The organism is Megasphaera sp. SC8-1 (genome assembly GCF_024436295.1).
Taxonomy (GTDB): Bacteria; Bacillota; Negativicutes; order Veillonellales; family Megasphaeraceae; genus Megasphaera; species Megasphaera elsdenii.
Window position 1 is genome coordinate 288,358 of the sequence record NZ_JANFQH010000006.1, and the last position, 109,172, is coordinate 397,529.

At 51.5% G+C, this 109,172-nt stretch carries 95 protein-coding genes, 1 tRNA gene and 2 other annotated features (1 of these 98 running past the window's edge); of the genes, 44 read left to right on the top strand and 52 right to left on the bottom strand.

Annotated features, from left to right (window positions below):
* The 3 genes in view from yqeC to NOS26_RS02770 are tightly spaced (at most 21 nt apart) and all read right to left on the bottom strand, a layout consistent with a single transcriptional unit that may run on beyond the window.
* On the bottom strand, positions 1-236 hold the 5' end (the start) of the coding sequence (gene yqeC / locus NOS26_RS02760; RefSeq protein ID WP_014015255.1) for a selenium cofactor biosynthesis protein YqeC. Its footprint begins 553 nt before the window's first position; 236 of the gene's 789 nt are visible here — the first part of the coding sequence; the start codon lies at positions 234-236; its stop codon lies off the left edge, out of view.
* Between the two features lie 21 nt (positions 237-257).
* Complete coding sequence (locus NOS26_RS02765; protein ID WP_027894964.1) at positions 258-1,070, bottom strand: FAD binding domain-containing protein; 813 nt, start codon at positions 1,068-1,070, stop codon at positions 258-260.
* 21 nt (positions 1,071-1,091) lie between these two features.
* Positions 1,092-1,835, bottom strand: a complete 744-nt coding sequence (locus NOS26_RS02770; RefSeq protein WP_022497933.1) for a suppressor of fused domain protein — start codon at positions 1,833-1,835, stop codon at positions 1,092-1,094.
* 321 nt (positions 1,836-2,156) lie between these two features.
* On the opposite strand from NOS26_RS02770, the gene NOS26_RS02775 reads away from it, so the two are divergent.
* Positions 2,157-2,330: a hypothetical protein gene (locus NOS26_RS02775; RefSeq protein ID WP_155266560.1), complete on the top strand. Its 174-nt coding sequence runs from the start codon at positions 2,157-2,159 to the stop codon at positions 2,328-2,330.
* A 33-nt stretch (positions 2,331-2,363) separates the two neighbouring features.
* Here NOS26_RS02775 and sdaAA read toward each other — a convergent pair whose 3' ends face one another.
* The 9 genes from sdaAA to NOS26_RS02820 form a co-directional block, all read right to left on the bottom strand.
* Complete coding sequence (sdaAA, locus tag NOS26_RS02780; protein WP_036202522.1) at positions 2,364-3,248, bottom strand: L-serine ammonia-lyase, iron-sulfur-dependent, subunit alpha; 885 nt, start codon at positions 3,246-3,248, stop codon at positions 2,364-2,366.
* 9 nt (positions 3,249-3,257) lie between these two features.
* Complete coding sequence (gene sdaAB, locus NOS26_RS02785) at positions 3,258-3,917, bottom strand: L-serine ammonia-lyase, iron-sulfur-dependent subunit beta (protein WP_095340546.1); 660 nt, start codon at positions 3,915-3,917, stop codon at positions 3,258-3,260.
* Between the two features lie 12 nt (positions 3,918-3,929).
* Positions 3,930-7,565 carry a helicase-exonuclease AddAB subunit AddA gene (addA, locus tag NOS26_RS02790; protein ID WP_255917230.1) on the bottom strand — a complete coding sequence of 1,212 codons (3,636 nt, stop codon included), beginning with the start codon at positions 7,563-7,565 and terminating at the stop codon, positions 3,930-3,932.
* Positions 7,549-10,959: a PD-(D/E)XK nuclease family protein gene (locus tag NOS26_RS02795; protein WP_255917231.1), complete on the bottom strand. Its 3,411-nt coding sequence runs from the start codon at positions 10,957-10,959 to the stop codon at positions 7,549-7,551. Before NOS26_RS02795 ends, addA begins: the two co-directional genes overlap by 17 nt.
* A 152-nt stretch (positions 10,960-11,111) precedes the next feature.
* A complete protein-coding gene (locus tag NOS26_RS02800; protein WP_255917232.1) occupies positions 11,112-12,095 on the bottom strand; it encodes a 4Fe-4S cluster-binding domain-containing protein in 984 nt (327 codons plus the stop codon).
* A gap of 248 nt (positions 12,096-12,343) precedes the next feature.
* Positions 12,344-13,093 (bottom strand): IclR family transcriptional regulator, encoded by a 750-nt coding sequence (locus tag NOS26_RS02805; RefSeq protein WP_014015263.1) that lies wholly within the window; start codon positions 13,091-13,093, stop codon positions 12,344-12,346.
* A gap of 109 nt (positions 13,094-13,202) precedes the next feature.
* Positions 13,203-14,255, bottom strand: coding sequence for an ADP-ribosylglycohydrolase family protein (locus NOS26_RS02810; RefSeq protein WP_014015264.1), 1,053 nt, complete (start codon positions 14,253-14,255; stop codon positions 13,203-13,205).
* Positions 14,256-14,430: 175 nt separating this feature from the next.
* The gene (locus NOS26_RS02815; RefSeq protein ID WP_255917233.1) at positions 14,431-15,699 is read right to left on the bottom strand and encodes a pyridoxal phosphate-dependent aminotransferase; all 1,269 of its coding nucleotides are present in this window, start codon (positions 15,697-15,699) and stop codon (positions 14,431-14,433) included.
* 155 nt (positions 15,700-15,854) lie between these two features.
* Positions 15,855-16,577 carry an MgtC/SapB family protein gene (locus NOS26_RS02820; protein ID WP_014015266.1) on the bottom strand — a complete coding sequence of 241 codons (723 nt, stop codon included), beginning with the start codon at positions 16,575-16,577 and terminating at the stop codon, positions 15,855-15,857.
* A 130-nt stretch (positions 16,578-16,707) separates the two neighbouring features.
* Here NOS26_RS02820 and NOS26_RS02825 point away from each other — a divergent pair, with 130 nt between their 5' ends.
* The 10 genes from NOS26_RS02825 to NOS26_RS02870 all read left to right on the top strand — a co-directional run bounded on the left by NOS26_RS02825 (position 16,708) and on the right by NOS26_RS02870 (position 30,788).
* On the top strand, positions 16,708-17,658 hold the full coding sequence (locus tag NOS26_RS02825) for a hypothetical protein (RefSeq protein ID WP_022497941.1): 951 nt from the start codon (positions 16,708-16,710) through the stop codon (positions 17,656-17,658).
* An 89-nt stretch (positions 17,659-17,747) separates the two neighbouring features.
* Entirely contained in the window at positions 17,748-18,341 is a 594-nt protein-coding gene (locus NOS26_RS02830; RefSeq protein ID WP_014015268.1) for a DedA family protein, read from the top strand.
* Positions 18,338-19,897, top strand: a complete 1,560-nt coding sequence (locus tag NOS26_RS02835; protein WP_255917234.1) for a glycosyltransferase family 39 protein — start codon at positions 18,338-18,340, stop codon at positions 19,895-19,897. The genes NOS26_RS02830 and NOS26_RS02835 overlap by 4 nt, the downstream gene beginning before the upstream one ends.
* Before the next feature lie 10 nt (positions 19,898-19,907).
* Positions 19,908-21,518, top strand: a complete 1,611-nt coding sequence (locus NOS26_RS02840) for a glycosyltransferase family 39 protein (RefSeq protein ID WP_022497943.1) — start codon at positions 19,908-19,910, stop codon at positions 21,516-21,518.
* Positions 21,519-21,534: 16 nt separating this feature from the next.
* Positions 21,535-22,215, top strand: a complete 681-nt coding sequence (locus NOS26_RS02845; protein ID WP_014015271.1) for a uracil-DNA glycosylase — start codon at positions 21,535-21,537, stop codon at positions 22,213-22,215.
* A gap of 187 nt (positions 22,216-22,402) precedes the next feature.
* Entirely contained in the window at positions 22,403-26,965 is a 4,563-nt protein-coding gene (gene gltB / locus NOS26_RS02850) for a glutamate synthase large subunit (RefSeq protein WP_255917235.1), read from the top strand.
* Positions 26,966-27,503: 538 nt separating this feature from the next.
* Positions 27,504-28,190 (top strand): MmcQ/YjbR family DNA-binding protein, encoded by a 687-nt coding sequence (locus tag NOS26_RS02855; RefSeq protein WP_014015273.1) that lies wholly within the window; start codon positions 27,504-27,506, stop codon positions 28,188-28,190.
* A gap of 87 nt (positions 28,191-28,277) precedes the next feature.
* Positions 28,278-29,177 (top strand): DMT family transporter, encoded by a 900-nt coding sequence (locus NOS26_RS02860; RefSeq protein ID WP_014015274.1) that lies wholly within the window; start codon positions 28,278-28,280, stop codon positions 29,175-29,177.
* 73 nt (positions 29,178-29,250) lie between these two features.
* Complete coding sequence (locus NOS26_RS02865) at positions 29,251-30,138, top strand: radical SAM protein (RefSeq protein ID WP_014015275.1); 888 nt, start codon at positions 29,251-29,253, stop codon at positions 30,136-30,138.
* 23 nt (positions 30,139-30,161) lie between these two features.
* Positions 30,162-30,788 (top strand): hypothetical protein, encoded by a 627-nt coding sequence (locus NOS26_RS02870; protein WP_014015276.1) that lies wholly within the window; start codon positions 30,162-30,164, stop codon positions 30,786-30,788.
* Between the two features lie 66 nt (positions 30,789-30,854).
* Here the strand turns inward: NOS26_RS02870 and NOS26_RS11640 are convergent, their stop codons facing one another.
* The 11 genes from NOS26_RS11640 to folP form a co-directional block, all read right to left on the bottom strand.
* Positions 30,855-32,072 carry a GGDEF domain-containing protein gene (locus NOS26_RS11640; protein WP_014015277.1) on the bottom strand — a complete coding sequence of 406 codons (1,218 nt, stop codon included), beginning with the start codon at positions 32,070-32,072 and terminating at the stop codon, positions 30,855-30,857.
* 72 nt (positions 32,073-32,144) lie between these two features.
* Positions 32,145-33,143, bottom strand: a complete 999-nt coding sequence (locus NOS26_RS02880) for a bile acid:sodium symporter family protein (RefSeq protein WP_022497949.1) — start codon at positions 33,141-33,143, stop codon at positions 32,145-32,147.
* A gap of 86 nt (positions 33,144-33,229) precedes the next feature.
* Positions 33,230-33,479 (bottom strand) — a binding site (T-box leader).
* 104 nt (positions 33,480-33,583) lie between these two features.
* Positions 33,584-34,156, bottom strand: a complete 573-nt coding sequence (locus tag NOS26_RS02885; RefSeq protein ID WP_014015279.1) for a uracil-DNA glycosylase family protein — start codon at positions 34,154-34,156, stop codon at positions 33,584-33,586.
* Positions 34,157-34,944: 788 nt separating this feature from the next.
* Positions 34,945-35,622, bottom strand: coding sequence for a DUF554 domain-containing protein (locus NOS26_RS02890; RefSeq protein WP_014015280.1), 678 nt, complete (start codon positions 35,620-35,622; stop codon positions 34,945-34,947).
* Between the two features lie 124 nt (positions 35,623-35,746).
* Positions 35,747-36,754 carry a bile acid:sodium symporter family protein gene (locus NOS26_RS02895; RefSeq protein ID WP_255917236.1) on the bottom strand — a complete coding sequence of 336 codons (1,008 nt, stop codon included), beginning with the start codon at positions 36,752-36,754 and terminating at the stop codon, positions 35,747-35,749.
* Between the two features lie 124 nt (positions 36,755-36,878).
* On the bottom strand, positions 36,879-38,531 hold the full coding sequence (ilvD, locus tag NOS26_RS02900) for a dihydroxy-acid dehydratase (RefSeq protein ID WP_014015282.1): 1,653 nt from the start codon (positions 38,529-38,531) through the stop codon (positions 36,879-36,881).
* 17 nt (positions 38,532-38,548) lie between these two features.
* A complete protein-coding gene (ilvN, locus tag NOS26_RS02905) occupies positions 38,549-39,052 on the bottom strand; it encodes an acetolactate synthase small subunit (protein WP_014015283.1) in 504 nt (167 codons plus the stop codon).
* Positions 39,049-40,746: a biosynthetic-type acetolactate synthase large subunit gene (gene ilvB / locus NOS26_RS02910; protein ID WP_255917237.1), complete on the bottom strand. Its 1,698-nt coding sequence runs from the start codon at positions 40,744-40,746 to the stop codon at positions 39,049-39,051. Before ilvB ends, ilvN begins: the two co-directional genes overlap by 4 nt.
* Positions 40,747-40,891: 145 nt before the next feature.
* Complete coding sequence (gene ilvC / locus NOS26_RS02915; protein ID WP_014015285.1) at positions 40,892-41,902, bottom strand: ketol-acid reductoisomerase; 1,011 nt, start codon at positions 41,900-41,902, stop codon at positions 40,892-40,894.
* 90 nt (positions 41,903-41,992) lie between these two features.
* Positions 41,993-42,234 (bottom strand) — a binding site (T-box leader).
* 141 nt (positions 42,235-42,375) lie between these two features.
* On the bottom strand, positions 42,376-43,611 hold the full coding sequence (locus NOS26_RS02920; RefSeq protein ID WP_255917238.1) for an ATP-binding protein: 1,236 nt from the start codon (positions 43,609-43,611) through the stop codon (positions 42,376-42,378).
* Between the two features lie 108 nt (positions 43,612-43,719).
* Positions 43,720-44,556, bottom strand: coding sequence for a dihydropteroate synthase (gene folP / locus NOS26_RS02925; protein ID WP_036202567.1), 837 nt, complete (start codon positions 44,554-44,556; stop codon positions 43,720-43,722).
* Positions 44,557-45,061: 505 nt separating this feature from the next.
* On the opposite strand from folP, the gene ygiD reads away from it, so the two are divergent.
* Positions 45,062-45,835 carry a 4,5-DOPA dioxygenase extradiol gene (ygiD, locus tag NOS26_RS02930; protein ID WP_255917239.1) on the top strand — a complete coding sequence of 258 codons (774 nt, stop codon included), beginning with the start codon at positions 45,062-45,064 and terminating at the stop codon, positions 45,833-45,835.
* Positions 45,836-46,258: 423 nt separating this feature from the next.
* On the opposite strand, the gene NOS26_RS02935 is transcribed toward ygiD, so the two are convergent.
* From NOS26_RS02935 to NOS26_RS02950, 4 genes are all read right to left on the bottom strand, one after another.
* Entirely contained in the window at positions 46,259-49,255 is a 2,997-nt protein-coding gene (locus NOS26_RS02935; protein ID WP_255917240.1) for an AAA family ATPase, read from the bottom strand.
* 5 nt (positions 49,256-49,260) lie between these two features.
* A complete protein-coding gene (locus NOS26_RS02940; RefSeq protein WP_022497649.1) occupies positions 49,261-50,526 on the bottom strand; it encodes a DNA repair exonuclease in 1,266 nt (421 codons plus the stop codon).
* On the bottom strand, positions 50,526-51,926 hold the full coding sequence (locus tag NOS26_RS02945) for a PLP-dependent aminotransferase family protein (protein ID WP_014015291.1): 1,401 nt from the start codon (positions 51,924-51,926) through the stop codon (positions 50,526-50,528). The genes NOS26_RS02940 and NOS26_RS02945 overlap by 1 nt, the downstream gene beginning before the upstream one ends.
* 105 nt (positions 51,927-52,031) lie before the next feature.
* Complete coding sequence (locus NOS26_RS02950) at positions 52,032-53,300, bottom strand: hexokinase family protein (protein ID WP_255917241.1); 1,269 nt, start codon at positions 53,298-53,300, stop codon at positions 52,032-52,034.
* Between the two features lie 243 nt (positions 53,301-53,543).
* On the opposite strand from NOS26_RS02950, the gene thiS reads away from it, so the two are divergent.
* The 5 genes from thiS to NOS26_RS02975 all read left to right on the top strand — a co-directional run bounded on the left by thiS (position 53,544) and on the right by NOS26_RS02975 (position 57,127).
* Positions 53,544-53,738 (top strand): sulfur carrier protein ThiS, encoded by a 195-nt coding sequence (gene thiS, locus NOS26_RS02955; RefSeq protein ID WP_014015293.1) that lies wholly within the window; start codon positions 53,544-53,546, stop codon positions 53,736-53,738.
* 61 nt (positions 53,739-53,799) lie between these two features.
* On the top strand, positions 53,800-54,570 hold the full coding sequence (locus NOS26_RS02960) for a thiazole synthase (protein ID WP_014015294.1): 771 nt from the start codon (positions 53,800-53,802) through the stop codon (positions 54,568-54,570).
* Positions 54,571-54,582: 12 nt separating this feature from the next.
* Positions 54,583-55,770 carry a 2-iminoacetate synthase ThiH gene (gene thiH, locus NOS26_RS02965; protein ID WP_014015295.1) on the top strand — a complete coding sequence of 396 codons (1,188 nt, stop codon included), beginning with the start codon at positions 54,583-54,585 and terminating at the stop codon, positions 55,768-55,770.
* 226 nt (positions 55,771-55,996) lie between these two features.
* Entirely contained in the window at positions 55,997-56,587 is a 591-nt protein-coding gene (locus NOS26_RS02970) for a thiamine phosphate synthase (RefSeq protein WP_014015296.1), read from the top strand.
* Between the two features lie 18 nt (positions 56,588-56,605).
* Positions 56,606-57,127: a cysteine hydrolase family protein gene (locus tag NOS26_RS02975; RefSeq protein ID WP_036202593.1), complete on the top strand. Its 522-nt coding sequence runs from the start codon at positions 56,606-56,608 to the stop codon at positions 57,125-57,127.
* 40 nt (positions 57,128-57,167) lie between these two features.
* Here the strand turns inward: NOS26_RS02975 and NOS26_RS02980 are convergent, their stop codons facing one another.
* Genes NOS26_RS02980 through NOS26_RS02990 form a run of 3 tightly spaced genes read right to left on the bottom strand, consistent with a single transcriptional unit; the run spans position 57,168 to position 58,667 of the window.
* Complete coding sequence (locus NOS26_RS02980; protein WP_014015298.1) at positions 57,168-57,584, bottom strand: SoxR reducing system RseC family protein; 417 nt, start codon at positions 57,582-57,584, stop codon at positions 57,168-57,170.
* Positions 57,585-57,610: 26 nt separating this feature from the next.
* Positions 57,611-58,255 (bottom strand): lactate utilization protein, encoded by a 645-nt coding sequence (locus NOS26_RS02985; RefSeq protein ID WP_014015299.1) that lies wholly within the window; start codon positions 58,253-58,255, stop codon positions 57,611-57,613.
* 13 nt (positions 58,256-58,268) lie between these two features.
* On the bottom strand, positions 58,269-58,667 hold the full coding sequence (locus NOS26_RS02990; protein WP_095341010.1) for a PaaI family thioesterase: 399 nt from the start codon (positions 58,665-58,667) through the stop codon (positions 58,269-58,271).
* A 155-nt stretch (positions 58,668-58,822) separates the two neighbouring features.
* Between NOS26_RS02990 and NOS26_RS02995 the strand changes: the two genes are divergently transcribed.
* The 4 genes from NOS26_RS02995 (at position 58,823) to NOS26_RS03010 (ending at position 63,770) form a co-directional block, all read left to right on the top strand.
* Positions 58,823-59,380, top strand: a complete 558-nt coding sequence (locus NOS26_RS02995; RefSeq protein ID WP_054335970.1) for a DUF3793 family protein — start codon at positions 58,823-58,825, stop codon at positions 59,378-59,380.
* A 12-nt stretch (positions 59,381-59,392) separates the two neighbouring features.
* Positions 59,393-59,806 (top strand): flavodoxin, encoded by a 414-nt coding sequence (locus NOS26_RS03000; protein ID WP_014015302.1) that lies wholly within the window; start codon positions 59,393-59,395, stop codon positions 59,804-59,806.
* A gap of 249 nt (positions 59,807-60,055) precedes the next feature.
* The gene (locus NOS26_RS03005) at positions 60,056-62,227 is read left to right on the top strand and encodes a PTS transporter subunit IIABC (RefSeq protein ID WP_255917242.1); all 2,172 of its coding nucleotides are present in this window, start codon (positions 60,056-60,058) and stop codon (positions 62,225-62,227) included.
* 337 nt (positions 62,228-62,564) lie between these two features.
* A complete protein-coding gene (locus NOS26_RS03010; RefSeq protein WP_054336098.1) occupies positions 62,565-63,770 on the top strand; it encodes an integrase core domain-containing protein in 1,206 nt (401 codons plus the stop codon).
* A gap of 119 nt (positions 63,771-63,889) precedes the next feature.
* Here NOS26_RS03010 and NOS26_RS03015 read toward each other — a convergent pair whose 3' ends face one another.
* Positions 63,890-65,002, bottom strand: coding sequence for a 4-hydroxybutyrate dehydrogenase (locus NOS26_RS03015; protein ID WP_014015304.1), 1,113 nt, complete (start codon positions 65,000-65,002; stop codon positions 63,890-63,892).
* A 106-nt stretch (positions 65,003-65,108) separates the two neighbouring features.
* Between NOS26_RS03015 and NOS26_RS03020 the strand changes: the two genes are divergently transcribed.
* A tRNA-Sec gene (locus NOS26_RS03020) sits at positions 65,109-65,205 on the top strand.
* A gap of 111 nt (positions 65,206-65,316) precedes the next feature.
* Here NOS26_RS03020 and tatA read toward each other — a convergent pair.
* The 7 genes from tatA to NOS26_RS03055 all read right to left on the bottom strand — a co-directional run bounded on the left by tatA (position 65,317) and on the right by NOS26_RS03055 (position 72,408).
* Positions 65,317-65,508: a twin-arginine translocase TatA/TatE family subunit gene (gene tatA, locus NOS26_RS03025; protein WP_022497367.1), complete on the bottom strand. Its 192-nt coding sequence runs from the start codon at positions 65,506-65,508 to the stop codon at positions 65,317-65,319.
* A gap of 214 nt (positions 65,509-65,722) precedes the next feature.
* Positions 65,723-65,899: a hypothetical protein gene (locus tag NOS26_RS03030; RefSeq protein WP_170066467.1), complete on the bottom strand. Its 177-nt coding sequence runs from the start codon at positions 65,897-65,899 to the stop codon at positions 65,723-65,725.
* A 177-nt stretch (positions 65,900-66,076) separates the two neighbouring features.
* Positions 66,077-67,162: a glycerol dehydrogenase gene (locus tag NOS26_RS03035; protein ID WP_255917243.1), complete on the bottom strand. Its 1,086-nt coding sequence runs from the start codon at positions 67,160-67,162 to the stop codon at positions 66,077-66,079.
* Positions 67,163-67,250: 88 nt separating this feature from the next.
* A complete protein-coding gene (locus NOS26_RS03040) occupies positions 67,251-67,865 on the bottom strand; it encodes a hypothetical protein (RefSeq protein WP_014015307.1) in 615 nt (204 codons plus the stop codon).
* 34 nt (positions 67,866-67,899) lie between these two features.
* On the bottom strand, positions 67,900-69,348 hold the full coding sequence (locus NOS26_RS03045; RefSeq protein WP_014015308.1) for a hypothetical protein: 1,449 nt from the start codon (positions 69,346-69,348) through the stop codon (positions 67,900-67,902).
* Positions 69,349-69,492: 144 nt separating this feature from the next.
* Positions 69,493-70,797 (bottom strand): acetyl-CoA hydrolase/transferase family protein, encoded by a 1,305-nt coding sequence (locus NOS26_RS03050; RefSeq protein ID WP_255917244.1) that lies wholly within the window; start codon positions 70,795-70,797, stop codon positions 69,493-69,495.
* A 159-nt stretch (positions 70,798-70,956) separates the two neighbouring features.
* Positions 70,957-72,408 carry a 4-hydroxyphenylacetate 3-hydroxylase family protein gene (locus NOS26_RS03055; protein ID WP_014015310.1) on the bottom strand — a complete coding sequence of 484 codons (1,452 nt, stop codon included), beginning with the start codon at positions 72,406-72,408 and terminating at the stop codon, positions 70,957-70,959.
* A gap of 581 nt (positions 72,409-72,989) precedes the next feature.
* Between NOS26_RS03055 and NOS26_RS03060 the strand changes: the two genes are divergently transcribed.
* The 13 genes from NOS26_RS03060 to NOS26_RS03120 all read left to right on the top strand — a co-directional run bounded on the left by NOS26_RS03060 (position 72,990) and on the right by NOS26_RS03120 (position 85,173).
* Positions 72,990-73,289: a NifU family protein gene (locus NOS26_RS03060; RefSeq protein ID WP_014015311.1), complete on the top strand. Its 300-nt coding sequence runs from the start codon at positions 72,990-72,992 to the stop codon at positions 73,287-73,289.
* 4 nt (positions 73,290-73,293) lie between these two features.
* Positions 73,294-74,025, top strand: coding sequence for a MaoC family dehydratase (locus NOS26_RS03065; RefSeq protein WP_014015312.1), 732 nt, complete (start codon positions 73,294-73,296; stop codon positions 74,023-74,025).
* 10 nt (positions 74,026-74,035) lie between these two features.
* Positions 74,036-74,272, top strand: coding sequence for a hypothetical protein (locus NOS26_RS03070; protein WP_014015313.1), 237 nt, complete (start codon positions 74,036-74,038; stop codon positions 74,270-74,272).
* Positions 74,226-74,942: an MBL fold metallo-hydrolase gene (locus NOS26_RS03075; RefSeq protein ID WP_230579085.1), complete on the top strand. Its 717-nt coding sequence runs from the start codon at positions 74,226-74,228 to the stop codon at positions 74,940-74,942. The genes NOS26_RS03070 and NOS26_RS03075 overlap by 47 nt, the downstream gene beginning before the upstream one ends.
* Entirely contained in the window at positions 74,932-75,999 is a 1,068-nt protein-coding gene (locus tag NOS26_RS03080; RefSeq protein WP_255917245.1) for an acyl-protein synthetase, read from the top strand. Before NOS26_RS03075 ends, NOS26_RS03080 begins: the two co-directional genes overlap by 11 nt.
* The gene (locus tag NOS26_RS03085) at positions 75,986-77,176 is read left to right on the top strand and encodes an acyl-CoA reductase (protein WP_014015316.1); all 1,191 of its coding nucleotides are present in this window, start codon (positions 75,986-75,988) and stop codon (positions 77,174-77,176) included. The genes NOS26_RS03080 and NOS26_RS03085 overlap by 14 nt, the downstream gene beginning before the upstream one ends.
* An 11-nt stretch (positions 77,177-77,187) precedes the next feature.
* On the top strand, positions 77,188-78,606 hold the full coding sequence (locus tag NOS26_RS03090) for an AMP-binding protein (RefSeq protein ID WP_014015317.1): 1,419 nt from the start codon (positions 77,188-77,190) through the stop codon (positions 78,604-78,606).
* Positions 78,607-78,611: 5 nt separating this feature from the next.
* Positions 78,612-79,889, top strand: coding sequence for an RNA polymerase factor sigma-54 (rpoN, locus tag NOS26_RS03095; RefSeq protein ID WP_014015318.1), 1,278 nt, complete (start codon positions 78,612-78,614; stop codon positions 79,887-79,889).
* A 159-nt stretch (positions 79,890-80,048) separates the two neighbouring features.
* A complete protein-coding gene (locus NOS26_RS03100; protein WP_014015319.1) occupies positions 80,049-81,512 on the top strand; it encodes a sigma-54-dependent Fis family transcriptional regulator in 1,464 nt (487 codons plus the stop codon).
* Positions 81,513-81,517: 5 nt separating this feature from the next.
* The gene (locus tag NOS26_RS03105) at positions 81,518-82,552 is read left to right on the top strand and encodes an alpha-hydroxy-acid oxidizing protein (RefSeq protein WP_014015320.1); all 1,035 of its coding nucleotides are present in this window, start codon (positions 81,518-81,520) and stop codon (positions 82,550-82,552) included.
* 145 nt (positions 82,553-82,697) lie between these two features.
* Positions 82,698-83,501, top strand: coding sequence for a gluconate 5-dehydrogenase (locus NOS26_RS03110; RefSeq protein ID WP_014015321.1), 804 nt, complete (start codon positions 82,698-82,700; stop codon positions 83,499-83,501).
* Positions 83,502-83,625: 124 nt separating this feature from the next.
* On the top strand, positions 83,626-84,909 hold the full coding sequence (locus tag NOS26_RS03115; protein ID WP_255917246.1) for an AAA family ATPase: 1,284 nt from the start codon (positions 83,626-83,628) through the stop codon (positions 84,907-84,909).
* A gap of 96 nt (positions 84,910-85,005) precedes the next feature.
* Positions 85,006-85,173, top strand: a complete 168-nt coding sequence (locus NOS26_RS03120) for a hypothetical protein (protein WP_014015323.1) — start codon at positions 85,006-85,008, stop codon at positions 85,171-85,173.
* Positions 85,174-85,237: 64 nt separating this feature from the next.
* Here NOS26_RS03120 and NOS26_RS03125 read toward each other — a convergent pair whose 3' ends face one another.
* From NOS26_RS03125 to NOS26_RS03145, 5 genes are all read right to left on the bottom strand, one after another.
* Complete coding sequence (locus NOS26_RS03125) at positions 85,238-86,557, bottom strand: serine dehydratase subunit alpha family protein (RefSeq protein WP_014015324.1); 1,320 nt, start codon at positions 86,555-86,557, stop codon at positions 85,238-85,240.
* A gap of 48 nt (positions 86,558-86,605) precedes the next feature.
* Positions 86,606-87,865, bottom strand: a complete 1,260-nt coding sequence (locus tag NOS26_RS03130; RefSeq protein WP_051014209.1) for an amino acid permease — start codon at positions 87,863-87,865, stop codon at positions 86,606-86,608.
* Between the two features lie 428 nt (positions 87,866-88,293).
* The gene (locus tag NOS26_RS03135) at positions 88,294-88,518 is read right to left on the bottom strand and encodes a hypothetical protein (protein WP_255917247.1); all 225 of its coding nucleotides are present in this window, start codon (positions 88,516-88,518) and stop codon (positions 88,294-88,296) included.
* A 5-nt stretch (positions 88,519-88,523) separates the two neighbouring features.
* Entirely contained in the window at positions 88,524-89,231 is a 708-nt protein-coding gene (locus tag NOS26_RS03140; protein ID WP_255917248.1) for a helix-turn-helix transcriptional regulator, read from the bottom strand.
* A gap of 191 nt (positions 89,232-89,422) precedes the next feature.
* Positions 89,423-89,791 carry a Rid family detoxifying hydrolase gene (locus NOS26_RS03145; RefSeq protein WP_014015327.1) on the bottom strand — a complete coding sequence of 123 codons (369 nt, stop codon included), beginning with the start codon at positions 89,789-89,791 and terminating at the stop codon, positions 89,423-89,425.
* A gap of 175 nt (positions 89,792-89,966) precedes the next feature.
* Here NOS26_RS03145 and NOS26_RS03150 point away from each other — a divergent pair, with 175 nt between their 5' ends.
* The gene (locus tag NOS26_RS03150) at positions 89,967-90,332 is read left to right on the top strand and encodes a DUF134 domain-containing protein (RefSeq protein ID WP_170101600.1); all 366 of its coding nucleotides are present in this window, start codon (positions 89,967-89,969) and stop codon (positions 90,330-90,332) included.
* On the top strand, positions 90,325-91,161 hold the full coding sequence (locus tag NOS26_RS03155; protein WP_014015330.1) for an Mrp/NBP35 family ATP-binding protein: 837 nt from the start codon (positions 90,325-90,327) through the stop codon (positions 91,159-91,161). Before NOS26_RS03150 ends, NOS26_RS03155 begins: the two co-directional genes overlap by 8 nt.
* Before the next feature lie 266 nt (positions 91,162-91,427).
* Here NOS26_RS03155 and NOS26_RS03160 read toward each other — a convergent pair whose 3' ends face one another.
* Positions 91,428-93,272 (bottom strand): alkaline phosphatase, encoded by a 1,845-nt coding sequence (locus NOS26_RS03160; RefSeq protein WP_255917250.1) that lies wholly within the window; start codon positions 93,270-93,272, stop codon positions 91,428-91,430.
* A gap of 118 nt (positions 93,273-93,390) precedes the next feature.
* Here NOS26_RS03160 and NOS26_RS03165 point away from each other — a divergent pair, with 118 nt between their 5' ends.
* Positions 93,391-94,278, top strand: coding sequence for an ROK family protein (locus NOS26_RS03165; RefSeq protein WP_255917251.1), 888 nt, complete (start codon positions 93,391-93,393; stop codon positions 94,276-94,278).
* Here NOS26_RS03165 and NOS26_RS03170 read toward each other — a convergent pair.
* From NOS26_RS03170 to NOS26_RS03185, 4 genes are all read right to left on the bottom strand, one after another.
* Positions 94,272-95,423 (bottom strand): glycoside hydrolase family 3 N-terminal domain-containing protein, encoded by a 1,152-nt coding sequence (locus tag NOS26_RS03170; RefSeq protein WP_255917252.1) that lies wholly within the window; start codon positions 95,421-95,423, stop codon positions 94,272-94,274. The genes NOS26_RS03165 and NOS26_RS03170 overlap by 7 nt on opposite strands.
* Complete coding sequence (gene nagA, locus NOS26_RS03175) at positions 95,410-96,564, bottom strand: N-acetylglucosamine-6-phosphate deacetylase (protein ID WP_255917253.1); 1,155 nt, start codon at positions 96,562-96,564, stop codon at positions 95,410-95,412. Before nagA ends, NOS26_RS03170 begins: the two co-directional genes overlap by 14 nt.
* Positions 96,565-97,024: 460 nt before the next feature.
* Positions 97,025-97,312 carry a hypothetical protein gene (locus tag NOS26_RS03180; RefSeq protein WP_255917254.1) on the bottom strand — a complete coding sequence of 96 codons (288 nt, stop codon included), beginning with the start codon at positions 97,310-97,312 and terminating at the stop codon, positions 97,025-97,027.
* 16 nt (positions 97,313-97,328) lie between these two features.
* Positions 97,329-98,504 carry a DNA polymerase IV gene (locus NOS26_RS03185; RefSeq protein ID WP_255917255.1) on the bottom strand — a complete coding sequence of 392 codons (1,176 nt, stop codon included), beginning with the start codon at positions 98,502-98,504 and terminating at the stop codon, positions 97,329-97,331.
* A gap of 230 nt (positions 98,505-98,734) precedes the next feature.
* Here NOS26_RS03185 and NOS26_RS03190 point away from each other — a divergent pair, with 230 nt between their 5' ends.
* Positions 98,735-99,676 carry a LysR substrate-binding domain-containing protein gene (locus NOS26_RS03190; RefSeq protein WP_255917256.1) on the top strand — a complete coding sequence of 314 codons (942 nt, stop codon included), beginning with the start codon at positions 98,735-98,737 and terminating at the stop codon, positions 99,674-99,676.
* Positions 99,677-99,682: 6 nt separating this feature from the next.
* Positions 99,683-100,456: a hypothetical protein gene (locus NOS26_RS03195; RefSeq protein WP_255917257.1), complete on the top strand. Its 774-nt coding sequence runs from the start codon at positions 99,683-99,685 to the stop codon at positions 100,454-100,456.
* A gap of 58 nt (positions 100,457-100,514) precedes the next feature.
* Here the strand turns inward: NOS26_RS03195 and NOS26_RS03200 are convergent, their stop codons facing one another.
* The 4 genes from NOS26_RS03200 to NOS26_RS03215 all read right to left on the bottom strand — a co-directional run bounded on the left by NOS26_RS03200 (position 100,515) and on the right by NOS26_RS03215 (position 104,293).
* Positions 100,515-101,450 (bottom strand): peptidoglycan-binding protein, encoded by a 936-nt coding sequence (locus tag NOS26_RS03200; RefSeq protein ID WP_248289350.1) that lies wholly within the window; start codon positions 101,448-101,450, stop codon positions 100,515-100,517.
* Positions 101,451-101,623: 173 nt separating this feature from the next.
* Positions 101,624-102,634 carry a GGGtGRT protein gene (locus tag NOS26_RS03205; protein WP_014015340.1) on the bottom strand — a complete coding sequence of 337 codons (1,011 nt, stop codon included), beginning with the start codon at positions 102,632-102,634 and terminating at the stop codon, positions 101,624-101,626.
* Positions 102,635-102,646: 12 nt separating this feature from the next.
* Positions 102,647-103,339, bottom strand: coding sequence for an iron-sulfur cluster assembly scaffold protein (locus tag NOS26_RS03210; protein ID WP_014015341.1), 693 nt, complete (start codon positions 103,337-103,339; stop codon positions 102,647-102,649).
* Positions 103,340-103,393: 54 nt separating this feature from the next.
* On the bottom strand, positions 103,394-104,293 hold the full coding sequence (locus tag NOS26_RS03215) for a LysR family transcriptional regulator (protein WP_370687615.1): 900 nt from the start codon (positions 104,291-104,293) through the stop codon (positions 103,394-103,396).
* Between the two features lie 161 nt (positions 104,294-104,454).
* Between NOS26_RS03215 and NOS26_RS03220 the strand changes: the two genes are divergently transcribed.
* The 4 genes from NOS26_RS03220 (at position 104,455) to NOS26_RS03235 (ending at position 108,432) form a co-directional block, all read left to right on the top strand.
* Positions 104,455-104,931: a hypothetical protein gene (locus tag NOS26_RS03220; protein ID WP_014015343.1), complete on the top strand. Its 477-nt coding sequence runs from the start codon at positions 104,455-104,457 to the stop codon at positions 104,929-104,931.
* Positions 104,932-105,134: 203 nt separating this feature from the next.
* Positions 105,135-105,932, top strand: a complete 798-nt coding sequence (locus NOS26_RS03225) for a hypothetical protein (RefSeq protein WP_014015344.1) — start codon at positions 105,135-105,137, stop codon at positions 105,930-105,932.
* Positions 105,933-105,942: 10 nt separating this feature from the next.
* The gene (locus tag NOS26_RS03230; protein WP_255917258.1) at positions 105,943-107,019 is read left to right on the top strand and encodes an ATP-binding protein; all 1,077 of its coding nucleotides are present in this window, start codon (positions 105,943-105,945) and stop codon (positions 107,017-107,019) included.
* Between the two features lie 6 nt (positions 107,020-107,025).
* Positions 107,026-108,432, top strand: coding sequence for a VWA-like domain-containing protein (locus NOS26_RS03235; protein ID WP_014015346.1), 1,407 nt, complete (start codon positions 107,026-107,028; stop codon positions 108,430-108,432).
* Positions 108,433-109,172: the final 740 nt, after the last annotated feature.

Sequence of the window (109,172 nt, forward strand, 5' to 3'; positions counted from 1 at the left end):
CGTTCAGCGCAGAATGATTCGCCTTTTTCCATGTCTTCCGTGCAGATGACGTCAAAGGGTTCGACATTGTCGACACGAGTGCTGTCCATCGGTACGATGCTGCTGACCATGATCGGCAGGTGACCGCCGTGGCCATAGGTTCCAAGGCGTTCCAATACAGTCGTCTTGCCGCCGGCCCCTACAATAGCCGTAATACCCGGTTTCAGCATACGCCGCCAACGATTATCTTCAAACATGAAAGTACCTCCTTTGGAAATTCACTTCTTCACAACATAACGATTATAGCCTTTCCAGGCCGATTTGATGAGGCTGCGGACCATTTCGATGGTCAGCGCCCGCCGTTCACTTTCAGAACAGGTCCCGAAGTTGCCGAAATCCAGCTCTTCACTGGCCAGATGGGCGACATTTTCTTTCACAGCCATGCCCTTTTCTGTCAGCTCTTCACTGGCCGAACGGGCAATCGCTGCCAGGCCGGGACGGCCGCCGACGACGATGCGCCACGAATCGTCCCGCATAGCTACGGCACCGACCAGGTACGGTTCATCGACAGGCAGCTTGCGATAAGCCTTATAGGCCGTATAGACCGCTTCCTTGGCAATGGAAATCCCCGTCACCAGCTCGCCCATAGGCGGACAGTGCAAGTAGTCATCGAGGCTCATGCAGCCCTTGTCCTGGAGCTGTACATCGACGTGGAGGGACAAGAGGATCGGCAGCAGGACGGAAAAGGGCGCCTTGCTGGAAATGACACCGCCCAGGGTCCCATAGCGCTGGATATTCTTATCGGCAACGTCGCTGATAGCCTTGCTGATGGCTCCGCCAGCAAAATTCTGGATGGCCTGGGAAATCTTGATCTGCCACAGAGGCGTCATGGCCCCGATGACAATTTCATCGGCCCTTTCGTCGATATAAGTCAGGCCGGCTTTCGACAAATCGACAGCCAGGTCATAATGGTCTTTTTTATATTTCAATCCCTGTGTCCCAGCTAAAAAGACGGCCGATGCAGCCTGCCGATAGGCAGCATAGGCCGCTGCCGGATTATCTGGGACAAGGGTCGTCGTACTGGTAATCACTGGCACTTACCCCTTTCCTTTTCATAGCGGGATTCCCGTACACGGATAATCGCCAAGGCCGACGTTCGGCCGGTCCTTATCCAGTAAAAAAGAACCGCCACACTCATCTACGACGGCATCGACAAGGGCATCGACGCCGATGTCGCTGCACAAATCCATTTCTTCTTTATACAACAAAATAGGCATGAGCAATTCGACAGCCGTACCATCGGGCATCTTCACGCCGCCCAGCTGCCCCTCGAATTGGACGATGACCAGGCCGGATAGAGCCGTATCTGCAGCAAAGGGCTCATTGGCCTCCGTATTGGGCAGGAGAAAGCCATAAGCCATCCACATATCATGGACGTGAGGGAACCGTCCTAACTCCATGAGCAGCCAAATAGGCCAGGCCTGTTCATCAGCCAGGGAAAGGTCCCGGTCCTTGCGGAAAGGCCAGTCGGCCGGCAAGATGAGGCAGAGTTCGCTGTACCCTTCTTTCCCGGTCACAAATTCACCGGACGGATAGTGCATAGGCGCAGCACTCATGCCCATGGTATGAAGCAAATAAAAAGGTTCTTCAACGGTCGGGTACAGGAGTTCGACATCGACAGCCAGCGGCGTCCCATCCGGATCGTGAAAGACTTTCCACTGCCGGTGCGGAAAGAGACTGTGGAAGTACTGCTGGACACAGCGCCCATAGCCTGGATGGACAGGCGTCATCTTTTCCGTGTCCATCAAGGAAAAGAACCGCGGCCATGCCGGGGCTGTCCGGGTCAAAGAGCTCATAGAATCCCCTCCCTTTTTGTTCGATTCAGCTTCATTATATCATACTATAAGCGAAAAATGGACCTGCGCAACCAAAAAGAGGCACCGCGAACGCGACGCCCCTCTCCACTATCATGACGATAGACTTTTTTGCCCTCAGCGTCCGTGCCGGAGGGATTCACAGAATCTCATCGCCTGTTCAATTGACGGGATATATCATAACAATAAATGAGAAAAATGTCAAATCCCACCGGCCCGGCGCTCCTTGTAAAAGCCAGGTCGGTATAGTAAAATAAAGAGTACATAGAACGACTTATATTAACATCAAAGGGATGAATCACATTGAAGGTACGCTGGGTAGAATTGAACCGTTTTGAAGCCGAACTGATCCTCGAATTCGCCTGCCAGCCAAAAGATGCGCCCGTATCTGCCAGCCTATGCCGCATGATATACCGCCGGCTCGAAGGCCAGCCGGTACTGGCACAGAGCCAGCCGGGAGCAGAGGGAGAGTCGTAAAAGGCGCTGTCGCATGAAGACAGCGCCTTTTCCTCACTCTTCCATTGCTTTTTCCAGTCTGGCTGCGATGGTCTTTCCTGTTTCGGTCCGGGCCAGGCCGCCGTCGGACGTTTCTTTCAAGGCGACCGGCATGAGGCGGCCGATTTCAGCCATGGCCGCGATGACTTCGTCCGGCGGGATGACGCTCCGGATGCCGGCCAAAGCCATTTCAGCAGCCGTAATGGCTTCGACGGCAAAGATGGCGTTGCGCTTGACACAGGGCACTTCGACGAGGCCGGCGACAGGGTCGCAGGCCAGGCCCAGGGTATTTTTCATACACAAAGCGAAGGCCTGCAATATCGTATCGTTATCGCCGCCAGCCATTTCAGCGACCGCTGCGGCAGCCATGGCAGCGGCGGTCCCACATTCGGCCTGGCAGCCGCCGACGGCACCGGCGACGGAAGCATTGCGGGCCACGACGGCACCGATACCGGCTGCCGTGAACAAGGCGTCAACCAAGGCTTTGCGGGGAACTTTCAAGATTTCGGCTGCCGCCATCATGACGGCCGGCACGATACCGCAGGAACCGGCCGTCGGGCAGGCGACGATTTTGAACATCTTGGCATTGGCTTCGCTGACGGCCAGCGCGTAAACGGCGGCTTTATGGGTCAGCGATCCCAGTAATTGCGGCGCCTTTTCGGCCAATTTATGGGCATCGCCGCCGACGAGGCCGCTGACCGATTTTCCCGGATCCTTCATGCCGGCATCGATGGATTCCTGGAAAACATCGAGACGGCTGGCCATGACGGCCCGTACTCTTTCTTCTATTTCTTCGGACGACTCTACTTCATGACGCACGACAATGTCTGACAGAGTCGTCTTTTCTTTTTCTGCCAGGGCCAGTAAATCATGAAGGGTCTTATATTCATATTTATACATGTGTTCCTCCTAGAGCGGCAGCAGCGTGACGACGCTCTCAATGGCCGTAATATTCTGTATCATGTGGACGATTTCGTTGGGAACGGGACTGTCCGTGCAGACGATCATGACAGCCGTTTCATTCTTAGCGCTGCGGAAGACGCGCATATTCGACACGTTGATATGGCCGATAGCCAGGACCGTCGTCGCCTGGGCGATGATGCCCGGCTGGTCTTTATGGACCGTAATCAGCGTGTGTTCTTCCCCATTCAAGGCGACTTCAGAGCCATTGATCTCGCGGATCTCGATCTTGCCGCCGCCCAAAGAGACGCCGAGGACTTCCATCTGTCGTCCCGAGGCGCCGGTCATGGCGATGCGTACCGTATTGGGATGGTCCACTTCTTCATCAGACCGATGAAATTCAATAGCCAGGCCCTGTTCTTTGGCAAGGGCAAAAGACGTGCGCAGCCGGACATCATCGGCCGAAAACCCCAGCAGGCCGGCCACGAGGGCCCGGTCCGTGCCATGGCCCTTATAGGTCTTGGCAAACGAACCGTAGACCGTGATGACGGCTTTCTTCGGTTCTTCCTTTAAAATCTCCCTGGCCATGAGGCCGATGCGGGCCGCTCCGGCCGTGTGGGAACTGGAAGGCCCGATCATGACGGGACCGACCACATCAAAAACACCCATGAGAAAACCTCCTTATATTCTGATTTCTTTTTGTAAATGCAAGCTGTAAATGTAAGTTTCGCTGACGGGCCTGCCCGTAATCTGTTCGACAGCCCGTTTGTATAAGGCCAGCTGGACGGCATAGCGCTTGCGGAAAGCGTCCTCCCTTTCCAGCCGGTCCGATTTGTAGTCGACGAGGATCCAGCCATCGTCTTCGCGGAAGAGGCAGTCGATGACCCCTTGGATCAAGATGCGTTCTCCCCCTTCCACAGCAGGCAGGGGATCGCTGCCGGCCAAAAGCACGGTAAACGGATATTCACGATGCAGCTCCGGCGACATGGCCATGCGCCGGCCCAGGTCAGACTGACAGAAGGCGGCTAAGACCGGCACGTAGACCAGCTTTGCTTCGTCACGGCTCAACACCCCCTGTCGGACAAAGGTTTCGATTTCACGGCGCAATGTATCCACGGTCTGGTCCGCAGCCGGCGTGATATACTGCAGGGCTTTGTGCAGGGCCGTCCCGCGCTGGGCACCGCTGACTTTCTCTTCTTCTTCGGCCAGCCAGGGCGGCAGTTCGGAAAAGGCATCGTCTTCGCCCGGTGCGGCAGCGATGACGGCACCGGCCGGGATGGACAGGCCCTCTTCTTCGGCCAGTTCATCACTATGCAGTTCCTGGTATTTTCGTTTGACTTCGGATACGGAAAACTTAGCCGCTGTCCGGACGGCCTGGGGATAGGCATACTGCCAGGACAGCTGTGCGTCAAGCCAGTCCGGGATGGGCGTCCCCGTCGCATCGCCGCGCCGCAAAGCTTCCAGCCGCGGTTCCTGTTCACAGGCCTCGTCATCGGCTGCAGCCGCCGTCCCAGCCGGCGTAATGTGTACGTCCCAGATATCGCCCTGCCAAGCTGCCCCGGGCCGGGCATATTCCGTATCGGCCCGGGCACCGAAAGTGTCGAGCGCCGCCGGCATGACCCAGTCGAAATACGATTTGGCCTGGGCCGGGTTGAGGCGGCTCGTCCAGCGCTGCCAGTCATCGGCAACATGTGTACTGTGGCCTGTCAGGATGAGCTGATCCCTGGCGCGGGTCATGGCGACATAGAGGATACGTTCTTCTTCGGCCGTCCCTTCCCAGCGCAGCTGGGCCGCGATGCCGCTCCAGATGAGCGTCGGGTAAGACATGCGCCATTCCGGGTCATACTGCTTGAGGCCGATGCCCAGGCGGTTGTGGAAGAGTATCTGGTCCTGCATGTCGCGCCGGTTGAAGGCTTTACCCAGATCGGCGACGAAGACGACCGGAAATTCCAGGCCTTTGCTCTTGTGGATACTCATGATGCGCACGACGTCTTCATTTTCGCTGACGACTTTAGCCGGTGCCAGGTCGAGGCCGTCTTCTTTCATCTTGTCCATGAGCTGCAAATAGCGGAACAGGCCGCGGAAGCCGGCATCCTCATACTGCTGGGCCCGGTCGTACAGGGCCTTCAGGTTGGCCTGGCGCACATCACCGCCCGGCATGGACCCGACGAAATCGACATAGGCCGTATCATCGTACAGGCGCTGCAAGAGCTCTGCTACACCATGGCGGCGGCTGTACGTGCGCCACGAATCAAAGGTCTCCATGAACTGCAGCAGGTCTTCCTTCTTATCGTCCCCTTCGGGCAGGGCTGCCGCATAGGCCGGCAGGTTTTGCCACAGCGTCCCGTCCCCCGCCAGGCGGACATCGGCCAGGGCCGTTTCATCCAATCCGACCAGGGGCGACCGCAGGACCGCCGCCATGGCCAGGTCTTGTTCCGGATTATCGATACAGCGCAGGAGAGACAACATGACCTGGACTTCGACGGCGGCAAAATAACCGCCGCTCTGTTCAGCATAGGCCGGAATGCCCCCTTCCTGCAAGGCCTGGATGAGGACGTCGGCCTTGCCGGCCATGGAGCGCAGTAGGATGACGATATGGCGATAGGACAAGGGCTCCAGCGTACCGTCCTTGCGGGCTGCCATACGGCCGCTGGCCAGGAGCTCGCCGATGCGGCGGGCAATGAAGCGGCTTTCCTTTTCAAAGGCCGTACTGCCGTCATCGTCTTCGTCGTCCTTTGCCGTCGGCACGATATCGACCTCGACAGGACCACCGATCCAGCGGTCATCATCGGGAGCCTGCCGGCCGGCATAGAGTTTTTCTCGTTCTCCATAGTCCATGCCAGCAGCATCCCTCGTCATGGCCCGCAAAAAGACGTCATTTACCGCATCGAGGATGACCGGGACGCTGCGGAAGTTCCGCCCCAGGTCGATACAGCGCTGCACGGCCTTTTCATCGCGGCTGAAGGACTGGTATTTATCGAGGAACAACGTCGGGTCGGCCAGGCGGAAGCGGTAGATGCTCTGCTTGATATCGCCGACCATGAAGCGGTTATCGTCGCCCGAGACGAGACGGGTAATGAGTTCCTGGACACCGTTCGTATCCTGGTACTCATCGATGAAGACTTCTTCATACTGGCTGCGCAGTTCTTCCGCCGCTGCTGACGGCACGGGATGCTCCGGCGATGCGTCAGGTGCCAGGAGGATCTGCAGACAAAAGTGTTCCAAGTCGCTGAAGTCGATCCAGCCCTTTTCTTTCTTCGCTGCCCCATAGGCTTTGGCAAAATCCAGGGTCAGCGTCACCAGACCCGCCATGACCGGTTTCATGGTCCGCATGCCGTCGAGCCATTCTTCCGGCGTCGCCGAGAAATAAACGGGCTGCAGCGTCTTGGTGATATCTTTCTTGACGTCATCCCGCACTTTCTTGCACCGTTCCCAGACAGCCTTATCTTCATCGGATAATTTCCGCAGCCCTTTCAGGCGCGGGAAATCAATGGCCCGGACGAAGCGGCTCAGATCATTCCAGGACTGCGCCTGTACAGCCTGCCGGAGGGCGGCCTGTTCCGCCGTGAACTGGTCACAGGCAGGCGCAAAGGCCTCGCGTTGGCGCAGGTGGTAGAGCACGCCTTCATAACGGCGGACATCTTCTTCCAGGATACGGCGCACGGCATCCTTGACCGGTTCCGCCCAGACCATATCGTCGATGACGGCATCGGGAGCCACGTCATAGGCCTGGGCCGCCGCTTTCAGCCAGTGTTCCGGCCAGGCCATGCTGCGGGCATAGGTATACATGCGGCTCACTGTATCCATGAGCACGTCGTCACCGCGGTCGCTGCCAAACATATCGGCCAGCGGATAGAGAACCGATGCCTTTTCATCGTCTTCATAATAGGACAAGAACACGTCTTCCAGGACCTGACGCCGCAAGAGGTTCAATTCTTCTTCACCGGCAATGGAAAAAGCCGGGTCCAGGTCAATCGTATAAAAATACTTGCGGATGACATGCTGGCAAAAGGCATGGAGCGTCGAGATCTGGGCCGATGGCAGCAGGGCCAGCTGCCGTTCGACGCGGGGGTCCTGCGTTTCCGACAAGGCTTTCATGAGGGCGGTCCCGATGCGGTCGCGCATTTCGGCAGCGGCAGCCTTGGTAAAGGTAACGACTAATAATTCGGTAATATCGACGGGATATTCCTTATCCAGGAGACGGCGGATGATTCGTTCCACCAAAACGGCCGTCTTCCCGGAACCGGCAGCTGCCGACAAGAGCAGCGTCTGTCCCCGGCTGTCAATGGCTGCCTGCTGTTCATTTGTCCAGGACATGTTCGTCATCTCCTTCATCAAACATCTTGCGGATCATATCGTCTTTATCTTCCCGTCCGGCAGCATCATAGGTGTTGCCGGCCATGGCCACATCGAAGCGGCATACCGGTCGGTACGGACAATAGCTGCACGGTGCCTTCTGTCCCAGGAGGACGGGATGGATGGAAATATCGCCGTCACCGATATGGCCGGCAATATCCTCAATCTGCCGGGCCGCCCAGTCGAGCAGGTGGCTCCAGCCCGCTTCATTATAGAGCGTGTGGGACGCATCACTTAAGGTACCGTCCTTTTTCAGCCTCAAGTTGAGGAAATCGGAAAAGCCCTGCATCGACGTATCCAGCTGCTGCATGACCTGGCCATCGTCGAGGTAGAAGCCGGTCAATTTTCCCTTAGACTCATAGAGCTTCTTCTTATCCTCATCGCTGACGCGGTATTCCAGGGACACCCGGTCATTGCGGACGTAGCAGTACAGCACGGCAGCCGGAATGGCATCGCCGCCAATATTGAGCAGGGCCACGAACATATAGGTCAGGAGCTGCAGTTCCAGGCCCGTGAAAATCTGGCTGATATCGAGTTGTTTGCGCCCCGATTTATAATCGATGATGACGACATACTTATGTTCTCCCTGGCGAAGGGTATCGATGCGGTCGATCTGCCCGGTGACGACGACGTGGAGGCCGTTCTTCAAGGTGAAGCGCAGGGCTTCCCAGGGACTGCCCGGGCGGCCGAAGGATTTTTCCAGCCCTTCCATATGGAAATCGGACACGGCACTGAACGCACTGAGACGGCGTACCGTCCGGGTCAGGGTCTGGATGAGCCGCTCCTTGATCTGGGCGAAATAGGCATTGGACATGAGGATATCGTGCTGGACCTGTGGGGCCAGTTCATCCGTTGCCTGGCGGCAGATAGCCGGGACTTCACTGTCCGGGATGTCATGCCACTGCTTCTGTTCGCGGAGCAGTTTTTCCCCGATGATGCGCAGGGCCCCATGGACCAGCATGCCCAGGTCGGGGGCGGCAAACTGATAGCGCGGCCGTTCTTCCAGCCCCAGGCCGTAGCGGGAATAGTAAGCAAAGGGACAGCTGCGGTACTGCTCAAACTTCGTGACCGACCCCCGCAAAGTCCCATCGGGAGCGAACAGGCGGCGGACCAGCGCCTCCGGCAAGGTGACGGGCAGGTTCGTGTGAAACAGGCCCTGCACGGCGCGGACAGCCTGATGGCGCCAGCCATGCTGCCAGGCCCAGTCATAGAGAGCCCACCAGACGGGATCGACGGCCTGGCCTTCCGCAGCCGGCCGCAAATGACCGGGCAGGTAGTCCAGCGCTGCCGGCAAAGCCAGCAGATACTCGGCTTCCTGACCGGGCGGCACTTTCGTATCTTTGCGGATGATGCCGGCTGTATAGCCCTTATCACAGAGCTGATGGATCCACGACGCCTTTTCCAGGGCGCTGCCGTCATCGTCAGCGACGACATAAGATACGACGAATCGTTCACTGGCCCGGGTCGCGCCTAAATAGAACAAGAAGCGTTCCTGGAACGAACGGAAGCGGCTCCCCGGCCCGAGGACGATACCCAGGTCGGCCAGACGGTGGCGTTCCTTATCGCTGAACAGCCCTTCTTCCTGGCTGTGCTGGGGAAAGATGCCGTCATTGACGCCGCATAAAAAGACGACTTTCGCCTGCATCGTATACCCCCGTTCCACAGCAGTCAGCGTCACGTGGTCCAGCGTCGGCGGAATGAGGCTGAATTTCAGACTGCCCAGGCCATCTTCGACGATGCGGGAAAATTCATCGAGATCCGTTTCATCGTCGCCGCAAAGGCTGACGATTTCATTGAGGAAGGTCCCGATGCGCTTCCAGACCTGTTCGTGTTCCTTGCCTTCTTCGGCAAGGCCCGACTGTTCATCTTCTTCCTGCCACTGGCGCAAGGCGTCGGGGATGCCCAGCCGGCACAGCCATCGGTACAACAGGGTACACCAATCGCGCAGGCAATGGGATTCCTGGGCTTCGTTCCAGCAGGGGAAGAGGATATCCCGCACGCGCTGGCGGATGTCGTTGATGCGCTGCAAGCAGGCTTCTTCCCGTTCGTCCACGACCTGTGGCTGTTCCTGCCGGCGCCCATAGGTCCATTCGCCATCCCGCAGCCAATGGCGGCCCTGGATACCGTAAGCCAGACAATAATTTTCCAAATCGTCGACATCGTGGCGGCTCACGGGAAAGAGGTCCGTCTTGAGCAGGCGAAAAATCGACTCATGGGACCAGCGGCTGCGGAAGACGCCGAACAGGGCCGAAATCGCCTCGGCCGCCGGATGGCTGGTCATGGGCCGGCGATAGTCGCTGAAGCAGGGGATGCCGTAGCGCCGGAAGATGCGTTCGACCCGGTCGTGGTACAAATCGCTCGTCCTGGCCAGGACGAGAAAGTCACGATAACGATAGCCCTGATGACAGAGAGCGGCAATTTTCCGGGCAACGCTGTCGATTTCGCCGTCCCTGTCGGAACATTCCCAGATTTCCAGGGCCGATACGGGCTGTGTCATTTCAGCCGGTACAGGCCGGAAGAAGGCGTCGCGAAAGGCCGTCAGCGGGCCGTCCGGCCTTTTGGCTACCTTGGTCGTTTCCAGATGAGGAAAGAGGGTCTTTAAATCGCGATAGACTTCATAAGCCCGGTGAAACAAAGCCGTTTCCCGCCGCTGCTGTTCCAGGTGTTCCTCGTCGATGGTCAGGGTAATCGTCACCTGCGCCGTCACGCGTTCCATTTGCCGCAAAATCTCCATCTGCTGCGGTGTAAACCACTGAAACCCGTCGACCCAGACATGGGCGCCCTGGAGGAAGGAATAATGACCGACTTCCCGGGCCAGCAGGGTCATCGTATCGTCTGCCGAGCCGAAATGATCGGCCAGAAAATCCTGATACGCTCCGTAGAGCCGGGAAATATCTTCCAGCTTATGCGACAGCGTCGGATTGGGGACGGCTTCGGCAGCTTTACGCAAGGCATCCGGTGTGACACAGAAAGACCGACATTCCCATAAGAAACGGCCAGCCGTATCGGCAAAATTCGGCTGTCTGGCCGCCGTCTGCAAGACGGAAAACTCTTTTTCCCCCTTGTGCAGCAGGCGCTGTAAAATAATCTTCCGGGCCAGTTCGGACAGAGACGCATGGGCCAGGCCCCGTTCCTGGAACACGTTATAAGCCAGGCGGGAAAAACCGACGACTTGCGTCCCTATAAAGCCCTGTCCCTCTGAATGTTCAGCCAGATGCCGTTCGGCGCCATATGTCGCCTGGTCAGGGACAAGGAGCAAAGCCTTGCCGCCGGCAGCCGCACAGGCCTGTATCTCCCGATAGCACTGCGTCGACTTGCCGCTTCCGGCCTTGCCCAATAATACGGTAACAGCCATGGACGTACCTCCTTACATAAAAATCGATTATCTCTATTATACCCGATTTCCACTGGAAAAGAACAGTAAAAAGAGGCTGTCGCATGAAGACAGCCTCTTTTGGCGTATTAAGTTTGCAGTTTGTAGTTTCCAAAGCCTTCACGCGGCAAAAATCAATGGAAGATGGCGCAGGCCGTCTTGAGGAAGGGCAGGCGTTTGCTCAGGCCCGTCCGCGACCGCTGGATCCACTTGAGGTCATACGGTTCAAAGACGACGCGCTTATAGGCTTCGATATCCAAGGGCGTGTCATCCCAGTCAGAATGGATGTCCCCGGTCTGTTTGATGAGGATATCGTAGAGGATGTCGTATTCTTTGTCATCCCGTCTATCCCGTTCGATGACCGTGCTGTACGGCAGGGTCTTATGATAGGTCAGTTCCATGCCTTTGTAGTCGAAATGGAAGCCACAACGCATGCGGCAGCCATCAAGACCGGTATAATCGGCGATTTTCTTCAAGTCGTGAAGGATATGGTCGTGACCTTCTTCATAGAGATTGTCCGGCGTCGTTTCCGTATAGTCGAAACGGAACTGGATCGATGCCCCGTCGATGTGGCGGAACCGTTCCAGGTACGGCTTGAGCTGGTCAGCCGGATATTTCTTATACAATACACAGTTGATACGGAAAGGAACAGCCAGACGGCTCAAGAGAGCGTCATTCGATTCCTGTACATAATGCTGCATATGGCGCGATACGTTGATGCAGGTAATCTTATGGCGGTTGCGTTCCGTAAAGGCGACGATGTCGTCTTCCGATTGGTTTTCAAAGACCGGCAAGGTCGTATTGATGTATACCTTATGTGTCACAGGAATACAGTCCAGCATACGCTGCAGCGATTCCATATTGGCAAAAGGTTCGCCGCCAGTGAAGACAAAGTCACAGAACGGCGTAATGCTATCCATCAGGCGGATGCTCCGGCAGATAGCCTCTTCGGAAAAACCAGTCATGTCTTCATATTCTGCCTTGTTGATGCAGAACGGACAATGATTGTGACAGTTGTAAGGCACGAAAACCGTGACGGTAGCTCCGCCATTCCGTGTCTTATACGGGTGGACCACACGCGGTACAGTCGTTGCGGCCATGCTGATTGTTGTTTTCATTCTTCTTTCGCCTCGAATCGTGGATAAGATCCCAAGCTGTTCCCACACTGCTGCCGACGAAAAGGAAAATATTTTTTCATCTTACAGCAGACAATCTTGTGACCCGAATGTAGTATCCACGGTTATTGTACCATAAAAGTCCAGTTCTGCAAATGCATATTCTATATTCCCCTTTTGCATAATTTTCATGTAAAAACAATTCATATAGGGAAATATTTAATTTTATTATTTTTTTATTGTTTTTTCCTTCAATCGAGGGCCTTGCTGATGTCAGCTGCCGTCTTTTTGACGGCCTCAATGGCCATGTTCCGTTCTTCCCCAGCCAGTCGTTCCGCCGGTCCGGATAGACTGATAGCTGCCGTGATATGGCCGCCATAAAAAATAGGCGCCGCAATGCAGGCCATGCCGAGTTCCACTTCTTCCCGTTCTACGGCATAGCCCCGGCGGCGGATTTTTTCCAGTTCCTGGAGCAAATCGCCCCAGTCGGTCACGGTATACTCAGTAAACTTCTGTAGCGTACATCCCGTGTAGGTGTGCAGGTATTCCGGTGAAAAAGCGAGCAGGCACTTGCCCGACGCCGAACAATACGCCGGACGGACGGCACCGACAGGTGGTGCCGTATCAATCGTCCTGGGCGACTTTATCTTTTCTAAAATGATGTGCTGCGGATAAGGCGCTCCGTTATGGGCAAACGTCGTGATGTGGACGCCTTCGTTGCATTGCAGGGACAAGGCCTTGGCATAGGGATAGGCGACTTTGGGGAATTTATCCTTTTCCCGGAACAGCATCCCCAGGGCATAGACCTGGAGCCCCAGCCAGTATTTCCCCGTTTCGTTGTCTTTTTGGACGAATCCGCGCCGTTCCAGCGTATCCATAGTACGGCTGACCGTACTCTTATGAAGTTCCATCATCTTGCTGATACTGGTCACACTGAGGGGCCTTTCTTCTTTTAAAAAGAGCTGTAAAACGGCCAGGGCCCGGTCAATCGATTCAATCATCCTCGTTCCCCCGATCCGGCATCTTCACGACGCCAAGAAATAATATACTTATTATAGGGAATACTCCTATAATGTCAAGAGGGAAGGCCAGGCAGTCTCCTGAAACCCATCAATGGCAGGCCTCCCGGGAAGCCTGGCTATGGTCGTACAGGCACTGTGACAGCTTGCGGATCAACGCTTCACATTCCAAATGGCCGCGCCAGCTCTTCGGAATGGCCTGGACTCCATCCTGAGCGCCCATGATATTCCCGCAGATGGCGCCGCACGTATCGCTGTCACCATCCTGATTGCAGGCCATGAGGACAGCATCTTTCAGATGCCCCGTCTTGAGGACGCAGTACACGGACAGGGCCAAGGCTTCATCGCCTTTCTTGCCCAGTCCCAGCTTCTTCATGGAGTGAACCGGGTTGCGGTCGGTCACGGCTTCGTCAACAGCCCGCAGGATGGTCTTCATGAGCGGCGTCCCTTCCGGGTCCCCCTGTAAGATGCGCAAGGCGCCTCCCAGGGCCGTGCTGATATCCTTTCCTGCCGCCAGGAAAGCGATCATGGCACCCAGTGTCGCCGTCGGCAAATACGCTTCCGGACCGCCGTGGGTCAGGCTGGCAGCCTGGCAGCCGACGGCAAAGGCCTTTTCCGGGTCACCGGCGTAAAACAAGCCAATGGGCGCCGCCCGCATGACCGTGCTGCTGCCACAGCTGTGGTTCATCGGTTCCTGACGGGACAACTTTTTCCCTGAGGCCAGGGATGTCAGGCAGGTCTTTCCCGGCGAGCGGCGGGCAAAGAGTTCTTCTTCTCCCATGATGTCGTAGTCGCAATCGACTTCATGGGGCTGGCGCTTCATCCATTTTTCCTGTTCCGGATGAATGATGCGTTCTGTCTGCGTATAGTACCAGCGCATGTACGACCGATACAGTCCATCTGAAGGTTCCAGTCCGTCGTGGTCAGCCCACAGCATGCCGTCAGCCGTGAACAAAGCCAGCTGCGTATCGTCCGAAATCAGGCTCTTATTGCCATTTTTAGCCGATTTTAAAACAGTACGCAATCCATAAGGACCGTATTTCTTATGAATCGTCTTCAAATCATCACATTCAATGACGAACCCCAAAGCGTCGCCTACAGCGCCACCAAACATGCAACCCATAAACCGATCTAGCCCATCCATGTAGCATCCTCCTATCCGTAATCCTGCTTTTCTTTTTCTCGAAAAAAATTTTACATTTTCGTTCAAGTAGTATATAATAAAAAGTTTATATATCCATTATACAGGTTGTGATAGGAATTTGCAAATAAAAAAAAACGGGCCGCCCTTTGGGACGGCCCCTACGAACTACTAACATTTATTTTCCGGCTACGAGGAGATCGGTCTTTCCTTCTACGCGGTCCATGGCTTTCTTTACGATAGCGGCCAGGCCTTGCATCTTGATTTCCGGGATGGAGCAGACGCCGAGGCGGACGCCCTGAGCCAGGGGGCCGGCAAAGACCAGGTCGTCTTCCAGGGCCTGGCAGACGGCAGCTGATTTCTGGGTCGGGATGGAAATGAAGAAGCCCCCTTTATAAGGCACATAAGAGAGACCGCAACGGTCGGCTTCATATGTAAAGATATCGGCACGGCGGCGCAAGCTCTTGGCGAAGGCCAGGCGTTCCAGATCGAGCTGGGCCATGAGGTCGCGGTCGCTGCGTATCCGGGTCAGGAGCGTCATGGCTGCGCGGTTGATGTTCGACCAGGCCGTGCGGGCGGAATATTTGCCCAGATTGGTAAATTCTTCGATGACAGCTTGGCTCGACGACAAGCCAACGAGGGCCCCAGCGCGCTGGCCGTACATCGTATAGCCTTTGGACATGCTAAAAGCAAACATGGTAAAGATATGTTCCGGAAGGCCTGCGAACTGGGTCATGAACGAGCGGACGCGGTTCTTTTCGCCGGCATAGGCAATATAGGCGATATCGACGAGGATACTGATGCGCTTGCCGTTCTTTTCATGAAGGCGGCAGACTTCGAGGACATCGGCCCATTCTGCATCGGACAGAGCAAAGCCCGTCGGGTTGTTGGCCGGCGTATTGAGGATGATGAGCAGCGAATCCTGGCGGTGCAGGATATGGGAAACAGCTGCCGAGAACGCGGCCGTATTGAAATGGCCCTGGTCATCCATCATCGAGAACGTATGCAGATCGCGGCCGATTTCCTGGCACAGGCAGTCATAGATGTTCCAGCGCCAGTCCGTCGTCAAGACGGCATCGCCGACTTCCGAATAGTTGGCAATGGCAATGTGGATGGCACCGGTGCCGCCTGACGTAGCTACGGCATCGACATAGCCGTCGGGCCGACAGCCTTCAAAGGTTTCATCGATGACGGCTTTCCGGTAGCCTTCCAGCCCCATGGGCGGCGCATAAGTGATGAAATCGCTCATCGGCAAAGAGCGGTATAACTGTTCGACGACAGGCAGACAAGCCAGTTTTTCATCTTCACCGGCATAACAGCCAACAGTCGCGTTGATAACTTTCTCTTCTCCATACCGCGCTGCCGCCTCCCGGGCTGCCGCTCCAGCGGCGAATACCACGTCACGTAAAGTCTTGCCTTCTCGGCTCGATGCTGCCATAATCGTCATAATGAAAAACCCCTCTCTGCATGTAGCGTTTACTCCGTGGACACTTGTTCTCCCCAAATGTCCTGACGTCCTACATTATAGCACTATGAAAAGAGTTTTTATATAGCGAAAAGCATAAAATACTGTATACACAAAAAGTATCTTGTATACAAAATTCAGTGTCCATGATTTTCCTGTCCCTGACTACCGTCATCGACATGGAACGTCGCCTGTTTGATGCCCTTCATCGCCAGGAGCTGACTGATGATTTCCGTCTCATCCATGTGATGGGCCGCCTTCAATTCGATGTCGATATCTGCCAAAGGCGCGTCATCATCATTATGCGAATGGAACGTTTTGATATGCATATGATGATCGTGGATGAACGTCGATAATTTCCGGGCCTGGCCGATATTGTTCTTCATGACTAGGTGCATGACATACTTCTTGTGGAAGCGCCCTTCCAGGCGGGCATCGAGGCGGACGAAGACCGTCAGGACCAGGAAAATCAGGGCCGTCGCCACACAGGCAATGGTGAGATAGCCTGCACCGACGACGAGGCCGATGGCCGAAACAGCCCAGAGGCCGGCAGCCGTCGTCAAGCCGCGGACGCTGCGGTCCTTCTGATTGGCCAGGATCGTACCGGCACCGATGAAACCGACACCGGATACGACTTGGGCCGCAATCCGTTCGGGGTCGGAATTGTTGTAGCCGAAGGTGAAATAGTAATCCATGGCGATGTTGATGGATATAATCATGCACAAGCAGGAACCGACGCAGACCAGGGTATGCGTCCGAAGGCCGGCAGACTTGCTTTGGGCCTGCCGTTCATAACCGATGAGTCCGCCCAGGATAAGGGCTATAATCAGGCGGATGATGCTGTCTTCCGTAGAAATCATAATAGGCTCAACTTCTTTCAAAATATTTTTTACATCCGTTAAGAAAACGTTATAATGGTATTATAGTATAGATAGGAAGGAAAGAACAAGCAAAATGTTTTCTCCGCCTCAAAGAAAGAAGGTCATTCCCATGAACCGCTTCATTTATTTCGATAATCTGCGCAGTGCCGCCGTCGTATTGACGCTGGCCGCGTTATTGCTTCAGCCTTGGCACGCTTTCTATGAGGAAAGTGCGGTCATCGCCATTTCCATCGTCTTTTTCATCAGTGCCTACTTCGGAGCCTCGGCCCTGCGCATCCGCACGATATCCTTCTTCCTCAAGGATAAAGGGAAACGCCTGGGCTGGCCGGGCCTGGTCCTGCTGCTCCTGGGCATGGAGGAACAACTGGTGACTGCCAGCCTGCCGGTCACGTCATGGGTCCTGCCCTGGCTCTTCCTGCTCTTTGCCGGATTAGCCCTGGTCAAACAGCTCAACCATAACATCTTGCAGCATCGCATCGCCTCGAAGCCCTCCGTCCCGTTCCTGCTGGCTTTCATCGTCATCCTGGCAGCGGCCCTCTTCTTCTGCCAGGCCTGCCTGCCCCAGTCCCTGGCTATCCCCTATATCGCCCAAGTCCGTCCGGACTGGCTGGTCCTGTCTTTCTTCTCCTTTGGCTTAGGCGTCTATGCCTTCCGCCATCGCTGGTTCACGCCGTCCGGCTATCAGCCCAAGGGCAACGGGCTCCTGGGCTTTGCCATCATGGTCGGCGTCTACGCGGCCTGGATGCCCGGCAAAGGCGCGACGATCCTGACGGCGCTGACACCGACGTTATTGCTCATCGCTTCTGTCCTGGGCCTGTCGGCCTGCTTCCGCCAGCAGTTCAACGCGCATACGGCCTGGTCCCACACGCTGCACCGCATTTCCTACGGCCTGTTCTTCGTCAGCGAACCGATCATCATCCATTCGATGTGGTTCTTACAGCCTCTGGCCGTCGCCCTATGGCTGAAAATCGTCATTACGGCCCTCGTCCTGGCGATTTATGGCTACCTGCTCTGCCGCTATGCCCTGCTCCACATCCCATGCTTTAAAAGCAAGGGATAATGGTCCGAAATACTAGCCCCGGCAGGCCATCTGTGCTATGATAGATAGCAAGTTTGTTTCTTTACATTATGGATAAGGAGTGTGCCTACTTGGATACATTATTACAACTCATGGAATCGTATGGCTATATCGCTATGTTCGTGGCTATGGCATTGGAAAATGCCAATATCCCCATTCCCAGCGAAGTCGTACTCGGGTTCGCCGGTTTCCTCATTTCCCAGCAGATTTTTTCATTCTGGACGACTTTTGCCGTAGCCTGCATCGCCGGTGTCGTCGGCTCGATCATCAGCTACTGGCTCGGCTCTTACGGTGGCCGGCCGTTACTGTTAAAGTATGGCAAATACATCTTCTTCAATGAACGCAAATTCCGCATGGCCGAAGACCTGTTCAACAAGTACGGCGGCATCGCCGTCATTATCTGCCGCTGCCTGCCCGGCGTGCGCACGTTCATTTCCTTCCCGGCCGGCGTAGCCCGCTATCCTTTCTGGCGCTTCGTCATTTTCACCATCATCGGTACCATCCCCTGGACGCTGCTCCTCGTATGGGCCGGCTCTCTCTTGGGCAGCCATTGGCGCGACCTCATCCAGTACAACCACATCTTCCTCATGGCCGTCGCTGCCCTCTGTGTCGTCGCCGCCGTCGTATTCGTATGGCATAAACGCCGCCGGAGAAATGTAGCATGAAACAATGGTTCTTAAAAAATCGGTACGGCTTGACCGTCGCCTTAGTGGCAGCAATCATCTTGCTGCCATTTTTAGGTGCTGCGCCCCTCATGGACCCGGACGAACCGGTCTACGGCGAAACGGCGCGGGAAATGCTGTTGGCCGGGGATTGGCTGTCGCCGCGCATTTTCGGCCAATATTGGTACGATAAACCACCACTCTTCTACTGGCTGGAAATGCTGTCATACAGCTTCTTCGGCATTTCCGACATCTCGTCCCGCCTGCCCAGCGTCATCATGGCCCTGGCCACGACACTGTACGTCTATGTCCAGGGGAAAGAATTATTCAATAAACCCATCGCCTTCCTCTCAGCCCTGCTCCTGGTGACCAGTGCGGGCTTCATGTATATCGGCAAGGCCGCCGTCACCGACATGACCCTCATGTTCACCCTGACGGTGACGATGATTTCCTTTTACCGTAAAAAGTATTATATAGCCTATATTTTCTGCGGCCTGTCACTCCTGGCCAAAGGCCCCGTCGGCTATGCCTTCCCGGCCCTGATCATGCTCATCTACCTGGCCTGGACACGGCAGTGGACGCTCATGAAACACATGAAGATCCCCCAGGGCATCCTGCTGGCTTTTGCCGTCGGCCTGCCCTGGTACTTCCTGATGTATAAGGTCCACGGCGAAGTCTTCCTGGACACCTTCATCGGCTATCACAACATCACCCGCTTCGCCGCGCCGGAACATCCGGGCCAGAACAGTATTTTCTTCTTCATCCCCATCCTCTTCGCCGCTATGATGCCCTGGACAGCGGCCTTGTTCCCGACGCTCTGGCGACTGTTCAAAAAACGGGACCCCTTCCGGGATACGCTGCAGTACTGCCTGGTCTGGGCCGCGTTCATCTTCCTCTTCTTCTCCTTCTCCAAGACCCAGCTGGTCACGTACATTGCCCCCATGTTTCCGCCGACGGCTTACCTGCTGGGCTGGTACGGCTACCGCTGCTATATCGAACGAAAATTCTCACGGCCCCTGCTCCTGACCTTATATTTCCTGGGGCTGGCCGTCCTAGCCTGTAATGCCATCCCCCTCCACGAGGAAGCGTCCTTTTTCCGTCCGGCCATCCTCTGGGGTTCCTGCCTGCTGGCAGCGGCCTTGTTCCTGCCGGCGGTCTGCTTATGGCGCCATTATTATCGGACCGCTTTCATCGCCGGCATCGTGACCATGACCGCTTTCTCCTGGGCCGCTTTCGGCTTCATCATTCCCCAGTTCAAAGGCCATGTCACCTCCTATGACACGGCCCAGATCCTGCCGGACGTCTACGACGGCCATTCCATGCTCTATATCGAAAAGTTCCTGCGCCCGGGTATCTCCTATTACAGCGGTATGTACGGGCGCGAGTGGGACCCCGTCAAGGACCCGGACCTGGAAGCCTTATTACAGACAAAGGATAAGATTTTCCTCATCATGTCGAAATCGACGTTCCACAAACTGGCCAAGTCCCAACACTTGATCGACCGCTTCGGTATCGCCGCCGAAACGCCGACGCAGGTCATCCTCATCAATCATCCCTAGGAGGTATCCCATGAAACAGCGCACCTTCCTGGCCGTCATCTTCATGGCGGCTTTCCTCTTCCTGGCCGCCGGCATCTCCCAGCTGGCCGTCACCGACCCGGTCGAATCGAATTACGCCCTGACGGCTTTAGAAATGGTCCGCAGCGGCGACTGGCTCTCTCCGCAGATTTACGGCACCTACTGGTATGATAAGCCCATTTTCCTGTACTGGCTCCTGAGCCTGTCCTACAGTCTTTTAGGTACGACCGACCTGGCTGCCCGCCTGCCGGCCGTCCTCTTCGGCGCAGCTTCATGCACCCTGGCGGCCTGGTTCGCCCTGCGCCAGACAGGACGCCGCCTGACAGCCATCCTCTTCGCCGCCATGACAGCCACGTCCCTCATCGGCTGGTTCATCAGCCGTTCTGTCATCACCGATCAGCCCTTGTATTTCTTCAGTGGCGCTACCTTGTTCTTCGCCTACATCGGCCTGACCGAAGGAAAGAAAAGCTACGTCACGGCAGCTTATGTCATGGCAGCCGGCGCCGTCCTGACCAAAGGCCCGGTCGGCCTGGTCCTGCCCGGCCTGTTCCTGCTGCTCTTTATCGCCATCCAGCGCCGGCCCGATTATCTTAAAAGACTTTTCCCGCCAGTCGGCATCGTCCTCTTTCTCCTCCTCTGCCTGAGCTGGTACGGTCCCATGTACAACCGCCATGGCATGGACTTCATCGACGGCCTGCTGGGCTTCAACAACGTCGTCCGGGCCACCGTATCGGAACATCCCGAATACGATGTCTGGTATTATTATATCGTCCTCGTCCCGGTCAGCCTCCTGCCCTGGACCGGTCCCTGCCTGTACGGCCTGTGGCGGCGGCGCAGCCATCGCGATGAATACGTCTTCATGGCACTCTGGGCCTTGGGGACGATTTTGTTCTACAGCCTCATGGCGACGAAATACCCGACATACGCGTACATCGCCAACTGGCCCCTCTTATATCTCGGCGCCTGCACGATGCAGGACTGGCTCGACGAAGACGCCCGCTATGCCTGGCTGGCAGCCCTCATCCCGGCTTCCCTTTACGGCCTGCTCTTCGCTTCGCTGACAGCCTTTACGGGAAAAACTCCCTTTCCGGTCCCGAGCCTGCTCTTGTTGACTGTCTTCCTGATCATCATGGCCATCCTGACCTGGCTGGCCTGGTGGCAGAAAGCTTATCTGGCCCTGCCCTTTTTCCTCGTCACGGCGACAGCCGTCACTTACCTCATCGTGACCTTCCAGGTCTTGGTGCCCTTCTATCAGTACCGGTCGGCCCAGACCTTGACGAGCCTGGCCAATCAGGGCCCGGTCTATTTCTTTGAAGAATACCGCACGTCCTATCCCTATTATACGGGACAGCCGGCGTACTGGACGGCACCGGCGGACTACGATGAAAGCGCCCGGCTCCAGCGCGATGCCGTCTGGGCCAAGAAACACGTCTACCCGACAGAGGCAGAAGCTCAGGTATTGACCAGACTGACCCAGCATCAGTCCCTGACGATCGTCGTCCCGGAAGGGAAATATAAGGATTATAAAGCCTCGAAATTTTTCAATCTGACCCATGAAACCGGCCAATCCGGCCCATACCACGTTTTCAAGCCCATTCCTTAGGACAGGAGGATTTCCCATGGAAGAACTCATCCAAAAACTCTGCACCTATCATCGCCCAGGCGTCTTCAATCCCTGGTCCGAATACGACGAATCCTGTGACCTCGGTCCGGACGCCCCGGCCATCCGCTGCCAGCAGCTGCGTGACTACCTGGCGCCGCGCCTGTCCAAGGCCCGCATCGTCCTCGTCGCCGAAGCCGCTGGCTACCAGGGCTGCCGCTTCACAGGCATCCCCATCACCTGCGAACGCATGCTCCTGGACCAGCATAAACAGATAGGCTCCGCCATCATCCTGGGCCATCGCGGCCAGCGCACGAGCCGGCCCGACAGCCCTTACATGACCAGCCGGCCCCAGCGGGAAAAAGGCATGAATGAACCGACGGACACCTATGTCTGGGGTGCCGTTGTCGATAACGGCCTGGATCCGCGCGACGTCCTGTTATGGAACATCTTTCCCTTCCATCCTTATAAGGCTTCGCCTTTTTCCAACCGCACGCCGACGGACAGCGAGCTGGCCGAAGGCCTCGTATACGCCAAAGCCCTGCTGCAGTACTGCCGTCCCGATATCCGCCTGGCCGCCATCGGCAGGAAATCGGCAGAAACCCTGCAAAATGCCGGCTTCCCGGCCCTGGCCATGCGCCATCCGGCAAACGGTGGTGCCAGCCTCTTCCGGGAACAGTTCGCACGTTTTTCCCAATAATTCCTTTAAAAAATCGGTTAAATTTGATTTTTACATTAAATTTATCAGTGTTTTTACGAAAACATGCAAGAAAATCATTGCATCGACTTCACAAATTGTTTATAATCATAGGTACACCACAGTATATACGAGCCTTCTCTCTCATACAGTGACGGCTCGTTTTTGTATACCCAAAGGGGGATTACGTATGAATAAAGAAATGCGCGATCTGCCGAGCCCGCAGGGCCTGTACGATCCGTCATATGAACACGATGCCTGTGGCATCGGTATCGTTGCCAATATAAAAGGGAAGAAGTCCTACGGCATCATCGACGATGCCCTGACCATCCTGGAAAACCTCCGTCACCGCGGTGCCGAAGGGGCCGACGCCAACAGCGGCGACGGCGCCGGCATCCTGGTCCAGATTCCACACCAGTTCTTTAAACGCGAATGTGAAGTCCTGGGCTTTTCCCTGCCCGACGAAGGCGACTACGGCGTCGGCATGATTTTTGCCCACCGCTATGAAACGTTCCGCAAGAAACAGATGGAAGCCTTTGAAGACATCGTCCGCTCCGAAGGCCTGTCCATCCTCGGCTGGCGCGACGTCCCGGTCGATGAAAGCCTGATCGGCAATATCGCCAAACAGACGTGTCCCCATTTCCTGCAGGTCTTCATCCGCAAAGACCCGACCATGAAGACCCAAATGGACTTTGAACGGAAACTGTACGTCATCCGCAAACTGGCCGAAAAAGCCATCGTCCCGGAAAGCCAGAAGAACGGCACGGACTTCTACATCGCCAGCCTGTCGTCGAAGACCATCGTCTACAAGGGCATGCTGACGTCCATGCAGCTGCGCCACTTCTTCCTCGACCTGTCGGACCTGGATTTCGTCACATCCATGGCCCTCATCCATTCCCGTTTCAGTACCAATACCTTCCCCAGCTGGGCCCGGGCCCATCCGAACCGTTATATCGTCCACAATGGGGAAATCAACACTATCCAGGGCAATATCAACTGGCTCAACGCCCGTGAAGGCAAGTCGAAATCGGACTTCTTCCCGGATATGGAAAAAGTCTTCCCCGTCGTCGACGATACGGGCAGCGACTCGTCCATGTTCGACAACTGCCTGGAATACTTGTACATGACAGGCCACTCCCTGCCCCACGCCATGATGATGATGATTCCGGAACCCTGGGAACGGGATCCCCTCATGAGCGATGAAAAACGTGATTTCTACCGCTACCATAACTTCATGCTCGAACAGTGGGACGGCCCGGCAGCTATCGGCTTCTGCGACGGCACGGTCATCGGCGGCATGCTCGACCGCAACGGCCTGCGCCCGGCCCGCTACTATGTCACCCGCGACGACCGGGTCATCGTAAGTTCCGAAGTCGGCGTCGTCAACATCCCGCCGGAAGACGTCCTCTATAAAGGCCGCCTGGAACCGGGCAAGATGCTCCTCGTCGATACGAATAAACAGCGCATCATCGACGACGACGAAATCAAGCATGAAATCGCCACGGAACACCCCTACCATGAATGGTACAAAGAACATATCGTCAACCTCGACGATCTCATGACGGGCCAGAACATCGCCAACAGCGATGCCATCATCCCCTATGACCTGAAGGAACAGGAAAAGGTCTTCGGCTATACCCAGGAAGACATGGACAAAGTCATCCTGCCCATGGCCCGCGATGCCCAGCACGCCATCGACTCCATGGGCGTCGACGTACCTTTGGCCGTCCTCAACGACCGTCCGCAGCTCCTCTATGATTATTTCAAAGAAAACTTTGCCCAGGTCACCAACCCGGCTATCGACGGCGTCCGCGAAAAGACGGTCATGTCGTCGGCAGTCATGGCCGGCAACGTCGCCAACATCATGGAACCGAACGAAGCATCGACGGCAGCCTTATACCTCAAAGGACCGATCCTGACCAACGAACAGATGTCGGTCATCAAGTCCCTCATGACGCCGAAACTGCGTGCAGCCACGCTGTCCATGCTCTATCCCGTCAACAGCGGTGCCGAAGGCATGGAAACGGCCATCGAATCGCTGTGCATCGACGCCTTGAAGGCCATCAAGAACGGCGCCAACATCCTCGTCCTGTCCGACCGCGGCGTCAACTCCCGCATGGCCGCCATCCCGGCCCTCCTGGCCTCGGCAGCCCTGCACCATTACCTCATCGACAAGGCCGTCCGTTCCGACGTCGGCCTCATCCTGGAATCGGGCGAACCGCGCGAAGTCCATCACTTCTGCACCCTCATCGGCTACGGCATTACGGCCATCAACCCGTACATCGCCCTGGAATCGATCAAGGAACTCATTGCCAACAAGAAGCTCCAGAAAATCGATTATGAAACGGCCAAACAGAACTACATCGACGCCGCCGTCAAAGGCATCCTGGCCGTCATGTCCAAGATGGGCATTTCTACAGTCCACAGCTACCACGGCGCACAGATTTTTGAAGCCGTCGGCATCAAGCAGGACTTGATCGACAAATATTTCTGCAACACGCCGTCCCGCATCGAAGGCCTGGGCATTGCCGAAATCGCCAAAGAAAACGCCCTGCGCCACGAAGAAGCGTACAGCACAGGCGATAAATTGGAACGGGGCGACTTCTATCAGTACCATAAAGGCGGCCAGCCGCACATCATCGACCCGGAAACGGTCCAGCTCCTGCAGAAGGCCGTCCAGAACGACGACTATGCGACGTATAAGAAATACGCCGACCACGTCAACCGCCAGACTATCTTCCGCCTGCGCGACCTCTTGGATTTCGAATATCCTGCCGGCAGCAGCATCCCTATCGAAGAAGTCGAACCGGTCGACTCCATCGTCAAGCGCTTCCGCACTGGTGCCATGAGTTACGGCGCCCTCAGCAAGGAAGCCCATGAATGTGTCGCTACGGCCATGAATCGCTTAGGCGGCATGAGCAACACCGGTGAAGGCGGCGAAGACTCGGCCCGCTTCAATACGGAAACGAACGACCGCATCAAACAGGTCGCCTCGGCCCGTTTCGGCGTCACCAGCGATTACCTCATCCACGCCGACGAACTGCAGATTAAATGCTCGCAGGGGGCAAAACCGGGTGAAGGCGGCCATCTGCCGGGCAATAAAGTCTACCCGGACATCGCCAAGACCCGTCATGCTACGACCGGTGTCGCCCTCATTTCACCTCCGCCTCATCACGATATCTACTCCATCGAAGACCTGGCCGAACTTATCTTCGACCTCAAGAACGCCAACCGCAAGGCTACGATCGGCGTCAAATTGACGTCCGGCGCCGGCATCGGCACGATTGCAGCCGGTGTCGTCAAAGCAAAAGCCGACGACATCGTCGTCAGCGGCTATGACGGCGGGACCGGCGCTTCGCCGCGTACCAGCCTGCGCCATGCCGGCCTGCCCTGGGAAATCGGCCTGTCCGAAGTCCAGCAGACACTGCTCCTCAACCGCCTGCGCGACCGCGTCACCCTGGAAGTCGACGGCAAACTGCTCACCGGCCGCGACGTCGCCATCGCCGCCCTCTTCGGCGCTGAAGTCTTCGGTTTCGGTACGGCGCCGCTCCTGGCCATCGGCTGCCATATGCTGCGTGTCTGCCACCTCAACACCTGCCCGTACGGCGTCTGCACACAGGACGAAAAACTGCGCAAACGCTTCAAGGGCAAACCGGAATACATCATCAACTTCATGCGCTTCGTCGCACAGGACCTGCGGGAAATCATGGCCCGCCTGGGCTTCCATACCATCGACGAAATGGTCGGCCGCTACGATTGCCTGAAACAGCGCGATCACTTCGGCAACTGGAAAGCCAAGACGGTCAACCTGAAGAACCTCCTGTACCGTCCGTACACCGACGCTTCCGTCGGCCAGCACTTCACAACACCTCAGGACCACAAGATCAACACGACCCTGGATATGTCCAAACTGGTCCGCATGTGCCGTCCGGCCCTGGAAGAACAGAAACATATCCGCGCCCGCCTGCGCATCAAGAATACGGACCGCGTCACCGGGACCATCCTGGGCAGTGAAATCACCAAACGCTATGGCGAAAAAGGCCTGGCCGAAGACACGATCATCTTGTCCTTCGTCGGTTCGGCCGGCCAGAGTTTCGGCGCCTTCATCCCCCATGGCCTGACACTGACCCTGGAAGGCGATGCCAACGATTACCTCGGCAAAGGCCTGTCGGGTGGCAAGATCATCGTATCGCCGCCGCGGGAATCGGTCTTCCCGGCGGAAGACAACATCATCATCGGCAACGTCGCCTTCTACGGCGCGACCAGCGGCGAAGCTTACATCAACGGCACGGCCGGTGAACGCTTCTGCGTCCGCAACAGCGGCATCAGCGCCGTCGTCGAAGGCGTCGGCAACCACGGCTGCGAATACATGACCGGCGGCCGGGTCCTCATCCTCGGCCAGACAGGGCGCAACTTTGCTGCCGGCATGTCCGGCGGTATCGCCTACGTCTATGACCTGGATCCGAACAAATGCAATAAAGACCTGGTCAAACTGGAACCGCTCACGGATGACGATGAAAAAGCGGCCGTCAAGACGATGTTGGAAAAACACGTCAAATACACGGACAGCAACTTGGGCCATATCCTCTTAGAAAACTGGGACGACACCGTCACTCACCTGACCAAAGTCATCCCCGAAGCCTATGAAGAAATGGTCGCCCTCATCGCCCAGGCGGAAGCCGAAGGCCATACCGACCAAGAAGCACACATGATTGCATTCGAAAAGAAACACGGAAAGAACGGAAAGAAATAAAAAAAAGGCGCTGTCGCGATGCGACAGCGCCTTTTTAGTGGTTAGCAGCTAGTGACTAGGGGTTAGCGGATGGCCAAACCTTCGTGTGACATTCTTTTTAAATTGTTCGTTGTTCGGGATAAAGTGCAGGAATACAAAAGGCTCCCATACTAGGGGAGCTGGCCGCCAACGGCGGTCTGAGAGGTTCTTCTGGAGAGGTTACCGTCGGCCGCCTGGCCCCTGGCTGGTTCGCGTGCTCCACTCCTCTTGCCGAGAGTGCCATTTTCTGGCGTGCTGAAACTCGCTACGCTCAAACAAAGCAGCACGCCGGACGCAAATAGCACGCACGGCATCCTACACGGTCCATAATGACCGTGCAGGCCGAGGTCGTTCCCGCAATGTCACCAGCCAGGGGCCAGGCATCCGACTTGATTTGCTATACTAATAATAAATTGATATAAGGATTTTTCTGATATATAATTAATGAAACAACAAATTCTCTTTGAGTTTGCTGCTTCATTTTTGGGAGATAGTATTTAGAAAAAGAGGTGCTGGCCCGATGATTCCCATCGAGGAAACTGTCTTTTCCCGCAAACGGTGGATAGAAAGTAAAATGCTCGCCTATGGCTTTCATAAAGCAAACAAAACTTATATTCTTGAAAAACCATTTCTTGACGGAGATTTCAAAACCGTCCTTTCCGTTACCCCCAAAGGACAGGTGACGGGCAAGGTCATCGATTCGATGACCCAGGATGAGTACTATCAGCTGCGACAGGAAACGGCTACTGGGCCTTATGTGAACCGGGTCCGTTCTGCCTATCGCTCCCTGCTCACGGATATTGCAGATTCCTGCTGCAGCGACGTCCTGTTTGCTTCATCTCAGGCCAACCGGCTGACCCAGGCCATCTTGGACCATTTCCAGGTCAAACCGGATTTTCCCTGGGAACATTCCGCCCGGTATCAGTCATACGGAGCCTTTCGCCATAGGTCCAACCGGAAATGGTTTGCCCTCATCATGAATGTAACAAGAGATGTGCTGAATAAAGATGGAAACACGTCTCCCATCGATATCCTAAATGTAAAGATTTCCCCAGCACAGGGAGAAGAGCTACGGAAAACCCCCGGCATCTATCCCGCTTACCACATGAATCACAAGACATGGATTTCTGTGGTCCTGGATGAAACCTTAGCGGATGAAAAGATTGGGGAGCTCATCAACACCAGCTATCAGTTAACGACCACTTAGCCTGGTGGGATAAGCCCTTGCACCCCTCCTTTCCCTCGTGTATACTATAGGGACAAATAGGTAGCCGCAGGCAGAGGAGGTCTTAGTATGACAAAAACGCAGCATGGTATCATAGCTTGTGTCATCGGGGCGACATCATGGGGTTTCAATGGGGTCGTCAGCCAGTTCCTGCTTTCTCATTATACCGTAGAACCGTCGTGGCTGGCGTCGATACGCATGTGCCTGGCCGGCCTGTTCCTGACCCTCATGATTTGGCCGACAAAGAAGGCCGAAATACGTCTTATGCTTCATGACCCGATCAGCCTGCGCCAATTAATTCTTTTTGCCCTCTTCGGTCTTATTTTGAGCCAGTTTTCTTATTTATCAGCCATAAAGAACTCGAATGCCGGCACGGCGACGGTCTTGCAAACATTAAGTGTCGTTTTCATGTCTCTTTATTTAGCCGTCCGTTTTCACAAACGGCCCACAGCCAGGGAAATCATATCGGTCTTCCTGGCCTTTGGCGGCGTCTATCTAGCCGCAACAGATGGGACTCCATCGGCAATGGTCATTTCCCCTTTAGGACTGACTTGGGGGCTTATTGGCGCCGTTGCCTGTGTCACCTATCCCGTCTTGTCTCAAGGGCTGGCCGCGAATTGGGGCGCCGCTGTCGCCAACGGGTTAGGCATGATGATCGGCGGGCTGTTCCTGAGCGTATCTTGTCAGGTCTGGACACTCTGGCCTGTTTTGGACCTGACGGGCTGGCTGGCCGTCGCTTTTATCATCATCATCGGCACGGCCTTGTCCTTTACGGCTTTCGTCACAGGCATCAGCGAAATCGGACCGATGAAAGCGACGCTCCTGGGAACGCTGGAACCGGTCATCGCTTCCGTAGTTTCGGCTATCGCCTTGGGCACGACCTTCCATACGGTTGAACTCATCGGTTATGCCTGCATCATCGCGACGGTCTTCATCATCATCTTGCAGAAGAAACCAGCTATTTCGTAATACGTACTTTTCGTGTATAATAAGAGATGAACGACTAATGTTTTTTTCATCTTTGAAGAAAGGTGTGTTACTTATGATTATTGATGATGCTGGCGGCCTTGTCTTCCGCCCGCCTAGTGAAGCCCGCAGCTTCATTCTGCGCGTTACTATCGGCTGTTCTCACAATACTTGCCGTTTCTGCGATATGTACAAAGCTTCTAAGTTCCGCATCCGTCCCATGGAGGAAATCGAAGGGATCATCGAGCGCGGCGCTTATGCCATGCCCTTTATCCGCCGTATCTTTCTGGCCGATGGCGACGCCCTGGTCCTGCCAACGGACAAGCTCATCGCTATCATGAAGAAGTGCTACGAAAAATTCCCCAACCTGAACCGCATCGGCGCCTATGCGACGCCGGCCGACCTGGTCCGCAAGACCCCGGAAGAATTGAAACGTCTTCGCGAAGCCGGTCTGGCCATCGTCTACATGGGCATCGAAAGCGGCGACGATGACGTCCTGAAACTCGTCGATAAGGGGACGACAGCGGCCCTCACCATCGAAGCCGGGAAAAAAGCCCTGGCTGCCGGCATGAAACTGTCGACGATGATCCTCCTCGGCCTGGGCGGTCAGGAACGGACGAAAGAACACGCCCTGCATACGGCCCAAGTCGTATCGGCCATCAATCCGACCATGCTCAGCGCCTTGTCGCTCATCATTCCTCACGAAGTCCCGCTCTATCAGGATGTCGTCGAAGGGACGTTCACGCCCTTGACGGCACGGGGTTTCCTCAAGGAACTGGACATGATCCTGCGCCATACGGAAATGACCAAGCCCTGTATCTTCCGCAGCAACCACGTTTCCAATCTCCTGCCTGTCGGCGGCACCCTGCCGATGGACAAGGAAAAGATGCTGGCCGCCTTGGAACGCTACATCCCGCAAGTCGATGACACGCTGCCACTACTCAACGATAACGGCAATTTCTGATTTTTTGCTGGAGGTGTTGCCTCATGAAAAAACTCTGTCTCCTGCTCCTTCTCTGTTTCCTGTCGGTCACGACGGCCCTGGCTGACAGCCCGCGCTTCGATAACATGCGGACCGTCGTCATCGCCGATACGACCCAGGACAGCTATGCGGCCCGTTTCATGAAAAGCCGGCTGAAACAGCCCTTCCGCATCCCCTACTGGGACCGCATCGAAACGGATACCGCCCTGTCGCCGTCCGACGTCAATATCGATACGCTGCGCACCCTGGCGGCTCAGTATAAAGCCGACGTCGTCCTGGTCCCGGTCGTCCAGACCTGGTACTGGCGGCAGCACATGGCCGGATTCTGGCGCTATGATGACGACGAAATCATCACGGAATGTCTCTATCACCTGACGGTATATGCCTACGATAAGCGGAGCGATACTTTCAGGAGCTATAGCGACAAAGGCCGTGAAGTCGAATCGGCATCGATTCTGAACGACCCCAACGAAATCCTGACGGAATCGATGGACCGCATTATGAAGAAGCTGCCCTATAAGCGCATCCCGACGGACATCGAAGACATCGCTGCCGGTGGCACGACATTGCAGACCCGGACCACCGAAGGCGGAGCAAAAATCCTGACCAACACCTTCCCGCAGGCCATTTGAGGTTAGGGATTAGTGGCTCGTGGCTCGTAAAAAAAGAGGCTGTCGCACGTGCGACAGCCTCTTTTTTTACGAACTTTTATTGATCCACGTTGCCATTTCGTGCAGGCCGGCTTCGGCTTTTTCCATATCGAAGGGCTCACCAAAGACGCGGTTCCGCCCGGCAGCTTTGGCTTTATAGAGCAATTGGTCGGCCCGGGCGAACATCGTCCGCAAAGAAACAGCTCCTTCACAGTATCCCCAGGTATAACCGCCGCTGACGGTGGGATGGCGCTGCACGGCCTCGAAGGGCTGCTTACACAGCTGATTCTGGAAGATTTCGACATAATGCTGGAAGCCGTCATGGGGCATAAAGGAGATAATGAGAAATTCGTCGCCGCCATAGCGGTAGACGCCGGTATAGCCAAAGTGCTTTTGAAAGAGCCGGCTGACAACGGATAAAATCTCATCGCCCCGGATATGACCATAGGTATCATTGTAGAATTTGAATTGGTCGATATCACAGATCATGACGCAAAGGGCCTTGCCAAAATACTGTTCAAAATCTTCCCGCAGTGCTTCGCGGTTCAGAAGGCCCGTGAGCTCGTCGGTCCGGCTACGCTGATAGAACTCTTCATTGCGGGACCGGAGAGTCATGCGGACCTGAGCAAAAGATAAAGCCAGATGACGCCTGGAAAAGATGATGACCAGACAGACCAGGTAAAATAAGACGATATCATATTGATCCTGCCAGGGCACTTCATGCCCCGTCACATCGATGACAGCGAACGTCGTGACCAGATTGACGGCGATGATGGGAATCAAGACCTTGATATTATCATAAATAGGCAGTAAATAGACCAGGATGAGTATGAGCAGGTATTCAAAGAAGAAACTGCTCCCGTTCTGGGTCGTAAAAAAGGAAAGACACGCCAGCGACGAATCGATGAGCAAAAAAACGTAGACCAAGTCATCTAACAGTTCCTCATCTTTTACGACTTCCCGAAGACATTGATAGAAACAGGCCAAAAAGACGAGATTGATGCCAAAAATCACCAAATAGACAGTCGTCGAATTAATAGTCGTCAAAACGGCGCCTACTGCCCTTGGCGCATAGGTTCCAACAAAACCGGTCATGGAAATGATACACAATAAACAGGCAACAAAGCTGCAAGCATAGAGATTATCCCGGATTTTCCGTTTTTTAAATTCCGGGTCCGATAAAATAGCCTGGATATCTTGAAAATCCCCTAGCGTCCTTTGGAACAGCTGCTGGATATATTTTTGTAAATATATGATAAATTTCATGCAAAAGCCCCCAATTGTATATACTTATCGTATCAAAACAAATGGGGGCTTGCAAGGGCTCATGTAATGAACTTAATGATTTCCTGGTACCGCTTCGATAAGGGGCTTCGCTTCAGCAGCCCGTTCCTTGGCTTCATGGGCTTCCATGTGACGGGCAAAGATACCCGCCAGGATAGAGCCGGTTACCTGATGGATAGCGGCACCGACAGCGGCAGGAATGGCGACGGCAGGCGCAAAGAAGACCGAAACCAGCGAAATGGCCAGGGCGTCGTTCTGCATGCCGACTTCCAGTGTAACCGAATGTTGCTGCTTTTTCCCTAAGCCCAATTTCCCCGTAACAAAATAACCGATGAGGAAACCACCGAGATTGTGCAGGAGGACCATGAGAATGATAAAGATGCCCATGTCCAGGATCTTAGCCCCATTGATGGCAATAACGCCGCCGACGATGACCAGGACACCAAAAGCGGATACGAGGACCAGTACCTTCGACAGGGAGGCAATATGCTTTTCCCCCATCAGGCGGTGCGTCAACAAGCCGAGGACCAGGGGAACCAGGATGACTTTCATGACCGTCATGGCCATAGCCATAAAGGAAACTTCGACCCACTGGCCGGCCAGGCCCCAGACGATGAAAGGCATCATAATGGGCGCCAACAACGTCGAACAAGTCGTAATGGAAACGGACAAGGGGACATCCGCCTTGGCCAGGAACCCCATGACGTTCGACGCCGTCCCACTGGGACAAGAACCGAGGAGGATCATGCCGACGGCGATTTCCGGCGGCATTTCAAAAGCCAGGACCAGGGCATACGCCAGCAGCGGCATAATCGTATAATGAGCCGTACAGCCGATGAGGACTTCCTTCGGCCGCTGGACGATCAACTTGAAATCCCGGGCGTGGAGCGTCATGCCCATACCGAACATGATGACGCCTAGCAACAAGACCGTATGCGGAACGGCCCAGAGAAAGGCATTGGGCATGAAATACGCCCAGATGACGACGAGAAAGACGATATACGTCAAATTTTTCCCAACAAAACCGCTTAACTTTCCAATGAAATCCATCATAGTCATGCACATCCTTTCCAAAATAAGACCTGATAAATACAAATACGCAAACGGTTTTGATGGAGCAAAAAAAAACTTTGCCTCTAAAAAGAGACAAAGTATTCACTCTGCGGTACCACTCTCATTGTCGTAACGACCACTTTTCCAGCATCTCCGGGACAGCCCATGTAATGCCTGGCAAGGTAACGGTTGCCTGCCGGCTGCGTCTACTAACAAAATGCGTTCGGGCAGCAGCTCCTGGACGACTTCACGCCGGGATCCCATCCTGCCTCTCAGCCACCAGCAGGTCTCTGTCATAGTTTCCCAAACCTTACTACTTCCATTCAACACTGTTTTGTATTTGTTGGTGCTTATTATATCGCGTCACCTCTGAATTGTCAATAAGATTTTAGGTTCGTTATACGTTACACCGATTAAGTTAAAGGTTTAATCTTAAAATTTTACAATATTTCATGGACTCGTTTTTGTAATTCCGGCACGACGTCGGCCTCGAACCAGGGATTCCTGGCCTGCCAGCGGAAGTTGAGCGGACTGGGATGGACGATGGGAAAATAGTCCGGCAGATAGGCCTGATAATTCCGCACGGTTTCCGTCAAATTGCGCTCTTTCCGGCCTTTTAGATAATAGTCGATGGCGTACTTGCCGACGAGGATAGTAAGTTTCAGGTCCGGCATGAGCTGCAGAATTTCACGATGGTATTCCTGGGCGATGAACCGTCTCGGCGGTTTGTCGCCCGTTTTGGCTTTGCCGGGATAGTAGAAATCCATGGGCATGATGGAGATGGCCGGCGAATAGAAAATCTGACTGTCGATGCCCATCCAGGTCATCAGCTTTTCGCCGGATTTATCATGGAAAGGAATACCCGATTCTTCGACCTTTTTGCCCGGAGCCTGGCCGATAATCAGGATTTTCGCTTCCTCGTGAATCTGAAAAATCGGACCGATACCGCGGGCCGTATACGCCGCGTTCCGTTCGTCCGTTTTTAATTGATCAATGATCTCCTGCAAATGCATAAAACGCCTCCTAAAGGGTAAAAAGCTTACCATAATACACGAATAGGCTGTGGTCAATCATCACAACGGGCCGTCCTGGCCGGGACGGCCCCTACGCAGGCGGCATATAGCCGCATTATTTTTCATCGCCTATATGCGATGCCATAGGGGACGCCCAAAGGGCGTCCCGCTTGATACACGGATAGGCTGTGGTGGAATATCACAGCGGGCCGCCCTGGCCGGGACGGCCCCTACGCAGGCGGCATATAGCCGCATTATTTTTCATCGCCTATATGCGATGCCGTAGGGGACGCCCAAAGGGCGTCCCGCTTGATACACGGATAGGCTGTGGTCAATCATCACAGCGGGCCGCCCTGGCCGGGACGGCCCCTACGCAGGCGGCATATAGCCGCATTATTTTTCATCGCCTATATGCGATGCCGTAGGGGACGCCCAAAGGGCGTCCCGCTTGATACACGGATAGGCTGTGGTCAATCATCACAGCGGGCCGCCCTGGCCGGGACGGCCCCTACGCAGGCGGCATATAGCCGCATTATTTTTCATCGCCTGTATGCGATGCCGTAGGGGACGCCCAAAGGGCGTCCCGCTTGATACACGGATAGGCTGTGGTCAATCATCACAGCGGGCCGCCCTGGCCGGGACGGCCCCTACGCAGGCGGCATATAGCCGCATTATTTTTCATCGCCTGTATGCGATGCCGTAGGGGACGCCCAAAGGGCGTCCCGCGTGCAATCCTGTAAATGGCCAAAGCATGTATGATGAGGGGGCACATAATCGCAATACCCTCATCATACGATTAAATGATAGTATATGATAGGTATGAACAGGGCCGGCAGGAAGTCGGCTACTTTCAATTTCGTCAGCTGGAACATGTTGAGAGCGATGCCCAGGATCATGACGCTGCCGACGGCATTGAGTTCACGGACGACATCCGGTGTCATGAGGGGCATGACGAAGGTCGCCAAGAGGTAGAAAAATCCCTGATAGAGGAAGAGGACGATGCCGACGGGAACGACGCCTAAGCCATAAAGAGTCCCGAAAATAAAGGACGATGTAAAATCGAGGGCGCTCTTGAAATACAAAAGGTCGTTACTTCCCAGCGCTGCCTGGACTGGACCGATAATGGCCATGGCGCCGATGACCTGCATGATGGATAAGGTGACGAAGCCCCGGACGAAGCGCGAGTCATCTCCGCGGCCCATTCGTTTCTTGAGAAATTCGCCGAAGCGGTTCATGCCATCTTCGATGCCGATGAGCGTCCCGACGAGGGTCCCGATGACCATGCTGGCCAGGACCAGGAGCAGATTCTGGCTCTGGACGGCCCCTTGTATACCCATGATGGCCACACACAGCGAAATGACGCCAAAAATAGCTTTGGTAAAGCGCTCCGGTATGCCGCGCTTCAAAAAAAATCCCAGTAACGCTCCCAAAGAAGACGTCACGGCATTGACGATGACAGCAAACATGTAAATTTCCTCCTGACAAGTGAATTTATATTTATTATAGCAGAAAAAAGGGCTTGCCGCATGTGCGACAAGCCCTTTTTGAGTTTGAAGTTTGAAGTTGAAAGTTTGATGTGGATAATCGAATTTAATGGGCTACTGTGGGTGATACGGCAGCGGCTTTCTGGTCGGCTTCGTAGTTAGAATCAAAGCGTTTGTTCAGATAGTTGACGTAAAGATAAGCCAGGACGGCGCCGGAAATGTTATGCCATGCACTGAAGACAGCACCGGGGACACCAGCCATGGGCAGCGAGGCAAAGTGAGCTTTTGCCAAGCCCGTAGCCAGACCGGAGTTCTGCATGCCGACTTCGATAGACAAGGCGACCATTTTCTTCCAGCTCATGCCGCAGAGATGGCCGATGAAGAATCCCAGGGCATAGCCCAGGCAGTTGTGCAGGATGACGACCAGCAGGATGATGCCCGAACTGTTGAGGATGGCATCGCGGCTGGCGCCGATGATGCCGGCAATGAGGAAGGAAATAGCCAGAGACGAAACGGCCGGCAAGTAGTCCGTCGCCGTATCCGCCAGCTTCGGCAGGAAGCTCTTGACGATAAGGCCCAGGGCGATGGGGACAATGACAATCTGTAAGATGGATAAGAACATGCCAACCGGGTCAAAAGAAATACGCTGACCGATGATAAGGTACGTCAAGAGCGGCGTCATGATCGGCGAAATGAGCGTCGATACACTGGTCATCGTAACCGACAGGGGGACATCGCCTTTACTCATGAAGGTGATGACATTGGACGACGTACCGCCCGGGCAGGTCCCGACGAGAACGACGCCGACGGTCAGCGCCGGGTCGAGATGAAAGAGAGTCGAAAGGACGTACGCCAGGAAAGGCATAACGAGATACTGGGCGCAAGCGCCAAAAAAGACATCTTTCGGCCGCTTGAGGACCAAGGCGAAATCGTGGACGCTCATGGTCATGCCCATGCCGAACATGATGATGCCGAGGAGGACGGAGAGAACGGAAATGCCGCCCACTTTGCCGAGAACCCAGGAAAAGCTCGTCGGCAAGGTCATGCCGATGATGAGGAAGATGACGGCGATAACGCCGAAATATTTGCCGATAAGGGCACAGACTTTTTTCATAATGAATACCTCTTTTAACACAGTATGTTTATAAATGCAGAAAAAGAAACCTCCTGCCCCAGAAGGGAATTCTCCGAAGTTCCGAAGAAGCCCTGCCGGGGCAAGAGGTGAAATCAAAGACGGTTTATTTCATGACAGCGCCGGTGTTGGCAGACGTGACGAGTTTGGCGTAGCGGGACAGATAGCCTGTCTTGACTTTCGGTTCCGGCTGTTTCCATTCAGCCTTGCGTTTTGCCAATTCTTCGTCGCTGACTTCCAGTTCCAGCTTACGATTGGGGATATCGATGGAGATAGTATCCCCGTCGTGTACCAGGGCCAGCGGACCGCCTTCCATGGCTTCCGGCGAGATATGGCCGATGCAGGCGCCACGGCTGGCACCGCTGAAGCGGCCGTCTGTCAGGAGAGCGACTTTCAAGCCCATACCGGTGATGACAGCTGTCGGGTTTAGCATTTCGCGCATGCCCGGGCCGCCTTTCGGGCCTTCGTAGCGGATGACGACGACGTGGCCTTCTTTGATTTCACCGCCGATGATAGCGGCAATAGCAGCTTCTTCCGAATCATAGCATTTAGCCGTGCCCTTGTAGACCAAAAGGTCCGGTTCGACGGCACTTTCTTTGATGACCGAACCGAGGGGAGCCAGGTTGCCTTTGAGGACGGCAATGCCACCTTTATGCATATAAGCATCTTCGACGGAATGAATGACTTCGTGGTTGAGGATCTTCGCGTCTTTGATGCGGTCGCCGACCGTACCGGTAATGGTCTGGGCATCGGTATGGATGAGGCCTAATTTAGAGACTTCTTTCATGACGGCGCAGATGCCGCCGGCTTCATCGAGGTCCTGCATATGGTAGGTGCCGCCAGGGCTCATCTTGCAGATATAGGCGGCCTTACGGCTGATTTCGTCAAATTCGTCGAGCGAGAGGTCGACGCCGGCTTCATGGGCAATAGCCGGTAAATGAAGGGCCGTATTGGTCGAACCACCGATAGCCATGTCAACGGCAATGGCATTTTCAAAAGCTTCGAGAGTCATGATGTCGCGCGGTTTGATATCCTTGCGAACCAAATCCATGACGACCTGGCCAGCTTTCTTAGCCAGCATGCGGCGCAAGCCCGTGTAGGCAGCCGGAATGGTGCCGTTGCCGGGAAGGCCCATGCCGAGGACTTCGGTCATGCAGTTCATGGTGTTGGCCGTGAACAGACCGGAGCAGGAACCGCAGCCCGGGCAGGCCTGAAATTCCATCTGGTGCATTTCTTCCGGCGTCATCTGGCCCGATTCCACTTTACCAGCGGCTTCGAACATGGTGCTGACGCTGATGTTCTTGCCGTTGTGGCGGCCGGCGAGCATAGGACCGCCACTGACGACGACGGTCGGGATATTGAGGCGGCCGGCAGCCATGAGCATGGCCGGTACGATTTTATCGCAGTTCGGGATGAGGACCAGGCCGTCAAAAGCATGAGCTGTCGCTACGGCTTCGATGGAGTCGCAGATCAATTCGCGGCTCGAAAGGGAGAAGCTCATGCCGCGGTGGCCCATGGCGATGCCGTCGCAGACGCCGATGGACGGAAATTCAATCGGTGTACCGCCGGCAGCGGCTACGCCGAGTTTGACAGCTTCGGCAATATCGCGTAAATGGATATGGCCGGGAATGATTTCATTGAAGGCATTGCAGATGCCGATCAACGGCTTCTGTAAATCTTCGTCACTATAGCCCATAGCGTGGAACAAAGTACGATGGGCGGTTCGGGTAACGCCCTTTTTAACAACATCACTGCGCATGGTATTCATCCTTTCTCTTACATATCTTTAACAGCTTCTTCGCCGCGAGACAGGGAAATCTGGCCGGTCCGGGCAATTTCAATAATATCATAATCTTTCAGCATTTCCAGAAGGGCCTCGATATGGTCTTCCCGGCCCGTCAGGCGCAGGACCAGGGAACGGCGCTGGACGTCGACAATCTTGGCGTTGAACAGCTGAGCGATATTTGTCAATTCTTCGCGGGTCTGGGGCGTCGGGCTCTTGACTTTGATCATGGCCAGTTCGTAGCTGACGAAAGGCGCGTCGTCGAGATTGACGACTTTGATGACGTCGATGAGCTTGGCCAGCTGGTTGACAGCCTGGTCGAGTTCCCAGCGGTTTTCGACGGAAACGACGATATTGATCCGCGTGACGTCGGCTTCTTCAGTATAGCCGGCGTTGATACATTCAATATTGATGGCTCTGCGGCTGATCAGGCCGGATACGTGGGTCAATACGCCCGGTTTGTTGTCGCAGAGAATGGCGATATGTTGTCTCATCATTTCCCTTCACCTCCCAACACCATCTGGTCCAGGCGCTTGCCGCCGGGAACCATGGGATAGACATTTTCATCGGCCGGAATGAAGACATCGAGCAGTGCCGGACCTTCTGTCTGGAACAAGTTTTCTACGGCTTTCGCCAATTCTTCCGGCTTGTGGACAGCTGTCCCAGGAACGCCCATCGATGTGGAGACAGCCGTTAAATCGGGGTTATCCCCGATCAGCGATTCGGCACAGTGGCCATTGTAAAACATGCGCTGCCACTGATTGACCATGCCCAGTACATTGTTGTGGAGGACGATGGTCTTGACATCGACACCATATTTATGGAGGGTTGCAAATTCCTGGCAGTTCATCATGATACTGCCATCACCAGTGAATAAGACGACTTTCGACTTGGGACAGCCTAATTTGGCGCCCATAGCAGCCGGCAGGCCATAGCCCATGGTGCCTAAGCCACCAGAGGTGACGAAGCGGCGGGGCTTGTTCAGGTCAAAGAACTGAGCCGCCCACATCTGGTGCTGGCCGACGTCGGTGACGACAATCGTGTCATCATCAGTCCATTTCTGGACTTCTTCAAAGAGCTTCTGCGGTGAAACGGCATCGGGAAGGTCCCGCGTGGCGAAGGGATGAGCGGCCTTCATATCGAGGACGAAAGTCCGCCATGCTTCGTAGCGGTCAGCCAGGTGCGTTTCATGGGCCGCCAGCTTTTCGTCGAGGAGCGGCAGGGACCAGCGGAGGTCACCGTTGACGCTGATGTCAGCGTGGACGATCTTGTTGATTTCTACTTTATCGATATCGAAGTGAACGATCTGCGCGTTCGGTGCGAAATTTTCGACGTCGCCTGTGACACGGTCGTCGAAACGGGCGCCGATAGCGACTAAGAGGTCGCATTTGGTAACAGCCATGTTGGCCGCATAGGAGCCGTGCATGCCGACCATGCCCAAATGGGCGTCATACGTGTCGGGGACGCAGCCCTTGCCCATGAGCGTCGTCACGACAGGGACATGCATTTGCTGGACAATGTGTTTCAACCGATCCGACATGTTGGAAAGGACGACGCCGCCACCGGTAAGGATGACCGGGCGCTTGGCCTTTTCAATGGCTTCGACAGCGCGGTCGACATCGGTTTCACGGCCGACGTGACAACCTTGATAGCCGCGCAGATGAACTTCTTCGGGATATTCAAATTCAAAAGGTGTATCGAATACATCCTTGGCAATATCGACAAGGACCGGCCCGGGCCGGCCTGTAGTTGCGATGTAAAAGGCTTCTTTCAAGACCCGGGGCAATTCCTTGACGTTCTTTACTAAATAGTTGTGTTTCGTAATCGGTGTGGTAATACCGGAAATATCAGCTTCCTGGAAGGAGTCGCGCCCGATGAGAGGCGTAGCCACCTGGCCGCTGATGACGACGAGAGGAATGGAATCCATGTTGGCCGTGGCAATGCCGGTAACCATGTTGCAGACGCCAGGGCCGGACGTAGCAAAGCAGACACCGGGCTTACCCGTGGCACGGGCATAGCCGTCAGCGGCGTGGACAGCTCCCTGTTCGTGTCCTGTCAGGATATGGGGAAATTTGGCTTTATATAATTCATCATATAACGTCAGGACAGCCCCGCCGGGATAGCCGAAGACGACTTGTACCTGTTCACGTTTCAAGCATTCGATCACTGCTTGTGCTCCGGTCATTTTCATCTCATTCACCTCATCATAAAACATAACGCATACTTACAAAGAAGCTATTCTTCACTCAACCCGCTTCTTGGGTTTGATGTCTGATGTTTGATGTTAAAAGTTATATCCAACTTCAAACACCAAACATCAAACTTAAAACTATCTTTTAGTCGTTCTGGTCGTTGTTGTGGAGCCACGGCATCATAGCACGGAGTTTTTCGCCGACCTGTTCGAGCGGATGTTCAGCGTGCTGACGGCGCATAGCGAGGAAGTGAGCGCGGCCGCCGGCTTTGTTTTCGAGGAGCCAATCTTTGGCGAAGGCGCCGGACTGGATGTCGTTCAAGACTTCTTTCATGGCTTTCTTCGATTCCTGGGTTACGACACGCGGACCAGCGGTGTAATCGCCATATTCAGCGGTGTCGCTGATGGATTTGCGCATCTTAGCCATGCCGCCTTCATACATGAGGTCGACGATCAATTTCATTTCATGGAAGGTTTCAAAGTAAGCGATTTCCGGCTGATAACCAGCTTCGCAGAGGGTTTCGAAACCGTTGGTGATGAGCTGGCAGATACCGCCGCAGAGGACTGCCTGTTCACCGAAGAGGTCCGTTTCCGTTTCTTCCTGGAAGGTCGTCTGGATGACGCCGGCACGCGTACCGCCGATGCCACGGGCATAAGCCAGGGCGAGGTCGAAGCATTTTCCGGAAGCATCCTGTTCAACAGCGAATACGTCGGGGACGCCGCCGCCTTCTACGAATGTACGGCGGACGAGATGGCCCGGGCCCTTCGGAGCGACCATGAAGACGTCGACATCAGCCGGCGGAACGATCTGTTTGAAGTGAACGTTGAAGCCGTGTGCAAAAGCGAGAGCACTGCCGGATTTCAAGTTCGGAGCGATTTCCGTTGCATATACGTCAGCCTGTTTTTCGTCCGGAATGAGGACCATCGTGACGTCAGCATCTTTGACAGCTTCGGCAACGGTCTTGACTTCGAGGCCGGCTTCTCTGGCTTTAGCTGCCGATTTGCTGCCTTCATACAAGCCAACGACAACGTCGACGCCGCTGTCTTTGAGGTTCAAGGCATGAGCATGACCCTGGCTGCCATAACCAACGACAGCCACTTTTTTGCCTTTCATAACGTCCCAATTTACGTCTTGATCATAAAATACTTTTGCCATAATAACATCTCTCCTTGAGTATAAAATAATTTATCTCGTTGGGATTTAGAGATTCGTCGAAAGAGGCCAACAAAAAAACTCCGCCCCTCACTGAGGGACGGAGTACTATTCCGCGATACCACCCTGATTCCCGGTGCATTGCTGCAACCAGGCTCTCTACAACGTACCAACATACGCGTTTCCTATAACGTGGAAAAATCGTCAGTGCTTAATCTTGCTTCAGCACTTCTCTTCGGGGATGATTTTCAATCGCCATTCATTACCGGCTCGCACCAGCCGCCGGTTCTCTGGGAATGTCCGGACGAACTACTCTTTCCCGTCATCAGATTTCACTATATGCTTTTGCGAGCCGTTATCGTTGCGGCCCGTTTGAAAAGCTTGAACACATTCTACAAAAACCTGCGCCGTTTGTCAATGGCTTTGGGGAAATTTTCCGAAAAAAGTTTGGTTAAACGTTTTTCTACCTAAAATCATTAAGCCCGACGATTGCCAAGATACCATTTCACAAACTGCTGGGCAATGCGTCCATTGCGGCCGGAGTGTTCCATTTCCCAGCGGACGCCTTCGACGCGCAGTTCTTCCGGATCCAAGGTAATCCCGGCTTTTTTCAATTCATGGGCAATGATCTGCAAGTATTCGTCCTGTGTCGGTGCCGAGTAATGGAGGATGAGGCCGAAGCGGTCCGACAGGGAAATGGATTCGTTCGTGCTGTCGTCGCGATAGACTTCATCCAGTTCATCATTGCGGTCACGCCACGTTTCCTTCAAGAGGTGGCGGCGGTTGGACGTCGCATAGATGAGGACGTTCTTCGGCTGCGGTGTGACGCCGCCGTCGATGGCCGATTTGAGATATTTATACTCTTTTTCATTTTCATCAAAAGATAGGTCGTCGAGGAAGAGGATGAACTTCTTGCTGCCGATGTCACCGAGCCGTTCCATGAGCTGCTGCAGGTTATGGAGCTGGCCGCGCTGGACCTGGATGAGGCGCAGTCCCTGTTCGTGATAGCGGCAGACCAGGGCCTTAACTGCCGTCGACTTGCCTGTCCCGCGGGAGCCCGTCAGGAGGACGTTATTGGCTGCCCGGTTGGCCAGAAAGGCCGTCGTATTGGCCAGGAGCTTTTCCTTCTGGGCCGCATAGCCGATGAGGTCATCCCATTCGAGATGCGGGAAGTTTTCGATGCCGATGAGGCTGCCGTCGTCGCCGATACGGAAGGCCATGAACTGAGCCAGTTTGCCCCGACCATAGACTGCATAATGATGCAGTAAAGCCTTGGTCGCTTCTTCCGGTGTCGATGCCGTCATGAGAGCCGTTTCCAAAGTCTGGACATAGCCATAGACTTTGGGGACAGCCGGCTCATAGTTGTCGAGGAAATCGACATCGAGGAAATCCGAAGCGGACTGTTGCAGATACGGCCAGAGTAAGGTCATGTCCAGCAGCAGGGCCTTGGTCATGCCCGTGCCGGCCTTCCCCGACCGTTCGATGGCTTCGGCAGCGACGGTATTGCCTTCCCCCAAGAGGTAGAGGAAATACTGGCGCAGGATGTTGCCGCTGAGGCCCAGCTGTTCAGCCCGTTCCAAAAGGACAGCCGCTGCTTCATGCTTGCCAAAGGGATTATCCCCCTGTTCCTGGACCGCCAGCAGTGCCTTGATGACGGAATCATTTAAAAAATTGCGGCACACGACGAGGCCGCGCAGACTCTTATTTTCCATATGAAAACCTCCCCATAACCCTTTACATATTGGGGCTATTATACCGCCGCCAGGCCACGGTGGTCAAGGAAGTTTCGTCATATTTATACGGTAAAAGGTTTTACTCAACTACTTTTCCGGACGCAGGGCGTCGGCCATCTTGCACATGCGGACGATGGGTTTGACATCGTGGACCCGGACAATGGTGCAGCCTGCCAAAACGCCGGCTACACAGGTCGTCCCAGTCCCTTCCATCCGTTCCGTCACCGGCAGGTCCAGGATCTTGCCGATGAAGCCTTTCCGGCTCGTTCCCAGGAGCATGGGATAAGGCAGGGCCGTCAGTTCCTGCAAATGTTTCATAACGTAGACATTCTGGTCAAAATCCTTGCCAAAGCCGATGCCCGGGTCAGTGATGATCTGGTCCTGGCTCATGCCTGCCTGGTCAGCAATGATGGCCGAGCGGATGAAAAAGCGTTTCATATCTTCGATGATATCGTCGTATTCCGTACCCTCCTGGTTATGCATGACGACGACAGGGACGCCGTATTTGGCGGCGACAGCAGCCATCTTCCCCGGTTCCGGCGCGTATTGGAGGCCCCAGATATCATTCATGATATGGGCGCCCGTACTCATGGCATATTCAGCCGTTTCCGCCTTGTACGTATCGACAGAAATGGGCACTGGGCAGGCTGCGACCAGGCGCGGCAAAATCGTTTCCAGCCGGGCGATTTCTTCAGCTGCCGAAATCGGCGTAAAGCCGGGACGCGACGATTCAGCACCGATGTCGATGATATCGGCGCCGTCAGCTACCATCTCTTCCATATGCTTCAAGGCCACATCGACGTTATTCCATTTCCCGCCATCCGAAAAAGAATCGGGCGTATAATTGAGGACGCCCATGACCAGCGTCCGTTCCCCAACGGTCAGCGATTTTCCATCTTTCCAATGATAATGACGAACTTCCATGCTAATTCCTCCCAACAAAAAAAGAGATAACGAAGGCGCCCAAAAGGACGCACAGTCGTTATCTCTAAAAACTCAAGTCCGTAACCTGTACGTTACCCGTCCATTATAACAAAAGAAGCGTATCCTCACAAGTAAACGAAAAATCCTACTACTATACTAGTTGAAATTATGAAATAGAACGCATTATCGGATATGCCCTTAGCAGTATCGGCCACGTTTTCAGTGCTTCTAACATCACAAAATACTTGAAGAGTGAACATCGAAAAGTTTCTAACGATACCGTAATAAAGACATAAAGGACAATTACCCCAAATACGTCGTTTCTATGGATGAACTCGACTTTAGTCACGATGGAATCCAACACTATAACATTCGTAAATTTTTGCAGCTCCCCCATGATTTATTAAATATGTGAAAAATGGAAGTTTGTTGACGTAAAGTAACTTCATGATATACTAAAGATGGTTTTATCTTTATGGTTCTATGCAAAGGGGGATTCATCATAATGAAAAAAACGCCTGTTATCTTCACCGGTCACGGCAGTCCGATGCTGGCTATCGATGAAAACGATTTGACGCGTGAAATGCAGCGCGTCGGCGCAGACGTTCTAACCAGCGAAGACAAGCCCAAAGCCATCCTGGCCATCTCGGCCCACTGGTATGTCCCGGGCACGTACATCCAAAGTGCCAAAAAGCCGCGGCAAATCTACGACATGTACGGCTTTCCGGAAGAACTCTATCAGCTCCAATACCCGGCCAAGGGCTGCCCGAAACTGACCCAGGACGTCTGCCAGCTTTTGGGCAACGCCGTTTCCATCGACGATTCCTGGGGCATCGACCACGGAACATGGAGTGTTATGGTCCATATGTTTCCTAACACGCCCATCCCAGTCGTCCAGCTTTCCGTAAACAGCCTGTTTACGCCGGACCAATGCTTCGCACTCGGCCAGAAACTCGCCCCGCTCCGTGAAGAAGGCTATCTCATCTGGGCCAGCGGCAACATCGTCCACAACTTGCGCCGCGTCGAATGGAACAAGCGCGGCGGCTCTGAAGCGGCCAAACATTTCAACCAAGACATCGTCGATAACGTCACAAAGGGCAACCTCGACGCTGTCATCCACTACGAAAACCACGAACACGCAGCCTACGCCGTGCCGACACCGGAACACTACCTGCCCCTGCTCTATTGCCTGGGCGCAGCCGGAACGGACAAAGCTACGCCATTCAATAATACCTGTACCTTGGGATCCATGGCTATGACCGGATTCGTCTGGGCGTAAAAAAAGGGCTTGTCGCATGACGACAGGCCCTTTTTGAGTTGTTAGTGGCTAGTGATTAGGGGTTAGCGGATGGTTTTAACTTTAAAAGCCCTCGGCTCGTGGAAATGGCCGTGGTTCGTAGTTCGTAAAAGCCTGCCATTATACCAGAATGGGCGGTAATGGAATTTCTCAGCGGGCTGCCCTTTGGGACAGCCCCTACGCACAAGGCCACAGGCCGTATATTTTTTTGCAGTCTGCAGGACTACAGCGACCGGCCACCTGCGAATTGCGGCTTGCGTTTATTTTTCGTCGCCTGTATGCGATTCCGTAGGGGACGCCTAAAAGGCGTACCGCCGTGAATCCTGTGCATAGCCGGAATTTAAGTTGAAAATTTGATGTTGATGGGGATGGTTTTAATATCAACCCATCACGATGAACGATGAACTACAAACGATTGGCGAACTCTTTGATGGTCCCCTTTTCGATTTCGAAGAGGTGAATCGTGTCTGTTTCTCCGGCCAGTTGTTTTTGGACTTCTTCGGCCAGTTTCAAGGTGGCGTCGGAGCAGGTAAACAAGAATATCTGTTCTTTTTTGCCCAGGGAGGCCAGGAACTGGATAGCTTCTTTCTGGCGTTGTTCGTCGAAGCGGACTAAGATGTCGTCGAGGATGAGCGGCATCGGCTCGATTTGTTTGGAGAAGGCCATGGCCAGACTGATGCGGATGGCCAGGTAAATCTGGTCGCCCAAGCCACTGCTCCACTGTTTTTCCGGGACGCGGCGCTGGCTGCCGTCGACGGCAAAGAGCTGTTTGCCATCCAGGCTGGCCTGCAACGTATAGCGGCCCTGGGTCATGAGGTTCAGGTATTCGCCGGCCTGGCGGATGACGACGGGCTGACGGACCCGTTCGTAATATTCCTGGGCTTGTTCCAGCATGTACTGGGTATACATATTGGTCAGCCAGTCGTCGACAGCCCGGTCCAGTTCAGCCTTGCGGTTCTGTTTGGCCTGCAGGAGCTTACCGTATTCGTCGGTCTTGGCCATCTGGCTCAGGCGTTCGATGATGCTGCCCCGTTTTTCAGCGACTTCAGCCAGTTTCTTTTCGGCATCGGCAATCTTTTTCTGGTAGTAATCGCGTTCGTCCGTCCAAGTCTTCAAAGTGTGTATCTTCAATTCATGGCGCAGTTCGGACAGGTTCTTCGGCGTCTTGGCGATGAGGCGGATATGGGCTTCGGTCTGGTCATAGACTTCTTTATACTGATGGAACTGACGGAAGCGCAGGACTTTGCTGCGAAATTCCCCTTCCGACTGGGCTCCCGTCGCCTTGAGCAGTTCCTGCTGCTGCTGGATGCGCTGCTGCCGTTCTTCACCAAGGCTGACAATCTGGCTTTCCCGTTCTTTCTGCTGGCGGTCCTGTTCTTTCGCCACTTCAGCCTGGACGCGGATATCCTGCCACTGTTTATAAATGGCTTCGACGGCATCCGGTGACACGGTCTGTTTGACACCGACTTCGCGGAAAATCTGTTCTGCCGTATCGCTCCAGCGGGAAATGGCTCCTTTTAATTCCATCTTGCGCCGTTTCCAGTCCGATGCAGCCGTCGTCACGTCATGCCACGTATCCCAGGCTTCTTTCGCCTTGGCCACATCCGTCGTATCGAGCTTGCTGAAACTGGATTTTTGGCGCCAGCCGTCCCAGGCACTTTCACAGGCCAGGAGCTGTTTCTTGCAGGTATTGCCATCGGCCTGCCATTTTTCATAGATGGCGTCATACATGACTTTCTGTTCTTTCTGCCAGGCGTTCTTCGTTTCCCGGGTCTGCCAATCCAGGTACTGTTTGCGGACGGCATCCAGTTCCTGGAGCCAGCGTTCATTCGATTCATCCGTGCTGAGGGTAATTTCCGCTTCCTTGGCCAGGTCGCCGATTTTCCCGTTGACGCTGGCCAGCCGGCCTTCGATTTCCGCGATTTTACGGGGAATCCGGTCGGCACCCGTACTCTGGCGGACTAAAGAAATGACGGCGATGACGACGCAGGCTGCCGCTCCGCCGAGGCCTACAGTCGAATCGAAGTGACCCATGTAGACGGCAGCGACGCACAGGGCGGCCAAGACCAGGAAGGCGACGCCGACGAAGGTAAAGGCCTTCGACGAACTGGCCGGTTCCGTTTTCAGCCATTCCAGCTGTTCCTGTATCTTCTGGCGTTCCATGACGACATTCTGGATTGTCGCCACAGCGGTCCCGATGACTTCCCATTCGTCTTTAGTCTTTTCAGCCGCTCCGTCTTCCCCGTCTTGGGACGAGACGTTCTTCGGCTTATCGGCCTTCCATTTTTCTAGATCCTGCCGGCTGTGGTCGAGGGCGGCGGCTGCCGAAATCCCCTGGGTCCAGTTGACGGCGGTCGGAATATCCTTACCATCGGTCCAGGTTTTGAGCAAATCGGCTTGTTTCGTGCCTTCAAACTCCCAGTCCATTTCCTTATCTTCATGGTCCGAGAGTTCGGCCAGGCCTTGTTTCCATTCGCCGACGTGATGATACATCTCATCGAGCTGGGGGCCGCAGGCCAGCCAGCGGTTCCACGATTCCTGGAAAGCCGGGCCTTTGCGGCTCGTCGCCTTGAGTTTGCGGACCTGGTCGTCGATGGCTTTAATATTTTGTTCCAGTTCGGCCCACTTTTGAGCGCCATCAGCGGGGAACTGGGAAACGTCTGCCAGGGCCTGCATGTGCTGCAAGGCATCCTGGCCGCGCTTATAGACATCCCAGGCGGCAATGGGCATGGAAATCCGTTCAATCTGCTGCTTCGATTCTTCGATGTCCAGGCGGATGCGGTTTTCGATTTCGTGGGTCGTCTGTTCCGTTTCCTGCAAGCTGGCAAATTCATCTTCATCGTAAGCCATGCCGTTGATGCGGCGGTCGAAATCTTTCTGTTCATTGAGCAGGGAGTTGATGGGCTTCTTGCCCTGCGGCGAAGCGACCAGGAGATCCCCCATGTGCTTGGTCACTTCACTGCGGGCCATCCCCATGCTGACGCCACCTTCGATGCTGAAGAAATGGCTGCGCACGGCTTCATTGGATAGGATTTTAAAGCCCTGCAAGTCTTCCAGGCCCATGGCAAAAATTTTATCATACGTCTGGCGGTCCAGTCCGTGCCACCACAGGTCTGCCGGTTCGTCCTGAACCTTCTGGCTGCCGTCAGACAGGAAATATTCTTTTTCATTGCGGACGATCCGGTATTCTTTCCCGTCTTCCCGGCGGATACCCATGCTGCCGAAATAGCCTTTCCAGTCTCCGCGCAAATAACCGAAGAACATGGACCGGACATATTTCATGAGCGTCGTCTTGCCGCTTTCGTTGCGGCCGTGCATGACGATCAGGCCGTGTTCCGGCGGATTCCAGCTCACACCATGGTAAATCCCGAAATCATCCAAATGCATCTCTGTAATCTTCATACTGCTTAACCTCTTCTATGTTCCAGCAATTTCTGTACGCCAAGCCATTTGGCTTTCTCGAACGTTTCCAGCAGTCGCTCATCCGTCAATGCCCGGCCATACGTGCCGAGGCGCTCAAATTCCGGACGGCTCATAAGGATATCCCTCAAAGCCTTGACTTTCTCTTCAGGAGCCAGCTTTTCCAATTTGTCGAAGACGTTCAGATAGTCGCCGACGGAGTCTGGCAGTTTGCTTCGTTCACCCAGGTTCATCTTGGGCCGGGCCAGGTTGCGCAGGCGTTCGACCATGACAAAAGCGTATTTCCCCTGTTCTTCTTCGCGCCAGCTGTCCAGCCAGTACTGCGTCGCTTCGGGATTGTTGAGGACGTGGTACATGCTGCCGGAGCCGGTGAAATTGACTGTCAGGAAGGTCGGCTTGCCGATATTGCGGCGCACTTTTTCCTTGGCAAAGCGGACAGACTCGCGCAATTCCGACACCGATTCGATGCCGTCGATAGCAAGGTCAATGCTTTCCCAGCGGACGATGCTCGTATCAATAAATTCCAGGTCCGTCGTCCCATAAGGGCCGACTTCGACGTAATAGCAGCCCCGCGGCCCCGTTTCGGTACAATCCAGGCCCTGCGGGTTGCCGGCATAGACGATATATGGCTTTTCACAAAGGATTTCATGCTTATGGATGTGTCCCAAGGCCCAGTAATCCATGCCGCATTCCTTTAAATCTTCCAAGGTACATGGCGCATACGTCGATTCCCGGCTGCCGACCTGAGTATGGAGCATACCGATAGAAAAACGGTCACCAGCGGCACGGTTGAATTTCCAGGCCAGGTTTTCCCGCTGTTCGCTCTTAGCATAACTCTGGCCATAAATAGCCGCCACTTCTTCGCCATCGACGACGAGGGGCACCCGTTCAACCGATTCCGTCGGGAAGATATGGACATTGGGCGGAAAGGGAATCTTCGCCTTCCACGCTTCCAGCGGGTCGTGATTGCCCAGGACGGCAAAGACTTGTATATTATTTTGTGCCAATTTATGCAAGAGGCGCACGTAATCGAGCTGTGCCGTCAAGTTGTGATCGGCACTGGTGTAGACATCACCCGTGATGAGGACAGCGTGGACTCGTTTATCAATGGCCATCTGGACGATTTTCTGGAAGGCCCGGACAGGCGCTTTCCCGACGATACGCTGCCACCGTTCATCAATGGCGGCAAGGTTATGGAAGGGACTCCCTAAATGAAGATCACCGCATTGAATAAAACGCAAACTTTTCGCCATTAGTATCCTTCTTTCTCTGACCATGCCCCATGCAATGCCGCAACGGCATCGCGGAGCTTGCAGCTGGGAATTTTTGAAAATGACAGGAGAAATTCTTTATCCGTTTCCTGCGACGGTGTTTCGTAAAAAGACTTCATGGATAAGACACGACAGCCTTGCTGTTCCGCCCGGCGACGCAATTCTTCTTCCGGAAGAGGGCTGTGCAGGCGGATATGGCAGTACACGCCGGAAACCAGGCGCCCTACGACGATGTCGCTGCCAAAGGCTTCGACCAGGAGTTTCCCTAACAGTTCCCCTTTTTCCTGATACTCCTTGCGCAATCGCCGGACCTGGCGGGAGAGTTCCCCGCTGTCGATATATTCAGCCAGTACGCATTGTTCCGGCACCGAAGCGCCCTGGCGGAACAGGCCGCGCCGCTGCTCATAGAGGGGCATGAGCGGTGGCGGCAGGACCATATAGCTGAGGCGGATAAAAAAGGGCAGTACCTTGGACAAGGCGCCCATGTAGACGACGCGGCCCTGACGGTCCAGTCCTTGCAGGGCCGGGACAGGCCGGCCATAGTAGCGCAATTCGCTGTCATAATCGTCTTCGATGATCAGGCCATCCGTCTTTTCCGCCCAGCGCAGCAGGCGGTGGCGGATACCGGCCGGCATGACCGTCCCCGTCGGGAACTGATGGGACGGGCTGACGTAGACCAGGCGGACGCCGCTGGCTTCCAGGGCATCGACGTGGAGCAGGCCGCCGCTGATGGGAATGGGCACGATGGAATAGCCGCTGTTGCGGAAAATCTCCCGTCCCAGGCGGAAGCCCGGGTCTTCGACGCCGATGCAGGTATATTTATCATGGAGCAGGTTGGTCAGAACTCCGAGGAGGGAAATCGTCCCGGCGCCGATGATGATCTGCGACGGATCGGCATGGACGCCACGCGTTTCGTAGACGTAGCGGCTCAAAGCCCGGCGCAAATCGGGGACGCCCTGGTCATCGTTGGCCGCCAGCAGGCGGTCTGGTTCTGATAAAATCCGATTCATATATTTCCGCCAGATGTCGAGGGGGAAGCGTTCCAGGGCCATATCGCCGCTGGCAAAATCATAAGCATAGACGGGACGACGGCTGGCCTCGCACAAGACCGGCGCCGCTGCATCCGCTGGCCGCGGCTCCAAGCCTCCCAGGGAAGCCACTTCATAGCGAGCCTTATGACGGCGCAGGATATAACCTTCACTGGCCAGCTGGTAGTAAGCCTTTTCGACGGTCATCTTGCTGATACCCGCTGCCTGAGCCAGTTCGCGGACCGAATCGAGGCGCATACCGGCTACCATCCGGCGTTCCTCGATTTCCCGGCGATAATACTCATAGATTTGTACATAATAAGGTTTGCTAATAGATTTATCGAGTTGCAGCATCGTGACCTGGCGCCGTCTCCTTTCCTTGAACTACAGACATGGTGGAAATATCTCTGCAATATTATATTGTACCGAAAAAAGGGCGTCGTGGCTAGTGGCTAGTGGTTACTGCGCCATGGCCGCTGCGATGGCAGCGCCGACTAAGGGGCCGTCTTGGACCAGGACCGGTTCGACGGGAATCTGATTGTCCCGGCTCACGCCTTCATTCTGACAAGCCTGCATGGCGTCTTCCATCATGAACAGAGCACCGCGGACGTGTTCCAAAAGGCTGCCGTCGACGGCGACAGACTGGGCCGGGACGGGCCCCTCGCCATAGAGATGGCGCAGGATGCCGCAGCTGACGGCCCCGGCCAGCTGGGCAGCGCGGACGAAGATGGCCGCACCGATGTTACGGATAGGCCGCACCTCATCGATGCGGACGATGCGGTCCCATACCCGGGCCATCGCCAGCTGACCCTGGTGGTCATCGTCATGGCTGATGAGTTCATTCATGACGGCTGTCGAAAAGTGCGGCAAATCCTGAGCCTTGAAATAAGATAACAAGGTCTGCCGGAAGATTTCTGCCGCATAAGCCCCGCTGACCGTCTTTTCCAGCAAATGCTGTCCCGGCTGGGTCGATAAGGCATCAACGGCTTTATCCCAGCGATTGCGCACGAGGCCGCCATAATCACCGGCTTCCAGATTGACGATCATATCCCAGGCCGGCTCATAATAGCAGGCATTGAAGCCCGTACCGCAGACGACTCCCATACGGACGCGTTCCATCGTATACGCCGCCGACAGCAAGAGGGCCGTCGTATCATTGACCAGGGCTGACGGCTCGATATTTGTCAACCCCTGCCGTGCCAAGGCTTGTTCCAACAGCTGATTGATGAGCTGCCCTTCGACTCCGGGAACGGCGATTTCTTTAGACCACGACAGGAGCCGGGCATCTTTCAGGCATTCCTGCTGCATGGCAAAGGAAAAAGTATGGCCCAGCTTATAAATCGTATCCTTGCCGGCGACCTGGCCGACGAGGCGGGCCAGGAAATCGAAGAGCCCTTCAGCCGTCGCCGCGGGAGACAGGTAGTCGTATTGCCCGGGCAGCCGCAGCGGCTGGCACACCTTCTTCTCGATGATATAGCAATGGCGGCCTAATAATCGGACCCGTGAAGCCCGCACGTTCGTACCGCCAAAATCCAGGGCCAGATAGACGCCGCTTTCGTCACCGCCAGGCAGGGACACGTAGGATTTTTCCGCCGATACCGTCGCCTCGTCCTGTCCCTCCAGGGCCCGCTCTATATCGGCAGCAAAATCACGGGAAATCTGCTGCAGCCGTTCGTCGGTCAAATAAAAATAGCGGGCAATATTCATCCAGTCCATCCGTTCTTTCATGGCAGTGATCACCTCTTGTAAAATCGTAAATCTATTATACTATAATCTGCCAGCCTTTGTCGTCGTTCCTCCATGATTTCTATGATATACGTCGATTGTCAACGGTTGACTTTTTGTGACAATAGGCTATAATCATAGGCAGAGTGAGACCGAATCATAAGGGTCGCACGAAGGGGTACACCACCTTGGGTGTAATTCTTCGTGCGACCCTTTTTTTCATTTAGAGAGAAAGGAGGGCCATCCATGGTACGGATCAACGGCAAAGACATCGCAGCAGCCGGCCAGAACCTGCTCGCTTACCTGACCGATCAAGAATATCGTACAGACCGCATTGCCATCGAACTGAACGGCACCATCATACCGCGCAGGGATTATGACAAAGTGACCTTGAAAGACGGCGATTCTATGGAAATCGTCCACTTCGTCGGCGGGGGCTGATTCCTGCTGACCAAGCGAAACATACAGACCTATCAATCATCATAAAAGGAGTGTTTTCCCAATGGAAAAAAAAGATACCCTGGTCCTCGGCGGCCACGAATTTACATCGCGCTTCATCTTAGGTTCCGGTAAGTTTTCTGTCGACCTCATCAAGGCCGCTGTCGAACAAGGCGGTGCCCAGATCGTAACCATGGCCCTGCGCCGCGTCGAAGCCGGTCAGAAAGATAACATCCTCGATTATATCCCGAAAAACGTCACCCTGCTCCCGAACACGTCGAGCGCCCGCACGGCAGACGAAGCCGTCCGCATCGCCCACTTGTCCCGTGAAATCGGCTGTGGCGACTTCATCAAGATTGAAGTCATGCGCGACTCCAAATATCTCCTGCCGGACAACAACGAAACCATCAAAGCCACGGAAATCCTGGCCAAAGAAGGCTTCGTCGTCCTGCCCTATATGTATCCGGACCTCTATGCAGCCCGTGCCCTGGCTGACGCCGGCGCCGCTGCCATCATGCCCTTAGCTTCGCCGATTGGCACCAACAAAGGCTTGTCGACAAAAGATTTCATCCAGATCCTCATCGACGAAGTCGACCTGCCGGTCATCGTCGACGCCGGTATCGGCCGTCCGTCCCAGGCTTGCGAAGCCATGGAAATGGGTGCCGCTGCCATCATGGCCAATACGGCTATCGCTACGGCCGGGGACCTGCCGCTCATGGCCAAAGCCTTTGGTGAAGCCATCCGCGCCGGCCGCAATGCTTACCTCGCCGGCCTGGGCCGCGTCCGTGAAACGGCTTCGGCATCGGATCCGCTGACAGGCTTCTTAGGCGATTAAGGAGGAATGAACATGACGGAAGAAACCAAAACCATCGACCAAAGCAAACTCATCGATCATATGAAATATCTGCCGGGCATGGAAGTCATCGATTCGGACATGCTCGACCAGGTCGTCGCTATCCACGATTCCTTCAACAACGACGATTTCACCGAAAAAGATGTCCGCCTGGCCTTGTCCAAAGAACATCTGGACCCGAGGGACTTCATGGCCCTCTTATCGACAGCTGCCGCTCCTTTCCTGGAAGAAATGGCTCAGAAAGCCCATTTAGTCACACGGCGCCACTTCGGCAACAACATCACCATCCTGACGCCGATCTACTTCGCCAACTACTGCGATAACTACTGCATCTACTGCGGCTTCAATTCGCACAACAAGATCAAGCGCGCCCGCCTGACCGACGAAGAACTCCACCGCGAATGTAAGAACATCGCCGACACGGGCATCGAAGAAGTCATCATGCTCACCGGTGAAAGCCCGAAGATGAGCGACATCAAATATATCGGCAACGCCGTCAAGATTGCCCGCCAGTACTTCCGGGTCATCAACATGGAAATCTATCCGGTCAATTCGGAAGACTATAAATATCTCCACGAATGTGGCGCCGACTATGTCACGGTCTTCCAGGAAACATACAATTCCGACAAGTATGCTACCCTCCATCTGGCCGGCCACAAGCGCATCTTCCCATACCGTTTCTATTCCCAGGAACGGGCTATCCTCGGCGGCATGCGCGGCGTCGGCTTCGCAGCCCTCTTAGGCCTGGACGATTATCAGAAAGATGCTTTGGCTACGGGCATGCACGCATGGCTCATGCAGCGCAAATACCCGCACGCCGAAATTTCCCTGTCCTGTCCGCGCCTGTGCCCGATCATCAACAACGATAAGATCAACCCGAAGGACGTAGACGAACGGAAATTGACGCAGATTATCTGTGCCTACCGCTTGTTCATGCCCTATGCCAGCATCGTCGTATCGAGCCGCGAAAGCGCCCGCTATCGTAACGCCATCATGAAGATTGCCGCTACGAAAGTCTCGGCCAGTGTCTGCGTCGGCATCGGCGGCCACTTGGAAAACGATGGCTCCGAAATGGGCGACGAACAGTTCGAAATCACAGACGGCCGTTCCTTCGACCAGATGTATTCTGACATCAAGAGCATGGGCCTGCAGCCGCTTACGAGTGAGTACATCTATTTGTAACCACTAACTTTGCTATCCATCACTATAATCCTATACATGTAGTACCGACAAAAACGGTCCGGGACCCAATCCACCCCGAACCGTTTTTGTTATAAATCCTCATGTTTTACAGCGTTTTAGTCATACAGAGCATCTATTATATTCTATTAGTATAATTGTTGACGTTAGTATGAGATTCATGTATAGTTATAGGTATAAAATACTCTAAATATTCAGGTGATAAATCGTGTTAAAAGTAGCTGCAATTACAAATCACGAATTAGCCTCGACGAACTACTGGGATCAGCTCGAACAAATCGCCGCTTCCGACGTAGATTTCATCGTCCTTCGTGAAAAGAACCTTACCGAAGAAGAGTACACAGATTATGCCAAACGGGCGCTGCGCCTCTGCAGCATCCACCAGAAAACATGTGTCCTCCAACATTTCGGCAAGGCTGCCATCCGTCTCCACATTCCCCGTTTCCAGTGCTCTCTGCCTTATCTGGAAACCCATTCGTCCCTGCTCTACTACATGACGACCCTGGGCGTATCCGTCCACACCGTTGAAGAAGCCATCAAGGCCGAACAGCTCGGTGCTACATACCTCATGGCCAGCCATGTCTTCCCGACAGCCTGCAAGCCGTCGGACCCGCCCATCGGCGTCGATACGGTCGAAGCCATCTGCAAGGCCGTCAAGATTCCCGTCTATGCCTTAGGCGGCGTCACGCCTAAGACCATCTCCCAGCTCCAGGACGTCCCCATCAAGGGCGTAGCCCTCATGTCAGGACTCATGACCTGCCCGGACGTACCGGAATACCTGAAGGAATTACGTGCCTAAGCAGGAGGGATGACCGCAATGACCCAGGCTTATATCATCATCGATATGCAGAATGATTTCATCGACGGCGCTCTCGGCAACGCCCAGGCACAGGCCATCGTCCCGAAGGTAGAAGCGAAGATCGTCGCCAGCAAGAAAGATGAAGACCAGGAAACGGACCTCATCTTCACGCAAGATACACACGGCGAAGATTACAGCGAAACCCAGGAAGGCCGAAAACTCCCGATTCCGCACTGTATCAAAGACACGCGGGGCTGGCGCATCTGCAAACAGCTCCTGCCCTACACCATGTGGGCAACGATACTGGAAAAGCCATCCTTCGGCTGCCCGGCCCTGGTCGACGAAGTCCGTGACTACGACCGGCTGGTCCTCATGGGCTTGTGCACCGACATCTGCGTCATCGCCAATGCCATGATGCTCAAATCCTTTTATCCGGAAAAAGAAATCATCGTCGACAGCACCTGTTGTGCCGGCTCGACACCAGAAAACCACGAAAAAGCATTACAGGCCATGAAAGCCTGCCAAATCGATATCCTATGAAAAAAAAGGGCTTGTCGCATGTGCGACAAGCCCTTTTTTACTACCCACTGATAATCCCTGTGATTTCGGCTTTGGTCTGGTTATTGTTGATTTTCTTTTCGTAGCCTTTCAAAATCAGGCATCCCAGGATGCCGCCGACGATCATGCCGGCGAAGGCCGTCATTTCCGGTGCTACCTGCCACGAACCACCCAGCAGGTAGCCGAGGATGCCGCAGACGATGACCAGCAGCAGCGGCACACCGAAGCAGATGATGCCTTTGACGCCCATGCCGGCATCGGGGATGTTGAACTGTACGTATTGCCCTTTTTGGGCCCCGATTGGGTTCACAGCGTCGATGACGACATTGTCGGCACACATGCTGTCGCTGCAGGGCGAATATAGATTATTGCGGTTGGTCTGTATCTTGACCAGCCCGTTCGGGCATACTTCTTCGACGACGCCCGTTCCTGTTCTCATAATAAAGTACCTCTCTTTTTTCAGGACTAAAAGCCCAGATTTTCCCCAACCAAGATGACCTTGATACGGCCCTGGGGCTTACAGATCCGCGTCCGGACGACTTGGGCACAGACGCTGTCCGGTCGGATGCAGTGGCCACACATGCCGGTTTTGGCACAAGGCGTGCCGACGCCGGGGAAGCGTCCGATATTCTGCGGCGAAGCGACGGTATGCGCCCGTTCGATGCCCGCTTCGACGGTCGGGACGACTTTATTCATGCCGACGATGGCGATGACCTGTTTCGGCCCATAGCAAAGGGCGGCGACGCGGTTGCCGTTGCCATCGATATTGATGAGCTGCCCGTCCTGGACAGCGGCGTTGGTCCCCATGAGGAACGTATCGCAGAGCAGGGCCTTGCGCATCAGTTCGACCCGTTCTTCCGGCGTCTTGGCCGAATCGCGGTCGATGACCGGATTGTGTTCCAATACGTAAGGCCGCAAGCCGATTTCATTGATGGATACGGAACCGCCCCAGGACACGACATCCGTTTCGGGAATATACGAAATGGCCTGTTTCAAGGCTTCTTCCTTGGTCGGACAGTACACGGCTTCAAAGCCGCGGGCTGCGAATTTCTTGGCCACTAAGGGCCCCTTGATGTCATACATGCGGTGCATCATATCTGTTCTATCCATAATAACTCCTCCTTTACTTTGCCAGCATCATTTCTGCCTTCGCTTCGGCAGCCGGCGTACCATCGGCATGGGTGATTTTCCCTTTCATGATGAACAGGCGGCCGCGATGGACTTCCGGCCAGCCTTCGACTTTGACCGTTTCCCCGATGCGGATAGCACTACGGAAACGGATTTCCAGCCGTGCCGTATATGCCGGTTTCCCGGCCTTGCGGAACACGTAGTCCCCCATGACTTCATCTAACAGGGTACTCGTCAGGCCGCCATGCATGCGGTCTCCGTAACTTTCATGTTCGGCTTTCGGCGTAAAATAAGCCACGCAATGATCGCCTTCCAGCTTCATGTCCAGCTTCAGGCCAATCGGGTTATCGCGGCCGCAGCCAAAACAATGATTGGTTTCATACGCAGTTTCCATAACATCACCCTCCGTATATTCTTCGCTCTATCCTTATTATACTATACTTGGCAAGCCCTCCTATGTATTTGAAATTAATTATCATATTAGTATTGACAATCAATATCAAATATCTTATACTTACAGTATCAAAGCGAAAGGAGCGACAATTGGATATGAACCTGGATTATGTCTTAATAACCCATTGTTCGCCTACTCTTGCAGGGCTTAAACAGGCATCCCTTCTCTGTCTGCCCCGCTTAGGCAACGGCTGCACTTATGATAAAATAATTGAAAAATATAATCATAAATACAACCCTAAAGGCTTGTATTTCCGCATCTTATATGCCTGTCCCCAACGCACCCTGCTGTATGTATACCGGCCGGCCAGGGTCTGGGCGTACGCACAGCGGCGGGACATTGCTTCATTTTTGCAGCAATTCGGCTATCAAGACTGCCAGGACGTATCGGCCCTGCTGGACCATCTTGCCGCGCGCTTTGCAGAAGGCGGCTGTTTCCCTCATGAATCAGGCATTTTCCTCGGCTATCCCCTGGAGGACGTGTGCGGGTTCATCGCCAACAAGGGAAACCACGCTAAGCTCTGTGGCGAATGGAAAGTATACGGCGACGCTCATGCTGCCGCCCGCACTTTCCATCGCTATACGTGCTGCCGGCAAGACTATTTGGACCGCTTTGCCGTTGGGACAACATTAGACTCGCTCATCGTAGCATAAGGAGGATTTATCATGGTAGAAATCGTTTATTGGAGTGGTACAGGTAATACAGAAGCAATGGCTAATGAAATCGAAGCCGCCGTCAAAGCGGCCGGTGCTGATGTAGAATCAGTCCGCTTTGAAGATACTAACGTCGATGACGTAGCCAGCAAAGACGTCATCTTGCTCGGCTGCCCGGCTATGGGTTCGGAAGAATTGGAAGACTCCGTCGTCGAACCGTTCTTTACCGACCTGGCTCCGAAATTAAAGGGCAAAAAAGTCGGCCTCTTCGGCTCATACGGCTGGGGCTCCGGCGAATGGATGGATGCCTGGAAGCAGCGCACGGAAGATACCGGCGCCACGGTCATCGGTACGGCTATCGTCAACGAAATGCCGGATAACGCCCCGGAATGCAAAGAATTGGGCGAAGCCGCTGCCAAAGCATAAAAATCAGAAAACAACTTCACATTCATTCTCCTCTTAGTAAAAGGGCTTGTCGCACGACGACAAGCCCTTTTACGTGGTTAGTGATTCAACGATGAACGACGAATGGCCACGTTCACTTGACTTTTTATCAAACATATATGCGAGATAGGCACAATTAGACGCAACTCTCATCCTTCTCATTTACCTATGGTATGTTAAAATAGGAACGTACTATTTCATACTTATTATTTCTATAAAAGGAGGACCTTTATGAAAGACCAAGCTTTTTCCATCTTGCAGGCTGTCGGCCGTAGTTTCATGCTGCCCGTTGCCATCCTGCCGATTGCCGGCTTACTCCTCGGCATCGGAGCTTCCTTCACCAATGCGACGACCATCCAGACCTATGGACTGGAAAGCATCCTCGGAAGCGGCACGATGCTCCATTCACTGCTCACCATCATGAGCGATGCCGGCAATATCATCTTCGGCAACTTACCGATTATCTTCGCCGTCGGCGTCGCTATCGGCATGGCCAAGCAGGAAAAAGAAGTCGCTGCCTTATCGGCCATGATTGCCTTTTTCGTCATGCACGCCTCGACCAACGCCGTCCTCAAATTGACAGGCAAAGTATTGGCCAACAATACCGTAGCTCCCGATGTCCTGGAAGGTACGATTGCCAACGTCTGCGGCATCATGTCCCTTCAGGAAGGCGTCTTCGGCGGTATCATCGTCGGCATCGGCGTCGCCTACCTGCACAACCGCTATCATAAAATCGTCTTGCCCAACGCCCTGTCTTTCTTCGGCGGGTCGCGTTTCATCCCCATCATTTCCACCGTCGTCTACATGTTCGTCGGCATCGCCATGTACTTCGTCTGGCCAGTCGTCCAGAATGGTATCTTCGCCCTCGGCGGCCTGGTCACGGGGACGGGCTATATCGGCACGTTGATTTTCGGTATCATCAAGCGGGCCCTCATCCCCTTCGGCCTGCATCACGTCTTCTACCTGCCATTCTGGCAGACCGGCGTCGGCGGCTCGATGATGATCGACGGCAACCTCGTCCAGGGCGGCCAGAACATCTTCTTCGCCCAGCTCGCATCGCCTAACGTCACCCACTTCAGTGCCGATGCCACCCGGTATTTCTCGGGTGAATTTATCTTCATGATCTTCGGCCTGCCCGGCGCTGCCCTGGCCATGTACCGCACGGCTAAACCGGAAAAACGGAAAGTCGCCGGTGGCCTGCTCTTGTCGGCAGCCCTGACTTCCATGTTCACAGGGATTACAGAACCGATTGAATTCTCCTTCCTCTTCGTCGCTCCGATGCTCTTCTACGTCCAGGTCATCTTAGCTGGCGCAGCTTACATGATCGCCCACATGCTGAACATCGCCGTCGGCCTGACCTTCTCTGGCGGCCTACTGGACCTGTTCATCTTCGGTATCCTGCAAGGGGAAGCCAAGACCAACTGGATGTATATCATCCCGGTCGGCATCATCTATTTCTTCCTCTACTACTTCATCTTCACCTTCCTCATCAAGAAGTTCGACCTCAAGACACCGGGCCGTGAAGACGATGACGTAGAAACGAAACTCTACACCAAAGCCGACGTCAAAGCCCGCGATGCCGCTGCCAAAGCCGGCGACGGCGAAGCTACTACCGACGTCGTCAGCCAGGCCATCACCCGCGCCCTCGGCGGTACCCGGAACATCACCTCCGTCGACTGCTGTGCTACGCGCCTGCGCTGCTCCGTAGCCGATTCGGCCTTAGTCAACGATGCCGCCTTGAAAGCGACCGGTGCTGTCGGCGTCATCAAGAAAGGCCAGGGTGTCCAGGTCGTCTATGGCCCGCAAGTCGCCGTCATCAAAGCCAACCTGGAAAGCTATCTGGCAACCAACCCGGCAGACGGCCCCATCGAAGCCGCCCCGGCTGCAGAACCGTCTCCAGCAGCTGAAACCCCGAACGCTTCGGAAACGCCAGCTGAACCGGAAACAGCCGCAGAAAAACACTACTTCAATTCTCCCTTCACGGGCAGCCTCCATCCCATTACGGAAGCCCCGGACGAAGCTTTTGCCAGCAAGATGACCGGCGACGGCTTCTTCGTCACCCCGACCGACGGCACGGTCTATGCACCGGAAGACGGGACGGTCACCTTCGTCTTCGACACAAAACATGCCATGGGCATGACCACAGCCGACGGCGTAGAATACCTCCTGCACATCGGCATCGATACGGTCAATCTCGAAGGCAAGGGCTTCAAAGTCTTTGTCGAAAACGGCCAGGACGTCAAGAAAGGCGATAAACTGATGGAATTCGACGACGAATACATCAAAGCCAACGCCCCGTCCGACGCCTGCCTGTGCATCTTCACCGACCTCGAAGAAGGCAAAGAAGTACACCTGGCAGCCGAAGGCAACGTAAAAGCCGGCGACCAGGCCGTCTGGTTCTAATGGTAAAACCGCAGACCGCAGGTAAGCCTCTCCTGATAGGAGAGGTGGCCCGCAGGGCCGGAGAGGTTGAACCCCTCAGTCACCTTCGCTGACAGCTCTCCTGATAGGAGAGCCAACGGGCCGTGAGCCACGAACCCTTACAAAAAAAGCGCTGTCGCGATGCGACAGCGCTTTTTTTAGCAGGCAGCAGCTAGCAGCTAATGGCTCTCCGGGATTCCCGCATGGCCCGGGACGGGCCGCCCACGTTGTTATGTGCAATAACATAGTTTACATAAATAGGGGTCTTCCCCCTACTGAAAAAAGTGATACTTTTAGGCATAAGAAGGAGTTGATTCTTATGCCATGGGAAGAAAGGAATGTCACCAAAGCTATGTTACGCAAAGAATTCGTTGAACGGGTACTTGCTCATGAGAAGAGCAAAAAAGCCCTTTGTCTTGAATATGGAATCAGTCGTCCTACAGGAGACAAGTGGATTCAGAGGTATCGTGAAAATTCTTCTTGTGAAGAACTTTCACGAGAACCTCACCACCGTGCCAATCGCACATCCCCTGAAATGGAAGCACTGGTCATCAAGACACGAAAAGAAAATTATGACGCGTGTGCCTTAGTTGTCCATACCCTTTTGAAACGACAAGGTATTCCAAACGTTCCCTGTGTCCGTACCATTAACAATATCTTTCATCGGTACGGCTTGATCACACCGGACGCCAGTCAGGCAGCTACACCTTATACACGTTTCGAAAAAGAAGCTCCTAACGACATGTGGCAAACCGATTTCATCGGTCACTTCGCCTTGAAAAACCGAAGACGCTGCCATCCTTTGATGGTGATGGATGACCATTCCCGGTTCAACCTAAGCTGCCATGCTCAATACGGGGAAACCTTCGGCGATACGATACCGGTAATGAGAAAAATATTTCTGGAATACGGTATGCCAAAGGTAATTCTGTGCGACAATGGCAATCCATGGGGAACGGTCCAAAGCACCGGATTCACCAAGTATGAAGTATGGATGATGGAACGGGGCGTCCTGGTAATTCATGGAAGGATTAAACATCCTCAGACACAGGGCAAGCAGGAACGGATGAATCAGACGTTCCGGAAGGGATGCATACGAGGTCAGTTGTACAAGAATCTGCGGGATGCCCAATCCCATTTCGATGCTTTTCGGGATTTTTACAACAACAGACGGCCGCATACATCGCTTACGTTAGAAACTCCGGCATCGCAGTACACATCCAGCCTAAGGAAATATCCCCGCAGGATTCGTTCCTGGGACTACGGTGAAGGCCTTGAATTAAGGCGCATCAAAAGTTCCGGCTATCTCACCTACGGAGGACAAGGCTACTTTCTCAGTGAAGCATTAGGCAACAAAATTGTCGCTGTCCGGGAGACAAAGTTGGATGGAAACTCCATTTTAACCTTGTACTTTAGGCAATTCATCATCGGGAAGATTGACGTAAATAAGCAAGTATTCCTGATGAAACGGGCTTATCTGATTCACAACGATCCTCGTTTAGAAGGAAAATTAAAGCTTCAATAAGAAGAAATTTGTAAACGATGTGCTTGCATAAAGTGTAAAGGATGTCCTTGCACAAAATGTAAACGATGTTATTCTTGACACACGTGCGGCCCCTACGACGAACCACGAGCCAATAGCCACTAATACAACTTCTTATAAATGCCGTACACCTTATCGTAATCGAGGGGCACAAAACTGTGCTTCATGAGACGCTGCTGATTTTCGATGACCGACTTAGCAAATTCCGGCAATTCTTCTTCTTTGACGCCGTATTCATGGAGCGCTTTTTTGGGCAGGATGACGTTGAGCAGTTTTTCCAGTTCTGCATAGACATTTTCCGGTTCGCAGCCCAGGATATCGGCAATGAAGCGATTCAACTTAGCGATTTCCCCATCTGATTTGATGGACATGTAGCAGTTCATGACGCCTGTGAACATGGCGTAGTTCGATTCCCCATGAGGAACATGATATTTCGCCCCTAAGGGATAGCTCATGGCGTGAACCGCAGCGCAACCCGGGACGCTGAAGGCGATGCCGGCCCAGTTGCTGGCCAGGAGAAAATCTTTCATGAGCGGAATACGGGCTTCCGGACCGTGGTCGCGGATCTGCAAGTACCCTTTGAGGATGAGTTCGATGGCGTTATAACTGAAGACGCGGAAGCTGGCGCTGGAATCCGGAGACAAGGCCGATTCGACAGCGTGAACCAGGGCGTCGATGGAGCTGGTCGCAAAGACCTTGAACGGCAGGGTCTTCAAGAGCTGCGAAATGAGGACAGCCTTGTCGGCATACAGGGCGTTGTCGGCAAGGCCCTTCTTCGTATTGCGGCTGACCAGGGCCATGACCGATACATTGGTGACTTCGCTGCCCGTCCCGCATGTCGTCGGGATGAGGATGAGCTCCTTTTCTTTTTCCACAGGAATCTTGCCATCGAATAAATCGAGGACCGGGCTGACCTGCTTCAAGACGAACAACTTGCACAAGTCCATGACTGTACCGCCGCCGATACCGATGATGCGCTTCACATCTTTCGGCATATCTTTATAAATAGCTTCGGCCATTTCATCAGACGGTTCACCCATACCATACTTTTCCTGGAACAAGACGTGGCACGTAAGGCCTAAGTCCTTAAAATTCGGGTCGAAGATGTACTGATTAGTAATAATCAAATCATCCGCCCCAACCTGCAAATCTTCCACAAATTCCCGGCATGTATCATAAGAGTAAATCGTCGGCTTCAACTGTAATTCAATCATGTAGATACCCCTTTCTGTTGATTAATGGATTCATCGCCTCTAGTGTAACAAAGACCGAAACATTTTTGCAAGAGCCCGGCTGACCGTGATATAATAAACCTGTCCTGGGGGAGGATGGGTTCTGGTGTTCCCTCTGGTCTTCAAAACCAGCATGAGGGGTTAAGAGCTTCTCAGGTGGGTTCGATTCCCACACTTCCCCGCCAAAAAAAGGCGCTGTCACACGAAGACAGCGCCTTTTTGAGTTTTAAGTTTGAAGTTGAAAGTTTGATGTGGATGGGACAAAATTTAAAAGCCATTGTCTCAAACATCATACATCAAACATTCTTACTTGATTTTTCATCCGTCTTGTCTGCTATCTCCTTCGTTTCATCGGTATTGACAGCTTCCTTGAATTCACGGAGACTCTTGCCCAAAGCCCGGCCGATCGTCGGCAGTTTCCCCGGTCCAAACACGACCAGGGCAATAATTAAAATGAGCAGTAATTCCGGTGCGCCTAAGCCAAACATCACCATTCCCCCTATAATACCATTACTTCCTTACATGACTTCATGATACCCTTATCCAGGCAGGCTGTCAATGAAGGCGCGCGGGTAGGAAAATTATGTCGCCAAAATATAATATATCTATCGTCCGTCCATAAAAAACGAAATTGTATACAGGAAATATATAAAAGATAAGCTGTCTTACAAAGGGTATCTTCATAAGACAGCTTATCTTTTGTTATTCAAAACCTTTTTCACGCGTTATGGCCATTCCCTGAGCTCCTTCTATTGTCAGCCATTGATGGAATAAAAATCGCTTCACATGGATAACAATAGATTGATATCCTTGTTGAATCTGTAATTTAGGATGATACCAAATAATAATATCATCAACTAGCTCAAAAGGATATTCCATTTGTTGACCCGGCTTACCTAAGCCGATTTCTGGAACGTAACTGCCCCAGATTAAATCACCTTTTCAACAACTCCCTCCAGATGGTTCAAAGGCCAAGGTAACGATGACATTTCCACCATGAGACTGAATATATTGTTTTGCTTGTTCCGTGATAGTAAACATCTTGTTTCCCTCACTTTATTTTCCTAATGCATCAGCCTTCATAATGGCATCATACACTTCATCTGCTGTAATGTCAGCACGCACATTTTTTGTAAACTGAGTTGGTACAGTAGCTGCTTCCGCAACCAGACGGATTTCTTCTTCTTTTACATCCTTAATCCCTAAATCAGCTAAGCATGAAGGAAGTCCTACCGATTTTATATAGTGTAATACTGTGTCCCACTCATCTTTTGGTGCTTTTTCTAAAATAAGCTGCGCGAGTAATCCAAAAGCAACTTTTTCACCATGGGAAGCTCCGTGGGCCTGTGGGACATGGGCAAAACCATCATTGATAGCATGAGCTGCCGCAAGGCCTCCCGACTCAAACCCGACACCACTAAGATAGACGCAGGCTTCAATGACCCGTTCCAAAGCAGAATTTACCTCCTGTTTTTCAACGGCATTGAGCGCTTCCAGTGAATCATTTAATAAAGTTTTATAACATAATGCAGCCAAGGCTAATGCCGTTGCTGAACAAGCTCCACGAGCCATGGTTTTAGCCCCACTACGTTGGCAAGCACGTGCTTCAAAATAGGTAGATAAGGCATCCCCCATACCAGAGACCAAATATTTTTTAGGCGCTTGAGCGATAATCCCAGTATCGACTAAAACGAGATCCGGATTATGTTTCATCATTAAAGCCTTGATAACGACGCCCTGTTCATTGTAAATAACAGCTACACTGCTGCACGGTGCATCATTAGAAGCAATAGTAGGGATAATAATCGTCGGCAAATCACCTAAATTAGTAGCCACGGCTTTAGCCGTATCCAGAGCTTTACCTCCACCTACGCCAATGATAGCATCACAGCCGTGCTGATAAGCTATATCTTGTACATCAGCGATTGCCTTTTTAGAACATTCACCTTGAAATTCAGCATAAAATACGGATTTATTCGCACTATTCAGAGCCTTGTCAATGCGTTCACCAATTCTTCGCTTATTATTAGGTGACAGCAAGACTAAAAAGCTATTGCCCATTTTCTTAACATACTTCCCTAATTTATCCAACTCTCCATTGCCTTGCACATAATATCCCGGGGCTTTAATTCCAATCGTCATGACTCAATACCACCTTTCTAAAAAAACCTCTCCCAGCCGGGGTACTAGGCTACCCTTACCAAGAGAGGTTCCACACAATTAGTAATACCTATGAACAGAAATCAGGCATTTCTTGAAGACGGCAAACCAATGTGTATACATCTTCTCCGACCCGATAAACGAGTAAATCACGATTTTCGTCGGTACAGGGAATATTCGATTCCTCCCCACCATTCAGGTTATCATGACAAATACTGTTTAGGTCTTCAAAAATTTCCATGACGCCCTCTTCTCCTTTGCGGACAATCCGTAAAAGATCATTAAAGTAGAGTTTATCTTCATCATCATATTTAAAAATAGTACACCAACGGCTTAACAACTCTTCTTCATTCATACCCGTTTTTTGAGAAATCAAAGTCTTTTGAGAAGCTAATAAAAGCAGCATGCATGATAAATAAGATTTTACGACCAGTGGGATATGATCCTTAACCTTAGCAAAATACCGGCGATGCGACCAATAGCCATCAAAAGTCAAATCATTCTTTTCCAAAAACTCTTTGATTCCATCATTGGCCGATACCCCGCAAATCATGAAAAAACGCTTCATTGATTCATTCGTCGACTTGCTTTTCGCATTCATCAAGCATTTTTTTACGAAGAATTCGCAGACCTCTGTCGTATTCGATTTTGTCAGTTTGCGCAATAAATCACCATAATACTGCATAGCTCAACCTCCGGTTGTCAAGAGTCTTCTCTGTTTATTTTTCTGCGCCTTCCTTTTCAGCATTCAGTTCTTTTAAAGCTGCAACATTGAAAATCGGGTCAGATTTCGTATTGTACAGAGACATTTTACGTTTAAAGAAGTTTTTACCAAATACGAGCAGGCAAAGGACAATGCCAACACCCAGAGCCATAGCAGCCCCACGAGATACGAGGACGCCACCAATAACACCGGCAACGCCGAGGTCATTAAAAGTCTTGGAACGGAGTACACCGACACGAACGGCAACATAGCCTTGAATCAACATGGTCAATGCCAAAGCAATCGGCAGAACCGGCTTAACAAAGCTTACGATAGGAGATAACCAATAGCCAGTGAATGTACCTAAACGGAAAGATGCAACGCCGCCAATCAGGCTATCCATCGCTTCACGACCATGTTTATAACGTTCACAAATAACGACCTGCATAGCTGCCCATAACGGACCGCACATGGAAAGGTCAGGGCCTAACAAGGACATAACCATATTACGGACACCAACAATAACGTTATTTCTGTTAGCATCGAAATGGATATTTTCATCACCATGACGGAATTCACGAGCTTCATCGATCAAGGCGTCGGCCTGAATCAATTCACCAAAGAGTACAACGTAAGTTGCAATGACCAACGGAGCAGCTTGGATATAATAAGTCATACCTGGGAAGCCAATGCGTTCAGCAAAAGGACTCCACTGGGTAAAGACTTCAATGAAGTGGGGATGAGTAAAGCCCATTTCAATAGTCGGCCAAGGCAATTCGCCCACCAACGGAGCAATAATGACGGCCAGAACCATCGCCGGCAATAACCCCAAGTCAGAAATAACCTGAAAAACTTTATTTTTATTCATGATACTCTTGAAATGGTTACTAAAAGAGCAATAAAAAGCAAAGCCTACAGCAATAGCGATGGTAAATGGATATTTATCAAAGTTACCGCCCGTATTGAATACCAGGCGTACAGCAGCAATACCGGCGCCGATAAGAATCCCGGATTTCAAAGCATCAGGAACTAAATCGACAACGCGTTTAGCAAGACCCGTAGCACCTAATAAGAACGTGAGTAACCCGAGTTCAAATTCAAAAGCGATAAGTGCATGCATACGTTCTGCTGTATCATTAGGAAATTCTCCCAACCACAGCAATAACAGCGGAATAGCCGGAGTGATCCAGCCAGGGACAACAGGGTCCCCTAAGTGAGCATGCCAAGTATATAAGAACCCGTTCATGATAACAATAGTAATAGCGATTTCAAAAGGCATCCCTAAATATTCTTGCAATACTGGGATGATGCCGAGACAAACGGCACATAACAGCAGCCCTTGAACATAATCAGGCCATTCAAAGCGATAATGAATGAAAGGTAAACGCAGGACTAAGTTAAATACGTGTAAATTAATCCCCGGTTGTATTTCGCCTTCTTTTCGTTTATAAACAGGACCAAACATATTTTGTTCCCCTCTTTCTTCATTTTAAATTAAAAATCAACAGAAGATTTAGATAAAAATAGCGCCATGGTCAAGCTATTCGATATGTAATTATCTACGAATAGAACAGCTGCCATGGCGCATGCGTATTAAAAACCGCTATTTTTATCCTTCAAACTTACAATGGAAGCGTTTTTCAAATTCTGCAATCAATCCTTCTCTAAAATCAGGATGGGCAATCTTAATGAGAGCAATAGCACGCTGCCGCAAAGTACGTCCTTTAAGAGGAGCGATACCAAATTCCGTAATAATATAGTCTACATCATTGCGGGAGGTCGTAACAGCAGCCCCTTCATCTAAGAGCGGCACAATCTTAGAAATCTTACCATGGCCTGCAGTCGAAGGCATAGCAATAATAGCTTTACCACCCTTTGCACGAGACGCACCACGAACGAAGTCAACCTGACCGCCGACGCCGCTGAATTGTTTATAGCCAATCATTTCGGCATTGACCTGTCCCATCAAATCGACTTGCATAGCCGAGTTGATAGAGATGATATTGTCAATTTTAGCTACGACAAAGGGATCATTAGTGTAATCGACACGTTCCATTAATACATCGGGATTGTTATTTACAAAATCATACAGTTTCTTTGTCCCCATAAGGAAGCAAGAGACAAATTTCCCCTGGTCAATCGTCTTTTTCTTGTTCGTGATAACGCCTTTACGAGCCAAGTCGACAACGCCATCAGAGAACATTTCGGAATGAATCCCTAAATCCTTTTTATCTCCGAGGAAGGACAAGACAGCATCCGGAATAGCACCGATACCAAGCTGCAGCGTATCACCATCATGAATCAGTGATGCTACATATTCCCCAATTTTATGTTCCGTTTCCCCAATTTTAGGCGGTTGCAATTCAATAAGAGGTTCATCTTTTTCGACGATATAATCGATATCTTTTAAATTAATGCCATTCCCATAGGTATAGGGCATATTTTTGTTAATCTGTGCAATAACCAGCTTGGCAGCTTCTGCAGCCGGCTGTGTATAGTCAACAGAAACCCCATAAGAGCAAACGCCATTCTCATCAGGCTCACTGAGCTGCAAAAAAGCGACGTCAACAGGTAAGGTACCATCTGTAAAGAGCTTGGGAATTTCATGGAAGAAGCACGGTGTATAATCTCCACGGCCTTCTTCTACGGCTTTGCGAGTTGAGCCACCTACGAACAGGGCATTATGGCGAAAATGTTTTTCCATCCCCGGTTGGCAATAAGGCGCTTTCCCCATAGCAACCATATGAACAATTTCAACATTTTCAAGGCGATCTGCCTGGCGAACTAATTCATCTGTCAAAGCCTGCGCTTCACCACAAGCATGGGTGAAAACAATACGATTGCCGGATTGGACATGTCTTACAGCTTCTTCAACAGATACAATTTTTTCTGCATATTCTTTTCTCCAATCCATTACACACACCTACTTTCGTATAACTGACTGACGGCCTGCAACGGAGGAGGAGCAGCCTAGTTGCAGGCATCAGTCAAAATCACGTCTATATACTCATACTATATTTACTCTGCTCTATTTCATTACGTGAAGGATAGTGATTCCCAGTGTAATATCAACTTATTCTTCAATGTGTGCAATAGCTTTAGCCAAGGCTTTCTTCATACGCAAGTTGCCCTGACGGGAAATCATGATACGCTGTGCCTGCGGCGAACCTGCACCATGCATGGATTCGGTACGATAACCGACAGCGGCTGTGCCGAGGCTGAGGTTTTCGATGAGGCGTAAGATTTTGAGACGATTTTCTGTCGATACATTATTGACGCCGCGGAGGTATTTATCAATGTACGGCCCAATCTTCGGATCACGGAGGTCTTTTTCAGACGGTGCCGTAACCATCAAGCCACCAGCAATATCTTCAGCCAAGCGGACGATTTCATAGGGGAAGCGCGTAACATTCTGTTTGCAGACGTTAGCCAGGAGCAAGTCGATAAGATAGTTGCCCGATTCAGTCTTCGTTCCTAATGCCGAGCAAGCAATACCGCAAGCATACAGGGTTTCGTTGAGGTGCTGCATTTCAATAATCTTATCTTTAATATGGGAAGCTTTCGGGCAGCCATTGTAGTCGGCAGCAACCGCAGCAGCACCGATAAGGACGTCACCTACGCCAACTTTGCAGCCGCCATAGGACTGACGATGATAACCAGCGAAGCGTTCAACGAGGACGCCGGCAAATTCATATTCTCCATTCAGATAAATATTTTCGTTCGGGATGAAGACATTATCAAAGATAACTAGAGCTTCCGTACCACCAAATTCAGGGTTGCCCGTATCCATCGGAGCGCCTTCCATTTTACGAGTATCGCAAGACTGACGGCCAACAATCATGAAAATACCTTCCGCATCTGTCGAGCAGGAGAAGCAGACTGCATAATCTTTATCATCTTCACCCATAGAGATGGTCGGCATGACGATGACTTCATGAGAGTTAATGAAACCAGTTTGGTGAGCTTTTGCCCCACGGACTACGATGCCGTCCGGACGACGTTCTACAACATGGAGATAGAGGTCCGGATCTGCCTGTGCATGCGGAGCCAAACCACGGTCACCTTTCGGGTCAGTCATAGCGCCGTCAACGGTAAGGTCTTCCATCTGTACCCGTTTGAGGAATTTCATGAAGTTTTCATGGTATTTCGTGCCATATTTTTTATCCGTATCATACGTCGTGGAGAATACCGCATTAAAAGCATCCATGCCAACGCAACGCTGGAAGCAGGAAGCCGTTTTCTGACCACACAGACGCTGCATTTTTACTTTATTCATCAAGTCCGTCGTGCTCTGATGAATATGGGTGAAGCGGTTAACACGTTCGCCAGTGTACGGAGAGATTGCTGTCATCAGGTCCTGATATTCAGGCTGCTGAGCCAGATCATACGTCATGCGGACGGAGTTCATGGACGGACGGAGAATCGGATCATCTGCCGGACACGGAACTTTTTTACCAAACATGTAGACTTGTAAATTTTTCTTTCTCATGCTTTCGATGTACTGTTCGCCTGTCATTAATGCCATAATGAATCATCCTTTCTTCTTATCATATAATAAAGTTTTGACAGTAGGTTCACACGTTAGTGTGTTTTGCCTATAGTAAGAGCAAAAATCATGCCAAGTAGTGCCTTTAATATTTTTATTTTAATTTCTTCCGTGAAAAGCATAGCAACTATCCCATCTTTGAAACTTAAAAAAATTTTCTCCCTTATTTTGTGCTATATTTCACGTTATTTTTGTTATGTTTATAACGTTTTCCCGTTCCATTTTTGGCTCAAATATTTTGGTTTTTCGTTCCATATATGAAACAAATTACCATTTGTTTCATTTTTAAAACAGTATACATCCTTATATTCGGGGATATTTTCTTTATTCCATCTCGTTTCTTGATAAAAAATATTCGTAAATCAATATATTTAAAAATATTATTTCATTTATCCTTTTACCCCAACTCTTTATATTTAAAACGTTTATGTAGCACTTTCGTCTTTCATCACAGTTTAATTTGTGAATAACAGAACAAATAAATTCAGGCATTTCTTCCAATTTTGGCACGATAATTTCATATATATAATTAACTACTATAAGTAAGGATGTGAATTACCATGACTCTATCAATTCGAGAACAAATCGAAAAAGTCTTAGAAAAAGATGTCCGCCCTTCGCTTGCAGAACATCAAGGCGACGTCGTCATTGTCGATTATGCTGATCACATTTTACGAATCCGTTTAACCGGTCAATGCAGCGGCTGTCCTTCAGCACAGCTGACGACAGAAGAATTAATCAGTGCAAAAGTCCGCGAAGCCATCGAAGACGTCCATGATGTCATTCTCGTCAGTGGCGTCAGCGATACACTGATTGCACAGGCTAAAGCCATTTTAAGAGAACGCCATACACAGAGGTGAATCTATGAAAATAGGGATAAAATACTGCGGCGGCTGTAATCCACGCTATGATCGCAGCCATGAAGTAGACAAACTAAAAAAAAGATTCCCCCAACACACGTTTACCTATGAAATAGAAAATACAGTTTGCGACATCTGCCTCCTCGTCTGTGGCTGCATGACGGCCTGTGCCGAGGAAACAGGGCTTGCCGCTCGAAAATTCAAAAAACTTTGTACACCACAACAATTTGCGGCTTTCGCCAAAGAATTAAAAGACGCACCTCAAGAAATGCCTGATACGAAGAAGTCTATTTACTTGGGAGCTGTTGCTACCATGGAAAAGACTTTCACAGAAGAAGATATCCAACAATTTGCAAAGCTAACCGGTGATTATGGAAAACTACATACAGATGCCGCATTTGCTGCAAAATATGGATTTGGTCGTCCTGTCGTCCACGGCATTTTGACAGGAAGTTTACTATCTTCGATTATGGGCACCACTTTGCCAGGAGCCGGAACCATTTTAATGGATGAACAATTGACATTTACAGCCCCGGTTTATGCAGGTGACACCATCACAGCTTCTATAAAACTAGTCCATGTCGAAGAAAAAAAACGCTGGTACATCGGAAAATTCACAGGCACCTGCAAAAAGTCAGATGGAACAGTAGCTGTAGAAGGTACGATTCACCAATTAATGATGAAGACCTTATTCACATACTGTAGAAACATTCAAAATAATCAATCATTAGAATAGGAGTATTATCATGACAAATTTAGAAAAATACGACAACCTTTTTATGAACAGCTTCAAATTGAAAAAAGAAGATCTTCCCGGTTTAAAATATCGCAGCATAAAGTTGTGGGATTCAATGGGCCATATGAATTTGATGGAAGAAATGGAAGATACTTTCGATATCTCTATTGATACCCCTGATGTCTTAGCATTCAGCTCTTATGAAAAAGGAATGGATATTTTGCGGAAATACGGAGTTGATATCTAATATGCCTGTGGATATACACCTTCACTGCATCACAGATCCACTGACCCATAGTAATTGTTACATTCTCTCAGAAAAATCCCGCACACTTATCATTGATCCAAACTGTTACCAAGAAATCCATTCCTATCTTACGACTCATCAACTTGTTCCCGAGTATATCATTTTGACGCATGAGCACTGCGATCACATCGCAGCGCTCAATGATATGCGTAAGTATTATAGCTTAAAAGTACTTTGTAGTGCGGCATGCAGTCAAGGGATTCAAAGCACGACACTAAATATGACCCGTATCATGGAGACCTATTTATACTTTAAGAGCCAAGGGGAGCTCCAGGTCTCCTATCCCCCTTTTACTTGCCAAGCTGCCGATATCATTTTTGACAATACTTACTTAGCTACTTGGCAAAACCATACTATCTTTTGTATTACAGCACCCGGCCATACTCCAGGCAGCACCTGCATCATCATAGATGAAAAGATGTTATTTTCTGGCGACTACTTTATTCCTGGCGAAGAAGTCATCACCCGTCTTCCTGGTGGAGACGAAGAAACTTATGAGCAACAAGGAAAAGCCACTTTGCGTTGTCTGCCAACACCGATATTAACTTATCCGGGCCATGGTGAACCATTTATATTGACACAGGAGGTGAAAAAAAAATATGGACTATAGTAATTGGTTGATGCAACCGCCTTACCATTGGACACAGGACGAAAAAGAAGCCCATTACGTGCCTCTCTTATTCGAATTGACTTCTCACCACTGTCATTGCTGTCAACCTTATGGTCAAGCGATACAAACGCTGTATGAGAAAAATAGAAGATATGACTCTTCCAACCAAATCCCAATGCTTCCTATTTCTTTATTTAAAACAGAAGAACTAAAAAGCATCCCTGATTCCGAAATTTTTAAAGTAATCACTTCGTCGGGAACATCGGGAGTGGCATCTCATTTATACCTCGACGCCTTTAACGCACAAAATCAACAATTGGCCTTATATAACATCGTGAAAGACTTTATTGGCTCCTCGCGACTCCCCATGTTGATTGTCGATACGCCGGATATATTAAAAAATCGAGACGCCTTTAATGCCCGCGGGGCAGCGGTCTTGGGCTTTTCCATCTTTGCTAAACGAAAATATTACGCATTAAAACCAGATCTATCCGTTGATTTGGAAAGCATCCGCACATTCATTCAGACATATCGTAATCAACCGGTCTTAATCTTTGGCTTTACTTTTATGATTTGGCAGTATCTTTGTGAAGCGCTGGCAAACTATCCAGGTTTAATTGATTTATCCAATGCAATTTTAATCCACGGCGGAGGCTGGAAAAAAATGCAGGACCGCGCGGTTTCACCTCACGAGTATAAGAAACGGCTATATGAACAGTTCCAGATCCATAAAGTCCACAATTATTATGGCATGGCTGAACAAACAGGATGTATTTATATGGAATGTGAACAAGGCCATCTTCATGCCAGCATATTCTCCGATATTATCATTCGCAATCCAGAAAACTTTTCAGTCTGTCCCGTAGGAGAAACGGGCATTGTCCAAGTATTGACTCCACTGGCCACGTCCTATCCGGGTCATTCTATCCTGACAGAAGATATGGGCACCCTGTTAGGAATCGATGACTGCCCTTGTGGCCGTTTAGGAAAATATTTCCGCATTGATGGCCGCATGGCAAAAGCCGAAATAAGGGGGTGTAGTGATGCGCACAACTAAAAGCTTCACGATACTTGCCGGTTCGATTCCAGAAAAAATTATGCCCCAACAACCTTTTTCTCCGCTAACCTTGCAGTTTTGCCAAGATTTCGCGCACCAATTACAACAACGGCCTATCGCCAAAGAAGAGCCTGACTGGGCCGCTTTCAGTTTTTGGCTGCGCCCGCGAAAATTAGAAAGTTATAGAAAACTACTCACTTTTCCTGAAAAAAGATTAGGCCGAGGATTGACCTTTCATATAGCGCCAGCGAATATGCCTACCATGTTTTTATATAGTTTATTCATTTCCTTATTAGCTGGAAATGCTAATATCGTCCGGTTATCCCCCCGGTTGCTTCCCAAGGTACAGCCCGTTTGCGAATTACTCAACACTATATTGAATACACAGACATATCGTTCTATTAAAAACATGAATGTTATACTAACGTATGGTCACGACCGGAAAATAACGGATTGCTTCTCCAAACAGTGCAACAGCCGCATCATCTGGGGCGGCGATAAGACAATTCTTGAAATCAGAAAGTCACCGCTATCTCCCATGGCCATCGATATTCCTTTCGCGGACCGTTATTCATTGGCAATCGTCGACAGCGAATATGTCGCTAATTGCTCAGAAGACGAATTAAAAAATGCAGTCCACCACTTTTATCTGGATACCTACGAAGCCGATCAAAATGCTTGTTCCTCACCGCGCCTGCTCTTTTGGCTCGAAAAAAAATATGGCTTCTTTGCAATAGCTCAAGATCGCTGGTGGCGGGCTGTTACGATTGAAATCCAAAAGTACGACTTGGCAGCTATAAAAGTAAGTCGAAAATATGCAGAAGCTTGGACGTTTGCCATGCACACCCCTGAAATCAGTGACTTTTCATATGCAAGCAACCGGCTTTATGTATACACCCTTGATTCACTTCCCAAAGACATTACTCAACTAGCAGGTTCCTTTGGACAATTTTTTCAATATCCTATAAAAAATCTAAAAGACATCATTCCTTATATGACAGCTAAAGTGCAGACGATTACAACTTTACATGTAGATATACAGGCGTTTCGTGCTCAGTTAATCGAAGCGGGAATTACCGGTGTCGATCGAGTGGTTCCCTTTGGACAGGCTATGGATATGGATATAATCTGGGATGGCCGTAATTTATTGGACGCGTTGACCCGTATCATTCGTTAGGAGGGATACTTATGTTGAACTTTTTTGATGAAAATCCGGCATATGAAAATCACGTATTATTCACCAATGGGGCAGGCCACTCTTTAACCTACAAAGACTGGTATACCCATAGCAGAAACTTAGAGGAAAAGCTTTCATCCCCAACAAGACAGTTGGCAGCTATCATCTGTCATAATACCATAGGGTCTGCCTTATCTTATCTCTGTTGCTTGCAAAATCGAATCGTCCCCTTACTCATCGATCACGACATGGACATAGAATTGCGTCAACGCCTGCTGTCCATTTATAAGCCTAATTATATATTCAAGCCTGTAGACGATGAAGTCGAACCTCTTTATACATTAAATGGATATGGCGTATATCAAGCAAATGATATAGCTCATAATATTCATTCCGATTTGGCGTTACTTCTGACAACGTCTGGCAGTACAGGCAGTCCCAAATTGGTCCGTCAAAGTTATACAAATATTCAATCCAATGCAGCGTCTATCGCACAATATTTAAAAATTACGGCACAAGACCATCCTATTTCTTCCTTGCCCATGCATTACACGTTTGGCCTTTCTGTCATCAATAGTCATGTACTATGCGGAGCCTGTGAATGTCTGACAGAAGCAACTGTATTCGATAAAGAATTTTGGAATATTTGTCAAAATGACGAAATCACCTCTATTGCCGGTGTCCCCTTCACTTATGAATGTCTAAAGCGCATCGGCTTCATGGCCATGGATTTACCGAAATTAACGCTGATGATTCAAGCCGGTGGCCATTTATCAACACGCCTGCAAAAAGAATACCTGGAATTTGCCCATAAGACAGAGAAACGCTTTATCGTCATGTATGGTCAAACAGAAGCCACTGCACGCATGTCTTATCTGCCCTTTGATATGGGACTGAAAAAAATAGGCAGTATCGGCATTGCCATTCCCGGCGGGACCTTCCATATTATGGAAGATGAAAAAACGGAAATCACCCAGCCACATGTTACGGGCGAACTTTGCTATGAAGGACCCAATGTTACATTAGGTTATGCCCATTGTGCTGAAGATTTGGCCTTAGGCGACATGCGTCATGGCCGATTATATACGGGTGATATGGCCTATTTCGATGAAGATGGATACTACTATATTGCGGGACGCAAAAAGCGCTTCATCAAAGTAATGGGTAAGCGTGTGAATATGGATGAAATGGAAGAACTGCTAAAAAGTGCTTTTGATTTCAGTGATTTCGCCTGTGTGGGTCAAGATGATGATCTGCACGTATTTATGACCAATAATACCCATCAATCTGAAGTTGAAGACTTCCTTATAGAAAAGACAGGTTTGCATCTCCGTTGTTTTACAATCCATCACATTAAACAAATTCCTAAAAACACTTCTGGCAAAACACAGTATCCTGAATTAAAGGCCTTGGCCGAAAAACAGGGGTGATAAAAATGGATGCAGGTATCACCATTTCACAAGAACAATTACAAAAACTTTCCATAAATCAAATTCAATCCTTGCATATTCTTTCTCTCTCAGCTGAATCCCTACGCGATTTATTGCAAAAAGAGTCTGAAGAGAATCCTTTTATGGATTATAGCCCTAGCACAAGCAATAATATTTCCTCTGATGGCTCTACTTCGTTTTTAAACTTTATAGCTGCTCCTGAAGAAAGAAGTGTGAAGCAATTTATTTTAGAGCAAGTAAATCTATCTAATTTCACGACTCCCCAGTGGGCTCTTTTCTCCTATTTAACCGATTATGTCGATACACGGGGCTATTTAACTATTACAGAAGAAGAACTCAAAAAAAAGATTCCTTTACCCGACGGCCTTTTTGCTTCTTGTTTACGAATACTCCAAAACTTAGATCCTGCCGGAATTGGAGCTACATCTTTGACAAACTGTTTAAAATTACAACTGCAACGAAAAAAACAGCTTACCCCTTTATTAGAAAACTTAATTGAAAACCATTTAAATGAAATAGGTGCACAAGATATATCTCACATCTGTCAATCATTAAAAACGCCCAAAAAACAAATTTTGGCCGCTATCCGACTGATTAAGCGCTTAAATCCAGCTCCTTTAGAAGGATTATTTGAAACAAATTCAACCTATATCGTCCCTGACGTAATTATTAGGTTCATGCCTACAGGACATGAAATCATTTTAAATGACGCTTGGGTTGCCTCTTACTCCATGAGCGATTATTATGTCCGCATGATGCATACAACAACAGATGAAAGCGTAAAAAAATATTTCAAGACAAAATACACCCGCTGTCGCTTGTTATTTTATAATATAGAACGCCGACGCCAAACACTGTACAATCTGACCGATGTGATTTGCCATCATCAGCAAGCCTACCTGCAAAATCATGGCCCTTTAGCTCCAATGACACTGGCAGATATTGCTAAGGAAATCGGAGTGCATCCTTCAACAATTAGTCGGTCTATAAAGAACAAATATTTACAAACGCCATACACGACACTTTCTTTTAAAAATTTATTCCAACGCCCTTTTCCCAAGACGGGAAAAGATATTTCTAAAGAAGCATTAAAAAAAGAATTGTGTTGCCTGATAAAATCAGAAGACACGAAGCATCCCTATAGTGATGCTCAACTGACAAACATCCTTTCAACCCAATTTGGTCGAAGTTTTTCCCGTCGTCTTATCCAGAAATATCGGATACAATTGCATATTCCCAACTCCTATGAACGCTACGGATAAAGCATGTGTTTTTTATATATTTAACATACACCTTGCGATATTCTTGTTTACATAATTAAAAATTGTTATAATTTTTTACATATGCATATATGTAATATTTATTTCGCAGAGGCCCGTCAGGGCCTCATTGCTTCTTTGTCGTAAAGGAGGACCATCTTTATGACGAATGTAACAAAAATTTTTTCGACACTGTCCGAGGCCAGCGAACGGCTCAATGCCATTATTGAACATTCTTTTGATGGCATTTTCATTACCGATGCAAAGGCCAATGTTATCCGTATCAATCATGCCTACGAAGTCATTACCGGCTTAAAGAAAGAAGAAGTCCTCGGAAAAAACATGGCTGATCTCGTGCGCAATAAATTAATCTCAGAATCAGGCTCCCTGCAAGTTATTAAAACGAAACAACCAGTAACACTGCAACAATGCTTTCGTTCAGGAAAGGAAGCGTTAGTAACTAGTTCTCCTATTTTTGACGCCGACGGCAATTTCATTATGATTGTCACCAATGTTCGGGATTTGACAGAAATTTATAATTTAAAAGCTGTCGTCCAAGAAAAAACGGCTGCCATGGATCGCCTAGCTATGGAACTGGAACATTTACAAACAACGTCAGAAGACAATCAGGAAATCATCGCTAAGGATGAAACAACCTTAGCAGCCATGCTGCTTGCCAACCGCGTAGCATCCATGGACACGACGGTTATTCTACTAGGAGAAACGGGTGTCGGGAAAGAAGTGATGGCCCGATATATTTTCCAGCACAGCCATCGCGCAAAAAATAGTTTCATTAAAGTAAACTGTGGGGCTATCCCAGAAAATCTGATTGAAAGTGAACTCTTCGGGTATGAAGGTGGCGCTTTTACAGGCGCCAATAAAAACGGAAAAATCGGTCTCTTTGAATTGGCTAATAAAGGCACCTTATTTCTCGATGAAATTGGGGAACTTCCCAAAGACATGCAAGTAAAATTGCTACGTGTTCTTCAAGAACAAGAAATCTTGCGCGTCGGTGGTACGAAGCCCGTAAAAATTGATGTCCGCATCATTGCCGCTACGAACCGAAATTTAGAAGAAATGGTAAAAGACGGTACTTTCCGTGAGGATTTATATTACAGGCTCACTGTCTTTCCCATTTCCATTCCGCCATTGCGGATGCGAAAAAAGGATATCATCCCCTTGGCGCTCTCTTTCCTGGAAAAGCTGAATCAAAAATATCAACTGAAAAAGTATTTTACCGACTTATCCATGCAGCTTCTCCACGAATACGACTGGCCTGGTAACATCCGCGAATTAAAGAACATCGTCGAAAGAGCAATTATTATAAGTCCTTCAGATGCAATAAAGCCGGAAGATCTCCATATACATTCTGCTAGTAAACCAATCGTAATTATAAAAGAAAATGATTTTAGCGATAATACAAAAAATTCTTTACCGCCCTCCCCCGAATTTCCGATAAATTTAAAAAATACTCTCGAAAAAATAGAGTATACCTACATGGTCCAAGCCTATAAATTCTTTGGCAACGTGCGCGATGCTGCCAAAAATTTGGGACTCACACCTTCTACCTTTGTACGGAAACGCAAGCAATATCAGCAAAACAATACGGACCCTGAAAGGATGTGAGCAATATGACAACTCTGGAAGAAATCCGTAAAAAAGCCCGTGCTAAAATGAAAGGTTGTTATGTCTGTCCTGATTGTGATGGTAATGCCTGTTCCGGGATGATTCCTGGTTATGGCGGTATGCGGACAGGCCAATCTTTTCGTAATAATCGATTGTCCTTCCAAAAATATGGTCTCCTATCTCATCTCTTATCGGCTAGCAAAAACCCAGATACGACGTGTTCTATTTTTGGAAAAACGTTATCCATGCCCATTCTTATCGCCCCAGTCAGCGGCTATGTCCATAATGGAAAAATAGAAGGAAATCCGGAAGAAAAAGAATATGAATATCTCTTTTCTATGACTGAAGGAGCTGCAAAAGCAGGAACACTGGTATTTACCGGCGATAGTGGCCATGCTTATATGTATGAAGCTGGGATTGCCGCTTCAAAGAAATATCCAAAACACGTAATTCCGACAATAAAGCCGCGAAAAAATCAAAAAATCATTGAGAAAGCACGACTAGCTGAACAATCAGACGCATTCGCAGTGGCAAACGACGTTGATGCCGTAACCTCCGCGAATATGCGATTTTTTGGCCAGCCCTTAGAAGTAGAGCGGCTAAAAAATCTAAAATACATTATTAGTTCCATTCATCTCCCTTTCATTGTAAAAGGCATTATGTCCCCTGATGAAGCCTTGCTTTGCCTAGAAGCAGGCGCCAAAGGAATTGTTATCAGCAATCACGGAGGCCGCATACTCGATGGTATGGCTAGTCCTTTATCTGTCCTGCCCGAAATTTCTGCCGTTGTAAAAAACAGATTAACAATTTTCATAGATGGCGGAATCCGACACGGTGAAGACGTCCTAAAAGCATTGGCCCTAGGAGCTGACGCAGTATTAATCGGTCGACCTGCTGCTATTGCAAATATAGGTGGATACGCAGAAGGCGTTACATTGCTCCTCGATACCTTAAAGCAAGAATTACAAGATGCTATGACAATAACAGGCATTCCTGATTTGCAACACATATCGTCTAATATTTTACAAAAAATAAAATAACAATCCCAAGAAACTTTAAACACTATCTCGACATATTGCCTCAAATATGCAAATCTACCCAATTTTGCTAAAATAAAGGCAATCAATAGTCTATACAATTTGACTTTTTGCCTTGTATGCCATTCCCCTTTTAGGAGGTTTTATCATGGATTATTTAAGCAATATGTTTTCTTTGAAAGGTAATGTCGCCCTCATTACGGGCGGTTCTTACGGCATCGGTTTTGCCATTGCCAAAGCGTTAGCCCGTGCTGGCGCCGTGATTGCCTTCAACTGCCGCAGTCAGGAACATCTGGATCAGGCCATGAAGGATTATGAAAAAGAAGACATTGAAGCTCACGGCTATCTTTGCGATGTCACTGATGAGCTCCACGTGCAAAAATTGGTCAGTGAAATAGAAAAGACGTTGGGGACTATCGACATCCTCGTCAATAACGCCGGTATCATCAAACGTATCCCCATGTGTGACATGACGACGGAAGAATTCCGCCAGGTCGTCGATATCGACTTAGTCGGTTCGTTCATCGTATCCAAGGCAGTCATTCCCGGTATGATAAAAAAAGGCCACGGCAAAATCATCAATATCTGCTCTATGATGAGCGAATTAGGACGTGAAACCGTGTCGGCTTACGCCGCAGCCAAAGGCGGTCTGAAAATGTTGACCCGTAATATCTGTTCCGAATTCGGCGGCGCCAATATCCAGTGCAATGGCATTGGCCCTGGCTACATCGCAACGCCTCAGACAGCCCCGCTGCGCGAAAAACAGCCGGATGGCTCCCGTCATCCTTTCGACCAGTTCATCGTCTCCAAGACGCCGGCTGGCCGCTGGGGCACGACGGAAGACCTCGAAGGACCGGCCGTCTTCTTAGCTTCCCATGCTTCGGACTTCGTAAACGGACACATTCTATACGTCGACGGCGGCATCCTTGCCTACATCGGAAAGCAACCGTAGAGGAAAAGGGCTGGTTGCACGTGCGGCGAGCCCTTGTTTTTCTAAATATACAAATTGGGCTGGCTTTGCTACAATAGAGTCAATCCGTAGTCCGTCATAATTATTGTCTAAAGCAGGTGAAACCATGAATACTCAAATGCCCATCGGTGTAGATGACTTCAAGGAAGTCCGGGAGAATTATTATTTCGTCGATAAAACCCATTTCATCCAATCCCTTATTGATGGCCACAGTAAAGTGACCCTGTTGACCCGGCCCCGTCGTTTCGGAAAAACACTGACCATGAGTATGCTCGATTACTTTTTTTCTTTAGAAAGAGAACAGGAAAGCCTTCACCTCTTTGATGGTTTGCAGATTGCCAAGGCAGGAATCGATTATATGAAGCATCGAGGCCAGTACCCTGTCCTCTTCATGACCTTCAAAGGCATACAGAATGATACCTGGGATTTAGCTTTCAATGCCTTCCAGCTGGTCATCCAAAAGGAATTCCAGCAGCATCGTTATTTGTTGGACACTCCGGAATTGGCTCCTGAAGAAAAACAACTCTATAGCCGTTTCCTCGATAATACGGCCACGCTTGCAGAATACCAAATCAGCCTGCTCTACTTATGCGAATATCTCTACCGGTACTATAAAATTCGGCCAATTATCCTGATTGATGAGTACGACGCGCCCATCCAGAATGCCTATAACCATGGCTTTTATGATACGGCTATCTCCTATTTCCGTACCTTTTACAATAACACCTTGAAAGGGAATGAGTTCCTGAATTTCGCCATCCTCACAGGTGTCCTGCGCATTGCCAAAGAGAGCATCTTCAGCGGCCTAAACAATCTCCGTGTCTGCTCAATCCTCGATAATGCCTATGCCGATGTCATGGGCTTTACAGAAGAAGAAGTAACTCAAATAGCTAAGGATACGGGGGAAGAACAGGCCTTGCCGACTTTAAAGAAGTGGTATGATGGTTATCGTTTCGGGAACCTCGACATATATAATCCTTGGTCGATCATCAACTTCTTCTCTGAACGGTCAGCCGATGATTATTGGGTCAATACGTCCTCGAATGACATTATCCAGCATATGATGCAGGGGAATGCGAAAAGTCAGGAAAAGAATCTGCTGATTCTCTTGCATGACGGAACTGTCGCCGCCATCATCCGCGAAGGTTTGATTTATAAGGATATTACCCGCAATAAAGATGGCCTTTATACGCTCTTACTGATGACAGGCTATCTGACAGCCGTTCAAACCACACCGGTTCCCAATGGACGTCTTTGCCAGCTCAAGATTCCCAATGAAGAATTGACCCATGTCTTCCAAAGCGAAATTCTCAACTTAGAGCCCTTCAGCAAATCGAAAAGCAGCAATATATCGCTGAATTCAAGCAGAAGCAGATACCCTCAGTCCTGAAATACGGTATCTCATTCTGCGGGAAGAAGATTTATGTAACCAGGTAATAGAGATGGCTAAAATGTGCCGAGAATTAGAGAATTAGAGAAATGGAGCATGGAAGAGCGTCAAGAAGGTCTTGTCGAAGGGCAGCGCAAGGGCGAAGATAATCTGGCAAAACTGCTGAAATTGTTGAAGGCTGATGGCCGCTTACGTGATTTGGATTTAGCCATAGAAGACGAAGAGGCCCGAAAAGCGTTATACAAGGAATATCACATTGACTAAAAAAATTCCCCCGATGCTATCGAAATAGTGGACAGCATCAGGGGATTCTTTATTTATCAGGGAACTATGCTCCGGCAACTTCTTTATTTTTGTTCAACATGATGTGCAAGACTTCGCAATCTGTCTGCTGCATACCATTAGATGCCAAGAGGCCTACGTTTCGGATACATTCATCTGCCGTATCGGCGACGAGCCCATCTGTACCTTCTACGCGGATACCGGCTAAGGCCATGAGGACCGAACGATAAGCGATTTCCGCTGCCGAAGCGACTTTCATGGCACAGCTATCGGCGGCACCATCACAGACCATACCGACGATGCCGCCATTCATAGATGAAATAGCTTTGCAAATAGTCTGATACGGTGTCTTTCGGTCGAGGAGCCAAGCCATGCCAGCCGCTGCTCCCATGGCAGCCGTAACGGTCGCGCAAAAGGCAGACAACTTGGGTAAATAGCTGTGCGCATAGATAGCGACCATACTGGCCAAAGCCAGGGCCCGGACGCGTTCTTCGCCAGAGGCTTTGATATGGTCAGCGACAACTGTTACTGGCTCAGATACGGTGATGCCCTGATTTCCAGAACCAGAATTGGTCATGGCCGGACAGGCAGCGCCACCCATGCGAGCGTCTGAAGCGGCCACTGTACGGACTTGGATTTCACGAGCCAAATCGCCTGCCAACAGGCCCTCTTTGATGCTCTTTTCCATGGTGCAGCCAATGCGCAGGCCATATTTCCCCGTCAGACCTTCTTTAGACAAGGCATCATTTAAATTTTCTGCATTCTTGATGAATTGGATATTGGCAAGGGGAATATTTTCAGCAAATTCCAAAATATCTTTGATGGAAAGGGACTGCAAAAAAGTGATTTTATCGGCTTCACTATCATTACAGCTCGCTTTTTTTTCAAAAATAACCTGTCCATCTTTTTCGATTAAGACAACGTTCGTATGGTTATCGACGATGACGGCGCGGACATGATGGCTTTCTCCATAGACATTGGCTTCCGAATAAAGGATATGCTTTGTCGTTTCATTGACACCAACGGTGACTTTGCCGTCAGCTACCATTTGTTTTCCTTGGGCTACCACATCAGGCGTCAAGGATTTCAGGACCTGGAGACCTGCGTTAGCATCGCCGCCCAGGGCACCAACAGCAGCAGCAATAGCCAATCCCGGCATGCCGGTGCCTGGAACCATAACGCCCATCCCATTTTTCATCAAATTAGCGGAAACAAAGGCTTTGACAGCTTGTACGGGTTCTCCCAATTCTTTCGCCGCCGTAGCCGCTGCAAAAGCCAGGGAAATCGGTTCCGTACATCCCGTAGCCGGTTTGATATCTTGCTTCATGATTTCAATCATTTTATTCCACATAGTACATGTTTCCATTATTATCACTCCTAAAAAAATCAATCTATAAAATAATCCGTTATAGACTTACGAAAAAGCCAGGAACGGTGAGATAATTAACAAGATGCCCGTCGCAATGATGAGATATAACGAAACGCCTTTCAAGTCATGCAAGCGCGGCACCCGGTAGACGAGATAAGCCGGAATCAGGCAGCCAATCATGCCAAAGACAGGGCTGCAAATTGAAGTAAAGCTCAAAACGGGAGCATTGAGGATAATGGCACCCCACGACACGAGAACAGCAAAGACCAGGATACCCAAGGAAACGGCACGTGCATTAATCTTATCTTCTGGCATAATGCGTTTCAAGCAGTTCATGGCAATGCCGCGGCAGGCTTCGCGGAAACCCAGGAAGACGCCGAAGAAGGCCGTAACGACAGCAAAAATATTTAGAATCAAACTCATGATCTTAATGGATGTGCCGGGAATCCCCTGGGCAGCCAATGCTAAAGCAGAAATATTGTTTTCATAAGCCATAACAGCTTGGTCATGTCCCATAGCCAAGTTGAACGAAATAGCATAGAAAAATACGGTGACAAAGAGCACGCCAAAGGCGATATTCATGGCCCGCAAAGCCTTGTACCGGGCAACTTCAATCGACTTATTATGAGAACGATAGGAAATGACCATCGGGCTCAAGCTCTGTAAAAATAAAATAGATGTCAGCGTAAAAGGCAGCATGATGATAGTCTGCTTGATGAGATAGCCAAAATCGGGAAAACTACCTATATTCGCTAAATTCCAATGCTGGACCATAATCATACCCAAAACAGCTACGACGCACAGCTTCGTCAAGACCATTAGCGTAGAAATCTTGAAGAGTACTTTTTCGCCACGAGAAGCAATGGCTACGAGGGCACAAATAATGACCAACCCGTATAACGGATTTTTAGCCAGTGAATGGTCCGTCACGCCAAAGGTGACTAAGAAGGAAGCACTGTCATTATTGATGGCCGTCGAATAGACGAATACCCAGATAATGAGCATCAGGAAGTAAAGAAGACCTAAGAACAGGCCCCAGTTCTTGCCCAAGTAGTTGCCAATGACACTAGGATAATCTTCACATCTTTCAGATTTTGCCAGAGTATTAATGAATAATCGCTGGAAAAGGTACATAGCCGGATAACCGATAATAGATGACAAGAGATAAATCCAAATCCCTGCCAAGCCTACCTGTACCGGTAAAAATACGATGCCTGCACCGATAGCCATGCCGATACTCATGATGACCCAGCCCCAGTCGGTACTGTCAAACTTGACGGCTTCTTTCCACTGGGCTTTGGTCATACCCGCTTTTTCCCATCGGGTCAACTTTTCTTTCCCCAAAGTTTGTCCTTTATCAGGACACTGAACTGTCTGTTCCATTCTATCAATCTCCTTTTATAGTGTAATCCCTTCATTCCACACAAGATACCGTCATTGCCTATACGCTTGTATGCCCCTCTTTTTTCAATAAAATATTATCATAGTAATAATTATTTTGCAATATTTCTTATTTTGTCTTTTTGTAATAAACGATTACTATGGATTGTTCTTTTGTAATGAACTTACAAAGTCAAAAAAATATCCTGCCAAAAATAAAATATTTTAGCAGGATATTTATATTTTCGTTATATTTAGTTTCTTGTAAAAGGACAACCTCAAAGAAAAATCAACCTCTCAGACCGCCTTTGGGCGGCCAGCTCTCCTAGGAAGAGATCCTTTCGCCTCACTTTTTAGAAGCCGGCTTTGGACAATTCGTCTCTCATGGCCCGGCGGTTCCGATAAGTTTCCCGCCATTCTTGGGCGATTTTACGGGCCATGTTCAGGCCTTCGGGATAGGTGCTGAGTTTTTTCAGGTAAACGATGCAATCTCGATATTGATTGCGGCTATTCAGTCCAGGCATGGCCTTTTTCACATAGTCCGCATAAAAGAAGTCTCTCCAATTTCCTAAATCCATGTTTCTCACCCCCGTACATTGTGATTTTCTTTCTTGATACGATTCAAGTAACGGTAAATCGTTGGTTCTGATACGCCCAGGACCTGGGCCAGGGCATAGACGCTGCCTTTGAGGACGAAGAGGCCGTTTTTGTAGAGGTCTTCTACGACGGCTAGCCGTTCTTTTTGTGAAAGGCGTTTGGCATCGGCGGCATAGAGCTGCAACGACCGCTGGATGAGGTGCTGAATGGCATCGTCTACGGTCGGATACATGCTCTCTGAGATTTCGACACCCAGGAAATGATCATCGCCATTCTTCGAAGCTGGCGGAACCACGTCGGCCAGCGTTTTTTCCGTATCCATGAGGACCAAGGCGTCCAGCTGTTTCCGCACGTCCAAGTAGCGCTGGACGTCGTAATTCAGGCAGAGCGCCCCGATGATGTTATCGTCCTCATCGTGGATGAAGAATGTCGAAGACCGCAAGGTATGGCCATTGATGCTCTTTCCGTAGTAATTGGTCATGTACTCCTGATCCCGTTTTTTACCGACCTGCATGAGTTTCAGAATGAAATCCGTCGCCGGTGCACCGAGCTTGCGGCTGCTGATGTCACCATTGGCAATGGCGATGACCGACTCTTCAGGATGGCGCAAATCATGAAGGACGACTTCACAATCCTTTCCCAACGCGGCCCCTAAAAAGGGAACGATATGTTTATACATCTCTAAAATACTCACGACGTCACTCTCCCTATCTGTTATAAGAAAAGTTTATCACAATGAGAATGTGTAGGGCAAGGGAAAAAGGGCTTGTCGCACGACGACAAGCCCTTTTTAGTGGTTAGTGGCTAGTTGTTAGCAGTTAGCGGATGGCTGAAAATTTAAAGCCAGCTTCTGCAAACTACAAACTCCATACTACAAACTAATACTTACACTTCCGCAATGACTTCGATTTCGCAGAGGAAGTGAGCCGGCAGTTCTTTGACGGCTACGCAGCTGCGGGCCGGTTTGCTGATGAAGGCTTTTTCGTAAATAGCGTTGAACGCAGCAAAGTCCTTCATGTCATAGAGGAAGCACGTCGTCTTGACGACTTTCGAAAAGTCCGTTCCAGCTGCTTCGAGGATAGCGGCAATGTTCTTGACAGCCTGTTCCGTCTGGGCTTCGATGCCTTCCTGGAGCTTGCCCGTCTGCGGATCGACGCCGGCCGTACCAGAAATGTACAGCATACCATTGGATACCATAGCCTGGGAATAAGGACCGATAGCTTTCGGTGCGTTCTGGGAAACAATTACGTTCATGGAAATACCCTCCTGTAAGATAACTTTATTTCACTAATAAAATTTTATCACAATAATAATTGATTTTCAATAAGTATCTCGCCGTTTTTTACAGAAAAGCATTTCCGGTGGTGCCTTTAATGTTGACATATGTCATCTATATATCTATAATAAAAGGCGTAAAGGAGGGGGTATTATGCCGAGACCACCGCGGTGCCGACGGGTTTGTTCATTGCCGGCGGCTTCTGTCTTTGGACCTGTAGACGGAGGACAATCAGCAGATGCCATTATCATGGGCATTGATGAGTATGAAGTCATCCGCCTCATCGACTGGGTCGGCTTGACGCAGGAACAGTGCGCCGCTCAGATCAATGTGGCGCGCACGACGGTAACCGGCATTTATGATTCGGCCCGACGCAAACTGGCCGATGCCCTCATCCATGGCAAACGTCTCGTCATCGAAGGCGGCCATATCCAAGTTTGTGAACGTTCCGGTACGTGCTGTCATGCCTGCTGTCACGCCGGAAAAAAGAATACAAAGGAGAATGATCCCAATGAGTGAAAATTGTACACACGATTGTTCCAGCTGCGGCAGCTCCTGCGCTGAACGCACCCAGCCCCAGAGCCTGCAGGCTGCCCCCCATGCCGGCTCGCACATCAAGCATGTCATCGCTGTTGTCAGCGGCAAAGGCGGCGTCGGTAAATCCCTGGTAACGTCCCTTATGGCTGTTGAAATGCAGCGCCGCGGCTTCAAGACGGCTATCCTCGACGCCGATATCACGGGCCCGTCGATTCCTAAGGTCTTCGGCCTGACGGACCATGCGACAGGCGACGAAAACGGCATCTATCCGGTTACGACCAAGACGGGCATCAAAGTTATGTCCATGAACCTCTTGCTCGAAGATGCTGCCGCTCCGGTCGTATGGCGCGGCCCGGTCATTTCCGGTGCTGTAAAACAGTTCTGGACTGACGTCATCTGGGGCGACATCGACTACATGTTCGTCGACATGCCGCCGGGAACGGGTGACGTTCCGCTGACAGTCTTCCAGTCCCTGCCCATGGACGGCATCCTGGTCGTCACGTCGCCGCAGGAACTCGTTTCCATGATCGTCGAAAAAGCATTGAACATGTCGGAAATGATGCACGTCCCGGTCCTGGGCCTCATCGAAAACATGAGCTATTTCGAATGTCCTCACTGCCACGAAAAATTAGCCATCTTCGGTCAGAGCCATGTCGAAGAATCGGCACAGAAATACGATATTCCCCATACGGCAAAACTGCCGATCGACCCGGAATTTGCATCCCATTGCGATAAAGGTGACATCGAAGGCTACGAAGCCAGCTACATGGCGGACACAGCCTCCTTCCTGCAAGGCGTGTTAGGGAAATAATAAAAAGGGCTTGTCGCACGACGACAAGCCCTTTTTGAGTATTAAGTTTGCAGTTCGTAGTTTTTAGTGAAGTTTTTTAAATTTAAAGCTAGCTTCTACAAACTCCATACTACAAACTATATTGAAAGAGCAACCTCTCAGTCAGCTTCGCTGACAGCTCTCCTATAAGGAGAGCCACTGCGGGCCGCCCATCCTCTGATGTCCGTTTTGGCGACCAGCTTGCGGGGCGCCCTTTGGGACGGCCCCTACGAGCCACTAGCCACTAATCATTTTACATTCTTCGTGGCGTCGATGCCGAGGGCTCTCATGATGCCAAAGAAGACTTCTGTATTGTCCATGACGCCCTGGAAGTATTCCGAGCCAGGACCTTCGGCGTTGAGCGGTACGTCGTCGGCAGCATGGCATTCGTCACCGATAGTATCGGGGATATTAGCCGGTACGAGTTCCCATGGATCGCCGTCGTGATGGCGGGCCGGATTGGCTTTTTCGACGACTGTCGATACCTGATGGTATTCGGTCTTATCGCCAGCCTGCTGAGCTTCCTGTTTGGTAACGGTCTGGGAAACAGTCGGCAGCGTCGGTTTCTGCTGGAAGTGGAAGTTTTCATAATATTCCGGATGGTTGGCATACTGGACGGCCAAGGTAACATCGGGATCGGGATTATCCGGGAAGCCGTCGTGGTTCGCATCTTTGAAGGTCGGGAAGATGGAGTCGGCATAGGTACGGACAGCTGCCAGGCCCTTCTTACCATCCCGTTCATGGTAGGTCCCTGTAATAGAAGCGCCGTGAGCGTGGTCGGCAACGACGATGATCAACGTGTTGTCACCATGTTCTTTGTTCCATTTCTGGGCATATTCAATAGCCTTATCGAATTCGATGGTATCATAAGTGGCGCGCTGCCAATCCATGGCGTGGAGCTGTTTATCGATGGATGCGCCTTCAATCATGGCAAAGAAACCTTTGGGGTTCTTGCTGAGGATGTCCAAGGATTTCTTAGTCATGTTGATGAGGTTTGGCTGATCCGTATATTTGCCGAGGACTTCCGGATTCTTGAGCATTTCCCGGTCGACATAGACGTTCATCGTGCCCGGATGGAACAGGCCCAGAAGCGGTTTGTTATCCGGTGCAGCCATCATTTCTTTAGAATCCGTAACAAAAGTATAGCCTTTATCTTTAAACTCCTGGATGACATTCTGGTTATCGTGGCGCTTCGAGCCCTGTTCAGACTGGGGAATGTAACGGCGCGAACCGCCACCCATGATGACGTCTGGGCGATGATAATCTTCGAGATATTCCGAAGCGATGTAATCCTGGTTGGCACGGCGGCGCGTATGGCCGACCATGGCAGCCGGCGTAGCATCGGTCGATTCAGCTTGGGTGATAATGCCGACGGACATGCCACGGCTGCGTTTTACGATTTCCGAAATATTTTCGACACGCGGATCGTCAAAAGGATCTTTTGTAGAATCTTCATAGACGCCCAGGGCATTGACGACAGATTTATGGCCTGTCGCATAAGCAGACGCCGAGTTAGCGCTGTCTGTCGTCAGGGAATCGTAACCGCTAGTCGTGATCAAGCAGTTGTGGGGCATCTTTTCCATAGCCAGCAAGTCATTGTATTTGCCGTTAGTCATCCCTTTAGAAATGATGCGGGCCATTTCACGGGCCTGCAAGGACATGCCGTCACCGATGAAGAGAATGACGTTCTTGGCCTGGTGCTGGGCTTTTTCCTGGACGACGTTATAACGGGCATTGGCCGAGTTAGCGCCGTTAGCATCGGTGGCTGTCGCTTTTACCGTATAGGAACCGGCTTTCGGGAAATTGACCTGATTGGCACGATATGAAATAACGCCGTTACCTAAATCTTTGGCATCTAATTTCTGACCAAAAAATTTATCGGCTTTCTGTCCATTGACCGTGATGTCAACATTCTTCAGATTCTTTGCTTTCGATACTTCGACGTCGAAATCGAATTTGGCACCAGCCAGGAATTTCGCATTATCGACGGGAAGAATGCGGACATCTGCCGCCTGTACTCCGGGAATGAATCCTGCCAATGAGCCGCAGGCTACCATGGAAAGAATTGCTCGTTTTAACCATTGTCGTTTCATATCGTGACCTCCTGAATTTTGTAACATATTCGACACGCTAAGTATAAAGTCCCTATACATAGAAACGGTCAAATCTATGTATAATTTATGTATAATTCAAGGAAGGATGTGTATACCTATGATTTACAGCTGCATCGATATTGGCGGTACAGCCATCAAATTCGGCCTCATCGACGAAACGGGCCGAATCCATAAGAAAGGCAGCTTGCCTACAGACGCAGCAACAGGAGGTGGCCCAGGCATCGTCCATAAAGTCCGCTCGCTCATCCAGCGCCAGCTGGATGACCACCCCTTAGAAGGTATCGGCATTTCGACAGCCGGTATCATCGACACGAAAAGAGGGCGCGTCGACTATGCCCTGTCCATACCCGATTATACGGGAACCGCCTGGAAATCGCTCTTGGAAAATGAATTCCAGCTCCCCTGTATTGTCGAAAACGATACGAACTGCGCCGCTCTGGGAGAATGGTGGCTCGGCGCCGGCCGGGACATGGACTCCCTCTTCGCCGTAACTGTCGGCACCAGTATTGGCGGAGCCTTCATCGAAAAGGGGCATATTCTCCACGGCGCCGGCCGGGCAGCTGGTGAAATCGCCTATATGCGAGTCCCTGCCGGCCGCCTCCACGACGTCGCCTCGGCGACATACCTCTGCCGGGAAATGGCATGCAAAAAAGCCGCCGACCCAAAAAAGGTCGACGGCCATACTTGCTTTGCCTGGGTCCGTCAGGGAGATGCCACGGCAGCAGCTGTCCTCGATACATTCTGCCAGAATCTAGCCGATGGTCTGGCCAATATTGCTTGTCTGTGCAATCCCGACGGTATCGTCCTCGGCGGCGGCATCATGGCCCAGGAAGATATCCTGCGGCCCAAGCTGGAACAAGCCTTAGCGGCCCGATTGCCAACCATGATGCTGCCACCAAAGGGACTGGCCTTTGCCAAACGGCAGAACGACGCCGGTATGCTAGGCGCCTTGTATCTATTGCTGCATCGAAAAGGCCATTATTGATGATTCAATTTCGTGCGGACAATGCGGGTAACCTTTTCATCAACTAAGTTCCGGAAATCCGCATTATTCTTATATTCTCTCAAAAGACCGTCATAGGTTTCCCGTTCGTGAGCATATTCATGGCATACCAGGACCATATCGGCGCCGGCTTTGATGGCCATGACGCCCATATCAGCAAAGGCATAGTGTTTGGCCATGGCGCCCATTTCCATATCGTCGGAAACGATGAGCCCTTGGTAGCCAAAGGTGTTGCGCAATAAATCGGTCATGATCGGCTTGGAGACACAGGCCGGAAGATTGGGATCCAAAGCAGGGAAGGTGACGTTCGAAACCATGATGAACATTTTCTGATTGTCTTCGCTCTTGATGAGGTTTTCAAAAGGCTTCAAATCCTGCTTCATCAAATCGTCTTTGGAACTGTTGACGCTGTCGCCGTCGATGTGGGGATCCGTCTTGACTTTGCCAATACCCGGAAAATGCTTGAGGGAACACCAGATTCCCGTCTGTTCGTAGCCGGCAATGGCTTCATGGGCAAATTGGGTCACGACGCCAGGGTCGATGCTGTACGACCGTTCGGTCTGAGAACCGAGGTCGACGACAGGCGCAAAATTGACGTTGATGCCCAGCTTTTTCAAGGCATCGCCTGTCGTGACGGCCCACTGCTTCGCCTGAGCCGGCTGACCACTCTGACCGATAGCCTGTTCAGACGGCACAGGCGGGAAGGCCTTACGCATGCGCAGGACCTGCCCACCTTCCTGATCCAGAGCAATAAAAGGCATGACACCGCTCTTCTTGCGGATTGTCGTGTCTATTTTTTTTGTCAAATGCTGGACCTGCTCAGGCGTATCCATGTTGCGGTCAAATAAGATGACATTGCCAGTATGACAATATTCTAGCTGACGCTGAGCCTGGTCATCGATGGTCGTCTCAGCCAGGCCGATCATCATGAGCTGGCCGATTTTTGCTTCTGGTGACATCTTGGCGACAAGCCGCGACGCTTCGTCTTCCTGCACCGCACCTTTAGATGGCGCAGCCGGGCCCGTCGGCGACGGCGACCGGTTCCAGAAGAACCAAGCCCCAGCCAGCACGAGCACCAAGACGGCCACAGCCAGGAAAATACCGCTCTTCGTATTATGCTTCTTCATTATATGCCAACTCCCCGGCAACGACTGTCTGTTTTACATGGAAATCGTTGCTGTCCAGAATGGTAATATCCGCCTGTTTCCCTTCTTCCAAAGAACCAATGCGGTCATAGACACCGAGGGCTTTGGCCGGGTTGACCGTAGCCATAGCGATGACATCAGGAATGGAAGCACCGGAATTGATCAGGAAGTGGAGGACCACTTCGTTCATAGGAGCAATGCTGGCAGCCAGGGTCCCGTCAGCCAGACGGGCTTCGCCGTTTTTGACAAAGACTTTCTGCCCGCCCAGGCTCGATTCGCCGTCGCCTTGCAGGCAGGCCCGCAGGGAATCAGTGACCAAGATGAGGCCATCACGGCCTTTCATCTGATAAGCCAATTTCTGCGCTGCCGGATGGACGTGGAGATTATCACAAATCAATTCACAGCAGGCATGTTTATTGAGCAGTGCTGCCCCGACGACGCCGGGTTTACGATGATGGAAAGGAGTCATGGCATTATATAAATGAGTGACATGGCAGTGACCAAGGGTATCCATACATTCCATAGCTTGATCGAAATCGGCTGCTGTATGACCGATGGATACGGTAATGCCGTGGTCCTGGCAGTCTTGCAGGAATTTCTTGTTCTTCAGCGTTTCCGGTGCCAATGTGATAATCTTAATGACATCGGCATAGGGCTCGAGCCAGGAAAAATCGGCAGTCTGAATATTTTCTTCAGCCTGGGAACCCTTATAAGCCGGACTGATGAAAGGGCCTTCCATATGAGCGCCCAAGACCTGAGCGCCCCCTTGGTAATCGGCCCGGGCCTGACGGATACGGGAGAGAGCCTTCTCGATGCGCCCCGGTTCCATGGTCATCGTCGTCGGGACAAAGGACGTAACCCCTGTCGATGGCAGAGCTTGCTGCATGGTCCTCAGTGCCTGATCATTATCATCCATGGTATCGGCACCGGCACAGCCGTGGATATGTTCGTTGATGAAGCCCGGGACGACAAAGCCGCCGTTGGCGTCGATGAATTCCGAGCACATACCGGCTCGGAACTGTTTGCGCGGTACAATACGCCAGATATCCTTTTCATACATAATGACATGGCCGTTAATGATTTCGTTCGGCAAGACAATGAGTCCGTCAATAATAGCTTTCATGTTGATTTCCTCCTAATTGTATTCATTATTTCCAGTATACCACAAACATCAAGGCTGTGGAAATTGTGGATAAATGAAGTGGATAAGTTGTGCACAGACTTGAAAAATGGCTATTTTATGCTTTGTCCACTTGTGCATACCTTTCCACAATGTATCCACATATTGTGGAAAACTCGCCGCAACGGGTTATCCACATTTTCACAAGACTTATACACATTCTCTGCGCCATTTGTTCGCCCGGTATCATTGGCGTGTCTATCCCGTTTTTCGTCCATTTTCACTAGAGATACACATTTATCCACGAAAGTTATCCACATTTCAGCCGTCCATCTCCTAAAAGTATGCACCTGAAAAAATGGCATAACCATGCGCTTGACAAAAAAATATCCACATTTCTGTCACTCTTGTACACAGAAAATGTGGATAAATTGTGTATACCTGAATTGTGGATAGTTGTACTTCAATCGACAGGCCGGCTCCAGTCAATGTGGATGCCCGTAGCCCGCCAGATGTAGCACAGGGCCAGCTTCAAAGCTTCCAGGCTCGACGTCGGCACGACACTCAAGGTCTTGTAGTTCGATAAATCCGTATATTGATGCAAGGCCTTTTCTGTCGTCAAATACTGACGAGCCTTTTCATCCATGGCGTCATCATTGAGGTGGACGCCGAGTTTCTTCGTTTCTGTATCATATTCGATGTACCCGTTGTTGTTGTCACCCGTATGGGCCGCTACTTTAAAAATTGCCATAACAAAAACTCCTTCTCTATGTATCTTTTTCATGGGACATTTCCCAGAGAAATCCCTTCATGATGGCCGTCCGGCCAAAGCGCTTCTGCAGCTTGTCGATGGCCTCTGTCACTTTGGCCTTCGTCTCTTCGTCTTCCGAGAACAAATCGCCCTGCACCTGATAGGCCTGGAGCTGGCTGACCGTCAGTCCCAGGAGGCGGATGGGTTCATGGCCTCTGCTCTTATTATACAATCTTTTTGCCGAAAAATATAATTGTTCTTCTGAACAGGTTCCCATACTCTGCAACGTCAAAGACCGGGTAATGGTCTTGAATGAGGCATAGCGTATCTTGAGGGTGATGGTCCGTCCCATGAGCCGGTTCTGCCGGAGCCGCCAGGACACTTCATTGGCCAGGAGTCGGAACTGTTCATCCACTTCGGCCTCCTGTGTCAGATCATGGCTGTACGTATGCTCATTGCCGACGGACTGAGGCCGCCGCCGCACTTCCAGCGGCCGGTTATCCTGCCCCTGGGCCAGGCAGTAAATCCGCCGGGCCTGATTGCCGACGACAGGCTGGAGTACTTCGGGACTGGCTGCCGCAATATCACCGATGGTATGGTAGCCCGCTTTTTGCAAGGCTTCGGCTGTTACCTTGCCGACACCCCACAGGCGGTTCAGCGGCAGGGGCGCCAATATCTGACGTTCCGTCCCATAGGGGATCCAGACCAGGCCATCCGGTTTGCGAAGGTCCGACGCCAATTTGGCCAGGAACTTATTGGGCGCAATGCCGGCCGAGGCGACGAGGCCCGTCGTCCGCCGTATCTCTTCCTTGACGGCCTTGCCTATGTCGACGATATCCGGATAATGGCGTTCCATCCCGGAGATATCGAGGAAAGCCTCATCTAAGGCCAGTGGTTCGATAAACGGCGAGTAGTGGGACAAGATCAGGCGTATCTGGTGGGAAATGCGCCGGTAATGGGACATGCGCACGGGCAGGAAGACGCCGTTGGGGCAGAGACGGCGGGCCAGTTTCATGCTCATGGCCGAATGGACACCGCAAGCCCTCGCCTCATAAGAGGCCGTCGCGACGACGCCCCGTTCCATGAGACCGCCGACAATGACTGGCAGCCCTTTCAGGGCCGGGTTATCCCGTTGTTCTACAGACGCATAAAACGCATCCATATCGACATGCATGATCCATCGCCGTGCCATAGCCATCCCTCCTCCATTCTATACTATATTATACAACGATTGCCGTCCCTAAATATAGGGGCTTGTGTCATTTCATACAAAATATTGTTAACAATACATCCATGTGCTGAAACACAAATTGCTATAAAACGGCTTAGTAGTGCCGCTTACAAAGAAGTGTACACCATTGGATTTTCATGCCATAATATGGTAAACTATAAGAATACTAAAGAGAGGTGAAATATCACATTATGGATTTATTCCAATTGACATACTTCATCGAAGTCGCTCATAAAAAAAGCTTCACCAAAGCTTCTAAATCACTGCATATCAGCCAGCCATCGATCAGCAAGGGAATCAAGGCCCTGGAAGAACACTGGGGCGTCCAGCTCTTCGACCGCAAGGGGAAAAATGTAGAGCTCACGGAAACGGGGTCCTATTTGCTCCCCAAAATCGAAGAGCTCATCAAGGGATTCACCCAGCTGAACGAAGAAATGGAATCGCCCCAGCTGCTCAATGCCGGCAAATTATCCGTCGGCGTACCACCTATGATCGGGTCATCGGTCATCGCACCGTTCATCGCCCATTTCATCAATAAATATCCTAAAATCGAGCTGGAAATGAAAGAAGTCGGTTCTCAAGACGTCGTATCCGCCATCGACGACGGCCTCATCCAGGTCGGTTTCGTCGCCCTGCCGATTACGACGGAAATACCGTATGAATTTTTCATTTTCCATGAAGAACCTCTCGACGTCGTTCTCTGGCCGGATCATCCCCTGGCCTCTCAGCCGTCGCTGACCTTGTCGGACATCAAAGATGAAACCTTCGTCTTCTATCCGAATGGCTTCTCCCTGAATCCCTACCTGCGCTCGGCTTTCCAGGAAATCATGGCTCATCCGAAAATCGTCTGCCGTTCCAGTAACTGGGACTTCCTGGCTCAGATGGTCGCCGGCCGCCTGGGCATTTCCCTGATGCCGCACACCATCTGTCAGCGGATTTCACCGGACCTTGCCGTTTCCGTCCCCCTCGTCCAGCCCCATCTCTATTGGACCCTGGCCCTGATATGGAAAAGCAAGGGCTATTTATCGCACCCATCGCGGACATGGGTACAGTCGTTCAAAGATTATTTCAAGGATGCCAATGAGGCCATCCAGAGTGCCGTCTCCGAACATCCTTACCTTTCAGAGGAGTAGATCACGATGTCTAAATCATTGCTATCGGCAGTAGAAAAAAACGAAATTTTTTCACATCAACGCGATAACGGTCCCTTCAGCGCCCTGGCCCTGGAAACGGCCTGCCTGAACTACCTGGACCGGTTGAACCGCATCTTCCGCGATCCCCTGGCAGCTGCAGCGGACCGCCGGGCAGCCCTCAAAAAAGGGATGGCCCTGGAACAAAAGCTTTTCGACTATATCCGCCACGAAACGCCGATCAGCTATTTTGACAGCGATTTCCGCAATCAGACGAAACAATATATCCGCATGCGGGAAATCTACGTCGACGCCGTGAATTTCACCTTCAAGCGCCATCGCTTCCGCTTCGTCCTGGACTTATTGCGCCTGTACAGCGAAGACCCGTGCCAGATCCTGCCGGAACGGGATATCTTCAAGGAAAAATGGGAACAGGTCCTGCTCTACGACTACCTGCTCCTCGACATGGGCCAGAAGAACACCGAGGACATCGGCCGCGAAGCCGTATCCAACGGATATCATGAATGTGACTATACCCTGGAAATCGAAGAAGTGTGGAAACAGCCCATGAAAGCCGTTCCCCGCTCCCATTTCCGTTACGTCAAAGCGGCCCTGCCCTACAGTCAGGGCGCCCGGGCCATCGCCACGTGGATGAAAGACCATGCTAACGACCTTGCCCCGGCCCTGTGGGTTGTCGATACGAAGGCCATCGAAGCCTTGAGAAAGGGCCCGGACCTCATCGTCACCGACGAAGATATCGCGATTATTGAAAAAACGTTTTGAAAAAAAGGGCTTGTCGTCGTGCGACAAGCCCTTTTTATCGTAGGGATGCGCCCTCGCCTTACATGACGCGTTTGGCACCGATGTAGCGGGCAGACCAGTAGTTGCTGTCCATATCGGAGATGCTGACGCCATCACTGGCGGCATTGATGAACTGGTGGTTGCCGATATAGATGCCGACGTGGGAAATTCCCGATTCATAAGTCGAGAAGAAGACCAGGTCGCCAGGCTGTAAATTGGCCATGGAAACGGAATAACCTACTCCATACTGTTCATCGGCGCCGCGCGGCAAGTCGATACCGGCCGCCGAATAGACGTAACGCGTAAAGCCCGAGCAGTCAAAGCCGGATGGCGTAGAACCACCAAAGACGTAAGGTACACCGATATATTGGTTGGCAATATCGAGAATATGCGTCGCTTCCGGGCTTTCGACCCGGGATACCCCGTTATAACCGCCACTGCCGAAACGGCGGATCGGTCCGGTCGGCAAGGACTGCCCCGTCAGGGAATAGAACGTCTCTTGACCGACGATGCCGTCTGGTTCCAGTCCATGGTCCACCTGATAAGAGCGGATAGCCCGTTCCGTACCGGGTCCAAAAGCCCCGTCTACGGCAACGTCATAGCCATTGTTGGCCAAAGCCTGCTGGACAAGCGTGATTTCATTTTGCGACGTCGCTGCCAGCATCGCTGCCGAAGCGCCGGCCTGGACCGTATGGTTTTCCGGCATCGCTTCTCCCATCAAGGCTTCGTATGTCGCAGCTCCGACGATGCCATCTGCTTCCAATCCCTGTGCTTCCTGGAATTGGCGGACTGCAGCCTGCGTCGAAGCGCCGTAATCGCCATCGACGGAAATATCATAGCCATAATTGGCTAAGGCCTGCTGAATCGTCGTGATTTGATTTCCCTTGTCACCGGGATGAAAAGTAGCACCGGCAAAAGATATAGAAGTCATCAGACACAAGCCCAGCATAACAGCTATCTTCTTTGTCGTATCCATGAAATACCCCTTTCACAAAATCGTAATATATTATTTTATTATATCATTTTTTCGACTGTATTTGTAGGGTATGGGGCCATTGTCATACAAAGGCTTCTGCCATCATACGAAATTTCTTTCACTCAAAAAGGCGCTGTCTTCATGTGACAGCGCCTTTTTTTACATACGTAATATTAGAATTTGCCAGCTTTAGCAGCGCCTTCTACGGCGACAGCTACGGCTACGGATGCACCAACCATGGGGTTGTTGCCCATGCCGAGGAAGCCCATCATTTCTACGTGAGCCGGTACAGACGAAGAGCCAGCGAACTGAGCATCACTGTGCATACGGCCCATGGTATCGGTCATGCCGTAAGAAGCAGGGCCGGCAGCCATGTTATCCGGATGGAGCGTGCGGCCTGTGCCGCCGCCGGATGCAACGGAGAAGTATTTCTTGCCCATTTCGATACATTCTTTCTTGTATGTACCGGCAACGGGGTGCTGGAAGCGGGTCGGATTGGTGGAGTTACCCGTGATGGAAACGTCAACGCCTTCGTGGTGCATGATAGCAACGCCTTCGCGGACATCGTCGGCACCGAAGCAGCGGACGTTAGCCCGTTCACTCTTGGAATAAGGGATTTCACGGACGATGTTCAGTTCACCTGTTTTGTAATCGAACTGGGTCTGAACATAGGTGAAGCCGTTGATACGGGAAATGATCTGGGCAGCGTCTTTGCCGAGACCATTGAGGATGACGCGGAGAGGCACTTTACGAGCCTTGTTGGCATTGCGGACGATGCCGATAGCGCCTTCAGCAGCGGCGAAGGATTCGTGACCTGCCAGGAAGCAGAAGCATTTCGTTTCGTCCTGCAAGAGCATAGCTGCCAGGTTGCCGTGGCCGCGGCCGACTTTGCGGTCTTCAGCGACGGAGCCGGGAATGCAGAAGGACTGGAGGCCGATGCCGATGGCTTTAGCCGCTTCTACAGCCGTCCGTGCATTGGTCTTGATAGCGATGGCAGCGCCAACGGTGTAGGCCCAGCCAGCATTTTCAAATGCAATCGGCTGTACGTCTTTGACGATTTTATAGGGATCCAGGCCGGCAGCTGCACAGATATCGCGACATTCTTCAACGCTGCCGATACCGTATTCTTTCAGTACGCCGAGGATCTTATCAATTCTTCTGTCGTAGCTTTCAAATAATTCCATGGTTTTGCCCTCCTATTGCTGTCTCGGATCGATATACGAAGCTGCTTCTTCAAAGCGGCCATAGTGGCCTTTTGCGTCTTCCATAGCTTTGGCCGGTTCGACGCCCTTCTTGATGGCTTCCATCATTTTGCCGAGGTGGATGAATTCATAGCCGATGACCTGGTTATCTTCATCGAGTGCCATGCGGGTAACATAGCCTTCGGTCATTTCCAGATACCGCGTGCCTTTCGCTTTCGTACCGAACATGGTACCGGTCTGGCTGCGCAGGCCTTTGCCGAGGTCGTCCAGGCTGGCGCCGATGGGGAGGCCGCCTTCGGAGAAGGCTGTCTGGGTACGGCCGTATACAATCTGGAGGAAGAGCTGGCGCATAGCCACGTTGATAGCATCGCAGACCAAGTCTGTATTGAGGGCTTCAAGAAGCGTTTTGCCCGGAAGGATTTCCGAAGCCATAGCAGCAGAATGAGTCATGCCGGAACAGCCGATGGTTTCAACGAGGGCTTCTTCAATGATGCCGTCTTTGACATTGAGTGTCAATTTGCAGGCACCCTGCTGCGGAGCACACCAGCCTACGCCATGGGTCAAGCCGCTGACATCTTTGATTTCCTTTACCTGTACCCATTCGCCTTCTTCCGGAATCGGGGCCGGTCCGTGATATGCGCCTTTCGTGACGGGACACATATTCTTAACTTCTGTTGAATATAACATGTTCTCTTCACCCTTTCAAAATGTATGAGAAATAAAAAGCAGCACGTATAAGACTCAGTCCTTCAACTGGTCGTATATCTGTGTGAATAAAGCGCGATACATGCTGCCTTTGCGCCACAAGAATGAAAATGCGTGCATGACGGAGAAATCCTTGACGACGATGCGTCGCAGCGTCCCGTCTGCCAGTTCTTTCTGAACTGATGTTTCATATAAAAATGCAATACCGCAGTCACGGCAGGCCAGTCCTTTGACGGCCGACAGGCTGCCCACTTCATAGCGGGCCGGGAAATGGTCCAGTGTGTAGCCCTGTTCTGCCAGCTTATGTTCCAAGATCCGGCGGGCGCCGGCATGGCGTTCGCGGACGATGATCCGATAGCGCATGAGTTCTGACAGCGTCATTTCTTCCGGAGCTTCATAGCCCGTACCGCAGACAGCGACGATCGGTTCATTAGAAAATAAGAGCGATTCATAGCGTCCCTGGTCAAAAGAACTTTCGACAATGGCAAAATCAATGGCGCCATCGTCCAGGGACTGGAGCAGCTTTTCCGCATCCGCAATTTCCATGCGAAGATTCATATCGTCATTATGCTTGAGCAAGTCAGCCAATTTATCGAGAATCCCCACGCCAGCTGTCGGCGTCGCCCCAAAGGTCAGGGAGCGATTGTGCTGCAGGTCGCGAAGATGCTCTTTTAAGATGGCATCGTCATGACTGATGGCAGTCACGGCATTCCAAAGGATGTGCCCAGCCTGGGTCAATTGCAGATGTTTTCCCTTATAACTGAAAAGCTTGGTCCCGTATTCGCGTTCCAAGTAGCGAATATGCTGAGAAACGGCAGGCTGTGTGATGTGAAGTTCCGCAGCAGCCCGGGTATAATTCATGTGACGGCAAACGCACAAAAATGTATGGATACGAAAATCTAACATAGCACCCTTCCCTTTCTTTGCGTTTTCCATAAGATAATTTTATGATATTTCAAAATTTTTATCAAGAAAAAAGTGGGCATTTTTCGTATACGTGTGGGACGTCTTTGCTCCCAGTATAGTTTTACCCCTACCTTCATGATATAATAGGACAAACGATTAACCTATTTTACGATAAGGAAGGATGGATTCTCATGAAAAAAATGACGACGCTCTGTGCGTCCCTGCTCCTGGCCCTGGGCTGCCTGACAGCCAACGCCATGGATTCCCAGACCCTGGTCAGCAACCCCGGCCGTTACCGCGTCATCAGCACCAGTCCGGACGGCATCGCCTATGCCGATATGGATTCCCTCCGGGCCATGCAGACCATGGACTATCCCAACAGCATCGAAAACATGAGCTTTACGTTGTATGTCGAAAAATATGCCGGCATCCGCGATGACCTAATCTTCCAGCTTGGCCAGGAAATCCACCAAATCAACGAATACAAAGCGGCCCTGCACGCCAACAAGCGCGAGGGGACATATGACTTGAACGCTGACCTGACAAATGTCTATCATACCGACGGAACGGCGTACTCTGTCAAAATCGACACGGTCCAGTTCCAGAACATCCGCGACATGTACACGGCCCTGCACCACTTCGCCGCCCTCATGCCGCAGAAGAATTAGTGGCTCGTAGCGGCTCTCCTTATAGGAGAGCTGTCAGCGAAGCTGACTGAGAGGTTGCTCTATCAACGTAGTTTGTAGAAAAGGCTAACCACTTAAAAGGACTTGTTGCACACGACAAGTCCTTTTTGAGTTTCCTCCGGCCCGCAGCTATTGTATAATAGAGGCAAGTGAATCTTTATTATATAAAACGAAAGGGACCTGACATGACGAACGAAAAATATATGAATATGATCCGCAACAATCCCTATGTAATCGACCGCATCGAAAACCCGACGGAAGAAATGCAGCTCCTGGCTGTCCAGATGAACGGCCTGGCCCTGCAATACATCAAACATCCGTCAGAAGCGGTCCAGAAAGCCGCCGTCGCCAATACGGCCCGGGCCATCCAATTCATCGACCATCCGTCGGAAGACATGCTCCTGCAAGCGGTCCGCGCTGGCTGGAACAACCTGAGTTATATCGAAAATCCGTCACCGGAACTCATCGACGCCGCCCTGGACCAGTCGGGCTGGGCCATCAAATACGTCAAAGACCCGGACGAAGCCCTGCAGCTGCGGGCTGTAGAAAAGAATTACGACGCCATCAAATACATCAAGCATCCGACACCGGCCGTCCAGCTGGCCGCCATCCGCGGCAACTACGAAGCCCTGCGCTACATCGAAAAGCCGACGGAAGAAGCAAAAGAACTGGCCATCAGCGAAAACGAACAGGCCATCCGCCTCATCCCGAATATCAGCAAAGAGGAATTTCTCCACTATCTCAGCCGCAACGTCCTGGTCAGCAAATACATGCCCAAGGGCATTTCCCTGACCCCTGACGATTGGCGCAATACCTTCAAGGCCGTCTTGTCCCGGGACGATGTACCGGAAGACTATGTCCGCAACTTCATCACCTGCAACGCCGTCGATCTGACACCAGCCGATAAAGTCCTCCTCGTCGACGATTGCGGCAGCAAGAAGGCCCGCCGTATCACAGTAGATGAAAAATTGACGTTGAAATAGGAGAGAAACCATGAACTTTACAGATACTTTCAAAAGCGTAGAATTAGTCCTCAAAGCCGGTGAAGTCCCACTTCTCGTCGGCGAAACGGGCATCGGCAAGACCTCCCTGGCCCGGGAACTGGCTGCCAAGAATGACTGGAGCCTGGTCGGCATCGACGGCAACCTCCTCAAAGAAGGGGAAATCGGCGGCCTGCCTACGGTCGAAGCGGGCACGACGATTTATGCCGTCCACCACAAGCTCCGCAAAATCGACGAAGAAATCGCCAAGGGCCGGACAGTCCTCTTGTTCATCGACGAAATCAACCGCTGCGACCACGCCGTCCAGCAGGAACTGATGAACCTCATCCTCAACCGTGAAATCAACGGCTACGTCTTGTCGCCGTCGGTCCACATCATCGCCGCCATGAACCCGGCCGATTCCTATGACTACGAAGTCGTCGAAATGGATGCAGCCCAGCAGAACCGCTTCGTCTGGCTGTACATGGAAGCCGATTACCTGCAGTGGCTCGATTGGGCCTCGACGGCAGGCATTGAAGAAAAGGTCATGGAATTTATTTCCACCTTCCCGGAATATCTGGACAAGACCAACGAAGACGACATCAATGCCACGCCGCGCAGTTACGAACGCATTTCCAAACTGTACCACATCTATAAACAGGACCCGTCGGCCATCCCGCAGGGCGTCTTCTACAACGTCATCCGCGGCAACGTCGGCAAACTCATCGCTCAGGAATTCGTCCATTTCGTCACGTCCGACGCCCAGCCCCTCATCGCTTATGACGATGTCTTCGGCAGTCCATCCCTGGATCCGGCCCTGTCCAGCCGGGTCAACAGTGAAAGCCACACCCGGCTCTACCTGGCTGCCAAGAACATCCTCAAGCAGCTGGAACATGCCATCCGCCTCGATGACAGCGAAGCTCAGCCGCTCCTTTCCCGCCTGGTCGCCTTCCTGGCGCTCTATCCCGTCGACCTGCGCCTCGGCGTCATGAAGGACATGAAAGCCGCCAACCCCAAAGTCTATGCCTGCGCTCTGGATAACGACGACTTCATCGAAAGCTACTTCGCAGCTTTCCGGTCCCTTCGGTAAACGCCTATGGAACAATCACTGCCCATTGCGGCTAACCTCCTCTATCAGCAGGCATCTATCGTCGCCGACGCCGTCCTCGCCGAGCAGCGCCGGACTGGCAGCGTCCCGGATGTGCCGGCCGATTTCCAAAAGAAATTCTACACCTTCCTGGACCGCATCAACGGCCACCTCATGGAAGACAAAGACAATTTCTTCGGCTATTTTCTCTTCCAAATGGTCAAGGAAATCCGCTTTGACATGGCCTCGCCGACAGGGACCAACTTCAAGGGGACGCGGTACCACCTCTATTTCAATCCCATGCTCTTCCTGCCCCTGTCGCCGGAACAGATGGAGAGCACGATTAAGCATGAAATCCTCCACGTCGTCTCCCTCCACCTCATCCGGTCCAAAGAACTCCGGCAGCAATACAGCAAAATGGCCGTCAACCTGGCCATGGACGTCGTCGTCAACACCTATCTCGACCACCTGCCGCCCTTCTCGACGACCCTGGAATGGGTGAACATGAACTATTCCCTGCTCCTGAATCCCTTTGAAAGCCTGGAATACTACGTCGATAAGATTCAAGGCGCCCTGGACTTGCGGACCGACAAAAAAGACCTGCCCGAATCGGACAGCGACTCCGACGAATCCATTGCCGTATCCTACGACCCGGCTAAGACCCACGACTTATGGGACGAAGGCGATGATATCGACGAAGAGACGCTGCGCAAATTCACGGAAAAATACATCGACGCTTCGTGCAAGGGCGAGCTGTCGAATTATCTGGAAAGCATGATCAAAGCCTTGAAAGACAGTCAGGAAGACCTGCCCTGGCACTGGTACCTGAAAAAGCTCGTCGGCTCCGTCACCAGCACCTGGAAGCGGACGACCATGCGCCGCAACCGCCGCCAGCCGGAACGGCTGGACCTGCCGGGCTGCCTGCGCTCCCATACGGCCAAAATCCTCATCGGCCTGGACATCAGCGGCAGTATCACCGATGCCGAATTTCGTCAGGCCATCGGCGAAGTCCTGCACCTGGTCCGCTGCTATAACCATGAAATCATCGTCGCCGAATGTGACGACGAAATACGCCGCACCTACCGCATCCGCACCATGGACGACGTCCGCGGCCGCCTGGACATCCGCGGCGGCACAGCCTATTCCCCGGTCTTCACCTACGCCAATACCCAGCGCGTCGACCTCGTCGTTTACTTCACCGACGGCAAAGGCGAAGAAAAACTCCAGACACCGCCCAAAGGCTACAAAGTCCTCTGGGTTCTCTCGGGTAAGGGAGACAAACTCTCTCTGAAGAAGCCCTTCGGCCTGGTCAAACGACTGACCAAGCTCCCGGAATACGACCCGTCCCTCGACTTCGACGACGTAGAAAAAGGCGGCTTCTCCATGAATCACCAGGAAGACATCAGTATGCCGTGAATAAAAGATAAAAAGGCGCTGTCACAGGAAGACAGCGTCTTTTTTGAGTGGTTAGTGGTTAGTAGCTCGTGGTTCGTGGCTCGTAAAGGCCTGCCATTATGCCCGAATAGGCCATGGTAAAATCTCACAGCGGGCCGCCTTATTCAGGCGGCCCCTACGCATACGACCGCTAGCCTTTTTTTGCGACCTGCCACCTGAGGCCTGCGTTTATTTTTTCATCGCCGATAAAAAGGGGCATTTGCGTTTCATTCAATGAGTATTCTCCAGGAACGAAAGAAACGGGAACATTGACGATTATCGTCATTTATGTTATGCTAGATATAGAAAAAGGTGTTGCCTGGAAACGGTCAGCCCCATTGTTTAACGAAGTAATCGCCTAGAGTTGTGGAGCTGCAAGGCGATTATTTTTTATCACAGTTTCGCCAGAAGACTCCTTCCTCTTAGGTTGGAGCTGAATGGCGAGCCTGTGGTATAATATCAATAGCAGTTAGACTTCTGCAGGAACAAAAAAGTATTTTCGATCAACGGTCTTTGAGCCGTTTTCGGAGGAGCACTCCCCCTTGCCGCAGCACGACGCAATAGGCGAATCGCGACGGGTAGAAAAGAAGTGCAAAATGTATCTACCAAAGTAAGCAGAACCTCGATTTCGAGGGACTGTGTAAGGGGCTTTTGGACAGCCCTTTGAGAATAAGGCTATCCTGATTTCAGGAGGAAACTTAAACAGCAACCTTCTCAAGAAT

Excerpts from the sequence above, each read along its gene's own strand:
- NOS26_RS03070 (WP_014015313.1), top strand. The coding sequence starts at position 74,036 with ATGACAAATTTAGAAAAATACGACAACCTTTTTATGAACAGCTTCAAA.
- nagA (WP_255917253.1), bottom strand. The coding sequence starts at position 96,564 with ATGAAAGCTATTATTGACGGACTCATTGTCTTGCCGAACGAAATCATT.
- NOS26_RS02890 (WP_014015280.1), bottom strand. The coding sequence starts at position 35,622 with ATGTTTGCTGTCATCGTCAATGCCGTGACGTCTTCTTTGGGAGCGTTA.
- NOS26_RS03045 (WP_014015308.1), bottom strand. The coding sequence starts at position 69,348 with ATGTTTGGTCCTGTTTATAAACGAAAAGAAGGCGAAATACAACCGGGG.
- ilvD (WP_014015282.1), bottom strand. The coding sequence starts at position 38,531 with ATGCGCAGTGATGTTGTTAAAAAGGGCGTTACCCGAACCGCCCATCGT.
- NOS26_RS02805 (WP_014015263.1), bottom strand. The coding sequence starts at position 13,093 with ATGATTGAATCGATTGACCGGGCCCTGGCCGTTTTACAGCTCTTTTTA.
- NOS26_RS03005 (WP_255917242.1), top strand. The coding sequence starts at position 60,056 with ATGAAAGACCAAGCTTTTTCCATCTTGCAGGCTGTCGGCCGTAGTTTC.
- NOS26_RS02845 (WP_014015271.1), top strand. The coding sequence starts at position 21,535 with ATGGAAGAACTCATCCAAAAACTCTGCACCTATCATCGCCCAGGCGTC.
- NOS26_RS03160 (WP_255917250.1), bottom strand. The coding sequence starts at position 93,272 with ATGAAACGACAATGGTTAAAACGAGCAATTCTTTCCATGGTAGCCTGC.
- NOS26_RS03145 (WP_014015327.1), bottom strand. The coding sequence starts at position 89,791 with ATGAACGTAATTGTTTCCCAGAACGCACCGAAAGCTATCGGTCCTTAT.
- thiS (WP_014015293.1), top strand. The coding sequence starts at position 53,544 with ATGGTACGGATCAACGGCAAAGACATCGCAGCAGCCGGCCAGAACCTG.
- NOS26_RS03230 (WP_255917258.1), top strand. The coding sequence starts at position 105,943 with ATGAACTTTACAGATACTTTCAAAAGCGTAGAATTAGTCCTCAAAGCC.
- NOS26_RS02770 (WP_022497933.1), bottom strand. The coding sequence starts at position 1,835 with ATGAGCTCTTTGACCCGGACAGCCCCGGCATGGCCGCGGTTCTTTTCC.
- ygiD (WP_255917239.1), top strand. The coding sequence starts at position 45,062 with ATGAAAAAAACGCCTGTTATCTTCACCGGTCACGGCAGTCCGATGCTG.
- NOS26_RS02985 (WP_014015299.1), bottom strand. The coding sequence starts at position 58,255 with ATGGATAGAACAGATATGATGCACCGCATGTATGACATCAAGGGGCCC.
- NOS26_RS03170 (WP_255917252.1), bottom strand. The coding sequence starts at position 95,423 with ATGAAGAAGCATAATACGAAGAGCGGTATTTTCCTGGCTGTGGCCGTC.
- NOS26_RS02935 (WP_255917240.1), bottom strand. The coding sequence starts at position 49,255 with ATGAAGATTACAGAGATGCATTTGGATGATTTCGGGATTTACCATGGT.
- NOS26_RS03085 (WP_014015316.1), top strand. The coding sequence starts at position 75,986 with ATGCGCACAACTAAAAGCTTCACGATACTTGCCGGTTCGATTCCAGAA.
- NOS26_RS02945 (WP_014015291.1), bottom strand. The coding sequence starts at position 51,926 with ATGCTGCAACTCGATAAATCTATTAGCAAACCTTATTATGTACAAATC.
- NOS26_RS03040 (WP_014015307.1), bottom strand. The coding sequence starts at position 67,865 with ATGCAGTATTATGGTGATTTATTGCGCAAACTGACAAAATCGAATACG.
- NOS26_RS03205 (WP_014015340.1), bottom strand. The coding sequence starts at position 102,634 with ATGGAATTATTTGAAAGCTACGACAGAAGAATTGATAAGATCCTCGGC.
- NOS26_RS03090 (WP_014015317.1), top strand. The coding sequence starts at position 77,188 with ATGTTGAACTTTTTTGATGAAAATCCGGCATATGAAAATCACGTATTA.
- NOS26_RS02920 (WP_255917238.1), bottom strand. The coding sequence starts at position 43,611 with ATGGAAAATAAGAGTCTGCGCGGCCTCGTCGTGTGCCGCAATTTTTTA.
- NOS26_RS03235 (WP_014015346.1), top strand. The coding sequence starts at position 107,026 with ATGGAACAATCACTGCCCATTGCGGCTAACCTCCTCTATCAGCAGGCA.
- NOS26_RS02895 (WP_255917236.1), bottom strand. The coding sequence starts at position 36,754 with ATGAAAAAAGTCTGTGCCCTTATCGGCAAATATTTCGGCGTTATCGCC.
- NOS26_RS02885 (WP_014015279.1), bottom strand. The coding sequence starts at position 34,156 with ATGCATTTGCAGGAGATCATTGATCAATTAAAAACGGACGAACGGAAC.
- NOS26_RS03080 (WP_255917245.1), top strand. The coding sequence starts at position 74,932 with ATGGACTATAGTAATTGGTTGATGCAACCGCCTTACCATTGGACACAG.
- NOS26_RS02880 (WP_022497949.1), bottom strand. The coding sequence starts at position 33,143 with ATGATGGATTTCATTGGAAAGTTAAGCGGTTTTGTTGGGAAAAATTTG.
- NOS26_RS03185 (WP_255917255.1), bottom strand. The coding sequence starts at position 98,504 with ATGGCACGGCGATGGATCATGCATGTCGATATGGATGCGTTTTATGCG.
- ilvC (WP_014015285.1), bottom strand. The coding sequence starts at position 41,902 with ATGGCAAAAGTATTTTATGATCAAGACGTAAATTGGGACGTTATGAAA.
- NOS26_RS02860 (WP_014015274.1), top strand. The coding sequence starts at position 28,278 with ATGACAAAAACGCAGCATGGTATCATAGCTTGTGTCATCGGGGCGACA.
- NOS26_RS02835 (WP_255917234.1), top strand. The coding sequence starts at position 18,338 with ATGAAACAATGGTTCTTAAAAAATCGGTACGGCTTGACCGTCGCCTTA.
- NOS26_RS03130 (WP_051014209.1), bottom strand. The coding sequence starts at position 87,865 with ATGACCAAAGCCCAGTGGAAAGAAGCCGTCAAGTTTGACAGTACCGAC.
- NOS26_RS03050 (WP_255917244.1), bottom strand. The coding sequence starts at position 70,797 with ATGGATTGGAGAAAAGAATATGCAGAAAAAATTGTATCTGTTGAAGAA.
- sdaAB (WP_095340546.1), bottom strand. The coding sequence starts at position 3,917 with ATGGGTGTTTTTGATGTGGTCGGTCCCGTCATGATCGGGCCTTCCAGT.
- NOS26_RS03220 (WP_014015343.1), top strand. The coding sequence starts at position 104,455 with ATGAAAAAAATGACGACGCTCTGTGCGTCCCTGCTCCTGGCCCTGGGC.
- tatA (WP_022497367.1), bottom strand. The coding sequence starts at position 65,508 with ATGTTTGGCTTAGGCGCACCGGAATTACTGCTCATTTTAATTATTGCC.
- NOS26_RS02950 (WP_255917241.1), bottom strand. The coding sequence starts at position 53,300 with ATGAAAGAACGGATGGACTGGATGAATATTGCCCGCTATTTTTATTTG.
- sdaAA (WP_036202522.1), bottom strand. The coding sequence starts at position 3,248 with ATGTATAAATATGAATATAAGACCCTTCATGATTTACTGGCCCTGGCA.
- NOS26_RS03225 (WP_014015344.1), top strand. The coding sequence starts at position 105,135 with ATGACGAACGAAAAATATATGAATATGATCCGCAACAATCCCTATGTA.
- NOS26_RS03030 (WP_170066467.1), bottom strand. The coding sequence starts at position 65,899 with ATGGAATATCCTTTTGAGCTAGTTGATGATATTATTATTTGGTATCAT.
- NOS26_RS02795 (WP_255917231.1), bottom strand. The coding sequence starts at position 10,959 with ATGGCTGTTACCGTATTATTGGGCAAGGCCGGAAGCGGCAAGTCGACG.
- NOS26_RS02990 (WP_095341010.1), bottom strand. The coding sequence starts at position 58,667 with ATGGAAACTGCGTATGAAACCAATCATTGTTTTGGCTGCGGCCGCGAT.
- NOS26_RS03015 (WP_014015304.1), bottom strand. The coding sequence starts at position 65,002 with ATGATTGAATTACAGTTGAAGCCGACGATTTACTCTTATGATACATGC.
- NOS26_RS02840 (WP_022497943.1), top strand. The coding sequence starts at position 19,908 with ATGAAACAGCGCACCTTCCTGGCCGTCATCTTCATGGCGGCTTTCCTC.
- NOS26_RS03190 (WP_255917256.1), top strand. The coding sequence starts at position 98,735 with ATGGATTTATTCCAATTGACATACTTCATCGAAGTCGCTCATAAAAAA.
- NOS26_RS03035 (WP_255917243.1), bottom strand. The coding sequence starts at position 67,162 with ATGACGATTGGAATTAAAGCCCCGGGATATTATGTGCAAGGCAATGGA.
- NOS26_RS03010 (WP_054336098.1), top strand. The coding sequence starts at position 62,565 with ATGCCATGGGAAGAAAGGAATGTCACCAAAGCTATGTTACGCAAAGAA.
- NOS26_RS02940 (WP_022497649.1), bottom strand. The coding sequence starts at position 50,526 with ATGGCGAAAAGTTTGCGTTTTATTCAATGCGGTGATCTTCATTTAGGG.
- NOS26_RS03115 (WP_255917246.1), top strand. The coding sequence starts at position 83,626 with ATGAATACTCAAATGCCCATCGGTGTAGATGACTTCAAGGAAGTCCGG.
- NOS26_RS02975 (WP_036202593.1), top strand. The coding sequence starts at position 56,606 with ATGACCCAGGCTTATATCATCATCGATATGCAGAATGATTTCATCGAC.
- NOS26_RS03195 (WP_255917257.1), top strand. The coding sequence starts at position 99,683 with ATGTCTAAATCATTGCTATCGGCAGTAGAAAAAAACGAAATTTTTTCA.
- NOS26_RS03150 (WP_170101600.1), top strand. The coding sequence starts at position 89,967 with ATGCCGAGACCACCGCGGTGCCGACGGGTTTGTTCATTGCCGGCGGCT.
- gltB (WP_255917235.1), top strand. The coding sequence starts at position 22,403 with ATGAATAAAGAAATGCGCGATCTGCCGAGCCCGCAGGGCCTGTACGAT.
- NOS26_RS11640 (WP_014015277.1), bottom strand. The coding sequence starts at position 32,072 with ATGAAATTTATCATATATTTACAAAAATATATCCAGCAGCTGTTCCAA.
- NOS26_RS02995 (WP_054335970.1), top strand. The coding sequence starts at position 58,823 with ATGAACCTGGATTATGTCTTAATAACCCATTGTTCGCCTACTCTTGCA.
- NOS26_RS03200 (WP_248289350.1), bottom strand. The coding sequence starts at position 101,450 with ATGGATACGACAAAGAAGATAGCTGTTATGCTGGGCTTGTGTCTGATG.
- rpoN (WP_014015318.1), top strand. The coding sequence starts at position 78,612 with ATGGATGCAGGTATCACCATTTCACAAGAACAATTACAAAAACTTTCC.
- NOS26_RS03120 (WP_014015323.1), top strand. The coding sequence starts at position 85,006 with ATGGAAGAGCGTCAAGAAGGTCTTGTCGAAGGGCAGCGCAAGGGCGAA.
- ilvN (WP_014015283.1), bottom strand. The coding sequence starts at position 39,052 with ATGATGAGACAACATATCGCCATTCTCTGCGACAACAAACCGGGCGTA.
- NOS26_RS03055 (WP_014015310.1), bottom strand. The coding sequence starts at position 72,408 with ATGGCATTAATGACAGGCGAACAGTACATCGAAAGCATGAGAAAGAAA.
- NOS26_RS02820 (WP_014015266.1), bottom strand. The coding sequence starts at position 16,577 with ATGATTTCTACGGAAGACAGCATCATCCGCCTGATTATAGCCCTTATC.
- NOS26_RS03100 (WP_014015319.1), top strand. The coding sequence starts at position 80,049 with ATGACGAATGTAACAAAAATTTTTTCGACACTGTCCGAGGCCAGCGAA.
- NOS26_RS02870 (WP_014015276.1), top strand. The coding sequence starts at position 30,162 with ATGAAAAAACTCTGTCTCCTGCTCCTTCTCTGTTTCCTGTCGGTCACG.
- NOS26_RS03110 (WP_014015321.1), top strand. The coding sequence starts at position 82,698 with ATGGATTATTTAAGCAATATGTTTTCTTTGAAAGGTAATGTCGCCCTC.
- folP (WP_036202567.1), bottom strand. The coding sequence starts at position 44,556 with ATGGAAGTTCGTCATTATCATTGGAAAGATGGAAAATCGCTGACCGTT.
- addA (WP_255917230.1), bottom strand. The coding sequence starts at position 7,565 with ATGTCCTGGACAAATGAACAGCAGGCAGCCATTGACAGCCGGGGACAG.
- NOS26_RS03060 (WP_014015311.1), top strand. The coding sequence starts at position 72,990 with ATGACTCTATCAATTCGAGAACAAATCGAAAAAGTCTTAGAAAAAGAT.
- ilvB (WP_255917237.1), bottom strand. The coding sequence starts at position 40,746 with ATGAAAATGACCGGAGCACAAGCAGTGATCGAATGCTTGAAACGTGAA.
- NOS26_RS03075 (WP_230579085.1), top strand. The coding sequence starts at position 74,226 with ATGAAAAAGGAATGGATATTTTGCGGAAATACGGAGTTGATATCTAAT.
- NOS26_RS03105 (WP_014015320.1), top strand. The coding sequence starts at position 81,518 with ATGACAACTCTGGAAGAAATCCGTAAAAAAGCCCGTGCTAAAATGAAA.
- NOS26_RS03125 (WP_014015324.1), bottom strand. The coding sequence starts at position 86,557 with ATGGAAACATGTACTATGTGGAATAAAATGATTGAAATCATGAAGCAA.
- NOS26_RS03165 (WP_255917251.1), top strand. The coding sequence starts at position 93,391 with ATGATTTACAGCTGCATCGATATTGGCGGTACAGCCATCAAATTCGGC.
- NOS26_RS02865 (WP_014015275.1), top strand. The coding sequence starts at position 29,251 with ATGATTATTGATGATGCTGGCGGCCTTGTCTTCCGCCCGCCTAGTGAA.
- NOS26_RS03135 (WP_255917247.1), bottom strand. The coding sequence starts at position 88,518 with ATGGATTTAGGAAATTGGAGAGACTTCTTTTATGCGGACTATGTGAAA.
- NOS26_RS02980 (WP_014015298.1), bottom strand. The coding sequence starts at position 57,584 with ATGAGAACAGGAACGGGCGTCGTCGAAGAAGTATGCCCGAACGGGCTG.
- NOS26_RS02815 (WP_255917233.1), bottom strand. The coding sequence starts at position 15,699 with ATGACGATTATGGCAGCATCGAGCCGAGAAGGCAAGACTTTACGTGAC.
- NOS26_RS03210 (WP_014015341.1), bottom strand. The coding sequence starts at position 103,339 with ATGTTATATTCAACAGAAGTTAAGAATATGTGTCCCGTCACGAAAGGC.
- NOS26_RS03215 (WP_370687615.1), bottom strand. The coding sequence starts at position 104,293 with ATGGAAAACGCAAAGAAAGGGAAGGGTGCTATGTTAGATTTTCGTATC.
- NOS26_RS03180 (WP_255917254.1), bottom strand. The coding sequence starts at position 97,312 with ATGGCAATTTTTAAAGTAGCGGCCCATACGGGTGACAACAACAACGGG.
- NOS26_RS03065 (WP_014015312.1), top strand. The coding sequence starts at position 73,294 with ATGAAAATAGGGATAAAATACTGCGGCGGCTGTAATCCACGCTATGAT.
- NOS26_RS02810 (WP_014015264.1), bottom strand. The coding sequence starts at position 14,255 with ATGGATGGGCTAGATCGGTTTATGGGTTGCATGTTTGGTGGCGCTGTA.
- NOS26_RS02800 (WP_255917232.1), bottom strand. The coding sequence starts at position 12,095 with ATGAAAACAACAATCAGCATGGCCGCAACGACTGTACCGCGTGTGGTC.
- NOS26_RS02855 (WP_014015273.1), top strand. The coding sequence starts at position 27,504 with ATGATTCCCATCGAGGAAACTGTCTTTTCCCGCAAACGGTGGATAGAA.
- NOS26_RS02825 (WP_022497941.1), top strand. The coding sequence starts at position 16,708 with ATGAACCGCTTCATTTATTTCGATAATCTGCGCAGTGCCGCCGTCGTA.
- thiH (WP_014015295.1), top strand. The coding sequence starts at position 54,583 with ATGACGGAAGAAACCAAAACCATCGACCAAAGCAAACTCATCGATCAT.
- NOS26_RS03000 (WP_014015302.1), top strand. The coding sequence starts at position 59,393 with ATGGTAGAAATCGTTTATTGGAGTGGTACAGGTAATACAGAAGCAATG.
- NOS26_RS03155 (WP_014015330.1), top strand. The coding sequence starts at position 90,325 with ATGAGTGAAAATTGTACACACGATTGTTCCAGCTGCGGCAGCTCCTGC.
- NOS26_RS02960 (WP_014015294.1), top strand. The coding sequence starts at position 53,800 with ATGGAAAAAAAAGATACCCTGGTCCTCGGCGGCCACGAATTTACATCG.